Origin of the sequence: Cysteiniphilum sp. JM-1 (assembly GCF_008711525.1) — a bacterium.
Classification (GTDB): Bacteria; Pseudomonadota; Gammaproteobacteria; order Francisellales; family Francisellaceae; genus Caedibacter.
The window spans coordinates 1-110263 of sequence record NZ_VXKS01000008.1; the positions used below are offsets into that span (position 1 = coordinate 1).

Sequence of the window (110263 nt, forward strand, 5' to 3'; positions counted from 1 at the left end):
CTGACACCAAATAAATCCTCTAACAACTGCTGAGTTCGTTGTTCAGGAATCAAGTGTTGATTTTGCAGATACGTCGTATAGCTTTTTAGGTTATTACCATACTGCACTGGCGCATTAATGCCCTCTGGAAAACTTGCCGTCGTATATTTCTGACAATTCGGGCAGCACTTTTTCTCATGACAATATTCAATCACCTTAAGCTTTGGCATTTGAGGTAGATCATGCAACTGGCGTCTTACATAGCCTTGTGCTTTTGTGTCACTTAAATCGCTCTGGCAATGATCGCAACTCGTTACAGATTTAGTCACGACTTCATCTGGTTTAGCTTGCCCAAGATTGTTACCATTATGACCTCTTTGACCACCTGATTGCTTCTTGGTAGTCTTGGACTTAAGTTTACCTTTCTCGCTGACACTGCTATTTTTGTTAGGACGTGACAAACCATCGCTTGAAGGCGGCTTTGAGCTGTTACGACTATTCTTAGAAAGCCGCTTCTTAAGTTGCTCAATTTCCTCTTTTAATCGAGCATTTTCACGCTCAAGCGTGTCGATTCTAGCCAATAGCTCTTGAATCATTTTTTCTAGTTTCATATCCATCTATCAAATTACGCCATATTTATTTGCAAATGAAAACATCAAATCTGGAAAAATTTCCAAAAATTACTGTTTATCAAAATCTAACCTGCTGGGTAGTTACCTTTTTTTACTTTTTTTCTTTCTCTGTCTTTTTAGATATTCTGCCAACATTGCCTAAAAAATAAAAATAGTGTAAATTCGCGGACTTAACCGATGAGAAACACGATGGATTTCACTTATGAAATTAGGACGCATTTTTTTTGGCGACCCTATTCCCAAAGCCCAAGCTGAAGAGCATGCTTTATCAAAAAAACATGCATTAGCTATTTTTTCTTCCGATGCACTATCCTCCGTAGCATATGCAACTGGTGAGATTTTAACTGTGCTTATCTTAGCAGGTACCGCAGCCCTAGCGATGTCGATGCATATCGCTATTTTTATTGCCATTTTGATTGTTGTCGTTGGCGTATCCTACAAACAAGCCATTGATGCTTATCCTGAAGGCGGTGGCGCATACATTGTGGCACGCGAGAATTTAGGCACCTTTATGGGGCTTCTTGCCGCAGGTGCGCTGATGCTTGATTATATTTTAACGGTGGCGGTGAGTGTCTCGGCAGGCATTTTAGCAATTACTTCGGCTTTTCCTGAAGTACAATCACATGCTGAGCTCATGGCTGTTATCGCGATTATTTTTATCATGTGGATGAACCTGCGCGGCATGAAAGAATCAGCTTCTGCCTTTATGTGGCCAACTTATGCTTTCGTTGTCGTTATATTATCGATGGTTGGCATTGGGCTTTATCGCTATCTCACTGGCAATTTACCTCCTGTTGATTACTCACATGCGACAGATCTTATGGCGCCATTAACAGGGATCTTAACCTTGACACTCATTCTGCGCGCCTTTTCATCAGGATGTTCAGCAATGACGGGAATCGAGGCTGTTGCTAATGGTGTGATGTCATTTAAACAGCCGCGTGCTAAAAACGCATCGATTACCTTAATGGTGTTGATCGTACTCTTGATTTCGATGTTTTTAGGAATCTCATTTCTTGCATCTAAACTAGAGTTACAGCCTTTAACCGATCAGAGTTTATTATCGCAAATCGGACACAATATTTTTGGTGGTGGCGTATTTTATTATCTATTACAAACAGTTACCTGTTTAATCTTATTACTCGCAGCTAACACCTCTTTTGCGGGCTTCCCACTCCTAACTTCAATGATTAGTAAAGATGGTTACCTACCAAGACAACTACAAAACGTTGGTGATCGCTTAGCCTTTAGTAATGGTATTTTGGCACTTGCTGTTTTTGCTTGTGTGTTAATTATTGTCTTTCAAGCCAATACCAGTGCGCTTATTCCGCTATACTCCATTGGTGTATTTTTAGCCTTCACCCTCTGCCAAGCAGGTCTTGTGCGCGTATGGTATAACCGTCGTCGCACGGTCAAAAGCTGGTGGATCAAAGCAAGCATCAATAGCTTCGGTTGTCTTTGTACTTTCATTGCCGTCATTGTCGTTATTGAGTCTAAATTTTTTGAAGGTGCGTGGATTATCATCATTGCTTTGCCGCTATTAATTTTGATGTTTTATCGTATTGCTCACCATTATCGTTTAGCGGATCAAGAGCTATCATTAAGTGCTGATACCGGTTTAATTGAAACCTCATTACAAAAAGACACACAATTAAAAGTGATTGTGCCTGTATCAAAATTACATAAAGGCACGATTGCAGCGCTTAGTTTTGCGCGCAAGATATCGCCTGATATCACACCTGTAACCATCAACATCAACCCTGAAAAAACCGCACGCTTACAAAAACAATGGAATGAATTAAACTTCCCTGAAGAGCTTGTTGTTTTAGATTCGCAATATCAATCGCTATCAAGACCATTAATCAAGTTTATTCGTCGCACGGATTTAACTGAGCCTGAGCGAGGATTGGCTGTCTTGGTTCTTCCTAAAGCAGAAACTACCAAACTATGGCATACATTCCTGCATAATCAAAAAACTGCCCTGTTACGTTGGGGCTTAAAAAGTGTGAGCAAAACCGAGACCAAAGGCCAAGCACGAATTATTGTTGAAGTTCCTTATCAACTAACTGTTTAGCACAGCTTCCTGTAGGGGCGTATTGTATACGCCCAGATATATATTATTAATCTTCAATCACTCGATTTAAATCACCATGCTCTTTACACATTGCAACATAAGACTTAGTCGTGATTAATATATAAAAAATGATAGATATAATTGCAACAAACCAGATATTTGGCACGATATACAATAACCATAGGTAAGCAATAAATGGCAGAATAAACAATAGTAGTTTTTGCACGCCAACTTTATGCTGTACGAAAGCATAGATAATCAACAAGATAGTTAATGAGCCATTAACTAGCATTAAATCATGGCTTGGAATTGTGAGCATGATAAGCCCTAAAATCACAAAGACGACCAACCCTAACCAGCGTGTTTTAGGCGCAATTGCTCCCATACTAATCGGTGCTGCCATATAGCCAACAACATGATAACCAGTGACCACAACCATCAACGCCGCCCAGCTCTCGGCATTAAATAAGACAATTGCTGCTAATACCCAGTTAATCATCATTGAGCGCTTTGAGAAGTTATACACTGGATCAAGTTTAGCAATCCAACGCGGCATTTGCCCTTCTGCTGACATTGCATAAAGCATGCGCGATGAAGCGCCAAGATAGGTATATCCCGTGCCAGATGGACTGACCACACTATCCGCCAATAACAAAATAGCTAAGAAATTCAAACCTAATAACATGGCTAAATTCAATAATGGTGATGAGAAGTTCATGCCCTGCCAGCCACCATTTTTAACCAAAAGCTCATGTGGAACGGCTGCCATAAAAGCATACTGTAAGCCCATATAAACGATCAAAATAATAAAGATCGACAAGATAATAGACAACGGCACATTACGTTTTGGATTTTTAATCTCACTGGCAAACGAGACACTGATCTGAAAGCCATTAAATGAGTAAATCAATCCCGCACCAATAATTGCCATCACCGCACTGCTAAAGCCATAATCACCATTTGTTGGTAAATTAAAGTTGTTACTCAATCCTGAGTGATCAAATGCGGCAATCAAAAAAACAGCGATGGCAAATAATGGCGTGAAAACCTTAAGCACAGTGACCACATTGTTTACTCGTGTTAACAACTTAATGCCGTAAAAGTTCACGATCAAGTAGACAAACAAAATACCTAAAGCTAAAAACTTACCACCATAAGTTAATACATGATTCTGCATCAACGCATCTGATCCAATCGCTGCAGATAAGTACTGCGTTGTTGCTTGTGCCTCAGTGGCAATCACCACCATAATGCCAAACCAGTTAGCAAATGCAAACGGCATACCAAAGATGCCATTGTGTGATAACGCGCTTGATCGTGTTGTCGCACCACGCACTGGATAAACCGCAACAACCTTTGCCAAACATAAGCCAACTAATAAGACTAAAATAGCTGCTAGAATCCATGCAAGAAACGCCCAGTTTCCTGCGATTTTTGCGGTTAATTGCGCACTAAAGAGCCAGCCTGAGCCGACCATACAAGTGGCACTTAATAAAGTTGCACTTAATAGTGATACGCCTGATTTTTTTGGTGTGAACTCTGCACCCATATTCCTCTTCCCTCTTTTAATTCTATTATTTACATTCGTTTTTATACCTTATAAATATCACAGTGCCACAAACCTCCTTTAACGAGCATTGACGATAGATATATGTTTTAAAATACAGCATTATTTTTGCCAAATACATGCCGCCCCAAGCCGACAGACTATAGCGTTATTTTTATGGCTTGTAAATATGTAACAATATGTAATAGATAAATTAACTATTTCAAAATGATTAACTTTAAATCAAATTGATTATTTATAAATCAGAATCATGCGAATTGACCAGCAGCCCACCCTGATGCCCATGCCCATTGAAAGTTATATCCACCAAGCCATCCGGCGACATCAACGACCTCGCCAATGAAATAAAGTCCTTTAATTCTGTGAGTTTCCATTGTTTTTGAAGATATTTCATCACAACTCACCCCACCTTTGGTGACTTCAGCTGTGCGATATCCTTCCGTACCACACGGTTTTATCTGCCATGATTGTAAGCATTGCATCATCTGCTCGATTTCACTATTAGAAAGATCTGCGAGCTTCTTATTAAGTAATAATTCATCCACAAATAAAGGCAACAGCCTTTTAGGTAGGTAATTTTCTAACAGTGATTTTAGGAGTGTGGCACCTTGTGATTTTTTGTGCACATGAAGCAATTCACTTAATGAGTTTATTTCTGGCAATAAGTTAATGTGCAAATAATCTCCCAGTTGCCAATAAGATGAGATCTGCAGCATCACAGGTCCACTTAAGCCGCGATGTGTAAAGAGTAAATTCTCACGAAAACTCTGATTATTACAACTGACCTCAGTAAATACAGAAACGCCTGAAAGCTCAGCATATTTTAATTTATCATGCTCACCAAGCACAAAGGGCACTAATGCCGCTGAAGTTGGCAGCACTTGAAGACCAAACTGGCGCGCAATCTCATAGCCAAAGCCTGAGGCGCCCATCGTTGGGATTGAGAGCCCTCCTGTAGCAATAACAACAGACTCGGCATGATAATCACCTGCGGTTGTTTTAACATAAAACCCAAGCTCAGCTGGTGCAACTTGATCACATTGGCGCAGCTGATTAACTGTTGTATTTAGTTTAATTTCAACCTTATATTTACGGCATTCATTTAGAAAAATATCAACGATTTCATGTGACTTACCATCACAGAAAAGCTGCCCCAAGGTTTTCTCATGGTAATTCAGCTGATAAGTGTCAACCAATGCGATAAAATCCCATTGCGTATAACGCGTTAAGGCAGACTTACAAAAATGTGGATTTTGTGATAAAAAGCGCGCCGGCTCAACATAATAATTCGTGAAATTACAGCGTCCGCCACCTGACATAAGTATCTTCTTCCCAACCTTATTAGCATGATCAAGAACCAATACTTTGCGCCCTCTTTTCGCCGCCTCAATCGCACACATAAGTCCTGAGGCACCCGCCCCAATAACAATAACATCTACTTTCATTATGACGCTTTAAATACTTGCTTAATCTGGAAATGCTTATCAACAACGACCAAATCAGCATCCGCCCCTTTTTTGATATCCCCTTTATAATGATGCATATTAAGACTCTTTGCGGCATTATAGCTCGTCATCTTAACAATTTCCGGCAAACTGCAGTCACTATATGTGAGCATGTTTTTTAATGCATTATTCATCGTCAACACACTACCGGCTAATACACCATTTTCTAGTCGTGCTTCATTATTTTTGACAATTACTTTCTGCCCACCAAGATCAAACACACCCTCGCCATGAGCTTGTGCTGACATCGCATCAGTGACCAAAAGAATACCATCCGCTCCTTTTACGCGATAAACCATATCAACGATTTCAGGTGCTAGATGCACGCCATCAACAATCAGCTCGGCAACAATCTTCTCTGACATTAATAAAGCCGTTGCTGCTCCTGGTTTACGGTGATCAATGCCACTCATCGCATTAAATAAATGCGTCGCTTGAGAACAGCCTCGATCAATTGCTGCTAGTGCCTCTTTTGCAGTGCAATTGGTGTGTCCAACCGAAGCAATCATTTGCTCACTAACACACCAATCAATCACCTGATTAGCACCCAACATCTCTGGCGCAAGTGTGATTTTTTTAACAAGGTTATTTGCCTTATGTTGCCAGCTTTTAAGCTTGGCAATCGAAGACTCTTGCAAAAACGCAGGGTTTTGCGCACCAATTTTATCCGGTGAAATAAAAGGTCCCTCTAAATGCACACCTAAGATATTGGCAAAGTGTCGACCATGAGCATGCGACTTATTAAAGTCAGCGACATTATTCAATGCTTTACTAATTGCAGCTTCAGTTTGGGTCATGGTCGTTGCCAAAAATGAAGTAACCCCTTGGCGATACAAGGATGATGTAATCACTTTTAAGGACTCAATTTCACCATCCATCACATCACAGCCACAACTGCCATGAATATGGGTATCAATAAATCCCGGAATCACCTTATCACTTTGGTGGTATTCGACGATGGGCAAATGTGAAAAGCTCGAGTGTGGCTCACCAACTGCCATGATTTTGCCACATTCAACGGCAATTTCGCCTTCTAGAACAGCATCTTTAGTGACGATTTGGGCGCCTGTTATTCGATAACTTTGCATCACTTACACCGTTTGTGTCACTTTATTGAGGTTCTCTGGCTGGTCTGGATTTAAGCCACGTGCTGTAGCAAGCTTAGCTGCCATGGTATAAAAGCTTTGAATCAACAAAATCGGATCCAATAATGGATGCAAGCTTTTGGTTGTTTCAAGGTTATGCGTACTATTAACATGTCGTGATCCAGGCATGGCAAACATCACATTAGCACCCATTTGATGCATTTTTTGCGCCAACTCGATTGTGCCCTTAGCTGATGCATCATTTTGTGCAAAAACCAAGGTTGGGAATGATTTTTTAATCAAAGCAAATGGACCATGCAGCACTTCAGCTGAGCTAAACGGCTCTGAATGCAAGCATGCTGTTTCTTTAAGCTTCAAAGCGGCTTCTTGAGCGATTGCATAACCATAACCACGACCAATAACATAGGCATCTTGTTCATCTTTTAACGCATCAATCACCACTTGCCAATCAAGATTCGCCGCTAAGGACAAATACTCAGGTAATGCATTAAGCGCTTCTTGCAAGACCTTATCTTCAGTATAAATAGCGATAAACTGTGCCAAAGCAGTCAACGCACAAATATAACTTTTGGTTGCAGCAACCGCCTTTTCTTCTCCTGCCAAGAGTGGTACGACAAAACGTGCTGCATTTGCCAATGGCGAACCTTCGACATTAACTAAGGCGACAGTCGTTGCCTGATTTTTTACACTTAAGAATGATTGCACTAAATCAGGGCTTTTACCTGATTGTGAAATACCTAAAAAAAGACTATTTGCCACCGCTGTTTGACTTTGGTAAATCGTATAAATAGATGGCGCAATCGATGCCGTAACCAATCCTATTTTACTTTCTAGCAAGTATTTCGCATAGGTTGCTGCGTGATCCGAGCTGCCGCGAGCAACGGTTGCTGCAAATGCTGGCGGATATTTCTTAAGATGCGCGCATATTTCTTGCCAAATCTTTGTATTATACTGTAATTGCTCAGCAACTTTTGAAGGCGCTGACAACGCCTCTTGATACATAATTGTTTTAGACATAAACCTTCCCCCTTAATAATAAGAGAAACTATTGTAGCAATTTAAACATAGCCATCACAAAACATTTTACAGAGTTTTTTTGTATGGCATTTTTCGCGCTTTTTAAAACGGTCTTTTAAGCATCTTTTCAACTTCACCAATATGCGTCTCTTCTTCAACGATAAGACCACGTGCATACTCTTCCAAAATGATGGATTTTGCTTCTTCTGCCAATGCTAAAAGCTCACGATATAGTTTTAACGCACCGTGCTCGTGCTCTAAACTTTCCGTTAAAATCTCATCAATATTATGCTTATGTGTTTCGGTTAAAGGTGCAATTTTAAGTGATGGATGTTCACCAAAATGGGTGATCATCTCACCAGCTTGCGTTGCATGCGTTAGACTCTCTTGTGCTTGCGCACGCATCCAACTGACAATTGGAATTCTGCCATGACCAATAATCATTAATGAATAATGCGTATAACGAACAACACCTGCCATCTCATGCTCAAGGATTGCGTTTAAAGCTTGAAAAATTTTATCCTTTTTTACAGCAACTAATTCCATTGTGTTTCTCCTGTGTATTTTAGTTGTGTTCTTGCGCTTTCAAAGTCTGCCACAAGCTGATTGCTAAAAACAAGTTAAAATAACTTAAAAATAATTGCCGTAGCAAGTTTACATATAATGCCATATGCATTTATCATTTGTGCCGTCATTATACATTAAAGAGGATACCTAGATTGGACGTTCCGCTGGAACTTATTACAAGCTTTTTAACCATCACCGCACTTGAGACTATCTTAGCGATTGATAATTTATTGTTTATTTATCTTGTAACTGCCAAACTTCCCGTTCACCAACAACGTAAAGCGCAAATAACTGCTATTTCATTGGCAGCAATAATGCGTATCGTCTCATTACTTTTTATTAGTCTAATCATGCAGTGGACAATACCGATTTTTTCCATTTTTGGTAATGGCATTAGCATTAAAGATATGATTTTAATCATCGGTGGATTGTTTTTACTGTGTAAAGCACTACATGAAATCTATCTATTATACCGCCCTAAAACCGTTTCAACACAGATTGCCAAAAACATACTAAGCGCAATTGCGCAGATTATTTTAATCGATGCAGTTTTTTCAATCGATAGCGTGATCACTGCGATTGGTTTAAGTGACAATATTTTTGTGATTGCAGTATCTATTCTTGCCTCATGCGCGATTATGTTATTAGCTTCACGCTTTTTAATAAAATTAACACATTCACTACAACTGAAATTAATCGCGTTGACTTCACTTATTTTTATAGGCTTGATCCTAATGGCAGCAGGCATAGACATCGTCATCGACAAATCATATCTTTTGGTAGCGCTTGGCTTTTCTATTGTTATTTTCATTTTTCAAACATCACTTAAAAAGAAAACTTAAGCCAAATGCCTATATATTTACCTTATATCTCTGCAGAGTATGCGCTGATCTCTTATGGCTAATCAGAAATCAACGGCTTGCATTAAGCTTTTAAACACTATAGTATTAGCTACCGTAGGTGCCAGAGAAAAACAAGCAGTAGCGCACTCCCCCTAGCGTGATTCACACGGATGTTTTCTGACTTGCTTGCACCTACACTCACTCAAAACCCTCCCATAAAAACACTCGATGACATTGACTGATACCCATCGCAAACCAATTTACAGCATTTCTGTCATTGAACTTTTCGCACTTTTAGGCAATTGGCTCTTGCCAATAGCGAATGCGTTAAGAAATAATGAACAGTTTCATTGTTTTAGCAAATGAGCGCCCAAAGACTCTGTCAAGGGCAGCTATTACCCGCAATCCAATTGCCCAAAATTATCAAAAATTTCTTCGACATTAAACACCGCAAAATGATTTACGATGGGTATGAAAGCTATTTATAATACGTCTACATTAGATCCTCGGCTCAATGCAAACCAATAAAATGGCGTATAACTTAACCTACAAACAAATTCAAATTTTTTTACAAGTGGTTGAAACAGAAAACCTAACGGAAGCAGCCAACTTACTCCACTTAACGCAACCTGCCGTCACCAAACAAATCAAAAGCTTAGAAATGGACGTTGGCAAGAAGCTCTTTTATTTTAATGGGCGCAAGTCACTCTTAACCGCCGAGGGAGAAAGCTTTCTGCCCTATGCGCGCGAAATTCAAGCGTCATTTAAAAAGTTGCTATATCATTTATCGCATGAAAACAAAGACTATAAATTAAACCTTGTTGTCTCACCTATTTATGATGAATGGATTATTCAGATATTAAAGCAAGTGAAAAAATCACACCCCAAACTGAATTACAACATCAACTTTACAACCCTTGATTATACGGCATTATATGAGCGTTATGATGGTGATTTAATTATTGCCTCCCGTGATATTTTGGATAAAAAATATTACAACGAAAAAGTCTGCAATTTAGAAAACTCGCTAGTCTGCTCAAGCGATAATCATGAATTATTAAATAACTTAAACATTGATAATATCTTCAAACAAACCTTTATCACCCTTAAACTGCAATCGCTACTTTATGAGCAAACAATAAAGTCCGTACCCAAAAATACAGACATCTCGATTTTCTCAAATGCGCAAGTTGCTAAAAAAGCCATTGTTGCCAATTTAGGTATTGGCTGGTTGCCTGATTTTATTTTACAAAAGGAAATTAAAGATGGTCGTTTGATTCGTATTGCTGACGCATTAAAAGCCAAGGGGGCTTCTGCCAATGATCTGCAAAAAGTCACCATGAAAGGATTTACTGCCTACTTGGCATACCATTTAGATAAGCCGATCAATAAGGTGATGCGTGAATTTATTCAAGCGCTGTTTGAATTATCAACTTCGGCTAATTTAAATTTGAGTAAGGCAAATATTTAACATTCTTCTTAAGGGTTCAGCCGCCCCCCACAACAGTTGATCGCCCACAGTAAAAAGCTGAATATGTCGATCTGAAAGATTAGTCTTTTTCAAGCGTCCAACCGCAATATCCAAGGTATTACTCACTGACATCGGCGTTAAATGCTGAGCGGTTTGTTTAGGATCATTATCAACAAAACGCACCCATTCATTGGCACTTTTTATTTTTTGTTCTATTTCTTTCAAATCAATCGATTGTTTAAGCTCAATCGTCAGCGCCTGACTATGCGCTCTTAACACAGGGACGCGCACACAAATACCATCAATTGGCAAGGTGGGTGATCGCTGTAAAATCTTGTTCATTTCTGCTTGCGCTTTCCACTCTTCTTTGCTTTGCCCATTTGCTAATGGTACATCAATAAAGGGCAGAATATTATATGCCATCGGCGTCAAAAACTCCGTACATGGAAAATTGCTAGCAGTCACTTTAGTGTGAATATTACGCTCAAGCTTCAAACTATCTGTCATATCAACATCATTAGCTAAAGACGTTTGCTTAACAAGCTCAATCATCGCCTTAGCACCGGCACCAGACACTGCCTGATAGCTCATGACGGAAATCCAATTAATGAGATCTTCTTGAAGTAAGCCTTGAATCGCTAGCATCATCAAACTCACGGTGCAATTACCACCAACAAAGTTTTTAACTCCACTTGCTAAAGCGCTATCAATCACATCACGATTAATAGGATCCAATACAATCACACTACCCTCATCCATGCGCAGATGTGAAGCCGCATCAATCCAATACCCCTGCCAACCGTTAGCTCTCAATTTAGGTAGAATCTCAGCGGTATAATCACTACCTTGGCATGTGACGATAATCTCCATTTGCATCAAGCTATCCATGGCATATGCATCTTGTAATCGTTGAGTGCCAACACCAAGGACATCCACTTGTTGATCTTTTTGTGATGTGCTAAAGAAAACAGGATTGAATGACGCAAAGTCATTATTTTGATGCATGCGTTCAAGCAACACTGACCCAACCATACCACGCCAACCGATAAAGCCAACGCTCTTCATTTGTTTTTTAATCATATTTCCCTCATCAACTTTATCTAAGTAATTATGCGAATATTATCAGGTATTTTTTGGATTCTCGGATCAAGTCCGAGAATGACAATGAATCGTCATATTCGAGCTTGACTCGAATATCCATGATTACCAATAAACTATTGTCTAAGCACGTATTTCCGTACTCTACTCCCCATTATTTTTATACCAATTAAACTGCCAAAATGCACTGTCTTGTTTAAGATTGTTATCAAACTGATCACACACCCATGCCAAAAATATTAAAGCAGGTGGAAAGACAGCAGTTTGCGCGGCTATGTCTTTCTTTATTTCGGCTTTAGTGCTTGGTGATAAGTCCAAGCGACAGGTGAAGCCCTCTTTTGTTGTATGCGCATAATTATCCATCACAAAAGCACAAGCATATTGCTGATCATAATCACAGTGATAGGATTTGTAACTCTCTGCCAATGGCTCATCATAGATCACCAGCAATACTTGTGAATGCGGATTAAGCTGTAAATAAGTCAATGCTTCAATAACAGCCATAAAAAAGGTATCTTTGCCACCAGCAATTGAGTTGATATTGGTTTTAATACCCTGAGATAATGACAAAAGACCAGAGGCTGTATTATGCACCGATTGCGAAAAATCCATAGGGGATAACAGCTCTTTTTGGGCAATCTGCCTAAGTAGCGATTGCACACGATTAACCTCACCATGCTGTGAGGCAAACACCGTATAATCAATTACGAGATTTTCTGCAGATTGCGCAAAACAAGCTAAAGCCACCTCTAGTGCTTGCTTAACACCTAAGCTTGAGCGACGCTTTAAGCTAGCAGGTACGTACGTCGTTGTAATATCACCTGAGTTTGGCAGGTCTTGTTTACACGCATGCCATTTCTGCCATTCATCTACCGTGTTAAGTGTCGGTGCCATTCCATTAAAATGGCGCAGGTTAAAAGTAAAGCTGGTCATAAATTCTTAAGACATACTCTCTGTTTTTCGATAGTCTACACGATGTAGAATCAAATCTTTAACACAACTTTCATCTGCCAACGTCGAGGTATCACCGATTTGTTGCTCTTCAAAATGGGCGATCTTTCTTAAAATGCGGCGCATAATCTTACCTGATCTTGTTTTAGGCAGCATTGGCGCCCATTGGATTACCTTAATACTGGCAATTGGCCCATAGGTTTTTCTAACCCACTGAATAATCTCTTTTTTAAGTGAATCATCCGGATTAACACCCTTTTCCAAGGTAATATATGCATAGATTACTTCACCTTTGATACTATCAGGAATACCAACAACCGCAGTTTCAGCAACCGCTGGATGTGAATCGATGACACTTTCAACCTCAGCCGTACCAATTCTATGTCCGGCAATACTAATCACATCATCTAAACGTCCAGAGATCCAATAATGATTATCTTGATCGCGATAAGCACCGTCACCAGGAAAATAATACCCAGGATAAACATTAAAATAGCTTTGCATATAGCGCTCATGATCACCCCATAAGCTACGCATCATGCCAGGCCACGGTTTTTTAATTACCAATGCACCATAATCATGCGCCTCTAATGCACCTTTGACTTCTTTAGCTGAGGTTTTATCTAAAATAGCCACATCAACACCCCAAAATGGCGTCATTGCTGAACCTGGTTTCTGCTGATGACTAAAATCAGGGCTAATCATAATGCCACCGGTTTCAGTTTGCCACCACGTATCGACAATAGCGCATTTTCCTTTGCCGACCTGTTCATGATACCAATGCCAAGCTTCGCGATTAATCGGCTCACCAACACTGCCTAAAATACGTAGAGAATCACGCCTAGTCTGAGCTAAAACAGCATCATCACCTTCGGCTTGTAGCGCACGAATTGCCGTCGGAGCCGTGTAAAAAATGCTGACTTTATACTTATCAACTACATCAAAAAAACGTGATTTTTGCGGATAACTTGGCACGCCTTCAAATAACACACTCGTGGTCGCATTAACAAGTGGTCCATACACCACATACGAATGCCCTGTAATCCAGCCGACATCTGCCGTACACCAATAGACATCATTACTCTGAATATCAAAAATATGTTTGTGTGTTGTCGCTGCATACACCAAGTACCCAGCGGTAGTATGCACCACACCTTTAGGCTTACCTGTTGAGCCTGATGTGTACAGAATAAACAATGGATCTTCAGCTTTCATCACTTCAACAGGGCAGATGGCAGGCACAGTATCCAGAAGGGCTTTGTAGTCAACATCCAGCGCATTATTCCAGTTGATTAGATTATTGGCGTATTTAATAACTAATACTTTTTCAACACTTGGGCAGCGCTTCAATGCTTCATCAACATTGGCTTTAAGTGCCACGGCTTTACCACCTCTAAAACCACCATCAGCGGTAATGATAAATTTTGATTGAGCATCATTGACTCTATCAGCAATTGCCACTGGCGAGAAACCACCAAAGATAACGGAATGTATCGCACCAATGCGCGCGCATGCCAACATAGCAACAGGGGCTTCAACAATCATCGGTAAATAAATACAGACCACATCACCTTTTTTAACACCTATTGACTTTAAGACATTGGCAAAACGATTCACCTTTTCATACAGCATTTGATAGCTTATCGACTGCCTATGCTCAGGATTATCACCCTCCCAATAAAAAGCAACTTTATCGGCATGCTTTTGCAGATGGCGATCAACACAGTTGTAACAGACGTTTAACTCACCTTCTTCAAACCATTTGATATTTCCCTCTTTGAAGCTACCACTATTAACAGTTTGCCACGGGCTTATCCAATCGATAATCTGACTTTTCTTTGCCCAAAACGCTTCCGTTTGCTCAATACTTTGTGCGTACTCTGTCAACCAGCCTTTTGACATAATCTATGACTCCTTAACCTTCCAATTTAATTCCTTAAAAAAGAGTATCAAAAAAGCCATCGATTTCCTAACACTTATGCATAGAATGTCTCTTGTCATATTCGGGCTAAGACTAAATATTCACCCACAAGTGCTCATTAACATATCTTATATCCCCATAACAACGCTTGATGCTCATTTTATCGCCTAAGTTCATCTTTTAACTTATGCTTTCCCTGTCGAGAAAATTAATTTAACCATCTATCGAGGAAAGTATGAAAAATAAAACAATCTTATCGAAAGTCATTATTGCTAGCATTATGAGCGCAGGATTAGCTGGTGTTGCGCATAGCGCTCATTTTACTTACCCTGAAAATATCGCCAATTATCAAATGGGCGATACCGTAACGAATAATGGTAAAACCTATGAATGTATTGGTGGATCTTGGTGTACACAATCGCATAATGAACCTGGTGTTGCCGGACTTGAACATTGGTGGCAATCTGCGTGGCAAGAAACCGGCACACCAAGCCCAGATCCAGATCCAACGCCTGATCCACAACCAGAACCAACACCAGTGCCTGAACAGTGCATGGGGGACATTCCAAGCAATCCACAAGCTTACAAGGGCGCTAATGATGGATATTGGGGCGGATATAGCAAAGGTGACTTTGTCCTACATGATGATCAAATATGGCAAGTAGCTAGTAACACTTGGTGGACAAATGACGTGCCAGGCACCTCAAGTGCTTGGCACGTATGCGCAGGTCACATAGTGGCTGATCTTAAAGTTACGATAAGTGGAGACACCCACGGTATCGCCGATGACCATCAAATTGCTTTAATGATCGGTGATAAGCTTCATATGATTCCACTTTCAGGCACAACTATTGGCTTAAGCAAAGGTGAACATGACTTTAGCGTTAATGATATTATTGACTTTGAAGATGGACATATCTACGTTGCACAATTAAGCACATCAAGCATTGATGCCAAAGACAAAGAGCACTACGCACTTGATATTCACTTTGATGTTCAAGAAATACCTTACAGTACACTTAATATCGATGTTGATTTTAATAATGCCGCACCAATGGCATATCCAAAGGCATCAATAGCAGGTACTAATGGCAATCAATACCAATCAGATGCACAGTATTTACAATTAGGCAATAATGTATTTAAAGTACCAAGCATTGGTAGCTATCAAATCAAAGGCGAAAGCTTCACTATGGATGGTCTAAAATACAGTGCAACACCGATTAGCATTATTGATGGCGTTATCCAAGGAGATGCAAAATTACAATATCAAGCAAAAGCAGATGAGCCACTAATGGTTGGTTATTTAACGCCTTGGAATACGCAAGTTAAAATAAGTGACGCCGTTGAACGTGGTTATAATACAATTGTACTTGCCTTTGCTGTAGTGAATGATGCTAATCCACTAACTATGACAGATCCTTGGAACATTTATGCCGATTGGCAAAATGGTGGTAACTGGCAAAACAATATGAAAAAAGATATTGAGCAAGCTAAACAAAGTGGCAAATTAAAACATGTGATCTTATCGGTTGGTGGTGAGCATAATACCTTTAAACCAAATGGTGCGGATCCAGCAGTTGTTGCACAAAACATTGTTAACTATGCTAAATCTCTAGGTGCTGATGGAATTGATTTTGATCTTGAAAATTTAGGCGGCATTGATGAAAAGAAAATGGAGTCCGATATCTATAGAACCATCCAAGCCATTAAACAAATTGATGCTGATTTTGTCATTACTGCTGCACCTCAGTTTAACCTAATCAACAATGGTGAGGTCCATCTGGTAAATACTGGAACACAGCGTATTTATGAAAAATCTGTCGCGGCTGGATTGTTTGATTATATCTTTATTCAAGAGTATAACACCGGACACTACTGTATTGATCAATTTGGCATTGGCTCGATATGCAGTGGTGCCAGTGAAACAAATATTAACCAAATGCATCCTCAATTTGTGGTTAATAGCTTTGTGCGCTTAAAGCAAATTATTCCAGCTAGTACTAAAATTATCCCAGGTCAACCTTCGGATAAAACCGCAGCAGGACTCGCTACTGTTTACAATGGTGTTTACAAAGATCGTGCTTATAGTGAGCTATGTAAAGCATACCAAACATCCAGTGTCTTTAATGACCCACAATTTGGTGGTGCGATGAGTTGGAGCATTAATCAAGACGCTGCTAATGGTTACAAATTCGTTAATGCAATCTTTGCGGATAATTGTGATAGCGTGCAAAATTAAATTCTGACAAACAAACTGTGATCATGGATGATTTCTAACACGATAAGTGCTAATGTTGATGCGGTAATTACAGCAACAGGAAGGAAACACAACATGGAAGGTAAACGGCTATTTCAACACTATTTACAAATAACCAAGATAATCGTGCTTGGTATCTGTGCCATACCAGCACTAAGCCAAGCACAAGAAAGTCACTCAACACTCAAGTTTTGCGCCGAGCCTTGGCCGCCTTATGATTACAAACACAACAATACTGTACTTGGCTCTGATGTGACGTTGAATAAGCAAGTACTAAATAAACTTGATGTCACAGCACAAGTCTATATCATGCCATGGAAACAATGCTGGCAACTTGTTAAGCAAGGTAAAATGGATGGTGCTTTGATGGTCTCTAAAAAGAAAGCTCGTGAGCCTTATGTCTATTATCCAGAGACACCGACAGCACATCTCAAATATACTTGGGTTACCAATCAAAACCATCAAAAACAATATTTTGATTTATGTCCAAATCTCAGCACGCTTAATCTCACCATTGGGCTTGTCAAAGATAATAGCTACTCAAGTGAATTATTAAGCTGTCTCGCCAAATCATATAATGCTAAGCACATCCAAACATATAACACACTTGAGCAGGCCTTAAGAATGTTAATTATGAACAAAGTCCAACTAATCCCAGCCATTCCCGAGGTTGTAGAACACTTAGATAAAGACATTAAACTTGAAGGGATTGTTATTCATCCGACACCGATTTTTAGTAAAACCTATTACACTGTATTTTCTAAAAAATCTAAATTTAGTAATGACAAATATCAAGATATAGAGGGATTGACTAAAGACTTCGCTAAAACGTTATCCTTAGCCAACAAAAAGAATCAAAGCTAATAACTAAGTACCTAAGCAATGGTTTATTGGCAATCATGGATATTCGGGTCAAGCCCGAATATGACAGTTTGTCGTCATTCTCGGACTTGATCCGAGAATCCAAAAAACACCTGATAATATTTGCATAGTTACTTATTTAACGCGCGGATCTAATTCACCCGTTTGGTACATTTGATACATTTTCTCTAAAGAGATTGGCTTGATTTTATCTGCCATACCCGCCGCGCCAAAAGCCTCATAACGCGCTTGACAAATATCACGCATCGCATCTTTGGCAACCGCATTATACTTGCGTGGATCAAACTCCGCGCGATGTGTTGCCATAAATTTGCGAATCGCACCAGTAGCTGCCATACGTAGATCCGTATCGATATTGACTTTTCTGACACCGTATTTGATTGCTTCAACGATTTCAGCAACAGGCACACCGTAAGTCTCACCCATATCGCCGCCATATTCATTGATGATTTTAAGCCAATCTTGTGGCACTGAAGATGAACCATGCATCACCAAATGAGTATCCGGAATACGCGCGTGAATCTCTTTAACACGTGAGATTGCTAGGACATCACCTGTCGGTGGCTTGGTAAATTTATACGCACCATGACTTGTCCCAATCGCAATGGCTAAAGCATCCACTTTCGTTTCTTTGACAAATTGCGCGGCTTCCTCCGGATCAGTCAACATTTGATCATGTGACAACGTGCCAACAGCACCTACGCCATCTTCTTCACCGGCTTGCCCTGTTTCAAGTGAGCCTAAACAACCCAACTCACCCTCGACGGATACACCACAAGCATGCGCCATTTCAGCAGTACGCTTAGTCACATCAACGTTATAGGCATAATCTGCTGGCGTTTTGCCGTCTGCCTTTAATGAGCCATCCATCATCACCGATGAAAAGCCTAGTTGAATAGATCGCTGGCAAACATCTGGCGATGTCCCGTGATCTTGATGCATACATACTGGAATATCTGGATACTCTTCAATCGCAGCTAACACAAGGTGGCGAATAAAAGGTGCCCCTGCATATTTTCTAGCACCTGCTGAAGCCTGCAAGATAACCGGTGCTTTAACTTTGCTTGCGGCTTCCATTACCGCACGAATTTGCTCTAAATTATTCACATTAAATGCAGGAATACCATAACGATGTTCTGCTGCATGATCCAATAATTGACGTAATGATACTAATGCCATTTTCTTATCCTTATTTTTTATTTACGTAGCCTTGCAAATATTATCAGGTATTTTGTTGGATTCTCGGGTCAAGTCCGAGAATGACGAAAAACTGTCATATTTGAGCTTGACCCGAATATCCAAGATTACCAATAAACCATTGTTCAGATACTTAAACCACATTACCGGCTTGAATAACCTTAATCTTATTGGTGCCACCATGAACACCCATGTGATCACCACTGGTTAATACCATCCACTCACCCGCCTTGACAATACCACGCTTTTCAAGCTCAAGCGATGCCTCACGGTTCACATAAAAGCGCGCCATACGTGTTGAGTCAAACTCAATCGGTACAACCCCACGATAAAGCGTCATTTTGCCCAAAGTCATGCGATTACGTGATAACGCATAAATCGGTAAATGAGTATTAATACGTGACATCCATAACGCAGTAGAGCCTGACTCAGTTAATGAAATAATCGCTTTAGCATCGACATGATTTGCTAAATACACAGCAGCACTCGCTACTGCTTCATCGACACGATCATGGTGACGCGTCACATTATCCTTAGAGACGATATGCACTAAGTTGCTATTCTCAGCCGCTTCACACACCCGTGACATTGCAGCAACTGTTTCAACAGGATAATCTCCTGCTGCGGATTCGGCTGATAACATAACCACATCAGTACCATCTAATACCGCATTAGCAACATCAGACACTTCAGCACGTGTCGGTGTTGAGCTTGTAATCATCGATTCCATCATTTGCGTTGCCGTAATGACCACTTTATCCAATTCACGCGTTAAGCGGATAATCATCTTTTGAGCCGCTGGCACATTCTCGTCACCTATCTCAACGGCTAAATCACCACGAGCGACCATTATCGCATCGGATGCTTTGATGATTTCTTCGATATTAGCCACCGCTTCAGTGCGCTCAATCTTAGCAACAACACCTGCTTCTGAGCCTGATTCTAGCAATAACTTACGCGCATACTCCATATCTTTGGCATCACGTGGAAAAGAAACTGCCACATAATCCACCTCAAGTGCTGCAGCGGTTTTAATATCTTCCTTGTCTTTTTCAGTCAGTGCTGGTGCGGTTAAGCCGCCACCTTTTTTGTTAATGCCTTTATTATTAGAAAGCTTGCCACCCACAGTGACTTTACAGTGCACTTTAGCACCTTCAACTTTGGCAACCGTTAACACAATCTTGCCATCATCTAACAGTAGAACATCCCCTTTTTTAACATCATTTGGCAGCTCTTTATAATCAATACCAACAGATTTCTCATCTCCTGCTGCCTTATCCATTTCAGCATCAAGGATAAATGTGTCACCATTTTTTAAGATCACTTTGCCATCTTTAAACTTAGCCACACGAATCTTAGGACCTTGTAAATCCGCTAGAATACCGATATAAACGCCTTTTTCTTTGGCAACTTCACGAATCAGTTGCACACGTTTACGGTGATCATCTGCCATACCGTGTGAAAAATTACAACGTACCGCATTTAATCCGGCGTCAACCATTTTACTTAGCACTTCTTTGGACTCGCTTGCAGGGCCTATGGTTGCTAAGATTTTCGTTCTTCTCATGCTTTCACCTCTTGTGCACGTTCACATAATACTTCAACACCAGGCAAGGTTTTGCCTTCAATAAACTCTAAAAAGGCGCCACCTGCGGTTGAAATGTACGATACTTTATCTTTGATATTAAACTTCTCAATCGCAGCAATGGTATCGCCACCTCCTGCAACTGAAAAAGCATCTGAATCGGCAATTGCCTTGGCAATCGCTTTGGTCCCTGCTTCAAACTCTGGAAACTCAAATACACCTACTGGACCATTCCATAAAATGGTTTTGGCTTTAGCAATTGTTGCTGCGAGTTTTATCTCTGTCAAAGGACCGATATCTAAAATCATATCATCCGGTTCAATCGATTCGATGGTTTTAATCTCAGCTTTAGCCTCTTCGCTAAAGCTTTTTGCAACTCGCACATCAATAGGTAATGGAATATCAGCACCTTTTGCGCGCGCCTTGTCGATCAAGGCACGTGCCGTATCAACAAGATCTGCTTCTATCAATGACTTGCCGACATTAAAGCCTGCCGCAACTAAGAACGTATTAGCAATACCACCACCAACAATCAATTGATCAACCTGATCAATTAAATTCTCAAGCACGGTTAATTTAGTTGATACTTTTGACCCACCAACAATTGCTGCTAATGGCTTTTGTGGATTTTTTAGTACTGCTTTAAGTGCGTTTAATTCCTCAGTTAATAAAAGACCGGCACAGGCAATCGGTGCGTATTTAGCAACACCATAAGTCGAGGCTTGCGCTCTATGTGCTGTTGCAAACGCATCCATCACGAAGACATCACATAAATTCGCAAGCTTCCGTGATAACGCGTCATCTGATTTTTTCTCGCCCTTGTTAAAGCGTACATTTTCACAGATCACCACATCACCGGCATTAACGTTAACACCAGTAAGATAGTCTTTGATAAGATTTACCGACTGACCTAGCTTTTGTGTTAGGCATTCCGCTACGGGTTTTAGTGAGTATTCTTCATTATACTCACCTTCCTCAGGACGCCCTAAGTGTGACATCAATATCACACTGGCACCTTGATTTAATGCGTATTTAATAGTTGGTAATGCGGCATCAATGCGCACGAAACTGGTGACTTTACCATCCTTAACTGGCACGTTGAAATCAACGCGCATGAGTACTTTTTTGCCCTTTAGTGGCACATCCGTTATTGATAAAAAGTTCATTATTAATCCTTAAAAACAAAAAAGGCGCCTTCACGCCTTAAATACTTTTTTACTTATTTTACTTAGCTGCAAACCACGCTTTTGTCGTTCTTAGCATCTGATTTGAGAAGCCCCATTCATTGTCATACCAAGAAAGGACTTTCACAAGATTGCCAATCACACGCGTTTGTGTGGCATCAAAGATCGATGGATGCGGATTATGGTTAAAGTCCATAGAGACTAATGGCTCAAGATTATAGCCTAACACACCTTTTAAATTACCTGCTTCAGAAGCGGCTTTTAATAAACCATTAACTTCTTCCACAGAAGTGTGCTTTTTAGCAGTGAATGTCAAATCAACTACTGATACGTTAATCGTTGGCACACGCATTGCAAAACCATCTAAACGTCCTTTAAGGTCAGGCAACACTAAACCTACTGCGGCAGCGGCTCCCGTTTTAGTTGGGATCATATTGTGAGCGGCAGCACGTGCACGATGTAAATCACTGTGATAGCTATCAACAATTTTCTGATCATTGGTATAAGCATGAATCGTTGTCATTAAACCTTCTTGAATACCGATACTATCGTTTAATACTTTAGCCACAGGGGCTAAGCAATTTGTCGTGCATGACGCATTAGAAATAACCGTCATATCAGAGGTTAATACATTGTGATTCACACCATAAACGATCGTTGCATCAACATCATTGCCACCAGGAGCCGAGATAACAACCTTTTTAGCACCCGCTTGAATATGCGCGCCGCACTTCTCTTTTGATGTGAATAAACCAGTACATTCAAAGACCACATCGATATCCAACGCTTTCCATGGTAAATCAGCTGGGTTACGCTCAGCTAAGATTTTAATTCGATCGTTATTGATCACCATTTCGTTATTTTGTAAAGAAACATCTGCATGAAAGCGCCCGTGTGTTGTATCATACTTTGTCAAATGAACATTAACCTCAGGGCTGCCTAAATCATTAATGGCAACGATTTTAAACTCGTTTGTTAAACCAGCTTCATAAATCGCACGTAATACACAGCGACCGATGCGACCATAACCATTAATTGCAATTTTAATTGCCATCTTTTATTTCTCCTTTTTTAAACTAGCCGTATATGGCTTATAAACTTTCAACCGTTGTTTTAGATAGAAGCGTTTTGGCTTTAGCCACAGCGTTTTGTGCGGTTAAACCAAATGCCTCATATAATTTTTCAGCCGGTGCTGATTCACCAAAGTGATTTAAGCTAATCACATCTCCACCTGTCTTTGGCAATAAACGATACCATAAATCACCTTGTGCCGCCTCCATGACTACTGCAGGAATATTTTGTTTTATCACGAATTGTTGATATACATCATCTTGTTGCATGAATTTCTCAACGCAAGGCATAGAGACAACGTTTACGGCAATGCCTTCTTTAGCTAATATTTCCGCCGCATCACACATGATACTTACTTCAGAACCTGTAGCAATCAAGGTAATCTCAGCATTTTGGGTTTCTTTTAATAAATAACCACCCTTTTTCACCAGTTGTGCTTGGCTATTACTTGCCACTAAAGTTGGTAGGTTTTGACGAGAAAGTGCCAATAATGATGGTGTGTTTTGCTCTTCAACCGCACACTGCCATGCAATCGCTGTTTCAACAACATCTGCCGGACGCCACACATTTAAATTAGGCATCACACGCAAGCTTGGTACGTGTTCAATTGGCTGATGTGTTGGACCATCTTCGCCCAAACCAATTGAGTCATGTGTCATCACATAAACTACTGGTTGCTTCATAATCGCACTCATACGAATGGCGTTTCGTGCGTAATCACTAAACACTAAGAAAGTACCGCCATACGGTCTAAAGCCACCATAAAGCGACATACCATTCATCATTGCTGCCATGCCAAATTCACGCACACCATAAGATAAGTAGTTGGCATGCTTTTCATGATTGTTAAGCCATTTGCTGCCCGACCAGTTGGTTAAGTTGGAGCCTGTTAAATCTGCTGATCCACCAAACATATCCGGCAATACTTTACAAATTTCCTCCAATGCCATCTGTGATGCTTTGCGCGTTGCCACCGTTGGCTTGTCATTGAGTAACTTATTGATATAACTATCTACAAACCCAGTAAAATTCTGAGGCAAACTCTTGGTTAAGCGTACATTTAATTCATTAAACTCATTAGGATACGCTTTTTGATATTGAGCGAACTGTTCATTCCAGCTCTGCTCTAGTGTTGAGCCTTTTTCAATACCTGACCAATCTGCATAAATATCACCTGGAATCTCAAAAGGTGCATAATGCCAATCAAGCGCTTTACGCGTATTCATAATCTCATCATCACCCAAAGGCGCACCATGCACGCTATGGCTACCTGCTTTATTTGGTGAGCCTTGACCAATCTTGGTTTTGCAACAAATCAATGTTGGCTTTGAGCTTTCCGCTTGTGCCTTAGCAATAGCAGCATCAATCGCATCAAAATCATGCCCATCGACATGCGTAATAACCTGCCAGCCATAAGCTTCATAGCGCTTAGCAACATCTTCGGTAAACCACCCCTTTACATCACCATCGATCGAAATACTATTATCATCCCAAAAAGCGATTAATTTACCTAATTTCAACGTACCTGCTAAGGAACTCACCTCATGTGAAACACCTTCCATTAGGCAACCATCACCCATAAACACATAGGTAAAGTGATTAATAATCTCATGCCCAGGCTGATTATAGCCATCTGCTAACAGCTTTTCTGCCAGTGCCATACCGACAGCATTTGCAATACCTTGCCCTAAAGGACCAGTTGTTGTCTCAATACCTGGCGCGTAACCATACTCAGGATGCCCTGGGGTTTTTGAGTGTAATTGTCTGAAATTTTTTAAATCATCAATTGATAAGTCATAACCTGTCAAATGCAATAAAGAATATAACAACATTGAGCCATGACCATTTGATAACACAAAACGATCGCGATTAAGCCAATGTGGGTTTTTAGGGTTATGTTTTAGATATTTACGCCACAGTACTGTCGCGATATCTGCCATGCCCATCGGCATGCCTGGGTGTCCTGATTTTGCTTTCTGTACAGCGTCCATTGAGAGAAAACGAATAGCATTTGCAAGAGTTATGTTTGAATTCATCTGCCTTCCAAAAGTTAATAATGTTTGCGGGCAAAAGTGTAACATAACTATTTGCTAAATGCAGTGACCTTCCGCCATTAAATATGCTTCGCTATCGCGGTTAATCGAACATTATGCACGCGCAGATAATCAACACCTTTTTTTATCAAATCACGAGAAATCATTGCTGTAGCCAGATCCTTTTCGGCATTGTCTTTGGTTGCAACATATGGCATGACAGATGATTTACGTGAATGTCCGACGAGTATTTTAACACCAAGAGACTCTTTAATTTCAGCAACGCCATCAAGTAGTTGTTGTGCTTGATAGGCTGTTTTACCAAAACCAATACCCATATCAAAAATGAGTCTTTCCTTGCGTATGCCCGCATCTAAAAGTATTTGTATCTTTTCTTTAGCAAAAGCAATAACCTCAGACACTGGATCACTATCACCTGACAAATACTTACCACCAGCAACACCTAATTGATGCATAAAAACATAGTCAATATTTTTGTCTTTGATTAAGGCAGCAATGAGATTTGCTTCAACCCCATAAATATCATTAATGATATTGACACAACTGTAATTCAGCGCTTTCTCCACTACTTCAGCATGATAAGTATCAATGCTAACCTTAAGATCAACAGGCAAAACGCGCGTATTTACCAGTGACTCGACAATCTCTAGATAAGGCTTTAATCTCTGCCAATACACCTCTGCAGTTATTGGCTTTACATCTGGCTTAGTGCTCTCAGCACCTAAATCAATAACCTCAGCACCTTCATTGACAAGGCCAATAATATATTGTTCAAATTGCTCAAGTGGTATTAGCTCTTCACCTTGTTGCGAGAAAGAATCACTCGACAAATTGACAATCGCCATAATTTGACTACCTGCTAAGGTAAAGGGTGCCAACTCAAGCATTGGCATTTTTTTTATATTTTTTATATATTGATACAGATCATCCGAATACTGAGGATGGCGCCAACAAGGATAAACATCCAACAAAGGTTTTAACGCAAAATTACGCTTCAGTAATTCCTTATGCGGAATCGTTAAATGCTCATTTTGATAGCTTAAATCTTCATAGCACAAAATATCGATATCGATTTCACGTGGCGACCAAAAGGCATGCTCAGGATCGCGCCCTAGCGTTGTTTCGATTCTTTTTATTTCACTTAACAGCGCCTCAGGCGCTAAATTCGTCTGCACCAAAACGGCTAAATTATAATAATCAATATCCCAACTTGGTGGTGCGTTAGCTGGTAAAAGCGCTTTGGTTTGATAGATGGGTGAGACTTTTTGCACCTGACCAATACGCTTTGCAATCAAATCAATCGCTTGACGCAAGTTTGATAATTTATGACCGACGTTACTACCCAAGCCTAAAACTACCTCGCACATACATGCTCCACACAAAAGCTTGCCAATGCGACATTATCTAGCGGTGGCTTTTTATGTAACTCAAGATAAATATCCACTTTATATGCTTCGAGCATCTTTTTTAGCGCGTCAAGCAGTGATTGCGCTAAATGCTCGATTAATTGATAGCGTTTTTGTCGTGCGGTTTTTAATAATAATTCATTGATACTTGCATAGCAAATCGTCTCGTTAAGATCATCACTGACACACCCTGTTGGTGCTTTGTGATAACTAATGATCAGATCTAATTTAACTTGCTGCAATTGTTCTTGTTCAAAATCATAGACACCCAGATAGACATCCAAGATGACTTCAGTGAGTTTCAGTTTATACATATATACCACCCAAAAAATATCAAAAATTTCTTCGACACGTAATACCGCAAAATTAATTTACAAGCGGTATATGCCAATTCAGTAATGACATTCGCTTCCAAAAGTTGGTATTATCGACGACATCGTTAAAAATCGATAGTTTTAAATAGCGTTCATTGTGAAAAAATTTATTTTACTAGGTTATGCTTTAATAAGCACCATTACGTTTGCGCATGCTTCCGTGCGCAGTGAGATTCAATCCCTTGTTAAGATGTACCGCTTATCTGACGTCTCTATCGGCATTGCCGTTGAGCGTGTTAATTCAGGGCAGCTACTCTATCAATATGCTAAAGACCGCCCGTTCACTCCAGCAAGTAACAACAAAGTTTTCACAGCAGTTGCTGCATTAACGGCACTGCCAAAAAACTTCCAATTTACAACCTCTGTTTTTTATCAAAAATCACAATACAAAAATGGTACCTTAAATGGTAATTTGTATATTGAGTTTACTGGCGACCCAAGCCTTACCGGTGCCGCTTTATATAATCTGATCTCACAAACCAAACAACATGGCATCAAACGCATCAATGGTGATGTTGTGTTAATAGCCAATCACTTCTCTGGCGATTATGTGCCTAACGGTTGGTCTAAGAATGACATACCTTACTGCTTTGCAGCCCCAGCTTCTAGCTTAAATATGAATAAAAATTGTTTTGTGATTAAGCTTATCAACACGAGTGGCACAAATACCAAAGTCAAAGAACTTTCTAATACCAGTAATATCACGATTAACAATACCACTCGATTAGCCACAGCGCAGGATCGCGGCAAATGTAAATTTGACATTGACATGACTCGAAACAATGTCCTTAATCTCTCAGGCTGCATTCCAGCAAAAGCTGAGACTTACCTTAATCTTGCGATTGCTAACCCCGCCTTAAAAACTAAGCAAACGATTGATGATTTTATCTCACAAGTAGGCATCAAACACCATGGCAATACTTTATTTGGCAAATTACCCAGTAAGTCAAGCTTAATTGAAGTTGCGAGCATCTCATCCGATTCTATCGATGCCTTACTTACGCATATGCTATTGAAATCTGACAATTTATATGCCGAAAGTTTTATGCGTACCATTGGTTATACACAAGCAGGTCAAGGCAGTAATGACGCTGGTACCAAAGCTGTTGAATCCCTTATCCGCAAAACATATAAAGTGGATACTGGAGAGCTGCACATGGAAGATGGTTCAGGTCTTTCCAAGCTTGATTCGGTAACCCCTCAGTTTATGGTGAGCTTATTAACCAATGTCTATAACAGCAGCATTGGCAAACGCCTATATAGTGCATTGCCTAGCTCTGGTGAAGACGGCACATTAGCTTATCGCATGGGTGGTAAATTGCAAGGTCGCGTTCACGCCAAAACGGGCACATTAGCCGGTGTCTCAACGCTTTCTGGCTACCTATTAACAAAGCGCAATCACCTATTGAGTTTTTCCATTATGCTAAATGATCTGACGCGTTCACAGCGCATTAAAGCGCGCATGCTTGAAGATGGCATTATTAAAGTGTTTTATGAGAATCTTTAAAAGATATTTAAAAATGCGGTAATCATTCCGGCATTAAAGAAGTCAATCAATACTGAACCCACAATTGGCACCACAAAAAACGCCTGTGGTGCTGGGCGATTTTTAGCAACAAAAGCATCCATATTAGCAATCGCATTTGGTGTTGCACCCATTCCTAAGCCCACAGTGCCGCAAGTCATGACAACCGCATCATAGCTTTTGCCTAGTAATTTATAAATCACAAAAATGGCAAATAGCACCATTAATACGACTTGTGCAAGTAAGATCACTAACATTGGAATCGCTAAGTTCACAAGTGCCAATAGCTTCATTTGCATCAATGCCATCGATAAGAAAATAGAAAGTGAAATAGCACCTAATACTTGCAACTCCGTGTGACTAATCTCATACCAATCGGTCATATCTGAGCAGTTACGCAAAATAGCCGCTGCCAACATCGCACCAATATAATCCGGCAAAATAATATTAAGTGACTTAAACCACGCCGAAAAAATACTGCCAAAACCAATGGCTAACGCAATCATAATCACCGCATTAAAGATACCCTCTTGAGAAATTTTACTTGGTTTATGTAGTTGCAGTTTCTTTAGACTTTCCGCATCCATTTTTGCACCCGTGACTTCAGGTTTATATTTACGCATCAGAAACTTTGCCACAGGTCCTCCCGATAAACTGCCTGCAATCAGTCCTACCGTTGCTGCCGCCGCTGTAATCGTTGCTGCATTTTGCAAACCAAAGTCATTTTGTAAAGTCCCCGCAAACGCCAATCCTGTACCATGCCCACCGATCATCGTAATCGAGCTATTGACCAAACCAAAAGCTGTCGGCATATCAAGCAACATCGCCAATGATACACCAAGACTATTTTGTAAAATAACCAATAAGCACATACAAGCAAATAATATCAATACCGCTTTACCACCAATAAATAAAAAGCGCAAACTTGCGGCAAAACCAATCGTTGCAAAGAATATCAACATGAAATATTGTTGAGCTGATGCATCAAAATTGATATGCATATAATCAAAATAACTAAGTACTGCGACCAATATTGAAAACAGCAACCCACCAACAACGGGGGCAGGTATAAAAAAACGACTTAATATATTCACACGCTTTTGAATAAAGATCCCAACCAATAGCACTAAAATAGCAATGGCAATCGTTAATAAATTGTTGATTTGTAGTAGCATTTCGCCCCCCTTTATCATTTCCCGTTTTTTCCCAAACGCATCGAGCATATAAAATAGAATCTAATAAAACCAGTCTTTATGGCAAATAAATCGCCAATTCCATTTACAATTACACGGAATGTTTTACCATAGCCTCCTTAAGTTTTGAATAAATAGAATACCGATGACACAACCACTTAATCGCACCCTTTGTATCGCCCCAATGATTGATTGGACAGATAGGCATTATCGTTATTTAATGCGGCTAATCACCAAAAAAACCATGCTTTACACCGAGATGATTACAGCTAATGCAATCATTCATGGACCGCGTGCGCGCTTATTGCAGTACTCGCCAGAGGAAAATCCACTGACATTACAATTAGGTGGTAACAACCCAGATGATCTTATCTTTTGCGCCAAACTTGCTGAAGACTTAGGTTATAGCGAGATCAATCTAAATGTCGGCTGCCCGAGTGATCGCGTCTCACGTGGCGATTTTGGATTATCATTAATGTATAAGCCTGAGCTCGTTGCCGAGTGTGTTAACGCCTTAAAGCAAGCGGTTAACATCGCTATTTCAGTAAAGTGTCGTATTGGCGTTGACGATAAAGATAGCTTTGAAGAGCTTACACACTTTATCCAAGGTATTGTTAATGCTAAGGCTGATTTTATATGTATTCATGCGCGAAAAGGCTGGTTAAATGGCTTAAGCCCCAAAGAAAATCGTACAATCCCGCCCTTACAATATGATACGGTTTATCAAATTAAAAAATTATTCCCCAAGCAGTTAATGGGCATTAATGGTGGTATAACAACCTTAGATGACATCAACCAGCATTTACAATATGTTGATAGCGTGATGATTGGGCGCAAAGCTTACCACAACCCGATGTTATTTAAAGATGTTGATCACGTCTTTTATAACGAGAAAAGTCATGAGCTCACTCCTTTTGATGTTGCTGAGTGTTTAATTCCCTATATTGAAGAAGAACTAAAAGCGCCTGATCGCAAGCTCAATCATATTACGCGTCACACGCTTAATTTATTTAATGGTTACCCAAATGCGCGGCTATATCGCCGATTTTTAAGTGAGCATGCCACACATCCCGAGGCAGGCGTTCATACCTTTAAAGAAGCATTGAGCTATGTCAAAGGTTAAAAACTCACGCTCATCACTTTAAAACCTTCATAAGTGGTACACCTAACGTTATTGCTCGATAAATAAAAAACAATAAATACGCAACCCACAATCCAATATTGCCCAATGACCAAAAAGCCGCAACACTTAACAAATATAAAACCATAGATACGATCATTGCATTACGCATAATCGTTGTTTTAAGCAAACCAACAAATACACCATCTAACCAAAAACTAAATACCGCGATTAATGGGAATATAATCGAAAAGATAACGTAATGCTCAGCTGCTTGGCGGACACTTGCAATAGAGGTTAACAAATCAAATATCCACGGGTAAACACAGGCATAAATCAACACAAACAGTAAACTAAAAGCAATAGAGTAACTCAGCGTATATAACAACGTGCTCCTTAATGCGCTTTTATCATTTTGCCCAACATTTTCACCAACAAGCGTTTCTGTTGCATTGGCTAAGGCATCCAAAAAGAGTGCTAACAACATCGCAAACTCAATCAGCAAAGTATTTGCAGCAAGCACTTCCTGCCCCATATGTGCTGAGAACACAAAGAATGAATTAATACAGACTTGTAAACACAAAGAGCGTATAAAAATATCACCATTAACCGACATAAATGCTTGATAAGCTCGCCAATTAAATTGATTACGATGTATTAGCTTCTTCAATGAAACCTTGTTAGCTTTGGCGATTTTAATACTGAAAAACAATGCAAATATACAGCTAAAAGCCTGTGATAACACCACGGAATAAGCTATTCCCTTAATATCTAAATGCAGTAATTCAACAAAAACAAGACTCAACAAAATACCTGAGATGCTCGTAATTAATGCCATCAAGAAAGCAAGCTTTGCCCGTTGTAGCGCAATAAAGAAGCCAAGCAAAACATAATTAATAAGGACAAACAACAAAGCATAAATAGTGATATTAAAGTATTCGCTAAATAGCTTGGTTACGGCTTTATTCATCGATAATATTGATAATGCCAGATCATAAATGACGCCTTGTAGCATAATTAGCACAAGCGCCAATATCATCGCAACAATAAGCGCCTTCACTAACCAATCAAAGATCTTATTAAAGTCTCTCTTACCGTATTGTTGCGCAATAACACCCGTTGTACTCATTCGTAAGAAGTAAAACAATGCACTGATAAAGGTGATTACTGCAACGCCTAAAGCACTGGCTGCCAAATAACTACTAGCATGCAGATTACCCATCAATGCTGAATTAACAATGCCACATAATGGCAAACTAATATTGGCAAGGATTAAAGGAAGCGACAGCTGAATGATTTTTTTATGCACAATCAGCTATGTTGATTAAAGTGTGTTTTCTAATAGCGGCTGTGATTTAACAATGCGATCAATCTGTTGAAGTTGCATTAATAATGACTTCATTTTTTGAATTGGTAACGCATTTGGCCCATCGCTTAAGGCCTTGGCTGGATCTGGATGTGTTTCCATAAATATGCCTGAAATCCCAGCTGCAACTGCCGCACGCGCTAACACTGGTACAAATTCACGTTGCCCGCCTGAGACATTACCCTGCCCACCTGGCAACTGCACTGAATGTGTCGCATCATAGACCACAGGACAGCCTGTCTCACGCATAACCGCTAATGAACGCATATCTGAAACCAGATTGTTATAACCAAAGCTTGCCCCTCTTTCGCATGCCATCACTTGCTTGTTCCCCGTTGATTTGGCTTTCTCCATCACCTGCTTCATATCCCAAGGTGCCAAGAACTGCCCCTTTTTAATATTAACGGGTAAACCTTGCTCGCATACGCGTACGATAAAGTTTGTCTGACGACACAAAAAAGCTGGCGTTTGCAATACATCAACAACACTTGCAACTTCAGCTAATGGCGTATCTTCATGCACATCAGTTAGTATCGGAACATTAATTTCTTTTTTTACTTTCGCTAAAATCTCAAGCCCTTTCTCAATTCCAGGACCTCTAAAGCTATTAATCGATGAGCGATTCGCTTTATCAAAAGAAGATTTATAAATAAACGAAATACCTAATTCATCAGTTAACTCTTTGAGATAACCTGCTGTATCCATGGCTAGTGCTTCTGATTCAATAACACAAGGTCCAGCAATTAAAAAAAATGGCTTATCCATTCCCACTTCAAAGTCTAATAATTTCATCATATGATCCAATTTGGCTAAAACTTGAAGTAGTTTAATGCGCGAGAACTTAAATAGAAAGGGCTTTCACAGGATTAATTTACGATGCAATCACCTGAACATCCGCCAAAAATTTATAACCTTTATAGCGAATCGATTGAATCAAATCTTTACCGATCTTATTGCGTAAGCGATAAACATAAACATTAATCGCCTGTAATGACGCATCATCGGCATGACTCTCCAAAGCTTTGTGAATCTGCTCACGCGTGATAATCCGCTCAGCATTCGCGCAAAACAAACTCAATAGCTTCACCTCATACTCAGTCAAATTGAGTTTTTTGTTAATATTATTTTTATCAACCAGATTAAGAGCTGACGGTTCAAAATACCAACGGTCAAATTGATAATTAATCTGATCTTCTTGCGTTGATTGAGACAATGCCATTTGTGTCTTGCGACTGCGGCGCAAAATTGCTTCCATGCGCAATAACAGCTCCTTAGGATCAAATGGCTTGGCTAGAAAGTCATCTATTCCAAGCTCAAAACTACGTATTAGATTGGCTTGGCTATCATGTGCCGTCACCATCAAAATCGGAACTTGTGATTGCTGGCGCACTTTTTGACATAGACTATGCCCTGTTAAATCTGGCAGTTGATAATCCAAAATAATTAAGCTTGGGATTTTCTGACTCAAATACTCAAGCATCGCCTTGCCATTGTATGCACTGTGCGTCATATAGCCCTTAGACTGCAAAATACTTTCAATCAGCTCACAAATAATCGGCTCATCATCAACAATCAATATTTCATTTACATCCAGCATCGCACTTGAGTTCCATGGTTATTATTTCCTTGATAAGGAAAGTATAGACCAACAATATACTGATTCAATTATAAATAGCGGACTTTCTAGGTTGAATTTTTTGTGCTTTGCCGCAGAAATCACAGTTAACGATAATGAGGTTGATGATTGATAGAAATATCTGTTCAATAAATAGCAAGACCAGCCAGTTTTAGCAGAATTTTGTTGTAAGTTTATTGCAAATAAGGCACATTTCACTACAATGTCTACTCGGTTGGCAGATGCCATAAATTTAAAGACAGTTTTATAAATATTAATAAGTAAAAACTTAAGGAAACAAAATGAGCGCAATTCAAGAAAAAGTAAACGCTATCATCGTTGAACAATTAGGTGTTAAGCCTGAAGATGTAAAAGCAGAAGCATCTTTTATCGATGATTTAGGCGCTGACTCTCTTGACACTGTTGAATTAGTCATGGCTTTAGAAGAAGAATTTGACACTGAGATTCCAGATGAAGAAGCTGAAAAAATCAAGACTGTGCAAGACGTTTACACTTACATCGAAGCACACAACAAATAATCACTCATCGCTTCTTTAAAGTAACTGATGAATTTATGAGAAATCAGCATTAGTCGCAAGGTTAATGCTGATTTTTTATTTGTATAACCATACCGCTTGTAAATCATTTTGCGGTGTTTAATATCGAAGAAGTTTTTGATACTTTTGGGTGATTGGATTGCAGTTAATAGCTAGGACTATTACCAAAATCCAATCACCCAAAAGTACGAGAAATTCAATGATAAAAATTTTGCAAAATGGTTTGTGGGCGGTATAAACATTTGGATAATGAAATCATGAAATCAGCAAGACGCGTTGTCATTACTGGACTTGGCGCATTAAGCCCGCTTGGTAATGATGTCAAAAGCACATGGGATGCGATTTTAAAAGGTCAAAGCGGTATTACACAATTACCTGAATTTGATCTCGAGCACGGACCTTCTATTTCTGAGTTTAAGGTCACCATTGGTGGCACCATTAAAAACTTCGATCCTTTACAGCATTTTGATAAAAAAGAAATCAAAAAATACGACCCCTTCATGCAATATGGTCTTGTGGCTGCCGAAGAAGCATGGCAAGACGCTGGTATCACAGTGACTGACGAGAATTGCCGCCGCATCGGTGTATCAATGTCTTCAGGAATTGGTGGACTTGGCGAGCTTGAGGCAACGCGTGTTGTTATCGATACCAAAGGTCCAAAGCGTATATCGCCGTTTTGTATCCCAGCAACAATCATCAATCTTATCTCTGGCAACTTCTCGATTAAGCACAACCTAAGAGGTCCCAATACTGCAGTCGTTACCGCTTGCACAACGGGTGCACACAACATCGGTATGGCAGCACGTATGATCGCTTATGGCGATGCTGATGTGATGATTGCCGGTGGTGCTGACAAAGCCAACACTGCTATTGGAATCGGCGGATTTGCGGCAGCTCGTGCGTTATCTGAGCGCAACCATGATCCAAAAGGCGCATCACGCCCATGGGATAAAGATCGTGATGGTTTTGTGCTATCTAATGGTGCAGCGGCTGTTGTATTAGAAGAATACGAGCACGCTAAAAAGCGAGGTGCCAAAATTTATGGTGAGCTTATTGGTTATGCTATGAATGCTGATGCTTTTCACATCACCAGCCCAAGTGGCGAAGGTGGCTATGAGTGTATGCAACTAGCTCTTGAAGATGCAGGCATCAATGCTGATCAAGTGCAATATATCAATGCGCATGGCACATCAACGCCAGCTGGTGATGTTAAAGAAAGCCAAGCAGCTGAAAAGCTTATGGGTAATCATGCTAAAAATATCGTCATGAGCTCAACCAAATCAATGACTGGACATATGCTAGGAGCAGCTGGCGCGATTGAAGCCATCTTCTCGTTACTTGCTATTCGTGATCAAGTCGCACCACCAACTATCAACCTTGATAATGTTGATGAGGGCTGTAACTTAGATTATGCAGCACACCAAGCAAAACCAATGAAAATTGACATTGCCATGTCTAACTCATTTGGCTTTGGTGGCACCAATGGCACGCTTGTGTTTAAGAAAATCTAAAATAGACACACCAAACATTTCTGATAAATCTATTTTGTATGTTCTTTGAGCGCCTAAAAAATAGTCTATTAGTAATCATGGATATTCGGGTCAAGCCCGAATATGACGACTTATATTCATTCTCGGACTTGATCCGAGAATCCAAAAAAAACATCGGATAAAATTTGCATAGCTACTTATATTGAACTTATTTTTTATCTGTTATCCTCTACGTACCTTTAGACAATGACATGGAGAGTGATTGCAGATGTCCTTAAAGCGTTTGTTTCCTATTATCCTTTTAATTATCGGTTTAATCATTTTTTTTGCTTTAGGTGGCGAGCATTATCTGTCCCTTGAGACCTTAGCGATGCATTATCAAAACTTACAAGCGTTTACCCAACAACACTATTTTCTAAGTGTGCTTATTTTTATGCTCATCTATATCATTATCGTTGCGTTCTCAATCCCAGGAGCCACGATTATGACACTGTTAGGCGGATTTCTTTTTGGTGTTTTCTTTGGCGCTATTTGGACCATTCTTGCTGCTACTATTGGTGCAACGATTACCTACTTAGCCGTACGTATGGCGTTTGCTGAAAGTTTAAAACATAAAGCTTCGGGCAGTATTGCCAAAATGCGCGATGGCTTTCAAAAAAATGAGTTTAATTATTTATTGTTTTTAAGGCTCTTACCTATCTTCCCATTTTTTATTATCAATATTGCCGCGGGAGTCTTAGGCGTGAGTCTACGCCATTTTTTTATAGGCACATTACTAGGTATCATCCCTGGCACCTTTATTTATGCTTGGGTTGGCAGTGGTCTTGGTTTTGCGCTTGAACAAGGACATGTGCTTAATCTTAAAATCATATTCTCGCCACAAATACTATTACCTATCTGTGCCTTGGCATTATTATCTTTAGTGCCAATTATTTATAAAAAACTCAAAAACAGCCGCACGCTACAAGATAACCCACATAAGGAGTAATTATGTCAAATACTCAACATTTAAAACCATTAAAATGTGATATTTGCATTATTGGTGCTGGATCTGGTGGTCTCTCAGTGGCTGCCGCAGCCCAGCAGATGGGTGCAAATGTCATATTATGCGAGGGTAATAAAATGGGCGGAGATTGCCTAAACTCAGGTTGCGTGCCATCAAAAGCCTTGATCGAAGCATCACGCAGCATGGCACATATCATGAAAGCTAAGCAATTCGGCATTGACAGTCAAACAGCTATTGATTTTAAGGCGATGCACCAACATATCCATCGAGTGATTGAAACGATTGCGCCGCATGACTCTATCGAACGTTTTGAATCACTTGGAGTGAAAGTTATCTTAGCCTATGCACACTTTATTGACTCCAAAACCATTCAAGCAGGTGAGCATCTTATTCATGCCAAATATATTGTCATCGCCACTGGTTCGCGTGCCCGCATTTTGCCTATTTCTGGACTCAGTCAGATTGATTATCTTACTAACGAGACCATTTTTGATCTTAGCGAAAAACCTGAACACCTTGTAATTGTTGGCGGCGGTCCCATTGGTTGCGAGATCGCCCAAAGTTACGCACTTTTAGGTACTAAAGTCACTTTACTTGAAGCTAGCACTGAAATCCTAGGAGCTGCCGATAGCGATTGTAAAACCGTTGTTATCAATGCATTTAATGATCTTAAGATCAATGTCATTACCGATGTGAAAATTGATGGCTTTAGTCAAAATAGTGACGGATTAAAATACATTCACTATCAACACAATGACCATGATTGCAAACTCACCGCATCCGATGTATTGATTGCTACTGGTCGCACCCCCAATATTGAAAAGCTGCATCTTGATCAAGCCAACATCAACCACACAGTGCGTGGCATCACCGTTGATGCACGCTTACGCACCAATCATAAGCATATCTACGCCATTGGTGATATTGCGAGTTCTTTACAATTCACGCACATGGCAAGCTATCATGCTGGCATTGTCATTCAAAACATATTATTCAAACTACCAGCAAAAGTTGATTACTCAAGCTTCCCTTGGGTTATCTATACCACACCAGAGATCGCGCACACGGGTCTTGCAATCCAAGAAGCACAACAGCAAAACTTACAGATTTTAACACTCAGCTTTAAAGACAATGATCGCGCGCAAGCATCACTTGCAACAGAAGGGATGATTAAAGTTGCCGTTAATCATAAAGGTCAGATCTTAGGTGTCTCAATTGTTGGTGAGAACGCTGGCGAGCTCATTTCACCATGGACACTGGCAATCAAAAACAACTTACGGATTAAACATATGGCAAGCCTTATTACCCCCTACCCGACTTTAAGTGAAATCAATAAACGTGTTGCAGGCAGTTTTTACACCCCTAAGCTCTATAGCGCTAAAACACGCAAACTTGTGCAGTTTTTAATGAGGTGGTTTTAACGATGATCGAATCAAGTCTGCGCCCACTATTTCAAAGGGTTTTTATTCAACCCCTTCTGCATATCGGCGCGCGCCATCTGCCTGCTAATGCCATTACCATCGCTTCCTTGATCACAGGCTTTATTAGTGCTTGCTTTTTAAGTGCTGAATTTAACCTCATGGCTATTTTGTGGCTACTTATTTCAGGTTACCTAGATATCCTTGATGGCTCGGTTGCTCGTATGCAAAACAACAGTACACATTTTGGTACCGTGCTTGATATTCTCAGTGATCGACTGGTTGAATCATTTATCGTGATCGCCCTTTTTATACGCGATCCCAATTTAGCCTTTGTGTGTTTATTAATGATGATGTCGATGCTTGTCTGTGTCAGCAGCTTCCTATTAGTTGGCATTTTTTCGGAAAAACAATCGGAAAAAAGCTTTTATTATAGCCCTGGTCTTATGGAGCGTGCTGAGGCTTTTATCTTTTTTATCGCGATGATTATCTTTAACCAATTTGCCATGATCATCGGTATTGTTTTCACACTTTTGGTTTTGTGGACAACAGGCGTTCGCGTGTATCAATTTTACAAACAAAGCAACGAGAGTAAATAAATTTAATTTATACCACAAATAATGCTAATGCCTCTGTTCGATAGCAGGCAAACTTGTTATTATCTTGCGGGTGAAAATACTACGAAATCTACTCGTTAAATCATAAGGAGAAATAATTCATGTCAAATGGTTCAAATAAAAGTGTGCGCGTTACCGTAACAGGGGCAGCTGGTAATATTGGTTATGCCGTCATTTTCAGAATCGCTTCAGGTGAAATGTTTGGTAAAGATGTTAATGTACATCTTAATTTACTGGAATTAGAGCAAACATTGCCAACATTGCAAGGCGTTAAAATGGAGCTTGATGACTGCGCATTCCCACTATTAAAAAGTGTTACTTGCACGGCAGATGTTAATGAAGCGGTGAAAGATGCCAACTGGGTGCTAATGATTGGTGCAGTTCCTCGCAAAGCAGGTATGGAGCGCTCTGACTTATTAGGTGTAAACGGTAAAATTTTTAAACCAATGGGTGAAGCTATCAGTAAACATGCTGCTAAAGATGTCCGCGTTTTAGCGGTTGGTAACCCTTGTAATACCAATGCATTGATCACTATGATGAATGCCGCGAATGTCCCTAATGATCGCTTCTTTGCGATGATTTCACTTGATGAGAACCGCGCGCGTAAGCAACTTGCAATTAAAGCCGGTGTTGATGTTACTGCAGTGAAGAAAATGACCATTTGGGGTAACCACTCAGCAACACAATTCCCTGATTTTGCCCATGCTGAAATTGCAGGTAAACCTGCAACTGATGTCATTACTGACCGCAAATGGTTAGAAGAAGAATTCACACCAATGATTCAGCAACGTGGCGCGGCTGTCATTAAAGCGCGTGGCGCATCTTCTGCAGCTTCTGCAGCGAATGCCGTTATCACTAGTGTTAGAGGCATTATTTTTGACACACCAGCAGGTGAAACGGTCTCAATTTCAAAAGTTTCCAATGGTGAATATGGTGTCGACAAAGGACTTATCTTCTCAGTACCATGCATCGTTAAGAATGGTGAAATTAAAGTTGTTGAAGGCATTACGCAAGATGCCTTCGGAAAACAAGCTTTCAATAAAACATTAGAAGAGCTTCGCCACGAGCGCGATATTGTCAAAGAGGCTGGATTAATTTAACTTAAGTCACCCTCTATTAGCACGCTTCTTTGTGCTAACCTATTTTCTTGATGCGTAAGCGTAATAACCCATCATAAAATCATTATATCTTAACAAATTACAACGCAAAAAATTCTGTAAAATGCTTTGTGATGAGTATATGCTAATGACACTTTAAAATTGAACGTACAGCAATATGCTAAGCCTCATACAGCGTGTTACTCACGCTTCTGTTACCGTCGACAATGATCAAATTGCACATATTGCCCAAGGTATTATGGCACTTATCTGTATCGAAGAAAAAGATGGAAAAAAAGAATATGACAAAATGGCACACAAGCTTTTAAATCAACGCATTTTTGAAGATGATCATGGCAAGCTGAACAAGAGCCTTATTGATATCAATGGTGAGTTGTTACTTGTGCCGCAATTCACACTGGCTGCTGATACTGATCGCGGCTTACGCCCGAGCTTTTCTGGAGCATGCCCACCGCAGATTGCCAAAGCAAAATTTGCTGAATTTCACGCTGATATTACGCAAAAATATGCACGCATTCAGCAAGGGAAATTTGGCGCTAATATGCAAGTATCACTCACCAATGATGGACCCATTACATTATGGTTAAAGGCATAAAATCATGACAGAAATGAAAGAAATGAAAGAAATAACAAAAGAGCCAACACGTCGCATTTGTATTATTGGTGGTCATGGTGCTATGGGGCAATGCTTAGCTTTTTTTCTTAAGCAACTTGCGCATTATGATATCACCCTTTTTGGTGAAGATGATTGGCAAGAGGCACAAACACTTCTGCAAAACCAAGATATGGTGATTATCAGCACCCCCATTGCGCTCACTGATGAAATCATTGCAAAAACTTCCGAGTATATTAGCTCTAATACTATACTTGCGGACTTAACAAGCATTAAATCAGCACCAATGACCAAAATGCTCAGCGCACATCATGGTGCTGTTATTGGACTTCACCCGATCTTTGGACCAACCGTTACCAACAGCAATAAACAGGTGATTGTTTACTGCGATGGGCGCAACGCTCAACATTATCAATGGTTCATCGATGACCTTATAACCTTAGGATTTACACTTAAAAAAATGACCGCAAGCGCACATGACCAAGCAATGACATTTATCCAAGGTATTGAACATTTTTCCGTATTCTGCATGGGAATGTTCTTAAAACAACATAATATCCATTTGGAAGAATTAATGGCAATCTCAAGCCCTGTTTACAAAATGGAGCTTAACATTATTGGACGTTTATTTAGTCAGGATGCCGACTTATATGCCAATATTATTGCCTCTGACCATGAGCGCTTAAATAGCATTCATGATTATGCCCAATTGATTCTAAAACAAGTAGAGCAATTAAAGTCAAGCAATGGCAAATTTGAATTTAGTCAACAATTTAACGATGTGAAACAATGGATGGGCGAATTTGCTGATAAAGCCTATCAAGAAAGTGATCGCTTGCTTGGTATTAAGTCATTAGCATAAACAACTGGAGTTACTATTTTTATGAATAATACAATTCTTGTCATGGGTGCTGGTTCATGGGGCACAGCGCTTGCGTTACAATTAGCGCGCGTTGGTCATATGGTTTATATCCACTCATGGAAAGACACACACAACACACAAATGATTCGTGATAAACATAATCACAGCTACTTGCCGGATATTGATTTCCCAGCAAATTTAATTGCCATCAATGATTGGCAAAGTGTTATACATCAATGTGATGACATTTTAATGGCGACACCAAGTGTTGGCTTTGTGAAAACACTAGACGCGATCAAACCACATTTAACGAGCACACAAGGTGTGATCTCAGCGACAAAAGGCTTTTGCCATCATAGTTATCAGCTATTAGATCAAATGGCTGAAGATATCCTAAAAGATAATCCCTTTGGTTTAATCACAGGACCTAGTTTTGCCAAAGAAGTCGCTAAAGGCTTACCTACTGCCATTTTGGCTGCCTCTAAGCGCGATGATTATGCCAAACATATTCAACTGCTTTTTAATAGTGATAATTTCCGCTGTTATACCTCAACAGATGTCACTGGTGCTGAGATCGGTGGTGCTGTTAAAAACGCACTGGCCATTGCCTGTGGTATCTCAGACGGTCTTGGCTTTGGCGCTAACGCGCGTGCGGGCTTAATTACCCGTGGACTTAATGAGCTGACCCAATTAGGTTTAACATTAGGTGGTAAGCTTGAGACCTTCTATGGCTTAAGCGGGCTTGGTGACCTGCTATTAACCTGCACTGACAATCAATCGCGTAATCGCCGCTTTGGGGTACTTGTCGGTCAAGGCAAAAGCATTGATGAAGCTTGCAACGAAGTCAAGCAAGTGGTTGAGGGCATTGCTTCAGCGAATGCTGTCTATAAGTTGGCACAAAAGCACAATGTGGCAATGCCAATCGTTGAAGCGGTTTATAGCATTCTCCACGAAAATCAAGATATGCGTACAACAGCTCATGCACTATTAACTAGGTCCCTTAAAGCAGAAAATTGATATTTTAGGCTTTTTTGACAAACTCTGATTTCAACTTCATCGCGCCAATACCATCAATTTTGCAATCGATATCATGATCACCATCAACTAGGCGAATATTTTTAACTTTAGTGCCAACTTTAACAACTAGTGATGAGCCTTTCACTTTTAAATCTTTAATCACCGTAATGCTATCACCATCTTGTAAAGGCGTGCCATACGCATCTTTTTTGACATCAGTGGCTTCTTCTGTAACAGCATTAATTTGCCATTCATAAGCACATTCAGGGCAGATGAGCATGTCACCATCTTGATAAACATATTCACTTTGACATTGTGGACAATGAGGTAATTGCATTATTTTTCCTTATTTTATAACGACATAGCTGCAACTAATTAACCTTCGACTTCGCTCAGGGAACGCTGAATGCTTTTAAGACGAGGGTTTAGTTGCAACAAAAATAAAAGCCCTTTTAATCAAAAGAGCTTTCATATTCTTAAGTGTCGCTAGTATAGCAAAGATTCTAAAAACCTAACACCTATGTTTGCGGTTGTGTCACACCTGCAATTACCTTTGGAATATCACCAACGCTTGGCATCGTACCAATATTTGGATCAACCCAGTCACTCAATGTTGGCAAAGTGACATTGCTATCGGTGCCTGCTTGGATAATTAGTGTTTGTAGATCACTGATACACGCATCTCTTGCTGCTCCTACTGCAAGTGGAAGTAAGTTTTGCGCAATACCCAACTGCTTGACAAAATAGCTAACATTGGCATTTGCTGTTTGCGTAAGCTCAGCCCCTGTTGGCACATTATAATCTGGCACCCAAATTTGATCGTTGCCACCACATTGCGGCTGTAAGGTATTATCTAAGCGACTATAACATTTACCTGGAATACCGTTTAACTGCCCAAAGGATTCATACTCAATAAAGCGACTACCCTGACCATCATTGTAGGTTAAGCTAATCGGTGGCTCAAAACTACTAATGCTATTGTCACTGGTTGCTTTGAAAGTGTAGAACTTATTCCACGGTTGTGGTCCACTTTGCCAAGTGTACTTTTGGGTAATGGTGCCATTATATAGACTATCAATATTCGTACCAACATTAACTGTATTTGGTACCATCTCACCAACCCATAAATTATCAGTTGTTGAGGTCACCGGCACACCATTTGGATCAAGTAAAGTATAAGCATTATTAGTCGCAAGAATATTTTTATTGATCATATAGGTTAAATAGAGATTAGGAGATCCTGAGCTATCCCACGCCGGATATTTGGTTTCCCATTGTGTTAAGCCACTGTTCCACACTGGACAATTGTTATAGCAATGCAGTATTAAAGTATCATCTGCTGCCGTTGGCGCTACAAGCGCGTTTGTCCACACCACCAACTGTGTACTATTAGTCGGTAACACAACTTGATTATTTTGATCACGCATTGGAATATTGGTAAAGCCACCGCCACCAACACCATCAATAGATACATTTAAACTATAGTTTTGACCTAGATAGCTCGTTTGCAGCTCTGAGTTTGAAATAGCTACTGCAGGTGTTGTAGGGGTAAAGCTACAACCATTTTGGTTACAGCTATCCTCACCGACTTTGTCAAATTGCTGATTAGTTGAATTCCATAATACAATCGCTGTCGCTTGATTCTGATTAAGCGCATGTAGACGTAAACGAGTCCCTGCTAATTGACTCAATGTAATTGAGCGCGCGGTTTGCAGCTCAAGCCTCCCTGGACCCACTTCAATGGTACCAGCAGTTGTTGCCCCTGTTTGCATATCTTTTTTCGTGGCAGCCGTGCCATCAGCAACCGTTGGGTTACCCGGCAACCATAACCCATAAAAACTTAACCAACCACGTTTTGTTTCATTATTGATTGTCATCTCAACGGGGAAACCACCGGAATCACGGTTAACGCGGCTACCATCAGCATTATATAGACCATAGCGATAAACACTCGTTGTATAATTATTGCGATCATAACAAATCTCAGCCTGACCATTAGTCAAATCGGCACGTGTGACCAGATTTTCTAAATGACTACTATTAAAAGCAATTTTTGCCAACATCGAGCTTTGATTAAAAACACTTGAGATCTGTCCATAACCCGTATTTTCAGCAGTTTGAATAAAGGCCAAAGCGACATTGCGACTATTGTTAATGGTAGTTCCTTCCGTTTCAAAGTATTTCACCAAAGCACGTCCATTGGTCGCCTGTGAAGCACTAATAAATCCTCTAAACTGCGGCGTTGTGCGATTTAGCACACCATTGACATACGGATAAGACACATAATTTAAACTAAACACACCATAAGGATTAAGTGTCGTTGGTGTTTCTGTTGCCACTAATTTGCCTTCAATCAATACGGTGTCACCATCACCCACTTGTAAGCCATCAATCCAGAAAGTGACCGTTTGCACGCCATTGGCATTCGTTGACTCACCGACAATATCAGATAAAATCGGAACACTGTTGTCACTTCGCTCATCACCCATATTACAGGCATTCATATCAACCTTTGACAGATAAGCCCCTTGATTTGTAAACTCAGGATAATTCGTTTGCGCAAACACACACAAAATACCATTAATCTGATCCATCGTCTCTTGTGTGAAGTTATTGGTATAGGTTTGAGGTAGATCATTCACATAATCTCCTGATGTCGGCACAGCATACGATGCCGACACAGACGCCCCCATTAATAACGCAAGATAGTGTATATTTAATCGTTTGATTTTCATCGTATCCTCCTTGATTATGATTGAGCTTCAACCATTGAAACCTGCTCAGGTGCGCAAGTTGATCCCTGTGGGCAATTCACGGTCTGTGTACCTACAGATGCGGTTGATGAGCCACCACCACCGCCACCACTGCCACCACTTCCACCACAAGCGCTTAATAATATAACGAAACTGATTGCAACTAGTGCAAATAGATTTTTTGAGTACCTTCCTAGCATATCATCACCTTTATCGTTTATTGTTACTTCTTTTATTTCTTTTACTTCCAAGTTTTAACAAATTCCTGATTCACCTGACTGCTAACCAGCAGTAAGCAGTATTGTAAACATAGTGAATATTGATTTTTTTGCGAGCAATATGCGTGATATTTAAAAACTTTATCTTTTTTAGCCTATTTTACTTCAACACCATTACTGAAAAATTGATAAGAAAAACCCCTCTTAAAGAGAGCTAACAGCTTATTTTTATATTTAACCCTTTGCGCATTGACCTTGAATATTTTTTGTTGCAGTGCACTACTTTTATCTTCTTGCTGTTTAAGCATGAGCGTCTGCCATTGATAATCAAAATTAAGCCAATCAAGCATATCTTGCCATAAGCTAAAGCTTTGTTGCTGCCCATAGTTATTCACCGCCTTTACACTCAAGCTTCTGGGTAGCACAATAAAATCAGCTAAACTGATAAATCCTCTTTTCAATAACCGATCACGTTGCAATAAGGCGATTTGCGTGAAATAGTCCGATAAATGCATCAATAACATGGGTGAATATATCAATGATTGATCGCCCAATAACTCCTGCATAATATCTTCAATAAGCCCTGTATTAGTTAAACTAAGCGTAAATTCACTGGGATAAACCTTGTTTTTAATACTATTGTGGACGTCTTGTTCTGTAAAATCTGCCAATAATGGGCTAAGCGATAGCACACCATCAATTTGAGCATGAAAACTCATATGCACAAGTGCAAGTTTTGCGATATCAAGTTGAATATCAATATCAATAACTTGCTTTTCTTTGCTGATCACTGCCGTTAATTGCGCGGGATATACTTTCTCTAACTGTTGTGGAGTAAACTGTGTCTGTGCAGGCAGTCCGATAAACTTAATGATTTGACGACTCGCAATCATTAATGGGTAGGAGATTTCTATTACGCCCTTATTAAGGATTGAGGGGTTTAAATACGCTTGCCAATCCATAGGCTGTTGCAGCAAGCCCAATTGTTCTAAAAATAAATCCATATTGATATAAGGCGCACTGGTCTCTTTGGCAACAATCAACTGAACTTGTGATTTATGCTCGTCAAACGCTTTAAGATGTAGATTCATAGTTGAGTGGGCAATTTGTGATTTGAGCTTCAGTGACAACCAACTATTCAAAGCGCATAAGGTCGTTGATGTTTGATCTTGATTTTTTTTGCACTTCTCTTGCTGCTGTATCATCCATGAGTTAAGTGGCACAATCTGCTGATAACTATTTGCTGCTGGATAAGCTAACTTCACACTGGTTACAGTAACTATCAATGTATAAAAAATATAAAAGATATAAAAATAAAGACTTTTTCTCATACTGCCACCATCCTTGTCATTTTAATGGGGCGTATGCAATACGCCCCTACATTTAATTATCGACTAACCTCTCATTAAACTCAAAGAAACTCTCAAGCACGATTTGATGCAACAAATCATCACAAGAATCATTGTAATAATGCGCAAGTTTATCCAACGATTGTTGGTAATATTCTTCAGATCTTGCCAAATTGCTAATCTCAAATTTCTCCATCAACTCCAAATAGACTTGTAAACGGATCAATGCCTCATCTGCTGATGCCGTTGAGAAAAACACCGGCGCCTCGTCGTCATCCGATTCCCCTGCAATAATGGATACACCATATAATGATGATTTATCATCTTGATTGATAATCTGAAAGTCAATGGTCAAGTTCCAATCCAAAAGCTCACCCAGCTGATCTGCCATATCGTCAATCATGCGCATTTTCTCACGCACTGTTTGGCTTAACTCATAATAATTCTCGATATTTTCACTTATTTCAAACATATACTTTCTCGTTTTCTTTTTTATTTTGTACTATACCAAAGTGTCAACACAGTTTTCTACAAACTCTTATTGCTATACACATCATGCAGCCTGTAGGGCTATTGTATTTACGAATACCCTCTATTTATTTCACTTTCAACACTTTATTCATGCCAATGGCATATTTCCCAGGTAACTTAACCATTTCCGTTGCCCCTGAGAATAATGGACTAAGCGGAATAACCTGTTTGCTAAAGCTTGCAATATACTCACAAGAAAAGCTCTCAGGCAATAAACATGGCAACCATTTATTAAAGTCTTTGACATTAAACACATCATAATAATGGCTTTCAATTTTATGTAAACCTTGAGATTTTATTTCTTTATTAACAAGACGAAATGGGATGGCTGTTCCTTGATTTTTTTTGTATTGCACCACAATCAAACAACCATCATCACTTAACACGCGAATGGCTTCCATTAAAATCTTATGTAGATCATTAGGATTTAATAACACATTATCAAGCACAATCAGATCAAAGCTTTTGTTCGCAAACGGCCAATTGTCGGCATTAAAGCTTGCGCCAAATATCTGCGCATCATAAATAAAACCACTTGCTGCATAATGATGCACTGCAGAAACTCGCTCAAAATAAGCTTTTTTAACTTTTCCTAGATAAAAAGCACGCCTGACACTAAAGCGCGATAACATCACCTCTAAATCCAGTAGCTGCCTATCTTGCATCAATCGTCCTTACTCTCCAAAATGGCTGTAGTTTACCGTGATTTGCGCATGAACTAAATAATTTTCGCCATCCGTTCAAAGTAATCAGGGCATGTTTTACTAACACACTCAGCACCATTGATAATGACACCTTCCTGTTTTAAACCAATAAGTGCCAATGACATTGCAATGCGATGATCATTATGCCCTTCAACAGTAGCTGCTCTAAGCGCTGATTTTTCAGGATAAATATGGATACTATCCTTAGTTGTTGTGACGTTAACACCTAAGCGTGTTAAGCCCTCAGCCATAGCACTGACACGATCTGATTCTTGTAAACGCGTGTGTGCAAGTCCTGTAATATGCGTCTCACCCTTGGCAAAGCACGCAATTGCCGCAACAGTCATAAACGTATCGGAGAAATTGCGCATATCTACTGTCACACCCTTTAATACCTCACCACCAATCACGCGAATTCCATCTTCTTCGGCAATCACTTGACAGCCCATTTTTTCAAGCACTTCTAGAAAACGAATATCCCCTTGTTTGGCATCGCGTGTTACGTGCTTAACTTTAACATCACCCTGTGTGATTGCCGCCAATGCCCAAAAATACGATGCTGTTGAAATATCTGGTTCAATCGCATAGTGTCGTGCTTGATAGCTTTGATTACCTTGTATCTTATAAAGGTTATTTTCAACGTTAACTACCACACCAAAATCACGCATCATATCCACGGTCATTTGCACATAAGGTTGCGGATGATCTGTATCTGAATGAATACTTAAGCCACCGTCGATCAAGGGGGATGCGATTAATAAACCTGACAAGAACTGGCTACTCTTAGCACCATTAATGCTGACATTGCTTGTCTGCTTTAAACCTTCTGCCAAAATGGTCATAGGCAATGATGATTGATATTGCTCATAGGTTGCATGCATACCCAAAGAATTCAATACGGATAGCTGCTCAGCAATGGGGCGCGCCATCATTCTGTCAGCCGCATAGATATAATACTCACCTGATTTTTGTGCGGCACACAATGGGATAATAAAGCGCGTCAACGTGCCTGCTTCATTACAAAAAATGCGTGCCTTTTGGTTAGGAAAAGAGCCATTAGCACCCTGAATAACAATGCGCCCTGATGCCTCATCAAATTGATGTGAAACACCCAAGGCTTTTAATGCGCCAACACCTGCTAATACATCCTTACTTAAAGGCAAGTTATCAATCACCGACTCACCTTTTGCCATTGCCGCAATAAGCAACACGCGATTGGATAAACTTTTTGAACCCGGTAATGATACCTCTGCTGATATCTTCTTTGTTGCTAATGGTAGTGATTGTTGAGTCATACGATGTAATTATCAAAAAATATAACGATTAAATAAGTGTATAGCCTCACATTGAGTTGTCATTATAAATTTGGCATTCAAGCTATTTTTCTTTGACAATACGCTCAAGCTCATTCAAAAATGCAGATTTCTCAACAATTTCACTTTCTTCATCAATTTGTCATTGAGCTTGGGTACATCATGCTGTGACGCATCTTTCAAGCGATCCAGTTTTATGCATGCCAGTTTATTAATTTCAGCTTCGCCCATACAGCATGTAATTAACTAGGGGATTAAATGTGCAAACTTCCCTTGTGATAGCGCATCTTTAATCAACTTAACTTGTACTGATAAAGTATCAACAAAACCACTAGCAACATGCATAGCAGCAGCTGCATTTAATATCAGCGTATCTTGCTTAGCACCTAACATTTCATTATTTAATAACGATTTTGATTCCGCCAAATTCTGATATAAATCACCTGCTTCTAAGTAATCTAGTCTGCCACGCACAAACCCTAGTTGCTCTGGATGTAAGCTAAATTCAGTGACTTCATCATGCTCAAGTTTAATCACTTTATTGGCGCCACAAACTGAAAACTCATCCATCCCATCACCATATACAACATAGGCATGCGTGACACCTAGGTTTTTAAGCGCATAAAGATACGGCTTAAGCAAACGTTCATCATAAACCCCTGCCACGATTCTTTTGACCTGCATCGGATTTAACAATGGACCCAATACATTAAAAAAGGTGCGCTTACCCTCTTTAGCAAAGCGCTGGCGCACATTAACCACTTTGGCAAAAATTGGATGAAAAAATGGCGCAAACAAAAACACCATTCCTTGTTCTTTTAACAAGTTCAATGCCGCTTCTGGGTTATCAGGAATTTCCACATTAAGCTTTTGCAAAAAGTCAAAACTACCGCACTTTGACGTTGCCGAACGATTACCATGTTTGGCAACCTTTGCACCTAACTCATGCACCATTAATGCGCTTAGTGTTGAATAATTTAAGGTTCGACAACCATCTCCACCCGTACCAACAATATCGACTGTTTCAGCAAAAGGATTTTCCACCCTAATACTATAATTTAGAAATGTCCGTGCTAATTCAAAAAGTGTTTGCTCTTCATATAGCTCAGCATCTATCTGCTGAATGATTTGATACTGCTGATCTTCACTTGTTTCATCACTTAGCAGCTGATTGACTAATGACTCAATCTCCACAACCTCACCTTCTTTTATTTTTTATTTTTTATTTTTTATTCTTTACGCTCTATTCTAAAGCTTTAAATTTGTTTCGTCTGCTTTTGGGGCGTATACAATACGCCCCTACACTTTCAATATATCGCTATGTTTTTATTTTTCAAAAACAGCAATAGATTCAACATGTGTCGTATGTGGAAACATGTCCATTACACCTGCTGAAAGCAGTTTATAACCCTTTTCATTAACTAAAATGCCAGCATCACGCGCCAACGTTGCTGGATCACAGGACACATAGACAATACGTTCGGGGTTAATTTTTTCAATTTGTTTACATACCATCTCAGCCCCTGCTCGTGGCGGATCCAATAGCAACTTATTAAACTCATTTTCCACAATCCATTCATGTTTTGAAATGTCTTCAAACAAATTTACCGGATAAAAAGCAACATTATCTATATTATTGCGCTTAGCATTCTCCATAGCGCGCATCGTCATTGCTTCATCGCCCTCAACACCCACAACAAATTTGGCTTTTGTTGCCAACGGCAAACTAAAATTGCCTAAACCACAAAACAAATCAAGCACGGTATCATTATTTGATACTTCCAATAACGCTATCGCTTGCTTTAACATTTTACGATTAATTTCATGATTAACTTGTGTGAAGTCATTTGGCTCAAAATAAATAGTTACACCATAATCTGTCAAATGATAGGACAGCGACTGTGGCTCTTGCGTCACCTCTGGGTATAAGCGTGTTATGGTATCAGGTCCCTTAGCCTGCAAATATATCCAAAACTGCTGCGCTTTAGCAAAGTCAGTTAACTTAGCTAAATCCTCATCAGTAAACGCACTTAAGTGACGGATAATCAATGCAGTGACCTGATCATCTACAGCCACTTCAATTTGAGGAATCTCTTTGTAATTTGATAGGCTAAACACTAAATCTTGCAACAAAGTTAGATTTTTACCCACACTCGGATGCAATACTTCACAGTGATTAATATCAGCAAGAAAACGCCCATCACGCTCTCTAAAACCAACAAGCACTTTGCCTTTTTTGTGCACATAGCGCACACCTAATCGTGCTTTAGTACGATAACCCTCGTGTGAGCTTGAGCGTAAATGAGCTATACGCTCAAGAGGCTCAAGACCTTGTCCAAAATGTTTAAAATGATTCAGCAATGTTTCTTCTTTAAATGCAATCTGCGCATCAGGTGCGACATGTTGAAAAGAACAACCACCACACATCTCAAAATACTCACATGGCGGAGCAACACGCTTAGCACTTGGCTTTAGAACTTGTACCAGTTTACCTTCATCATAATTTGATTTTGATAACGTATATTCAAACGCGACCTCTTCTCCTTCTAAAGCGAATGGAATAAAGGTTGTTTTACCGTCAATCTTAGTGATTCCACGTCCTTCATGTGACAGATTGGCAATAGTGGCATTGAATACACCGCTAGGAAAGTTTTTCTTAATTCGTCTTGGCATTCGGTTGGAATAAGCATAATTTCAAATGTGCGTTAGTTTAGCAACTGTATATAAAATGTCATTGTTTTTTGATCTTTTTAATGCTTTTCACTGTAAAACGCTTGTTCTTTGCTAAGGTGCTGTTTAAGCTAATGAGGTTCGATTTAACACATTAATCATTAAAAATGGAGTAAATATGAAGAAGTTAACCACCATTGCATTATCACTTTTAGCCGGCAGCGCATTAGTTTCTGGCGCTTTTGCTGACGCAGCTAAAGCGGCACCCGCTAATGCTCAACCAACCAACACAGCTGCAACAGCACAAAACAATGCAGCAGATGCAAGCTATACCATTGGTTATTCAATCGGCAAAAACATGACTGAGCAATTAAAGCAACAAAATGTCAGCCTAAATACTGACGATCTTCAACAAGGCTTTATTGCTGGTATTGAAGGAAGCAAGCCTAAGCTAAGCCAAGAGCAAATGGAGCAATCAATGCAAGCTTTCCAAAAAGAAATGGAAGCTAAAATGAAAGCGCATGAAGAAGCTGCTGAAGCCGAAGCTACTAAAGCCAAAGCCAAACTTGACGCAGCAAAAGCACAAACTGCAACAACTGCAGCTGATACAGCAAAGACACCTGATGATAGCGCTAAAAAAGCAGTTGACGCAACAAGTGCTGCAGCAAATTAAGCATTAGCTAATTAATATACTAAAACATCAATAGATATCTACACGCCCCACTGTTGGGGCTTTTTTTATGGAAGAAAATTACTATTTGAGCATGAACCTTTTTCCTTTTAGCAACAACTTTGTTATAGTTCGGAAAGATTATTTTTATTAACTGAAAAACATGGAGCTTTATTCATAATGCGTATGTCAAAAAAAATCATCGTAAGCACGCTTGGCGCTGCACTTTTTGCCACTGTTCTAGCAGGTTGTTCACAATCTGACTCAAAGGACTCAGCAAAGGCGACCCCTGAGGTAACAAAAACCGTTGCAACACAACCAACAGCAACTGAAACTGCAAAACCAGTAACTGCTGCTGATGCTCAACAAAGTGAAGCAACACTTATCAACAATGTAAGCTACACCTTAGGCTATAGTGTTGCAGGAAATGTCAGTGCACAATTAAAAGCACAAGGTGCGACTTTGGATAACGCGCAAGTTCTTGCTGGCTTTAAAGCGGGTATTGCTAACGAAAAAGGCAAGTTCTCGCAAGAGCAAATGCAAACTATTATGCAAACATTCCAAAAAGACTTAATGGCAGCACAAGAGAAAAAACAAGTAACCTCTGTTCTAGAGAATGCCAAAGCACTTCTTTCAAATGAACAAACACCTACCGTTGGACCAAAAGACGCTAAGGTTGCCGTGATTGAATTCTTTGATTATCAATGTGTATTCTGCCACAAAGTAGCGCCAATCATGGAAAAAGTAATGGACGCTAATCCAAATGTAAAATATATCTTCAAAGAATTCCCAATCTTTGGTCAACGTTGGGAAGCATCGCAGTATGCTGCTGAAATGGGTATTGCTGCTTATATGCTAAATGGCGCTGAAGGCTATTTGAAATATCATAATGCCGTTTTCGCTAGCGGCGTTGATGAAGGCAAATTAACTGTTAAAGATGTTAATGACGCTGCGAAAAAAGTAGGTGTTGATGTTGCAAAAGCCGAAAGCCTGATCAAAGAGAAAAAAGTCACTGACAATATTGCAGCAGACATGAAACTTGGCTTTGATAAGCTTGGCATCCAAGGCACACCAGCAATTATCGTTATGCCTCTATCAGGTGCGACTGCTGCTAATACAACAGTTATTCCTGGTTTTGCACAACAAGATGCGATTCAAGCAGCAATTAATAAAGCTCAAGGCAAATAACTCCAGTGGGCGTAGGCAATACGCCCTTTAAGTTTTCAATTATTTCCTCATTACGCGTTTTGTACAGACTTTGATATTTCACTAGCCTTTTTACACAAAAAACGCTACCCTATTTTGACTTTTTGTCAGGCTAATAAACGATCTATTACAAATCAAACATGCTTGGCAATAAATACAAATCATACAATAAATAAAATCAGGTAACTAAAAATGACAGACAGCGTGATTGAAAATCCCGTAAAACAACATAAAAAAGTATACATTAAAACACTTGGCTGCCAGATGAATGAATATGATTCATCGCGCATGAATGAAGTTTTAGGCGAGCATTTTAATACCAGTAAAACGGAAGATTATACTGAAGCAGATATCATTCTTATCAATACCTGCTCCATTCGTGAAAAAGCACAAGAGAAAGTCTTTCACGAGCTAGGACGTTGGAAAAATCTTAAGAATAAAAATCCTGAGCTTGTTATCGGTGTTGGTGGCTGTGTCGCGTCGCAAGAAGGTGAAAACATCATTAAACGTGCGCCTTTCGTGGACATCGTTTTTGGTCCACAAACCATTCACCGCTTACCTGATTTGATTAAACAAAAACAAAAAACCGATATTTCGCAAGTTGACATTTCTTTTCCTGAAGTAGAAAAATTCGATCACTTGCCAGCACCAAAAGCTGAAGGCGCTAAAGCATTTGTCTCGATTATGGAAGGCTGTGATAAATACTGCTCTTATTGTGTCGTACCCTATACCCGAGGACCTGAGGTTAACCGCCCATTTGAAGATGTGTTAGCAGAGTGCGCTATTTTAGCCGAGCAAGGTGTTAAAGAAATCACACTTTTAGGTCAGAACGTCAATCACTATCTTGGTAAAATGGCCTCAGGTGACACCGCTGATCTTGCGTTACTTATTCATTTTATTGCAGCAATTGATGGCGTTGAGCGTATTCGCTTTACCACCTCTCACCCAGTTGAGTTTTCAGACAACCTCATTAATGCCTATGCTGAAGTGCCACAGTTAGCAAATCACTTACACTTACCGGTGCAACATGGCTCAGATCGTATATTAACAGCCATGAAGCGTAATCACACGATTTTAGAATTCAAACAAAAAATTCGTAAACTTCGCAAAGTTCGCCCAGATATTACGATTTCTTCTGACTTTATCGTTGGCTTCCCAGGTGAAACTGAAGGAGATTTTGAGAAATTAATGGATCTTGTGAAAGACGTTCAATTTGATCAATCTTTTAGTTTTATCTATAGCAAACGCCCTGGAACGCCTGCCGCCAACTTAGCGGATGACACACCTGTTGAAGTTAAAAAAGAGCGTTTGAAACGTCTGCAAGATCAGCTTAATCATAATGCGATGGTCATTAGTCGCCAAATGGTTGATTCAACACAACGTATTTTAGTGGAAGGAGTTTCCAAGAAAAATGATAAAGTGCTCGCAGGACGCACAGAAAATAATCGCATCGTCAACTTTGCTGGTGATTCTAGTTTAATTGGTCAATTAATTGATGTTAAAATCATTGAAGCTTTACCACATTCATTACGCGGAGAAATTATTTAGCTTCATGAAATCAATACAATTTTATCTTGAACCAGATAGCGCACAAATGCTTGCGAAGCTTTGTGGTAATTTAAATGAAAATTTACACTTAATCGAAAAATATTTAGCCGTTGAAATCATTCAACGCGGCAATAATTTCCGCATCGTAGGTCCTAAGACCGCGATTACAGATGCGCGAGAATTTCTAGAAGAGCTTTACGAAAAGCTTGTTAATGATGTCCAGTTTGAACTTAATAACAAAGAGCTCAATATCGCGCTTAATGCACTTGCTAAAAGGGAACAAGCAGATAAAAAAGAAAAATTTATCCCTGAATTTCAAGTGATGATTGGTTCGCGCCCTATTAACCCGCGCACGGTTAACCAAGAGCGTTATTTAAAGCGCATCCAAGAAAATGATATTAACTTTGGCATAGGTCCCGCGGGAACTGGTAAGACTTATCTGGCAATGGCATGTGCTGTTGCTGCTTTTGAAAAAGGTCTTGTTAAACGCTTAGTACTTGTACGCCCTGCGGTTGAAGCAGGTGAAAAGCTGGGCTTCCTACCCGGTGACTTAGCGCAAAAAGTTGACCCTTATTTACGTCCAATGTACGACGCATTATATGATCTGATGGGTGTTGAGCGTGTTGGCAAGTTAATTGAGAAACAAATCATTGAGATTGCACCCTTAGCCTATATGCGTGGACGCACAATTAATGATTCATTTATTATTCTTGATGAAAGTCAAAACACGACCAAAGAGCAAATGAAAATGTTCTTAACGCGCATTGGCTTTAATTCAACAGCAATTGTCACCGGTGATATTACTCAGGTTGACTTACCCAAAGGTGTCACGCCTGGACTTCGTCATGCCATTGAAGTGCTTGCCGGAGTTGAAGGAATCAGCATGACATTCTTTGAAACAATTGATGTCGTGCGCCACCCGATTGTCCAACGTGTTGTTGCCGCTTATGATGTCTATGAGCAACATCATAGTCAGGATTATTAATGACAATGCTTGAAATTGATATTAACAATTATCGTGCGCTTTATCTTCCTGCTGAAGATAAACTCAATACTTGGGCAGAGCACACTTTAAAATTCCTTAATAAAGCCCAAGCGATTATCAGCATTGAAGTTGTTAATGCTGATGAGATGCAACATTACAATAATAACTATCGCGCCAAAGATAAACCAACTAACATCCTCTCTTTCCCATTTGAGGCACCTCCAGGACTACCCAAAGACAATGAAACTGAGTATTTTCTAGGGGATTTAATAATATGTCCTGAAGTTTTGCAAAAAGAAGCAACAGAGCAGCAGAAATTGCTCGATGCTCACTGGTGCCACATTCTAATCCATGGCATACTGCATTTAGTTGGCTATGACCATATCGATGAAGAGGATGCCCTTGAGATGGAGAGCATAGAAATCGCTTTATTGGCAGAGCTTGGTATTGATAACCCTTATGTTGAGAAATAGTAAACAATGGACGACAAACAGACGAAAAACGATAACGCTGAACATTCTCAAACCTGGCTTGAAAAAATAGCCGCAACCATCTTAATGCCGCACAGCCCTTCTGACTTTTTAGGTCTTGTAAATCTTGCTGTCAAAAAAGGTACGATCGATAGCGAATCGCGTGACATGATTAAAGGGGTATTAAATGTCGCCTCATCATCTGTCGGTGATATCATGATTCCACGCACGCAAATGGCAACGATCCATGCGGGCATGACCAGCAAGGAAATCATTCAAACCATTGTTAACTCAAGCCATACACGTTTGCCCGTATTCTCGGAAAATCGTGATGACATTCTTGGCATACTTCATACCAAAGATTTACTCAAGGTAGTACTTGAGCACAAGGATCTTTGTGTTGATCATTTAAAACCAATATTACGCAGTGCGATTTTTGTACCTGAAAGTAAAAAGCTTGACGCACTATTGCGTGACTTTAAAACCAGCCACAATCATCTTGCTATTGTTGTTGATGAATATGGTGTCATCTCAGGACTTGTCACGATTGAAGATATTCTAGAGGAAATCGTTGGTGATATTGAAGATGAATTTGATCAAGAAGCAACACAGATTCTTAAAATCAACGAAAACGAATTTAGTATTGATGCATTGACTGAAATCGAGGACTTTAATGATTTCTTCGATGCCAATATTGATGATAGTGAATTTGACACGATTGGTGGACTTATTATCAATAAATTAGAGCATTTGCCTGAGGTGGGTGAGGAAGTAAGTATTGGTCAGTTCACCTTTAAAGTAACTGCTGCTGATAAGCGCCGCGTGCGTGCGCTGCATGTGATTATCAATCAAGACTAAACTCACTGTTACACTATGCCGTTCATTATAAATACACTTTTAGCACTCATTGCTGGTGCACTTTTAACCCTATCATTTTCACCGATTGGCTTTAGTATTTTTGCCTTTATTTCACTTATACTTTTTATGCAGATTCTGCAAACCCAACAGCGCATGCGTCGAAGTCTTTGGCTTGGATATTGTTATGGTATTGGTTTTTTTGGCTCAAGTATTTCGTGGATTTACGTCAGCATCCATGCCTTTAGTCAATCAGTGTTTTTAGGTGTCACGCTGACCATCGTTTTTATCTTATTCTTAAGTCTATTCTTTTTAGCGTTTGGGTATGCTTATGCCAAACTTAAAAATCATCACTTCATTTACAGAGTTTTGTTATTACCTGTTATATGGTTGATACTAGAGCTCTTGCGCACGCACCTTTTTACCGGCTTTCCATGGGTGTTACTTGGCTATTCACAAACACATACTTTCTTAGCAAGTTTTGCCCCGATTGGCAGCGTTTTTCTGGTGGGTTTTATCATATGCTTTATCTCAATATGCATAAGTGAAATGATCAATCATATCCGTCAACCGAAGATTGTGATTTCAATGATGATCAGCATTATTGTCACCTTGGTTATTGCTTGGTCTTTGCAGCAAATCAAGTGGACGAAAAGTGACGGCATTGAAAAAAGTGTCAGCATCCTCCAAGGCAATTTTATTCAGGATCAGAAATGGGATCCTAGCATGCTGCAAACGATTATCAATTATTACTATACCACCACCAGAGACAACCCAGCTGATTTGGTTTTTTGGCCTGAGAACTCCATTCCAACATTTAAAACATTTATAGAACCTTTTTTACGTCAAGTAGATGACTTAGGTGACACACAGCACAGTGCCATTTTGGTTGGCACCGTTGCATTAAACGCTAAAGAACAATACTTCAATTCAGCCTTTGTCTATGGCTTAGGCTCTGGTCACTATTACAAACACCATTTAGTGCCATTTGGTGAGTACTATCCTTTTGCTTATTTTCTTGAACCTTTTATGGCGTATTTTAATATCCCAATGTCAAGCTTCACCAAAGGTAGCGAAGTACAGCCTTTACTTAAAATGAACGGTTTAAGTGTCGCGTTATTTATCTGCTATGAGATTGCATATCCATCTGAGGTACGTGATCAGCTACAAAATGCTGATCTTATTGCCGTTATCAGTGATGATGCGTGGTTTGGTGATTCCCTTGCCCCTTGGCAACACGAGGAAATTTCACAAATGCGTGCGATTGAGACTGGACGTTATGTCATTCAAGCAACCAATAATGGGGTCACCTCGATTATTAACCCTGAGGGTCAAACCATCGCCAGCCTTCCACGCAATGAACAAGCCGTATTAAAAGGTAAGGTTTATGGTATAGAAGGGCAAACACCATGGATGGTTTATGGACTATTACCAGTTATATTCTTATCTATACTATTTATGCTAATTGCACTTATTGCTTACCCACACCAAAGGAAGCGTAGTTAACAGCAGAAATTCTATTAAACTTTTTCATACTGATATAGACTTAACATCATCAATCGGTAAAGTTTCTATTTTTGATGAACCAACAACATTTTTGTGATCAGTTTCATTTATATGATCTTCAACCTGATCTTTTAAACAAACTCTTTATCACCTTTAATAGCAGCACTTTTTTTGCGCGTTTTCTTAGCCAAAATCCTAAGTACTTTATTAACATCAGCTGGCTTGAAATCGACACTTTAGAAGATATTATCCATGACATTACTGCCTTATTTTCAGCACATCATACGAATGAATCACTGGCAAAATCTTTACGCCTATTACGTCAACGCATCCATGCTAAACTTGTTTTTCAGCAGCAACATCAATACATTCAATTTACACAAATTGCCAAAATTATTTCATTGACTGCCAAAGAAATTCTGCGTCAAACTGAGCAATATTTACGACAGCAAATCACCCTCGAGCGCAAACTTCACCAAACGCCAGATCCTTTGGCTATTATCACCATGGGGAAGTTAGGCGGCAATGAGCTTAATTTCTCCTCTGATATTGACCTTGTATTTATTCAAACAAACAACTTGCCACTATTAAGACAATCTGGCAGCGAATATAGCCCCATGCGTTTTTATACCGAGCTTGGACAACGTTTGATTGCACTATTGAATGATGTCACGATTAATGGCTTTGTTTATCGCATCGATATGCGTTTACGCCCCTTTGGTGATGGCGCACCCTTAGTTACTGAGTTTGAAAGTTTTAAACATTATCTTATCCAGCACGCACGTGATTGGGAGCGTTATGCTTATATCAAAGCAGATATTTTACACCCCAACGCTCACTTTACGCATGAGCTAAAGCATAATATTCATCAGTTTGTCTATCGCCACTATCACGACTATCGCATGTTAAATGCCATTCGTGATATGAAGCACAAGATAGTCACGGAGATGAAATCTAGCACGCTAAAAAATAACATCAAACTAGGACGAGGTGGCATTCGTGAGATTGAGTTTATTTGTCAATGTTATCAGCTTGTTTATGGTGGTCAAAATATCACCTTGCAAACCAATCAGTTGGTAACAGCGCTAGATGCTTTGCAAAAAGCCGATATTTTACCCGCGGCTCAAACAACTGAATTATACGCACACTATGTATTTTTGCGCGATGTTGAAAATGCGCTACAAATGTTTGACGATCAGCAAACACATCAATTGCCTGATACAGAGTTTACACAAAAGAATGTTGCCAGCTTAGTTGGTTACGACTCCTGGCAAACATTAACTCACAAAATAGAATCAACACGTGCAAATGTAAGCTCACTATTTGACGAATTAACTCGCTTTAATACATTAACCTCAAATAACACTACCACCATACCTATCGCCAATCTTGAAAAAGCGACTGATATAACAGTGAAGATTAATGAGGATAACGCTAAACAAATTGAAATAGATCAGTTTTTCTTAAAATATCAAAGCCAAATATCTGAAGATGTGCTGCCAGCCATTAAGCACTTATTACAGCTATGCTTACACACCTACCCTCATCTTATTAAAGATATATTAGTACTTCTTAACAACTTAAGTAAACGCCAAACTTACTTGTTTCTGCTATTAGAGCATCAAGCACGTCACTTAGATTTCTTAGAGCTTCTCAACAAAGGACAGCGAATTATTGAAATGCTCACTGAACACCCTTTTTTATTAGAGCGCGCGTTGATTTATAAGACGCATGATGATGTTTACTTAGATATTGATTATTTGCGCAATAGCTTACGTATTTATTTACAAGCAATCGACATTCAAGATATCGAAGACTTTTTAGAAAGTTTACGACGCTTTCGCTTAGAACAAGTATTTAATATTATTGTCAGCGAGTCACGCGGACATATTTCTTTGATGGAATCTAGTGATCTTTTTAGCCACCTCGCCACGGTAATCATTGAAGCCGTGCTTGATGGCGCCTGGCGCGAAGTGTTTCAATATAGTGATATCACCGAAAATTTACAAACCTTATATAAACAATCTTTGGGTGTTATTGCTTATGGCAAACTCGGTGGACTTGAGCTTAGTGTTGCCTCTGACTTAGATTTAGTTTTTGTTCATGATCGTATGAGTACTGAGCTATCTCCACGCTTATTTGTGCGCGCGGTGCAGAAGTTTGTGCATTTCATGCAAATTAAAACCTATCACGGCACCTTATATGAGATCGATTTACGACTGCGCCCTGAAGGTGACAATGGCTTTATCGTGCCAAGTTTTGAATCTTACTGCCAATACTTAAAAACCTCGGCATGGACGTGGGAACATCAGGCTTTAACGCGCGCACGCATGATTTACGCATCTGACGATTTAACACATAAATTCAATATGCTTAGATCTGATGTGATATATCAAAAGCGTGATCTAGAACAGCTCAAAAAAGATATCGTTGATATGCGTCATAGAATGCGTGAGCATTTACTCAAAGTTAATGCGCAAGAATTTGACCTAAAGCAAAGCATTGGTGGTATGGTTGACATTGAGTTTATTGCTCAGTTTTTTGCACTTTTTTATAGTCATGAAGTGCCTTTTGTCTGCTACTACAGCGATAGTATCCGCATTATTCAAACCATGGAAAGTGCGCGTTTAATCGATATTAAAACCGCTAATACATTAATTGAGCATTACTGTTATTTTCGCGATTTAGGATTTAAACGCTATCTTGATAAGCAACCAAGTATTGTGCCACTTAGTAGCTGCCAACAACAAGCGGATGAAGTCAGTGCTATCTGGCATAGTCTATTCTTTTAGCCAATAAAGTCAGCGACAGAGAGTCTGTAAAATGGTTTGAGGGCAGTATCCATAACGAGTATAATCAGCGGCATTAAAATTTAGATATTTATGACTCATCTTAAATGATGACGTCAGTTAAAGGCATTATAAGCATGACACAGATTAAACTCATCGTTGGTCTTGGCAATATTGGCAGCCAATATGAAGGCACGCGTCACAACGCTGGTCAATGGTTTCTAGAGGCAGTTGCCGATAAGTTAAACTTAACACTTACAAGTGATAGTAAATTCCATGGCGCTACAACACAAACACAAATTGGTGCCAACAAACTTTGGCTTTTGTACCCACATACCTTTATGAATAAAAGCGGTTTAGCGGTGTCTAAATTAGCTCAATTTTATAAAATCATGCCCGATGAGATATTGGTAGCACATGATGAGCTTGACCTGCCTTGTGGGCAAATCCGTCTTAAAAAAGGTGGTGGACACGGTGGACATAATGGTTTAAGAGACATTGATGCATCTCTTGGTACACGCGATTATCATCGTTTACGCATTGGCATTGATCATCCAGGGGATCGCAATAAAGTCGTGGGCTATGTACTAGGCAACCCATCTCTTCATGACAAAATTGCGATTGATCACAGCATTACACGTGCGATTTCTCATCTAGGCGATATAATACAGGGCAATTATCAAAGTGTGATGAATGAGCTTCACCAAAAATAAAAAATTAAATAACACTAATTAAGGGTTTTATATGGGTTTTAAATGCGGCATCGTTGGACTGCCTAACGTCGGCAAATCAACACTATTTAATGCATTAACAAAAGCGGGCATTCAAGCAGAGAACTATCCCTTTTGCACGATTGAGCCAAATGTCGGCATGGTTTCAGTGCCTGATCCACGCTTGGATCAATTAGCTAATATTGTCAACCCACAGCGCGTTTTACCGGCAACAATGGAGTTTGTTGATATCGCGGGTCTTGTTGCTGGCGCTTCCAAGGGCGAAGGTTTAGGTAATAAGTTCTTAGCCAATATTCGTGAAACCGATGCCATTGCCCATGTTGTGCGTTGTTTTAACAATGACGATGTAATACATGTTTCCGGACAAGTCAATCCAATTGATGATATTCAAACGATTAACACCGAGCTTTTACTTGCCGATATCGAAAGCGTTGACAAAATCATTCAACGTGTGCAAAAACTTGCTAAAAGTGCCAACAAAGAAGCAAAATTACAGCTTGAGTTTTACCAAAGTCTCAAAGAGCATTTAGAGTCTGAAAAGCCAGCACGCAGCTTTGAGTTTAGTGATGAGCAAAATACCTGGATCAAACAAACGCCATTATTAACGCATAAACCCACGCTTTATATCGCTAATGTCGATGAATCTGGTTTTGATAATAATCCTTTACTGGACAAAGTCATTGAGTTTGCTAAAACTGATAACGCAGATGTCGTTGCTGTATGCGCGGCAATTGAATCTGAGATTGCTGAGCTTGACGATGACGAGAAAATGGAATTTCTAACGGATCTTGGTTTAGATGAGCCAGGACTTAATCGTGTGATTCGCGCAGGCTACAAGCTACTACAATTACAAACTTACTTTACCGCAGGGGTAAAAGAAGTGCGTGCATGGACTATTCCTGTCGGTGCCACTGCCCCGCAAGCAGCTGGTAAAATCCACACCGATTTTGAGCGCGGATTTATTCGTGCTGAAGTGATTGGTTTTAATGATTATATTGAATACAGTGGCGAGAAAGGTGCTAAAGACGCTGGTAAAGCACGCCTAGAAGGTAAAGAATATATTGTCCACGATGGTGATGTTGTGCATTTTAGGTTTAATGTTTAGAGAGCATTTTACTTATTATAGACCTTATTTTGTACTCTATTTAGATCATATGCCCCAAGCTCTGCTATAAAGAAGTTGTTTTTGCTTCCTCCTTCCTTATTTTCTGTCCATGCTACAGCAAAGGGTAAAGAGAAAGAAGGAAAACCTGGAATATACCTATAAGCATACGCTTCAACTCCATCATATATACCTTCTGAAGCAGAATAGCGATATCCAGATAAGTTGTGTTGTCCCTTGTCTGCATAATGCTTAATTTTCCATACTCCTTCATCTCGACCTTCCTTAGTATTATTCTTCATATAATCCCACCATGAAACATAAGCATTATCAGGTCGGTATGTGTCAGGAGTATTACCACGTGAGTGAAACCATAGTGCTGTTGTTCCTATTTTAGGTACTCTAAACTCGGCAATTGTAGCCCATAGAGGAAAACTTAAATTTTTTGACCTTACTTGCAAAGATGCTTGATGAAAAACACTTGCCGCACAATACCCACTAATTTCCCCACCAAATGGTACGGTACAACTTGATGTATCTTTCTCTTTCCAAGAACATATTCTTGTATCCCCATTCTTAAGCTTAATGGTGATGGTATCATTTTTTGCTTTGCTATTTGCCTTACAGTTATAAGGGTATACCTGCATATCTCTTGGGGTCAGGTTTGTCATCTCAACATTCCAACCTGTTCCCCAACCTGCAAATGCCTGACTGGTTACACCCAAACCTATTAAAATTGAAATAGATGTTCTTATTTGCATTTTCTCTCCTAAGTGTCTATAAAATTTACTTTAATTTAGAAGTCATTATATTTACACTTAATATATTAAATACAATCAAATATCTTTATGGGTATATTAGGCTTTTTGATCAAATGTATTTACTTCAGTATGGGAAAAAGTGCCGTAACTCCACCTGCCATCATCTGAATGGCAATAGCCGCTAGGATAAGTCCCATAACACGCGATATTACCGATAACGCTTCTTCACTAAGAAAGCGTGCAAGCTTAGGTGTGAATTTTAATAATAACCAAAACAAGACTGAGACCACAGCACATATGATGCTCGCCATAAAAAATTGCCACAAAGTGAAATCATGTGCATGGGTAATAATAACCGCCATAGCACCAGGACCTGCAATGACGGGAATTGCCATTGGTACCACAGCAATAGACGGTTGTTTTTCATCATCTATTTTCTTTTCACCCTTTTTATGTGTGTGATTACCCCCTTGAATCATCGATAAAGCAATACGTAAAACAATCAGACCACCCGCTAATTTAAATGCGCCAATACTGATCCCAAAGAAATTTAAAACCGGCCAGCCAATCCACAGCGAAATCATTAACAATACAAAAATAGCAATGGCACAGATTTTAGCGGTTTTATTACAGTCCTTTTCATCCCGACCTGTAATCAATCCAATATAAATGGCTAAATTACCGATAGGGTTCATAATGACGATTAACGCGATGGCGAAACTTAACATCTACTTTCCTTACTTTCTCTTAACCTGTCTAGCTTATTTAGCCTAGCTTATCATCAGCATTTTTCCATTAGAGTATTCAATAAATTTATATTCATCGATTGTTTTAATGGCAGGAAAATTCCCCAGCTGTTACAATCACGCTATCTTTGGACTGAGTAACAACAAACGTATGCAGGATGTATTTAAAGTTTATTTTTCACATCGCACCGTACAAGTACTTTGGGTTCTATTTTTTGCTTTTTTAGTACTGAGTATTTTTATAGGTGTATTTGGCAGTCACTGGTGGTGGTTATTTTTACCGATTATCATTGCACCTTTTTATGAATGGTATGCCCATAAATATTTATTGCATGCCAAGCTTACTGAGAAACGTGGTTTTTTCCGCAATTTCCAAATAAGGCTACATCATGGTCATCATAAATACCCACAGGATGTTGAGCTATTATTTGCACCATGGTCAGCCATTATCTTGCATCTTATTCAGACTTACCTTTTGTTTGCACTTATTACTTGGAGCTTTAGTGTAGCACTTGTGCCATTTACATTTGGCATTTTATATTATCTTTTCTATGAATGGATGCATTTGGCGCATCACACCCCTGCCTATCAACCCAAGACGCAGGTTGGACACAGGTTAAAGCGCGCGCACATGCGCCACCATTTTCATAATGAAAACTACTGTTGGGGTATTACTAACTATCTAGGTGATTTATGTTTTGGCACATTTAAAGAACGTAATGATGTTGCCAAAAGCCCAACGGCTAAACAAATCTCTGGGTTTAACGAGTAAGATTAATGCAATATACCGCTCGTTAATCATTTTGCGGTGTTTAATGTCAAAGAAGTTTTTGATGCTTCTGAATGATTGGATTACAGGTAATAGCTAGGACTATTAGCAAAATCAAATCATTCAGAAGTGCGAAAAATTCAATGATAGAAATTCTGTAAAATGGTTTGCGGGCGGTATATAACCCACTTGCGACTTAAAATATTATATTTATTTAACTCTTGCTCATGAAACTTATTCATAAACTCACGATTATTGATCTCAGTATTTAGCTCTTTCTGCGCAAGACTAATTCCATAGCGACGGCACCAGCGCTTAACCGTCCAGACTTGATAACCCATCAGTTCAGAAGCTTCACTGTAAGAAACGCCTTGGTCATGTAAATCATTTAAAACTTTCTCAGCGGGCTTGCCATATTTTTTAAGAATATTTAACTCAAAGTTATTACTATATTGATTTGGCATTTTGTGCTCCTATATGAACAATTCTCTCGACACAAGATGAATTGTCACATAGAACACTTGATCAATCCAATAAAATAAAATAATCAAGCACATAACAAAAAGCTATGCCTGAGTTTGTGCATTTTGACTTTGCATATCCTCTAGCGTATTTGCTAGATTAATTTTCAGCTTATCCAATGTCGCGATAAGCGCATTTTTTTCATCCAGATCCACACCAACTAAGATCTGCGCATAATGCTGTTTTACTGCTTTATCCAGCTCTTCCAAAACAGCAAGTCCACGCTTGGTGACAATAACACATTTTGCACGACGATCACTCTCATGTGCAATGCGCTCAACAAGCCCTTGATCACTTAAGCGATCAAGCACGCGAATAAGGTTCTGCGCCTCGATCTCTAGATGTCCTGCCAACTCAATTTGAGTTAGCTTTGGACGAAATCTTGCATGCACCAGTACACGCCGATCTAAAACATTTAAACCTAATTCTTTTGCATGATAATTATAAATCTTACGGATTAACAATCCTGTATCGCAAATCGCAAACTCTAACAGTTGTGTTGTCGCATCTGACATGCTTAGCTTATTACCTTTTGACGTTGTGCCTGAAGCTGGATTATAACAATGGCACTCATAATTGTCAGCACTATTCCCACAAGTGTCAGCCAGTCATAACGATCTGCAAAGAAAAAAACACCAATGAGTGCTGCAAAAATAACATTGGCGTAGTACAACACAGAAAAACTCTGCGCTTGAATATAGCCTAATGCCAACACCAAAAGATATTGCACAAAGAAAAATAACACACCAATTACAACGAGTATTAAAAGTGCGTAAATCGATATTGCTTGCCAGAAAGGAATACTAACAATTCCAGCAATAATACTTGAAAATAAAAAGTAATAAAAAACAGTCGTCAAGCCATTATCATAGCTTGAAATTTTACGCACCATAATAATTGATAAAGCCATGGATAAACCCGCACCCAAAGCGACAATGGCATAAGGATTCATGATTTCAGCATCTGGTTTTAAAATCATCATAACACCAACAAAACCAATAATTAACGGCAACCATAACGCATGCTGAAACTTTTGTCGCATAAAAATAAATAAGATAAAGGGCACAAAAAATGGTGCAGTATTTGCCAATAACACACCATCGACTAATGGCACATGCATAATTGCGATAAATAGAAAATAGCTTATTCCTAAACTAAACACCGTCCTTGCTAAATGCTGCCACGGCACTTGTGTTTTCAATAAATTGACCTGCCATTGATGCTTTTTATACAAGATAATTGGCAATATCAAAATCAACGCAACTAAACTCTGACTAAATACAATCACAGGCACGCTTAACCCGATATTAAACTTCTTAATCAAGGCGGCTTGAAACGCATAAATTAATGCGCTAAGTAAAGTAAAGCTAACACCTAAATAACTGTTTTTCATAAAACCAATCTAAATCACAAATTTAATAATTAAATATTATTATAATTTTTAATTTTTAAAATGCAATATTTACATTTTGGCTTTCTGGCTAAGACTAAATATTCACCCATAAGTTCTCACCGTACCCTGAGCGTAAGTTGAAGCGATGCACTAAGCATCAGTCGAAGTGGGTAATCTTGGTAAAATCACACTTCATAGAGGCTTCGACTTACGCTCAGCCAACACTTACACAATCAAAGTGGGCAGGAATATGGTCATAGCCTACATTTTAAATATAAAAAGACGGCGCACGAGTCAGGTGTTAGGAGTTAAGGAGATAGGTGTTGGGAGTTGAAATAATTATTTTGAAGTTTGGTGTGCGAGCAGCAACTGATTCTGCAGGGAAATTTTCTCTAAAGCTAAAATAATTTTATTATTTTGCTCAAGCAGCAACTGATTTTGCTGTGCCTGCTTGTAGGCTAGATATAAACTATATTGCTGATATTTCGTGAGATCATCTGCATTTTTGTCCGCTTTAACAAACATATTGTTAAGTTCTGTTTGTAGTTGATCAATCTGCCCTTCATTGCCAACCGTTACTGGATAATTAATTTGTGCGGTTTGTGAAACTGCAACAGGATTTTCAGGCATAATGGCTTGTGGTGCCTGCACACCTCTTAGCTGATCTTCCAAAGACATCGATTGATTTCCAGGAGAGATGACCTTCATTCGACTACCCGTTTGCGATGTGTCACTGACAATCGTTGCTTGCTGCTGAGATTGCGACTCAGCCATAGCGCTATGTGTTGGGCTAGCTGTCGGCTCTGTTGCTGCAAAAACTGATGACACACTAACAGCACTTACGGTTAAAAGAGATAAAACAATGCATATTTTTGTCATTATGGTGGTGACTTTAATGAATAAACATAGCATCACCATAACTATAAAAGCGATAATTGTCATCTATTGCATGGCGATATGCTTTTTTTATCATATCAATTGAAGAAAAGGCACTAACTAACATAATTAATGTTGATTTTGGTAAGTGAAAATTAGTCACCATCGCATCAACAACATGGAATGTTTTCCCAGGATATAGAAAGATATCACTCTCACCATAAAATGCCTTCATCTCACCATTGCCATTAGCTGCCGCGGTTTCCAATGAGCGCACTGAAGTTGTACCCACAGCAATTACACGCCCGCCTTGCGATTTGGTTTTATTGATCTGATCACATACGTTTTGTGGCACATCAATCAATTCACTATGCATCACATGTTCATGGATATCATCTGTTTGCACCGGCTTAAAGGTACCAGAGCCAACATGCAATGTGACATAAGCAATATCAGCACCTTTATCTTTTATTTTTTGTAATATTTCTTTAGTAAAATGAAGCCCCGCAGTTGGTGCTGCAACAGAGCCAAGAAGCTCACTATAAACCGTCTGATAGCGTTCTGTATCAAAAGTTTCATCTTGGCGCTTGATATAAGGAGGCAGCGGCATATGACCATGCTCAGCCATTAGCTGCCAGACATTGCCATCAATTAATTCAATATGATATAACCCGTCATTTTTCTTAATGACGCGCGCTTTAATATCAGCAATCTCAACCACTGAGTTAAGTTTAGGTGCTTTATTGGCGCGAATATGGCTAATAAAAAGTTTATCATTCACTACTTTTTCAATCAAAAATTCAAGTTTAGCACCGGTTTCTTTTTGTCCAAAAAGACGCGCTGCCATCACCCGTGAATTATTAAAAACAACCAAATCACCCGCTTGTATATAATCAATAATCTTACTAAAAATATGATTAGTTAATGCCTGTTTTTGCCTATCAAGTACCAATAAACGACTTTGATCACGCTCTTTTGCTGGATAGCGCGCAATAAGATGGTCAGGTAATTCATAATCAAAAATATCTGTTTTCATGAGTGTTATATCCTCTATAAACAATACAATTTAATGAGATAAATTTCTCAAGGGCTTATTGCATACGCCCTTATATAAAACAAATAGCAATAAAAAAGGCGCCAATCCGGCGCCTTTTTTATTTGTTTGCTTTCGCTAATCGATAATTAAGCGTTAGCAACTGCTTCGATTGAAACGAATTGACGATTTAAAGGACCACCTGTGTGGAACTTAACAACACCGTCAGTCGTTGCAAACAATGTGTGATCACGACCACACCCAACGTTAACACCAGCGTGGAATTTTGTACCACGTTGACGCACGATAATTGAACCTGCTTTAACAGTTTCACCACCATAGCGCTTAACACCTAGGTACTTAGGATTGGAATCGCGACCGTTACGAGTACTACCGCCTGCTTTCTTATGAGCCATGTTTTATACTCCTTAAATTAACCTTGAATTGCTGTGATTTTTACCGCCGTAAAATACTGACGATGACCTTGACGTTTCATGCTGTGCTTACGACGACGAAACTTGATAATCTGAACTTTCTTATGACGACCTTGCTCAACGATTTCAGCAACCACTTTGGCACCATCAACAACAGGACTGCCAACTTTGATCTCATCGCCATTTTGTAACATCAACACATCAGTGAATTCAATCGTTTCACCAACGCCTTTTTCAATTTTTTCTAGCTTAAGTACACCACCTTCTTTGGCTTTGTACTGCTTACCGCCACTTTTAATAATTGCGAACATAGTATTCTCCGAATGCTCAAGCTGACATAATGCCGCTTGACTTTTTGTTATCATAATTTAAAGCGCTTTTTAAAAAGCTCGCAAATTCTATTGTTTTTTGTAGCAAATAGCAATATTCATGGCTTAATAAATTCAACAATATTGCCAGATGGATCTTTTGCATAACAAGATAAAGTGCCATCGCGATGTTGTTTCAACTTACCAAAACTTGCTGCTTTTTCAGAATTAAACGCAATATGCGGCGGATGCTGGTGTGGCACAACAAAGGCAAGCTTTATATTTTGAAACTCAATCATTGCCCACGTATCATCCTGATAAATGAGTTGGGCATTAAAGTGCGATAAATACCATGCAAGTGTTTCCTCTAAATCTTTGACCACAATGGCAACATGATCAATTCTATCCATTTCATCGCCCTTTACTTATAAAATCTTGTCTCTAGTATAAAAACTATTTAAGCAATAGCCAACACTCCGTTAAAAGTTCTGTATCAGCCACTTCATGGTCAAAATTGTAATAGCAAAATATACACGGCAAATCAGCAAGCTCCTCACCTGAGTTTGGCAACCAATCTCTATAAAGTGCATATATTAGCTGGTCAATATTATCACGCGAGCCTTTATGCAAAGCTGTCGCATAACGCCCCGCTGGTAAATATTTCTCAACAACATCTTTGTCAATTTTCAAGTGCTGAGGCACGGTAATACCCAAATCAAATCGAAACTCAGTAATAGGTGTTGTCTTTGGATCATGATAAGCAAAACCAAAAGCCTCTCCAGGCTTAGGTTTTAAATCCATCGTTTGCGCTTTTGCCCAAGTGACTAATTGATTGACACTCGCACCCATAAGCTTAGGATCACCTCTATGCTCCACCACTGCTAAACGTCTTGCCTTCATTTCTTTAATCTCAACATTCATTTCCTTTATTCCTTCTTGAGATAACTGATAAGGTGCTTTTTCCCATAAAGACCAGTCTTTTTGCATGCGAAATGCCTTTGGACTAATACCTGAAGTCTGCTTAAAGGCTCTGGTAAATGATTCATGGGATTCAAAACCTGCATCAATTGCAATATTAATAATTGACTTATCCGATTCAACAATCAACTGATGAGCCGCCCTTTTTAAGCGCAACCAGCGAATGTACTGCTGTACAGACAAACCGACATGAGCAGTAAATAAACGGTGAAAATGGTACTTGGAAATGCATGCAATATAACTTAATTGATCCAAGCTAAGTTTCTCATCAAGATGCTTGGCAATATAAGTAATCACTTTTTGTAATTTATCATTCATTTTCAAACTCAACCTCGCTTACTTACTGAGGTTTATGATAAGTCAGTTTATTTCTGATTTTTTGATCATTCTTGCTAATTATAGTTTTTTATCCACATAGACTAAAGGTCTCTGACAAATCAGCACAAACCATTTTACAGTATTTCCACCATTACCTCACAGGGTCACCTGTTTTTTAATGAGGTGACCCTGACCGAATACTTTAGCTGGTAGGCTTTCATACGCTCAATCAACTCATGCTCAATTTGCCCTTGTGCTTTGAGATAATCAATTAAGTCACTCAAATTACCAATGGCACACACAGGGAATTGATAAGTTTTCTCGACCATTTGAACGGCTGATATTTCCTCGTTAGGCGCCACTTCTTGACGATCTAGCGCGACACAAACTCCTTCAATGGTTCCGCCATGATTTTTGATAATATCAATGGCTTCTTTAATGGCAGTGCCTGCAGTAATCACATCATCGATAATTAATACTTTTTTGTCCTTGATATCCGCACCAACAAGCACGCCACCCTCGCCATGATCTTTCTTCTCTTTGCGATTGTAACAAAAGCCAACATCTTTACCATAGCGGCTATATAAAATAGAGGTAACAAGTGCTGCCAAAGAGATCCCCTTATAAGCAGGACCAAATAACACATCAAATTGCACCTTGCTCTCTATTAATTTAGCCGCATAACACTCTGCTAATTGATGTAAAGTCTTGCCATGATTAAACAGCCCTGCATTAAAGAAATAGGGGCTAATACGACCTGATTTTAACGTAAATTCACCAAACTTAAGTGCCGATGCTTCAATGGCAACATCAAAAAAACTATAGTCATTCATTGTCACTAACCTAATTCAACCTCAATCCTAAAGTATGCCTAATATACTTATCACTCGTTATTTTGCAATGTTTATAGCTAGCTCAACAATCAATTTGCAGATTTAGCTACAACCCTAGAGTATCAGCTAAAAATAGAGTGTATCAAATTTAATACAGACAATTACATTATTGAAACTGCATTCCCTCTAAAAAGATTAGATAATAGCCACATACCAACTTAATACCAACATAAGGATTATAATGATTTATTATATGATGCACTGGCTAGATCAACAGCAGATTCAACAACAGCTGAATCAAGCAAACCAAAACCACACAAAAGACAAGCATAAATAAAAGTCTCTAACAAACACCAAGAGGTAACACTATGATTTACTACGGTTTCTACTGGATTGCCAATAACAAAGCAGATGATCACAAATCAATTAATACAAAGCACAAGTAACTTAATCACCACACTAGAACTTAGCAAAATTCAGGCTTACACCCAAGTCATCTGCAACAATACGCCCATGGTCATATTTCAAAACACCATTAATAAATGTTTTATTAATGGTTGATGAAAAAGTTAAGCCACTAAATGGTGACCAACCACATTTTGATTTTGCCGCAACGTCGCTCATATGCTGTTGTGCATTAAGATCGACTAATACCAAATCAGCCCAATACCCTTCACGGATAAAGCCGCGCTCTTCAACCTGATAGATTATCGCTGGCGCATGTGATGTTTTTTGTACGACTTTCTCCAAGGAGAAAACACCTTGGTGGTAATGTTCAAGTAATGACAATAACGCATGCTGCACCAAAGGCAACCCTGATGGTGCCTTAAAATAACTTTGATGCTTTTCAGCCCAAGTATGGGGTGCATGATCCGTGGCAATAACATCTAGTACATTATTATTAACCGCTTCAAGCAACGCTAAACGATCTTCTTCTTCTTTGATCGCCGGATTACATTTGATTAAAGCGCCTCGTGTGTGATAGTCCTTACGTGAAAAGAATAAATGATGCGCACAAACCTCAGCCGTAATGCGTTTATCTGCAAGCGGGATATTTTTATTCTCAGCAAATAATTGCAACTCATCTTTGGTGGTAATATGCAGCACATTAAGCTTAGTATTAAACTTTTTAGCTAAACTTACCGCTAGAGTAGATGATTTAATACAAGCCTCTCTGCTTCTAATCAAAGGATGTAAGTCAAATGGCACATCTTCACCATATTGCGCACGATATGCCGCTTCATTTTGCGCAATCATTGGTGTGTCTTCACAATGTGTCGCAATAAGAATCGGTGAATTAGCAAAGAAGCTTTCTAAGGTTTTAACATTATCAACCAACATATTACCAGTTGATGCCCCCATAAAGATCTTAACACCACAAGCGTCACCTGGGCTTAAACGTTTAAGCTCATCGACATTATCATTCGTTGCCCCTAAGTAAAAAGCGTAATTAGCATGTGATTTGGTGGCGGCTAGTGCTTTTTTTGCATGAAGTCGCTCAATCGTCACCGTCGCCGGATTGCAGTTTGGCATCTCCATGTAAGAGGTGATACCTCCGGCAACTGCCGCTTTTGATTCGCTCTCAATATCTGCTTTGTATGTCAACCCAGGTTCACGAAAATGCACCTGATCATCGATCATGCCGGGTAACAAATGCAATCCTTCAGCATCAATGACTTTAACACCAGAGGTGACAGAGATATCTTGGGCAATCTTGGCAATTCTACCGTCTTTGACTAATACATCAGCGATAAAAATTTTGCCCTCATTGACAATCGTTGGTGACTTGATTAAATAATTTGACATCGCTTTATCATCCTTTTAGCTCACTTTGCAATGTCATCATTCTATATCAGCATACTTCACTTTTATAGTAATGAATCAAGAATAAGTTGCGTTTTAATTGCCCCTTACCCGTTCACCCTAAGCTGAACGAGCAATCCCATAAGGGGAGAGGTGCTAGCTGATGCAACTTATTTTACATAGCAAGGCATGTACTAAAGATTCAATTGTTTTAAGCTGACCTTTATCCTAAAATACCACCCTATCGCTTTATGCATAAATAAAGAAGCTAATATGCTAACACCTTTAGACATTCAAACCGTTGATCACTTTCTAGCGTATCTAAAACGCTTAGATGACACCCCAATGTTTATCTATCAAGAGCGCCTGTTTAGCTATGCTGATATGCATGATTACAATTTTAGCATTGCCCATTGGTTAAAAGAAAACAACACAACTAAAGTCATGTTCGCAATACATAACTCACCGCTTTCTGTTGGGCTTTTTTTCGCAAGTTGGCATCAAGGAGTTCATTGCATACCAGTTAACCCACGCTTTATTGCCAATGAGTTACTTGAGCTTGTTAAAAGAGCCAAGCCGGATCTGTTAATGATAGAACCAAAGCAATACTCTGACGCACTTAATCATTATTGCCAAACTAAGCAGATTGAACTTATTATCATTGATAATGCTTTAGATTATTTAAAGCGCTTAAAGAAAGCCTCCAGCACTGAGACTACAGATTTACCTCAATCCCAAAGCGAAGGGATCACTTATCATATAAGCTCTGGCACGGGTGGGCATTATAACTTTCATGGACATTACACGCAGCAAATTCTAGCTTATGCCTATGCACGTCAATTTGATTATGGTCTTAATAAAGGTGATATATCCCTTGTGCATCTTTCATTTAACCATGCCTACGCCTTTTCCTATCAGCTATTACCAAACATAGCTCTAGGCAATTGTATGGTACTAGCACCTAGCTTTGACGCAACGACCTCACTCAAATTGATTGATCAATATCAGATTACGGCATTGGCACTCTTACCAACAATGTATTACCAGTTAGCACTTGAAGCCCACAAAACGCCAATAAACCATAAGCTTAGACATTTAAGCGTTGCCGGTGATCAGCCCAGTGAATCTTTAATACATCTGATCAAAGAAACCTTTAACACACCTCTGCTTAACGGTCTTGGGATGACCGAAGTTTATGGTTATGCACAAAACCTTACAGCGTCTAGCGTTTACAATAAAATCAAAATTTTTGATGATATTAAGATAAAAATTGAAGCGATTGAACACGATCATCTTAAGCATGTTAACGATGATAATAAGCACATTGGAGAGCTATATATCAAAGCACCGATGCAGCCGATCTCTCACCAAGGACAATGGTTAGCCACGGGCGACTATGGCTATATTGATGATACACATCATCTATACTTTCTTGGGCGCATTAAAGATATCATTGTCAAAGGCGGATCTAAAATTGCCCCTTTAGAGCTTGAGCATTATCTTTCTCAAATGCCTGAAATTGGGCAAGTTGCAATTATTGGCAAGAAAGATGATATTTGGGGTGAGCTTGTTTGCGCTTGTATTGCTACCAAAGATAATCAATCACTCACTTTAGAAGCAATTAACACCTTTCTCACGCCTTGTCTTGCCACGTATAAACATATTGATCAGCTTTATTTATACCAGCAACTACCCCTTAATATCACCGGTAAAATTGACCGCTTCCGCTTAAAAACAGAGATCAACAATGCCTAACAATCATCTACCACCATTTGCCTATCTTGAAAACACCTTAGACAGTAGTGACAAGAGCTTTTATTTTAGCAAACCACATAGTGAAGTCCTATGCTCTGATCCTAAGATGCTAAAATCTGCATTTGCGAGTTTAGCAGACTTACAACAACAAGGCTTATATCTTGTTGGTTTTATCAGCTATGAAGCGGCATATTATCTAAACCCTGACTTTGCTTCCATACAAACAAATCTTACAGATGACATCACACCACTTTTACATTTTGTTGCCTTTGAGCAATATTCACCGGATCTATTTCAAACTGAGACAACCACTGTTAAAAGCCCAGCAATAGACCTTATTTATGACCCACTCTCTCAATTGCAATATGTCAAAGACTTCAAGCGCGTACAACAAGCATTAACCGATGGTGAAAGCTATCAGATCAACTATACCAAGCGCGTTAAGCTGCGATCCAGCTTAGCTCCTTATGAGCTTTACACGCAACTAAAAGCGCAACAACCGGTGAGCTACAGTGCTTTTCTACCATTTAAGCCAATGACTGTTTTATCGTTTTCACCTGAGTTATTTTTTAAAAAGCAAGGTGACACCATAACAGTAAACCCGATGAAAGGCACCAGCAAACGTTTTGATGATCCCAATGATGATCTACAATCCTATGAGTTTTTACGAACAGACCCAAAAAACAAAGCAGAGAATTTAATTATCGTTGATCTATTGCGTAATGATCTTGCTCGTATTTGCCATACCGGATCAATTGAAGTCACCAAGCCCTTTGCGATTGAAACCTATAAAAGCGTTTATCAAATGACTTCAACGATTTCCGGAAAAGTGGATAACAACATTCCTTTTGCCGATATTATTGAGCATTTATTTCCTTGTGGTTCGATTACTGGCGCACCCAAGAAACGCACGATGGAAATCATTCAGCAACTTGAACCCCCGCGAGGTGTATACACAGGTTGTATCGGCTATATTATGCCAAATAATGATATGTGCTTTAGTGTTGCTATTCGCACATTGACCCAACAAAATAATGAGCTATGGCATTGCGGTGTTGGTGGCGGTTTTACCATTCAGTCTACACAAGATGATGAATGGCAAGAAATGACCACCAAAATTCAATTTATCAAACGCCTGTATCACCCTCAGTTTCAACTGATTGAAAGCATGCTTTATGATAAAAATGGGCTTACATCGTGTGACTTACATCTTGAGCGTTTATTAAATTCAGCATCTGTTTTACACTTTACTTTGGATATAGCTCAGTTAAGACATACATTATTGCAATATTGTGAAACACTTATCACGGCAAACAGTGAACAATATAAACTTCGAGTTGCTGTGAATTACCAAGGGCTTTTTACGATTACGCATCAACAACTTGAGCAATCACTGACAGTTGATCATATTGAACTGATTGTTTGCCCTGAGCAAATAGACTCAAATAACCCACTATGGCAGCATAAAACCGATGATCACAGCACACGTGGCTTTTATACGCAGAAACACAGCCAATATATCGCAGATAAGCCAAATTGCGAGCTTATTTTCTTCAATGAACAAGATCACCTGACTGAAGCACGTTTTTATAATATTGTCATGGAAATCGACGGTGTTTTATATACACCACCTATTAGTGATGGTTTATTGCCTGGCATTGCGCGCGCTAAACTACTTCAATCTGGGCAAATTCATGAGCGCTCGATCTCTATAGACGAACTAAAATCAAGCAAAAACATTTACCTTATGAATGATGTTCGAGGTAAAATACCGTGCTTTTTAAGCGCACAAACAACCATGCAAGAAGTATAAAAATTAAGATGTTACTGTTTATTGACCATTATGATTCATTTGCCCATATTTTGATGGATTATTTTGCCCAATTGGGTGAAGAAATCATCTCATTCAAATCAGATCAGCTTGATCAATCGATTGACTATAGCCAATTTACTGCAGTAATTATAGGACCAGGTCCTGGGCATCCTGATGAATTAACGCATTTATACCCTCAAATCAAACGCATCATTGACAGTAATATACCTATTTTAGGTATTTGTCTTGGTCATCAGTTATTAGCGCAGTACTTTGGCGCCAAAGTTATTCATGCAGCCAATATTATGCATGGACAATGCAGTTTAATTCATTTTACCAACCACTCACTCTACCAAGGACTACAATCACCTTTGACAGTGACCCGTTATCACTCACTGATTGTTGATATAGACAGCTTAACTAATGACTTACAACCAATCGCGCTGACGATGGATAATGAACTGATGGCATTTGCGCATAAGCACTTGCCTATTTATGGCATCCAATATCACCCTGAGGCTTATTTAACAGAATCAGGATTAAAAACATTACAAAACTTTCTTTTAGCGAATAAGCGCTTGTGCTTAGAGCAAAAGGCGTTATCCTAGTCCAATCAATTGATTTAACAGCCTTTAACATTATCGCCATGACAGCAAGACATCACAATTTACGTGCCTTTGCGAATATTAATATTTCTCATCTTTTGGCTAATCTTGCCAATATCCGTGCATTGCATGCAAATAAATCCATGATTATTATGCTCAAAGCAAATGCCTATGGTCATGGAGCGGTTGAAATTGCCAAGGCATTAGATGGTTTATGCAATTATTTTGGCGTTGCCAGTGTTGAGGAAGGTATTGAGCTTATTTTGGCAGGGATTGAAAAAACCAAGGTCATTGTTTTTTCAGGCTTTTTCTCCAAAGACATGGTGCAAACACTCATTGACTACAGACTTATTCCAATTATCCATAGCGCCTATCAATACGAACTACTTGATGATTACTTTCAAAGTAAGCACGCTGAGATATGGCTTAAAGTTAACACAGGAATGAACCGCTTGGGGTTATCAGAAGATGAGTTTGAAGCGCTTTACACTCAAGCACAATCATATTGTAAATCTATCAACGCACTAACCCACTTAGCTGAATCAGAATCTTGCGATCAATCTTTTACATTAAAGCAACTACAACGCTTTCAAGCATTAATCAAAGATAAATCATTTACGCATATCAGTGCCTTTAACTCAGCTGCCTCGCTCTTAAATAATAATGACTTCAATACCAACACCATTCGCATTGGTTTAGCGCTTTATGGTGCATGTGCTGCCGCACATCCATTATTAAGGTGCACACTTAAGCCTGTGATGACACTGCATAGTCATGTTGTTGCAATTCAATCCATTGATGCGGGGGACTCTGTTGGTTATAACCGCCAATATATTGCCAAAGTAAAAACCCAAATCGCCATTGTGACAATTGGTTATGGTGACGGTTATCCACAAGCTGCTCCTAACGGTACTAAGGTAGCAATCAATGGCAAGCTTTATCCAACAGCCGGCAAAGTCTCGATGGATCTTATGGCAATTGATATTGGCATGAATAAAGATATTCATATTGGTGATAATGTCACTTTATTTGGCAACCATGATTTATTAGTTGATGATGTTGCCAAACACATAGGCACCTCAAGTTATGCCATGCTTACCGCGATTAATCCACGCGTTAAGCGATTTTATTTAACATCTGCTGATGCGCAAACAACACGATCTGTAATCAAAGACACAACCGCTTCAACTAAGTGATCTATTCCTGATGCAACTTCTGCAATGCTTTGACCTAGCATATACGCAGGTGTACTTACCACTTTATTTCCTTGATCAATACAAACCTCGGTAACACATTTATTAACGTGTTTAGCGCCTTTATGCTCAACGATATCAGCCGTTGCTTGATCATTACCAATCGTTAACGCCACATTAGGATATATTGCTGCGGCAATAACAGGAGCAATACAGATAAAGCCAACAGGCTTTTGTGCATTTTTAAACTTGTTAATAAATGCTGAAACAATTGGCTCAACGACAAAACTGCTATCTTGCTTAAAGGCAAAATCACATAGATTTTTAGCCGCACCAAAGCCACCTGGGATAATCAATGCCGCACAGTCATCTGCATTGACTAAAGATAGATCCTTTATCTCACCGCGCGCAATACGTGCTGCCTCAACCAATACATTGCGTGATTGAGCCTCTTCATCACCTGTTAGATGGTTGACCACATGATGCTGCATAATATTTGGCGCAACTACCTCATATTCAATACCACGTTTTGATAAAGATAATAATGTCAACACCGCTTCATAAATTTCACTGCCATCATAAACACCACACCCTGCTAATAACACTGCTACTTTCTTTGATTTATGCATCATAACTTCCTATATTCTTGTAACGAACAATTGCCAATCATAAATTGTCAAACAAGTAATGCAATAAATATCAGGGAAAACAACAATAATATCGTCTAGACTCAGACTAAGTTGAATGTAAAAAATAAGCTAAGGATTAGTATGATAGAGCACTTCAATGATCACGCTGCGAATGAACGTACGTATTTATCTTGGGTTAGGACTGCCATTGCACTGATGGCATTTGGTTTTTTAATTGAGAAGTTTGATATCTTCTTACGAATTATGGCCAAAGGGGTTGGTGTAAGAGCAAGTAACATGATGTCACAATCCGCTGAAATCATTGGCATTTTAATCATGATCATAGCGGTTGTAATCATCATTATTTCGTCAATTCGCTTTGCAATGAATCGAAAAAATATTACTGCCGTTGAAACAATCGGCTACAAAACACGCGTCCCAGATATTTTTCTAGGACTGTTATTATTAGTAATTACTGTATTTATGGTGACTTATGCGTGGTATATGCTGCTTTATTAATTCGCTTAATTAACCATTTGTTGAGATAAATGCCAGCTTACGCTTTTTAACACCCCAGCAGCGGCTTAAGACATTATACTTATTTAAGCCTTTTTGCTTAAACATCTTCATAAAACTATCGCGCTTAACTGTTTTCTCAACAATGCCCGATTTTAACTTAATATCAAAGCGGTTTGCCCATTTACGAATCGTACCATGCTTAAATCCAAGCATCTTCTCAGCATCTTGATAGGTCATCCCCTCATCTGCGCAACGCTCTAATACTTCTCTTGCACTGCAGTTGTATTTCTGCTGAATAATGTGTTCAAAACTTCCTGTGTACTGATTTGCCATGACTTGTTCCTCTTTTGTCTAGGTTTATAAAAACTCAATAATGTGACACATTCTAAAAATGTAAACTTAAGTCAAGCTTAAGATTTTTATTAATTTTCAACTTTCTTCGCCAAATCGATCCTGAATTAGCACTCTGATGGCATCTAGTGCCTCTTCTTGATCATCACCTTCCGCAGTTAAACGAATAGATGTGCCACAACTAGCTCCAAGCATCATCAATCCCATAATACTTTTGCAATTTGCCTTAACACCAGTTTTTACAACTTCGACTTCGATTTCACTACCAAAACGAAGCGCTAAATTAACCAACTTTGAGGCTGCTCGCGCATGTAACCCTAATTGATTAATCAATACCAAATCAATCTCTTTCATTTGTGTTTCTTTCACTTATCACCTTCTTCTAATACGATGCATGCCTTTGATGCATCATAAACTCTTCCTGCAAGCTCATCTAAAGATAGCGCCTGCTTATGATATGTCAATGCCTTTAAAAGCATCGGCATATTAAGCCCTGTAATAACGGCTAGATTATATGCACGCATAAATGATTGTGTCACATTCGTTGGCGTTGCCCCAAAAAGATCAGTCAATACCAAAAAGCCATCACAATCAGGCATGCTTTTGAATGCGTTTTCAACACGAACCAACAATTCCGGCTGATCATATGAGCAGGAAGATACTACTTGGATATAGTCTTTTTGAATCTCAACCAAACGCGTCGCTACTTCAAGCATGGACTGCCCAATGCGACCATGCGTAATCAGTACAACTCCAATCATCCTTTTAACTCCCTATGACTCACAATCACATTATTGAAACTTGCTCTTAATTGATCAGCCAACTGCTCAACAATATATACTGATCGATGTTGACCTCCTGTGCAACCAACGGCGATATCAATATAGCTTTTGCCTTGCTGCTGTTGTAGCTCACACCACTTCAAAACAAACTTGCTGATATCAATTATCATCTCTAACACTTGTGGCTGCTTTTGCAAATATTCAATCACATCAAAATCAAGCCCTGTTTGCAGGCGTAAACGTTTATCCCAATAGGGGTTAGGCAGACTCCTGACATCAAAAAGATAATCGGCCTTTTGTGGCATCCCATATTTAAAGCCAAAGGAGAAAATCTTAAGTTGACTGGATAATTGATCTTTCCCTAGGAGTTTTTGACAGACGATTTCTCTGAGCTCTTGTAAACTTAAGTTGGTTGTATCCAACGTATAGTCAGCAATACTCGCATAGCTTTCCAAAATCGTAAACTCTCTATCAATTGCATGTTCTAGCGTTGTTGTTTTATCAGAAAAAGGATGACGTCTACGTGTTTCATCATAGCGTTTTATCAGTACATTTCTACTGGCTTCGATATACCAGTAGGCAAGATGCACACGATACTTTTCCTGTAAGCGTTTAACATCATACGTATCATTGCCTAAAAATGAATGAGGTGCCAATGAAACGACAATATTTTGTTTGTATTGCGGATTGCTTAAAACATACGCAAGCGTTTCTTCCAATAAAAATAAAGGCAGATTTTCAATACAGAAAAAGCCCTGATCTTCCAATATACTCAAAACAGTTGACTTGCCAGCACCAGAAACACCAGCCAAGAGCACAACCGATTTGGATGCACTATTCACGCAATTTTTACCATTTCCACTCATCATAATTTGCTCAGTTTACCAAAGCTTTCGTATTTACCCTAATTTATTTTGCAACTGCTTAGCACACTCATGCCAAGCTTTATTAAAGACATCCATTTCAATCAAAGGTAAAGCTAGGGTTTGTGCTTTGTTAATATATTTTGGATCTTTCTCTTGACGATATAAATAGATCACATGGCTAATGACAGCCTGATCTAGTGCTTTTTCAACTTGAATAAAACCTTTCTTTTTATGATGCATAACACCAAAATATTGTTCATTACATAAGATTCCTTGGTAAATATCATTTATTTGAGCGACTCTCACCAAGTCATCTGCCACAAGATAAAAATCAAAATACTTAATTAAATAATCACATAATTCGGTTTTACCAACATTTGGCGCACCAATGACCAATAATCCTGTGCCTATATTATTAGTCACAAAGCTTGCATGCCAATATTGCATTGTTTTTCTTAATTTATTAACAGGGTTAAGCATTACCTAAGAAAAGCTGATAAAGCGCTTCATTTGAATTGGCATCTTTGATTTTCTCAAGCACGCCTTCCTGCTTCAGAAACTTCACTAATTCAGCCATAAACTTAATATGCACATCATTGACGTTCTGTGGAAAAATTGCGGCAATTATGATACTAACTTTACGATCTTCCTCACCATATTCAATGGCTTCTTCCAAGGTTAACACAGCCAAACGCGTCATTGTTAAGCCTTCAATTCGGCAGTGAGGTACGGCAACCTCTTTGCCGATAGCAGTATTACCAATACGCTCACGTTCAAAAAGTTTCTGATAAATCGTATCCGAAGTGATATCGATATCATCATCTTTTAATAACTGGCTTAATACCTCGAAAACGCGCTTTTGACTTTGCAAGGCTGCTTTGTTAATAACACGCTGTGGAGAAATAAACGAAGATAAGAAATTCATAGGTTTATGGTTGATTATTCAACGAAATGGTGCGTTATTCTATCAACGTTCCTCGTCAATATCCACTACTTCGTCATCGGCCATTAATGCTTCGGCTTCAGGGCGCTCAGCACGATGATCTTTTAATTTTTGCTTATGCTTTCTTACTTGAGCATCTAGCTTATCTTGCAACATATCAATAGTTGCGTACATATCTTGAGAGTCTGACTTAGCCACAAACTCAGTCCCTGGCACATTAATCACGGCCTCAGCCATTTGCTTGCCTTTCTCAACCGACAGAATAACGCGTGCAGCAATAATATGGTCAAAGTGATTGTCAAGCTTACTCAACTTTTCATCGACATATTGCTTTAATGCAGGGGTAACTTCTAAATGACGACCTGTAATTTGAATTTGCATAGTGCAGTCCTCCATTGTATAGCCACGAGTATCGTGGGGGTTTGTAAGTCAACTTTGAATAATTCAAAGATAGCGCCAACACGCATGAATTGCCAGCAAGTTCAGCATAATTTTATCAATTATTTTCTTGTGATTGTGCTTGATTTTTTGAATTCGTTGGCTCTTGGGCTTTACTCTTGTCATTTTCATTTGCATTAAAATAGTTATCTATTTTTTCAGCGCCTTTTTGTGCCGCCTCTTTAGTGTTTTGCCAGCCTTCAGCTGCTAATTTTTTAGTTTTCTCCCAAGCATCATTGCTAGCATCTTTAGTATTTTGCCAACCTTCAGCAGTTGCTGATTTTGTTTTATCCCAGCCCTGCTGCGCATAGTCGCCCGCCTTATTGGCAGCATCTTTAGCTACTTGCGTCCCTGAACTTGCGGTATCTGACACATTTTGTTTAAACAACTCCCAGTTGCTACCAAAATTGCAATCACTGGTTTTTGCTGAGCAGCTTTGTGTTGCCGGATTATCTTCTACTTTAGCCTGATCATTTGCTTTAGCAGTAGTGTCTGCAACACTTAAACCTGCAGCCAACAAAACAAAAACTGGAACCGCAAGATATTTCTTAATTGTCCGCATAATCTATCACATGTTTTTTTAGAACTAAGTACCTTATCTTTTAGCAAAGCCCTTGCTAGAAAGCAAATACAGATCATGTTTCTTTGATCTTTTTGAGTATGAGAATTTTTTTTAGAATTATTTTGATATCTTAAGCTTATCTTAATATTGGCTTGTGATACTGACATCACTCAAGGGGATCACGATCACAGAGCAAACTTTTTTCTCTCTCCCTTCTCTTTCAGTATGTCCTGTGATCGTAACCTTGAGACCATGAAATTACCTTGCAGTATACTCCCTCCCTTCTCATCATCTATATACTGCAAGGTGATCTCTTCTTATCACCACTATATTAGACCAACTGAAATTCCCGACTTTTTGTAAGAATTTAGAAAGCTACCGGCTACGTGTTTGTTGCGTTGAATTTAGCTGCAAAAACTCAATCATTCACGCGCACGAGAAGTTCAACAGTAGAAATTCTGTAAAATCAAATCGTTTGCGTGCAGTATATTACAACGCTTGAATCCTTTTTTTCAATCGCGTTGTTGACACCGTTTCAATGGTTTTAACATCCTGACTATACCATGAGATCCATAGCTCATACCTAAGCCAATGAATCTCATCAATCTCAAGGGTGTTAATCACGCCTTTTTGTTGCATTTTTTGCTTAAGCAAATGAATGAGTTCCTCTTGTTCAATTTGATATTGGCGATCCTGTTTTGCCGCTCTTGGTGCCTTATCCAAGCGATTACTAAGTGCTTCTAGATAGAGTGAAATACGCTGCAACCAATGATAAGGCGTTTTAACAATAAAGCCTTTATAAACCAAACTATCAACGATAGTACGCACTTCTTGATAAAGTGCTAATAAATCAAAAGGCAATTTCTTGCGATTAAGTAATTTATGTAAGCTTTGATAGCTTAACATTAAGGCTTCAATATCACTGCATAGATTTTCGATCGTTGATACCAACTGACCTCTTCCTGAATCATGCATCGCATTAAACTGCCCGCGCGTGCGCACAACAGGCTTTTTCTCAATCGCAAAAGCAATATCATAGGCTTTGGCAATTAACTCATCCTGCCATTTCGTCTCTTTGATAAGACTAAATAATAAATGTAAGTTTTTATTATGCGCAATGCGCTCGATCAATGTGCGATTGATATGTGAACAGGCAAGCATCAACAGCTTACGTGTCGCAAGCCTTGTCGATATCTCTGCTTCAAGTGCTGTTGATTTTTGCGTTAGTACCACACCATCCTCACGTGTCTCAATACATGGATAAACACTTAGTTTAATGCCGTGTTCTGTGACATCACGCGTTAATGCAATCTCACCAAAATCCCACGCTTGAAAAAGTGTATCATTGTTCTTTTTAGTAACGCTTACCTGTGGACGTTCAACACCACGCAATTGATCGCGAATCACGCTTAGATCACGCCCTTCAGACAGCACCTTGTTTTGCGAATCAACCACACGATAGTTCATATATAAATGCGCCTCAATTGCCGCATCCTGCCAAACACTTGAATCAAATGAAATACCGGTAATACGCACGAGTTGACGCACTAGAATATCATAAAAATTGGCAGCTAAATCAATGTCAATTGCTTCAATCACAGCTTTGGCATAATGGGGCACCGGCACACAGGCTTTACGAATATTCTTAGGTAGTGCGCGCATAAGACCAATGATTTTTTCCTCGAGCAGTCCAGGTACAAGCCAGTCACATTGATTGGCATCAATTTGATCTAATAGCACTAATGGCACGGTCATCGTTACGCCATCATCTTTTGCTGTGGGATCAAAATGATAACTCAACGGTAACTGAAATCCGCCAAAATCAAAGAAATCAGGATAGGCGTTATCAGTCACCTCACGTGCTTCATGCTGCATCAGACTTTTTTTGTCAAAGATCAGCTGCTCACGCTCAAGCTTTGATAAGGATTGATACCATTTTTCAAATACCACACCATTATTAATATCTACTGGAATCAATTTATCGTAATAGCTAAATAAGGTTTCTTCATCAACAACAATATCGCGTTTACGCGCCTTATGCTCCAAGTCTTCAACCTCTTCTAACAGACTCAAATTCTTTTGGAAAAACTCAGCATTTGTTGCAAATTCACCGTACACCAAGGCATGACGGATAAATAACTCACGTGAGACTTGTGGATCAACATCACTATATTGCACCTTGCGATTTACCACAATATCCAAGCCATAAAGTGTAATACGCAAGCTTGCCATCACTGCTTTACGCTTTTGGCTCCAATGCGGCTCACTATAGTGCTTTTTGGTTAAGTGCTCGGCAATAGATTCTAACCAAGCAGGATCAATTTTAGCGATCATGCGCGCATAGAGTTTCGTCGTTTCGGTAATCTCAGCGGCACATAACCATTTCGGTGTGCGTTTGAATTGCGATGAGCCGGGAAATATATAAAACTTCATGCCGCGAGCACCTAAGTATTCCTTAAGCTCATAATTAAAGCCAATATAACCCAATAATCCCGATAATAATGCTTGATGAACTTGAGCATAGCTTGATTCACTTTCTGAGATTGTCCATTTAAAGGTCTTAGCGAGATTCAATAACTGAAAATAAACCTCACGCCATTCACGCATTCGCAAAGGAGATAAGAAATTCTTTTTGCAATACTCACGTGTTAAGCGATGAGATAAGCTTTTAGTCTCAGCATGAAAACGTTGCCATAGATTAACCACTCCCAGAAAATCCGAGTCTTGATGGTGATCTTGTTTATGCATTTCATCTGATTTTTGTTGAAACTGCATCGGTCGCTCACGCGGATCTTGAATACTTAAAAAACTGACAATAATCAGAATCTCGCGCAAAACACCAAGTTTTGCACCACTAACCAACATTCTCGCCAAACGTGGATCTAATGGAAACTTAGCAATTTGTCGCCCTATTGGCGTGATTTGCAGATGATGTTTTTTGCTGTGTTCAGTTAACGCACCTATCTCATGCAGTAAGCGATACCCATCTTTAACCATGCGTGAATCAGGTTTCTCTAAAAAGGGAAACTTCTCGATATTACCAAGCTTTAAGGTTTCCATTTGTAAAATAACTGACGCTAAGTTCGTACGCAAAATCTCAGGATCGGTAAATGCTGCACGTGATAGAAAGTCTTCTTCTGAATAAAGTCGAATACAAATTCCTTCAGCCACGCGTCCACAACGCCCCGCTCTTTGATTGGCACTGGCTTGTGAAATTGGCTCAATCGGCAAGTGTTGCACTTTAGTGCGATAACTATATCGACTAATACGCACATCACCACTATCGATCACATAGCGAATACCAGGCACAGTCAATGAAGTCTCGGCAACATTCGTTGATAAAATAATGCGCCTGCCAACGCCGCGAGGATTAAATATCTTATCTTGATCGGCATTGGATAATCGCGCAAATAATGGTAGTACTTCGGTGTGTCTTAATTGCGCTTTTCTTAATACTTCTGCGGTTTCATGAATATCGCGCTCCGTTGCGAGAAATACCAAAATATCACCTGGTTTTTCGTGATGTAGACTATGCACAGCGCGCAAAATCTGATCTGCTTGTGATAGCTCATCCTCAAAGTCTAGTGGGTCTTGATAACGAGTCTCAACCGGATAAGTTCGTCCCGAGACTTCAATAATTGGTGCATTAAAATGCTCAGCAAAACGCGCCTGATCAATCGTTGCTGAAGTAATAATAAGCTTTAAATCGGGACGTTTTTTTAATATCTGATGGATATGCCCTAATAGAAAATCAATATTCAAACTGCGCTCATGCGCCTCATCGATAATAATCACTTCATATTGCGAAAGATATTTATCATTTTGAATTTCCGCTAATAAAATACCATCGGTCATCACCTTGATAAAGGTATTGTCATTGGTTTGGTCACTAAAGCGAATCTTAAAACCTATGCCTTGCCCTAGTGGCATATTGGTCTCTTCACTTAAACGATTGGCAATGGAGCGCGCTGCTAGACGCCTTGGTTGCGTGTGTCCAATAAGCCCTTTGGCACCTAAGCCTAAATCAAGACAAATTTTGGGTAATTGCGTTGATTTTCCCGAGCCAGTTTCACCGGCAATAATCACCACTTGGTTATCACAAATGGCTTTTTTAATCTCATCAACCCGCTGACTAACTGGTAAATCAGGATAATTAATCTTAGGCATACTCGTGCGACGCAGTGCAACCTTTTCTTTGGATTGATCCACGTCAGTGAGCAACTTTTGCCATTTATCATTATCCGTATGATGCGCTTTGGCAAGCTCGCTGAAACGCATCATTAATCGCGCACGATCTTTTGTTTGTACATTGTTAATAACTTTTATCAATGAATTAGTGGACTGCATATTCTAAGGCATATTATTTTAATTTTTCTCACAAATGGGATCATAGCACATTTACCCATTCATAAAAACATTGAAAAGTACCAATTTTGGAACTATTATAAGTTACAATTCTTTTGGTTTATTTTGGTAAATAGTCAATGAATTATAAATACAAGGTTGAACTTGAAGTTGAGGTAGTTAAATACCTTAAAGCACTTAGCAAAAGTGAGTTGATAAAAGCCTACAAAGTAATAGACCTGCTACGAATGTTTGGACATGAGCTAAGCTTACCTTATAAAAAAGATATTCAAGGTAACAAACATTTAAAAGAGTTGAGAACGCCAACAGGCACTAGAATCTATTACTTTTATTTCGATGGCAAAACTTACCGCTGCATATGGGCTGGAAACAAAAACACACAGACAAAAGATATTGAGAAGGCAAAACGCATTCTTAAAGATTTAATTGGAGGCTAAAATGAGTAAATATGACTTTATTGATTCCGAAACCCTAAAAAAAGAACTCCTTTCAAAAGAAGAAATTTCAGCAATTGAAATAGATACCACTATTGAAAGCCAAGCAATTATTGCCCGTCAAGAGCTTGCTAGTGATGTTATGGAGTATAAAAATTCGCAAGGTTTAACGCTTGAAGGCTTAGCAGAAAAACTAGGAACTAGTAAATCTCAAGCCAATCGAATTTTAAAGGCAAAAGCATCCTATAGTTTGGAAACCATTTATAGAATTTGCCGCATTATTGGCAAAAAAGAACTTACCCTAAAAATATTTTAAACCCGAAAATAAATATCCTGTGTTGCAAGCTTCACATCGCTTAAGGTCACTGTGATCGTTGTATCTAGCTCTGCAGACTCCGCCAATGTTAATTTCTTGATCAATGATAAACCGGGAATAAAAACAGTAACGCGATTGCCTTGTTGTTTCTCAATCACTATCGCCTCACCTTGCCAGTTAGGGTTTTGCATCAAATAGACACATTTCCAGTGATTGTTACTAAAGCTTTCTGCTTGGCGCGCAGCTTTAATGCCTGATTCACTTTCACCAATACGCATGAGAATCTCTTCACCTGAGAACAAAGTTTCAGATTTTAAAAATCGTCTTAACTGCTGATGTACCACCATATCCAAATAGCGCCTTAATGGACTAGTTGCCTGTACATAGGCATTAAGTCCCATGCCTGCATGCCTATCAGCACTACTTTTGTATTGTCCTTTTTGTAAGCGTCTTCTAACAGCAAACATTTCCGACATCAATTGAGGTGTTTGCTCTTCTTTACTCAGATCATGCTCTGGCTGTGTTGAGAAAGGCAATGGGATCTCATGCTGATCAGCAAAAGTGGCAACTGCCACACCTGCCATTAACATCGCATCGCGCACGATATTGCGACTTTGCAATGTTGCCAAAGGAATGATATCGACTTTCTTATCACGCAATTTGAGCTTCACCTCTGAAAACTGCAGCTCAACAGCACCATGCATTCGACGATAGCCGCTAAATTCATTAGAAAAACGCACAAAATGATTAAATGGTACCTCAGTTAATTTATGCTCGGCTTCTTGGTAACTTAAGCGTGTTACCTTGATAGTTGATAATACGATCTCAATATCTTTAACCTCACCATCGATCAGCTTAAAGCCAATTGATAACGCTGGAGATGTCGGATGAAGCCCCAGTGCCAAGTCCTCAGTAATCTGATGTGGCAACATTGGAATGACGCCTTCAGGTAGATAAAGATTGCTCCCTCGAGCGCGCGCTTCTTTGTCAATCTCACCATCAACACCCACCAAACTCGCAGGATCTGCAACATGCACCCATAGTTTTTGCGTTGTTTCATCAAAACTTAATGCATCATCTGGATCGTGACTGTCCTCATCATCAATCGCATAACTTGCTAAATGCGTTAAATCAACACGCGATTCAGATTGCATTTCAGGCAACTCAAAAACAGGGGCTTGTAAAGCTGCATCTAAACGCATGGGATAGGGGTTAACAAATTCATCCCAATAGCCAATATCAAGCAGTAATGCATGGGCATTAACTGGCGTTTCTTCCTTATCAATTAATTTAAAAAAACGACAGCCTGCCGCTTGTCCCAAAGCATATGATGCCAACTCTTTAACAAAAGGTTCATCCTCTTGGACATAAGTTTTTTCCTTTAAGCGCGTGATAAAAGTCTCTAATGCTTGTGCTTTTTGTGCTTTCTCTTGTGCTTGTTTGATAATGTCATCTACCGCCTCAGGCGTATTAACCCCAATCTCATCTTCATGCGCGAAGAAATGCAGGCCTTTTTGCACAATTTGCCACGTGCCATAAACTGTTGTGCAATTATACTCACCATAAATAAGCTCACTCAATTCACCATAATTGGTTTTAGCACCTTGCAACAATCCCCAAGCATCAATGAGCTCACCCTCACCTAAATCAGTCGTTAACACCTCAAATTTCTTAAAGCCACCATCGTGCAGCAGCAGTAAGTTTTTCTCAGGTAATTTAACGGTTTTTTCATCTTCTAATTGAATTTCAACTTTCTTATCAACAAACCCAATGACACGCGCTGGGCGATTTTTAAAAATTACTAAACTATCAAGCTGCATTAATACGACTAAACAAAGCTAATGATTCATTCTCGCTATGGTATCAAAAAAGCTGATCAACAGGGATGATTGTTGCACTTTTTTTTCGTACACTTTGTCTCTACCCACCGACAAACCAAGGTCGACACATCATGCATGACAAACCTACTAAATCATCTATTACCAACATTAAACCCGTTGTGTTTATCACAGGCGCAAGCTCGGGCTTTGGTGCTGAAATGGCACGTAAATATAATGCCAACGGTCACCCAGTCATTTTAACCGCGCGCCGCTTTGGTCATTTACAAGCATTAGCTAAAACACTCAATCAAGACTTTCCCATCCATATTGCCGAGCTGAATGTCACTGATAAGGATGCCATTGATCAAGTCATTAGTGCACTACCTGAGCATATGAAAAATATCGGCATTTTGATTAATAATGCAGGCTTAGCATTGGGCTTAGCCTCTTTTCAAGATGCCGATGAGCTTGATTTTGAAACGATGATTAATACCAATATTAATGGTCTGTTATATGTTACCAAGCGCATATTGCCATTGATGCTTGATAACAATCGTGGTCACATTATTAACATCGGCTCCATTGCTGCGAATTGGCCCTATCCTGGTGGACATGTCTATTGTGCCAGCAAAGCGTTTGTTCAACAGTTTTCACGAGCGTTACGCTCTGATCTTCAAGGAAAAAATATTCGTGTCACTGATATTGAGCCAGGACTTGCGCAAACGGAGTTTTCCGTAGTGCGTTTTAAGGGAGATGCTCAAAAAGCCAACCAAGTGTATGATCAAACTGAACCATTGCTTGCACATGATATTGCTGAGATTGTCTATTTCACGACATCATTACCTCAACATATTAATATCAACACACTTGAGGTGATGCCAACCTGTCAAAGTTGGGCGCCACTCAATATCACTAGATCATAACAATCGCTAGCATTACGCTCTTTTTGAGGTTTATACTTCTTTTCTAAGGCACTTTGCCAATTACCAACTGACCCCTTTTAAAAGTAAGGGCATAAAGGGCTTGTAATAGAATTAATTCAACCCATTAAAATGTACAATACCACTTATAATAACTACTGGGAGAGAGTTTATGTGGAGCATCTTATCATTAATCGTTGCGCAAATGGTGACGGGGGTTAATATCACCGGCTCCAAATTTTTGGTATCACACTTATCGATTATTGCCTTACTTGAAATACGCTTTATTGTTGGCAGCCTTGTCCTTTTGGCATGCATGCCCTTTATTAAAAAAACAAATAATGCACAAAGCACTATTTCATCGCTTAACAAGAAAGATTGGTTTGTTTTGATTGCGCAAGCGCTATGTGCAGGCATGTTCTTTAACCTGTTGATGCTCTCAGGGATTCAATTCACCAGTGCCAGCATGGCAGGACTTATTACCAGCACACTGCCGGCGATGATTATTATCTTATCGTTTATTATTTTCCGCCAACGCATTACTCCTTTTAAAGCATTATGTATCCTCTTTGCCACCATTGGCTTAATTGCGATTAATGGCTCAAGCCTATCAAGTCACGACTTTTCAGCATTATCAATTATTGGAGATATGATCATCTTTTTAGCGATGATTCCTGAAGCACTTTATTATGTCATTAGCAAATTTAAGAATACTCAATTACCCGCAGTTAAATCGGCATTTTTGATGAATTTAATCAATGCCATTGCGATGATTCCACTGTTGTTTTTCGCTAACTGGCATGAGTTACTTGGTTTAAGCTTTAATGCTTATTTTGTTTTGCTCTTAGTATCAGTTGCCTCTGCTTTATTCTATCTATTTTGGTTTATGGGATGCGATCAGGTGAGTGCCAGCACTGCAGGGCTAGTTACTGCGGCAATGCCGATCTCAACATTGGCATTTTCATTTATTTTCTTAAGTGAGCATATAACCTTGGTGCAAGGCATTGGCACTTTGCTGATTTTACTGTCTATCGTATTTGGCGCCAGAAAAGGCTAATTATCGCTTAGCAAGCACAAATCGTCTTAACAATAAACACAACAAAGCACCGACTATTGTTAAGACAATAAACAATTGCAAACCTTCAGACATTCCAGTTTTAATACTATGGATATCACCAGTCACAGGTGCCCACTGGGCAATGACACCGGCAAGTTTGCCGCCAATACCAAGGGTTACCAACCAGATTCCCATATATAAAGAAACATAATTAGGTGGTGCTAATTTTGTGATAAGTGACAAACCAATTGCTGATAATGATAACTCACTGATTGCCATAATTAAAAAGGCGATAATCATATATATCGCAGGAACGCCTTGACCTTTAGGTGTCAACTGAATACCAACCCAAATAATTAAGAAAACAACGGCAAGTAAGATAAAACCAATATTAAACTTATCAATATCCTGCACGGATTTGCCTTTGCGCTCTAATGACAACCACAGTTTCCCCATAAAAAAGCCAAAGATTAAGACTCCTACCGATTCAAAGCTTAAAAACTGCGAGTCTAAGATATGCCAACCCAATAAGTTATTATTCACTCCTTTTGAGATAAACAGCAACACTGAAATAAATATCTGAAAAAATAGCGCCCAATATAAAATTGACAAAACAAAAAAGATAAAAGCAACAATAACATTACGCCAGTATTTTTTTTGCGCTGAGATAAGCATAACGATAAAGCAGCCTAGTCCTGCAACTGTAATGGCAACATTGGCAATGATTGGATTCTTTAACACCAGAAAGACCACCACAAAATACACTGCTAAGATTAGAATGGTTTTAGCGACAATGGCTAAATTGATTTTCACTTCTTTAATGTGCTTTGCCAAAATAAAAAAGCCAACGATCAAATTGATCAGTACCAGTATCGACACGATCAAGCTTGAATAAAAGGGCGCGGCAAAGCCATAGGTTTCACTTAAGTAAGAAGCAACAAATAATGCAGCAAAGCCCCCTAAATTGATCCCAACATAAAAGATATTAAAACCAAAATCACGCTGCCCTTCTGTCGCATTGGTCTTATCATAAAAGCGTCCGATAAATGAGCTTATATTTGATTTAATCAATCCCGTACTAATTGAAATAAATGAAAGACCCAGAAAAAGTAAGTTCTCAGAGCTTGCAACGGCTAACACTAAGCTCCCAGCAATCATAAACGCCACACCAAGTGTTGCCGCACGGTAATAGCTGATGAGCTTATCGGCGATATACCCACCAACCAATGCTGAGATATATACCATGCTAAGCACCGTACCCACAAGAGATGCACCCTTTGCCTCAGGTAAATTAAATTTGTGAATTAAAAAGAAGATAAGTAATGACTGAATCACGTAGTAGCTATAGCGTTCACCAAATTCAGTTAAGCTTGCGATGGTTAGGACACTACCTTGCCCTTTTAATACTTTCATATGTTTCTCTAATCGTTTTCCCTAGAACGGGGAACATTCGATAATAAAAGTAAGCAAAAAGCAAGAAATATAAAATATAAATTATTAGATTTATGCCCAGTTTAAAATAACTTTACCACACTGCCCTGACTTCATTAGTTCAAACCCTTCTAAGAAATCATCAACATGAAACTGGTGTGTAATCACAGGGTTTACATTTAGGCCCGAGCCAACCATGCTTGCCATCTTGTACCAAGTTTCATAGATCTCACGACCATAGATACCTTTTAAGTGCAAGCCTTTAAAAACAATATCATTCCATGGCACGGTAACTTCAGCACCACCAATGCCTAACAAAGCAATATTGCCACCATTATTCATTGTCTGAATCATCGCATTAATTGCCGCTTGGTGACCTGACATCTCAAGCCCGACATCAAAACCTTCAGTCATACCCAGTTTAGTCATCGTCTCTCTTAGCGCATTGGCTTGTTCAGCTGCTGTTTTATATGCTTTGACATTTAAGGCAACACTCGCCCCCATTTGCCTTGCAAGCTCCAAACGATAATCATTAATATCGGTAATGACAATATGCTTAGCACCAACGTGACGGGCAATCGCCACTGCCATAATGCCAATGGGACCGGCACCTGTAATTAGTACATCTTCACCGGTAAGATCAAAGGATAATGCGGTATGCACCGCATTACCAAAAGGATCAAACATACTAGCAATATCATCACTGACATAATCAGGTACTTTAAAGGTATTCTCCGCAGGAATCGCTAAATACTCGGCAAACGCGCCTTGGCGATTAACCCCAACACCAACGGTATTGCGACATAAATGACGTTTACCAGCACGGCAATTGCGACAAAATCCACAGGTAATATGCCCCTCACCTGAAACACGATCACCCACCTTAAAGCCTTTGACTTCACAACCAAGAGCAACAATCTCGCCGACAAACTCATGTCCAACTGCCATCGGTACTGGAATGGTTTTCTGCGACCACTCATCCCATAGATAAATATGCAGGTCTGTACCGCAAATCGCTGTTTTTTTCACTTTGATCAATACATCATTATGCCCGACTTCAGGAATAGGCAACTCAGTCATCCAAATACCTGGTTCAGCCTTAAGCTTAGATAGTACTTTCATTGTTTTTTGCATTTTAGATAATTCCCATTTCTTTACCAACTTCAATAAATGCCTGGACCGTTTTATCGATCTGTTCAAGCGTATGTGCTGCTGACATTTGCGTACGAATACGTGCTAAGCCTTTAGGAACCACAGGATACGAAAACGCGATCACATAGATACCCTTATGCAGCAACTTTTCCGCCATTTCAGCGGCTTTTTTCTCCTCATATAACATCACTGGAATAATTGGATGCTCACCTGGGATAAGATCAAAACCTGCAGCTGTCATTTTTTGTCTGAAATGTTTTTGGTTGCGCTGCAACACATCACGTCTTTCATCTGAGCTCATCGCCAATTTAATCGCTGCCATTGATGTCGCTGCAATCATCGGCGCTAAGGCATTTGAAAACAAATAAGGACGTGCCTTTTGTTTTAACATCTCGGCAATTGGCGCACGCGCTGCCACAAAACCACCTGATGCGCCACCTAATGCCTTGCCTAATGTACTTGTGATAATATCAACGCGCCCTTCAACACCACAATAACTTGGTGTGCCACGTCCCTGCTCACCAATAAAACCCGTGGCATGCGAGTCATCAACCATCACAAGTGCATTGTACTTATCCGCCAAGTCACAGACGCCTTTTAAGTTGGCGATAATACCATCCATCGAGAAAACGCCATCGGTGACGATAAGCTTAAAGCGCGCACCTTTCTCATCAGCTGCTTGCAATTGCGCTTCAAGATCACTCATATCATTATTTTTATAGCGAAAACGCATCGCTTTACATAAACGCACACCATCGATAATACTGGCGTGATTTAACGCATCACTAATCACCGCATCTTCGGCAGTCAAGATAGATTCAAACACGCCACCATTAGCATCAAAACATGATGGGAACACAATCGTCTCTTCCATCTTTAGATATTGACTGATCAAATTTTCAAGCTCTCTATGTGGCGTTTGTGTGCCACAAATAAAGCGTACAGATGCCGCGCCATAACCATATTGATCCAATGCTTTTTTAGCAGTTTCCACTAAGTCTTTATTATCGGCAAGTCCTAGATAATTATTCGCGCAAAAGTTAATAACATGCGCCCCATTTTTAAGGGTAATATCTGAAGATTGCGGTGAGTTGATAATACGCTCACCTTTGTAGGTTCCTGCTTCTTTGATCTCATTAATCCCTTGACGTAAATGCTCATAAAATGCGTTATTCATCTTAAGTTTCCTTATGTTAGTTTTTTAATAGCAAATAAACTTGCGCCATTCTACCTGAGAAGCGCTGCTAGCTACAAGCCCAACCGTTAATCTATCAACATTCTGGCAAAACGAGTTGCCTGCTTTGTTTTGCCCTTGGTATGATAAGGGCGTTTAATCTCGATGAATATGAGGAATTAAGAGTGGCGCTGCTGCGTAAAAGTAAGAAAAACACATCACAAAAAGCGGATTCTAAGAAGACTAGAGCCGACAAAACAGCTAAAACAGCAAAACAATCTGCTAATCAAGCAACCGTTAAAAAGGAGCTTCATCCACTATTGGTTGATCGCTTACGAATTACTTGGCTAGTGTTAATGGGTGCAATTGCCTTATTTTTATTGTTATCGCTTTTTTCATATAACAGTAATGACCCCGGTTGGACGATCTCTCAATCACAAGATAAGGTCTACAATTACGCCGGCATTGTCGGTGCTTATACTGCCAACATTATCTTAAGCATTTGTGGCGTCTTTGGTTTTTTGATTCCCTTTTTACTGGTCTATGGCATCTGGCAGCTTTTTCTTGAGCGTAAAACCTTTGCTGAAAGTAGTATTCTGCTGATGCTTATGCGTTTTGCGGGTGCTATTTTATTGGTGTTTTCAGGAAGCGGATTGGCTCAGATTGGATTGTCTGTTTTTAGTGTCTACATGCCTGAAGGCGCTGGCGGCATTTTAGGGCAGGAAGTCGCTAAATATGCCATTTTATACCTTAGCACTGCCGGCAGCATTTTGGTGCTTATTGTTGCTTTTGCCTTAGGCTTAACCTTGTTCTCAGGTGGTTTTTGGATTCGCTCACTTGCTGCTCTTATTCGTTTTATTGTGATGACGATAAAAGACTTTTTCACAAGTTCTCCTGAAGAAAAAGAGCAAAGAGCGCTAGAGCGCGCTGAACAAAAAGCGCAAAAAGAAGCGCTAAAGCAGCAAAAAAAGGATGAAAAGGCCGAGTTAAAAGAGCAAAAATTACTGGCAAAGAGTGCGAAGAATGAACGAGAACAACAACAGCAAGATAACTTAATGGCTGAGCATGATACACTTGATCACTTGAGTTACAATGATCCAGGCATTAATCAACACATAGATGATCGCGAGATCTCTTTTGAGCCTTTTGATGATGAATTCACACTAAAACCACTAACAAAAGCGCTTGATGATGAGGCATTACCTGAGATCGATGACATCCCTTTACCAGTGCCTATAAGTAAGTCATCAATACCTAAAAAACCTAAAAATAAAACCGATAAAATTACTGGTCTACCATCATTAGATCTACTTGATGATCCTGAAGCAAAAAAAGAGCTTATCTCTAAAGAGTTCTTACAAAAGATGGCGTTATTGGTGGAAGAGAAACTGGCTGATTTTGGTGTACAGGTTAAAGTTGTTGGCAGTTACCCAGGACCTGTGATCACGCGCTTTGAAGTTGAGCTTGCCCCAGGAGTTAAAGTCAGTAAATTAAGTGGTTTGGCGCAGGATTTAGCGCGCTCCTTATCTGCGGCACGTGTGCGTGTTGTTGAAGTCATTCCTGGCAAACCTTATGTAGGTCTTGAGCTACCGAATCAAAAGCGTGAAATGGTGCGTTTAAAAGAAGTTTTGGCGCATAAGAAATTTATCGAATCAAGCTCACCTTTGACCATGGGATTGGGGGTTGACATTGCAGGCACACCTGAAACAGCTAACCTTGCCAAAATGCCACATTTACTGGTTGCAGGAACGACTGGTTCTGGTAAATCTGTTGGTGTCAATGCGATGATCATCAGTATGCTATATAAATCAGCACCGGATGATCTGCGTCTTATTATGATTGATCCAAAAATGCTTGAGTTATCGATCTATGAAGGGATACCTCATCTTTTGACACCAGTTGTTACTGATATGAATGAGGCAGCTAATGCGCTACGTTGGTGTGTCAAAGAAATGGATCGACGTTACGAACTTATGGCAGCCGCAGGTGTTAGAAATATTGCTGGATTAAATGAGAAAATCCTTGAGGCTGAGAAATCAGGCGAGCCAATGAAAGATCCACTGTGGCTTAAGTTGCGTCCAGGACACGATGAAGATGCACCATTATTAGAGAAGCTGCCTTACATCGTTGTTATTGCCGATGAGTTTGCCGATATGATGATGGTTGTGGGTAAAAAAGTTGAAGAGCTGATTGCGCGCTTGGCACAAAAAGCGCGAGCGGCAGGCATCCACTTAATCCTTGCAACCCAACGCCCATCCGTCGATGTCGTCACGGGTTTGATCAAAGCCAACATTCCAACACGTATTGCTTTTCAAGTGTCATCAAAGATTGACTCACGCACCATTTTAGATCAACAAGGTGCTGAACAACTCTTAGGTCATGGCGATATGCTTTATTTGCCCCCTGGCTCAGGCGTGCCTGCTCGTGTGCATGGCGCCTTTGTCGATGATGATGAAGTGCATCGCGTGGTCGCTGCATGGAAAGAAATGGGCGAACCTGAATATATCGATAGCATCACCGCTAGTGAAGATGAAGAAGGTGGTGAGGGTGAGGCCGGTGCTGATAGCACTGACCCACTGTATGATGAAGCTGTTAAAATCGTACTTGAAACACAGCGCGCATCAATTTCAAACATCCAACGCCGCTTGCGCATTGGTTATAACCGCTCAGCACGATTGATTGAGGAAATGGAAGCAGCTGGTCTTGTGAGTGAAATGCAAAGCAATGGCATGCGTGAAGTACTGGTAAAAAGGTAACAGAAATGAACAATATACAAAAAATAAAGCCATTGATTAAATATAGTCTTTTAGGTTTAACCGCCGTTACTCTACTCTCTAGCGTACTATTAAAGCCTACGTTTGCAGCAGATAAAAGCACCACACCAATAGCAACTAAAACTGCCACCCTTGAGAACTCTAAAAATGCTAAGAATACTGAAAGTATCGAAAATATCAAAAATAATGATGCTGATAGTACATTGTTTACGTTATTAACCAATCTAAAAAACATGCATGCTAAATTTCGCCAAAGTTTAATTAATCCACAACAAGGCATTAAAGAAACGAGCACAGGTGAATTATGGGTAAGCAAGCCAAGCTTTTTTAAATGGCAGGTTGAGTCCCCACAAAAACAAATGCTGTTATCTAACGGGCAAAAACTTTGGAACTATGATGAAGATTTAGAGCAAGTCACAATTAGTGAGGTGCCTAAAAACATCTCGCAAGCGCCCTATTTACTATTATTGACCGGTGATAGCAAAGTATTGCAAAAGCTCTTTAGCATAACGCAAAATGGCGAGCACACTTATCGCTTAACACCCAAAGTGAATGATCAATCTTTGATTAAATATATCGATATTACTTTTGCTAGCAGCACACCAAAGTCCATGCTTATCCAAACAGAAGTTGGGCAGTCCACGCATATTGAATTTTATGATATTTCTACTGCAAAGATCCCTGCTAAAACCTATGATTTCACGCCACCTAAAGGTGTTGATGTATTAGGTTAAAAACAACTTTGCCGATAATAGTAATTACGTAGGGGCGTATTGCATACGCCTTTCAAAACATAATTAACAAGGATTATTCATGCATACGCTTGAGACGCTTAAACACTTATTTACCCTACCGCTAGATAATCCTGTGAGCATTTTTGCCGTTGTTTTAGTGCTCATTCTTGCGGCTAAAGTGATTTGTCATTACAGCAAAATACCGAGCATTATCGGGCTGATTATCACCGGTATTATCGTCGGTCCCCATGCCTTAAATATTTTAGATCAAAACCTTGCGGTAACGATTTTTGCTACCACTGGGCTTCTTTATATTATGTTTCTAGCCGGTCTTGAGCTTGAGATGAAAGAGTTTAAACTACATAAACGCAAGAGCATACTCTTTGGCATACTGACCTTTATTATCCCTTTTGCTATAGGTTTCCCCATATTTCATTATGCCTTTGGTTTTCAAGCCAGTGCAGCCATTTTAGTTGCGATTATGTTTTCAACTCACACCTTAATTGCTTACCCGATGGTCAGTAAAAAAGGACATGCCAAACGCCAAGCAGTTGCCATCGCCGTGGGTGGTACCATTATTACCGATACAGTGGTGCTACTTATTCTGGCATTGGTTACGGGGCTTCATCAAGAAGGTAGCAGTATGATGATGCTGATAAGTCTTGTCATTGGTTTTATTCTTTTCAGTTTGATTGCCTTTGCTGTTATCCCTTATATTGCTAAAGGATTTTTTTATCTCTTTGCGCGCAAGAAAAGTCTGCACTACACCTTTGTGCTATTAGTCGTTTTTCTGTTGGCATTACTTGCTGAGATCATTGGCGTTGATGCGATTATTGGCGCGTTTTTTGCAGGTCTTTCCTTAAATCGTTTTGTTGCCAAAAAGAAAAAATTAAAGGCCGAAATTCATTTTATTGGTGATACTTTGTTTATTCCAGTTTTTCTGATTAGCGTTGGTATGATTGTGAACTTACATGTGCTTGTTGATATTCATCATGTCTTAGGTATCGCGATTACTTTAATCATTGTTGCGCTTTTAAGTAAATGGCTTGCCGCTAAATTTACCCAACTTACACTTAAACTATCACCTCTTGATGGTCGTTTAATCTTTGGCTTAAGTAGCGCGCACGCTGCTGCAACTTTAGCGATTATTTTGGTCGGCTATAAAACAGGTATTTTAAGTAATGCGATTTTAAACAGTACCATTTTGCTGATTTTAATCAGCTGCTTAACTGCCTCATTAGTTACAGCAAACACACTTAAACATTTGTCAAAAAAGGAGACTCACGGTGGTTAATACCATTGACGACTTAACGATTGATCAAAACTATTTACGCGAAGTGCGTGAGCATATTCACCGCCACCCTGAGCTTGGCTTTGATGTTGAAAATACTGCCGATTTTATCGCGGGCAAACTGCAAACGCTCGGGTTAACGATTAAGCGCAACATTGGCAAAACAGGACTTATTGCTGATTTGATTGTTAACCCTGATTATCCGATGATTGCACTGCGCGCTGATATGGATGCGTTACCCATACATGAGCAAAACACGTGTGATTATAAGTCAACCATCGATGGTAAGGCACATATGTGCGGGCATGATGCACATTGTGCGATGGTGCTAACCACAGCGCATACATTGGTTACTCATAAGATCCAATTAAAGATTAATGTACGCTTTTTATTTCAGCCTTCTGAAGAGGTTTTACCTGGTGGCGCACCGGCAATGATCAAAGATGGTGCATTAGCAGGTGTTAGCGCTATTTATGGTCTCCATGTATTACCCTCAATTGATGAAGGAAAAATGCAAATTTGCCAACCTGTCGCCTTAGCCGGTGTTGATCTATTTGATCTTACCTTTATCGGCAAAGGGGGGCATGCGAGCACGCCATGCACGACCAATGATCCGATGGTTATGGCAACACAATTTGTCAATGCTGTGCAAACGATTGCCTCAAGAAACCTTTCAAGCTTCGATCCTGCAGTGGTATCTATCACCGCACTTAATATTGGTAGTACTTATAATGTGATTGCCGATAAAGCTAAACTTAAGGGCTGTATTCGCTATCTTAGCCAAGCTGCGCGCGAGCTCGTTAAAAAGCGCTTATATGAAATTGCCAATGGTATTGCCCACACTTATGACGGATCGGTTGATATCGATTATCTGCCTGGTTATCCTGAAACGCAAAATGATGCTAACTGCGCACAAAAATCCATTGCCGCAGCAAATCATGTGGTCGGTGAGAAAAACACGCTGTTATCTCATATCCCATGGATGGCATCAGAGGACTTCTCCTACTTTGCCAAAGAGATTCCAGCATGTTATGCATTTTTAGGTGTGCGGAATGAAACTTCAGGCTTTACCTCGATGGTGCATGAACCAACCTTTGACTTATCTGTTAACGCCATGGTCTATGGGGTGAAGTATTACTTAGCGCTATGTTGGAGCCACAGCAGTTATAGCTAATTCATTAAACTTTTTGCGTCTTGTTAAACCAACGCACGGCTTTGGGCTGATACAAAATATAAAATGCGGCAATGATTAAAATAATTTCAATAAACACTAACCAGAAATTAAGCGGGTGACTGGCGTGCTCTGGCAAATAAAAGATTAAAAACGCATACCAGATAATCGCAAGGATAATATAAATCCATTTTGCTGCTTTAACCCCCAGACTAATCACAAATGCCACTGCAATGAGCACAATGTAAGCAACCACATCAAGCCAGATATGCTCCATTGGCACCATAACTAAAGTCGAGGATGTCATTAAGTCCAACAGCCCCAGAATACTCACGCCATAGAGCATCCAAATGGCTGCATACACACGTTTTGGTCTAATTACTTTATTCATAAATTTAAGCTCCTTTTAAATGTTGATTATCGGAATATCGTTGTCATTTAATTCCCATCCAAAGTGTAGCCTAAAAACCTGATCTTTGGCTAGTTGGTTTGTGTTAATATCTGCGATTTTTCAATACTATTCTTACACTTAGTATGTTTGATTGGGTATTTCATCATTACAGATACTGCTGACAAAGCGCCTTAAATGCCGCAAAATGCGTCGTAGCTTGCAGCTCATGATAAATTGATTGAGCACATTCATCTGGTGTTTTATTATCAGTATTTATGTCTATATCATAACGCGTATATTTATGTGTCATATGATTTGAGGCGCGACTCATGCCAATAGGTCGGAAATCATCTTGGTAATTTTGGGATTGCTCCATGCGTTTTTGCGCACGCCTTTCACCCACCTCATCGGAGACACGCATAGCAACCATAACCACTTCATATTTTTGAAGCTTCTCTAAAAACACCTTAAAATCATCAAAACGCCAGAAGATCTCATCTGCTACCACACTTATACCATGATTTAAAAAACAACAGACTGATTCATAACGTGCCAGATTAATGCGCTTGATAATATCACCATGCACAATTTCTGTCATCGTCTGCCCATTTTCCTGATATTGTCTTGGATACAAATAATCTTTATCCGGCTTTGACAATTCTAGCTTATCCGTTGGAATTGCCAGATGAAACGTATCAATTCCCAGATGAATATTCGGTTCATCCATTAAGTTTTGTAGTGCTTTTGCAGTCGAGGTTTTTCCTGCACTGCAAGCACCCACCAATAAAATAAGTCGTGCCATGTTGAGTTGTTTCCATTCCTTCATTAATCAAATATTATACAAACCAATTGATATTTATATAGTAACCCAAGGTTACTTCAACAATTTATTAGTATATAAGCAGCTAAACAATAAATAGTTTATTGCTAATAGCGCCTTATTCACCATGGTTGTTGATTTAATTCCATTTGAATTTCAAAACAGTTTGCAAGCACTATACCAAGACTATCTGTTTTTTGATACAATCGCCTGCGTTTATGTCTATATACATCTTACAAAACAAACTAAGGATTCTTAAATGTCTGAACAATATATTTATTCAATGCATCGCGTTGGTAAGGTTGTGCCACCGAACCGCTATATCTTAAAGGATATTTCGCTATCATTTTTTGATGGTGCTAAGATTGGTGTCTTGGGTCTTAATGGCTCAGGTAAATCAACATTACTACGTATTATGGCAGGGCTTGATACTGAGATCGTCGGTGAAGCAGCACCTCGCAAGGGGGTTAAAATCGGTTATTTACCACAAGAACCACAACTTGACCCAACAAAAGATGTTAAGGGCAATGTTGAAGAAGCCTTAGCCGATCTTAAAGCACTGGTTACACACTTTGATGAAATCAGCATGAAATTTTGCGAACCAATGTCCGATGATGAAATGAACAAGTTACTTGCCGAGCAAGGTGAGCTACAAAACAAAATCGATGCCGCTGGTGCTTGGGAGATTGATCGCAAGCTTGAGATTGCAGCTGATGCGCTACGTTTACCAGCTTGGGATGCTGATGTATCAAAGCTTTCAGGCGGTGAAGTACGTCGTGTTGCACTATGTAAATTATTATTATCATCTCCGGATATTCTGCTGCTAGATGAACCAACAAACCATTTAGACGCTGAGAGTGTCGCTTGGCTTGAACGCTTCTTGCAAGAATATAAAGGCACTGTTGTGGCAATTACCCATGATCGCTACTTCTTAGATAATGTTGCTGAATGGATCCTTGAGCTTGATCGTGGTGAAGGGATCCCTTTTAAAGGTAATTACTCTAGCTGGTTAGAACAAAAAGAAGCACGTCTAGCCCAAGAAGAGAAAAAACAAACAGCACATAGAAAAGCATTGCAACAAGAGCTTGAATGGGTACGTCAAAATGCCAAAGGTCGTCAAGCCAAATCAAAAGCACGTTTATCGCGCTTTGATGAGCTAAGCTCACAAGAATTCCAAGAGCGCAATGCCACACAAGACTTATATATCCCGCCTGGACCACGCTTAGGCAATAAAGTCATTAACATTGACGGTATCAGTAAAGGCTTTGGTGATCGCTTATTGATTGATCAGCTTGGCTTTGAGGTTCCAGCAGGTTCCATTGTTGGTATTATTGGACCAAATGGCGCGGGTAAATCGACATTCTTTAAAATGATATCAGGCATTGAAACACCTGATGCTGGCAATGTTGAATTCGGTGAAACGGTTGAGCTTGCCTATGTCAACCAATCCCGTGATACCTTAGATGGTAACAAAACCGTCTGGGAAGAGATCTCTGATGGTCTTGATGTCATCGCTGTTGGCAAGTACACGATCCCCTCACGTCAATACGTTGGACGCTTTAACTTTAAAGGTTCTGATCAGCAGAAATTTATCCATCAGCTTTCCGGCGGTGAGCGCAATCGCGTGCATTTAGCGAAGTTACTACGCAAGGGTGGCAATGTCATATTACTTGATGAACCGACGAATGACCTTGATGTCGAGACATTGCGCGCCCTTGAAGAAGCCATTCTTGCCTTCCCAGGTTCGGTGATGATCATCTCGCATGATCGCTGGTTCTTAGATCGCGTGGCAACACACATCTTAGCCTTTGAGGGTGAAAGTAATGTTGTCTGGTTTGAAGGAAATTATGAGGCCTATATTGAAGATAAGAAAAAACGCCTAGGCGATGACTCCGTTGATCCTCATCGCATTAAGTACAAGAAAATTACGGCTTAATTTCTTCTATTTTTTATTTTTATTTTGTCCAATCTTCTAGCTCAAGGTGCTTTGACAAATGATAAAAGGCTCGATCTTTTGTCACTAATACTGCATTTTCAGCTTTTGCATGTGCTGCGATAAGCATATCCATGCACGATAATGTCTTGCCTTCTTTTTCACATGTTGCGCGTAATTTTGCGTAAGCTTTTGCAGCTTGTGATGTCCAAGGCAAGATCTCGACACGAAGTAGAAACTCATTAACAATCATCGGCAAATGTTTTGCATTTGGCTTTTTAGCCACACCTAATAGCAACTCAGCCTCAGTAATCGCTGAGATGCAAATACTCGACATAGGCACATTGATCAGATGTGTTTTAAGTGCAGGGTAATCACCTTTAATAATATAACTTGCTGTATTGGTATCAAGCATGTAGCGCTTTGTATTTACCATCAGAATAAATCTCTCTGTGATGGCACTTCATCATCTCTATCAGCCATAAAGTCCTTAGGGATCTTCTTGCCTTCTTTCATCTCAAAGAAATCCTCCCACGAGCCTGGCTTTTTAGAAATAATAATATCACCCGTTTCAGGATGACGTCTGATATAAACCTCTTTGCAGTCAAAACGATAACTACTAGGTAATCTTACGGCTTGACTACGCCCATTCATAAATAACTTTGCTGTATGCATCATCGAGCACCTCTTATAGTTTGAATCATATATAGCATAGGATGAAGATTGATATATATCAAGATATATCACGCTGTTTGTCGTACCTTGAGCAAAGTCAAAAGGTAAGGATAAAAACAACAAGAGGCTTCGACTAATGCTCAACCAATAAGCTCTACCGCACCCTGAGCGAAGTCGAAGGGGAATACAAAGATAGCGGATGGCTTCGACTAACGCTCAGCCAACAATGCCAATCACTCCCTGAGTAAAGTCAAAGTGTGAAAAGTTTAAAGACCCCTACCGAGACAGAAACACTATAAAATCGTTTGCACTCGTATACAACGCAAAAAACACTGTAAAATGATTTGTGATGAGTATACAATCACCTCGCTTTTAACGTACTCTTTTGGAGCGAAATCTCGTGAGATCAATTAAACGCGCTTTGCTTAGTGTTTCCGACAAAACAGGGATTGTTGACTTTGCCAAGCAATTGCAAAAACTCAATATTGAAATATTATCAACTGGTGGCACTGCCAAGCTATTAGCAGACGCTAATATTCCCGTAATTGAAGTATCAGATTACACAGGCTTCCCTGAGATGATGGATGGGCGTGTCAAAACTCTGCACCCTAAAATCCATGGTGGACTTCTTGGTAGACGCGATATCGATCAAGCGGTTATGCAGCAACATGATATCCCGAATATTGATTTGGTTGTTGTCAATTTATACCCATTTAAACAAACAATCGAAAAACCGAATGTCAGTTTCAGCGAGACGATTGAGAACATTGATATTGGTGGTCCGACAATGTTGCGCTCAGCGGCAAAAAACCATCAAGATGTTACCGTGATTTGTGATCCTAATGACTATACCGACATTACACAAAAACTAAATGACAATCATGGTGCTTTAGACTTTGCGACACGCTTTAGCTTGGCATGTAAGGTCTTTGAACACACCGCACAATACGATGGCATGATTGCTAATCATTTAGGCACATTAAATCCAGCAACTGGAGAGAAAGCACATAACTTTCCTAATACAATCAATCTACAGTTTAACAAAGCTGAAGTGATGCGCTATGGTGAGAATCCTCACCAACAAGCTGCCTTATATATTGAACCTGATTATCCTAATGCGTCAGTAGCACAGGCGACACAGTTACAAGGTAAAGCATTATCTTATAATAATATTGCTGATACTGATGCCGCTTTACAGTGTGTCAAAAGCTTTGACTTACCTGCTTGTGTTATTGTTAAACATGCCAATCCTTGTGGCGTTGCAGTGGCAAGCTCATTAACCGAAGCCTATCAAAAAGCCTTTCAAACCGATCCAACCTCAGCCTTTGGCGGCATTATTGCCTGTAATCAAAAGCTTGATGCGATAACTGCACAAACAATTATTAATCAACAATTTGTTGAAGTTATTATTGCCCCTGAAGTGGATGATTTGGCACTTAAAGCACTCGCAGCTAAGCCCAATGTACGTGTATTGGCTTGTGGTTATGATCAAAAACCAAATCTTGCTGAGCTTGAATTGAAGAAAATTGAAGGTGGACTGTTAGTCCAAGATAAAGACATTTATCAGCTAGATCAAAATGAATTAAAGATCGTCACTCATAAAGCGCCGACTGATGAACAGTTACAAGACCTGTTATTTGCATGGAAAGTGGTGAAATTTGTTAAATCAAACGCCATTGTTTACGCCAAAAAAAATATGACTGTCGGCATAGGTGCCGGACAAATGAGTCGCGTATTTAGCTCAAAAATTGCCATTGAAAAAGCGCACGATGCTAACTTAAGCATTGAGCATTCAGTGATGGCATCAGATGCCTTCTTCCCGTTTCGCGATGGCATAGATGCCGCTGCCAAATCAGGGGTTAGCGCCATTATCCAACCAGGTGGCTCCATGCGCGATCAAGAAGTCATCGATGCTGCTAACGAGCATGGTATCGCTATGGTGTTTACCGGCATTAGGCATTTTAGGCATTAAACAACAAACACTTGGACAAGCAGGGAATATTCATCTATATTAGCAAAAGATCAAATGAATCACTTAATTTAGCGAGGTCTTATGCATCATATCTATGGGATTGGCGACGCCAAACAAAACTTTCCCAAGCTGATTAATCTAGTATCAACCTCTGGTGAGGAGATTTTAATTACACGCGACAAAAAATTAGTCGCTAAAATTATTCCTGTGGAAAAGAAAAAACGCATTATTGGAAAGCTTTCTAACACAGCATATTACATGGCTGAAGATTTTGATGCGCCCAATGATGCTATTGATCAACTCTTTTACGGTGAATAAATGTATTTACTCGATACCCATTATTTAATTTGGCTATTATATGAGCCTCAAAAACTCTCCGCCAAATTGACCAAAATCATTGAAAACACTGATAATGATATCTTTTTCAGTGCAATGAGTATCTTTGAAATCGCCATTAAAGAATCTATTGGCAAACTCAAAGTATCTCCTGACTTTGCCAATCACCTAGAAGAATCCGGATTACAATCTTTACCCTTCTTATCGGATCACGCCAATTGGTTACGCACGTTAACACTCGATATTCATAAAGACCCATTTGATCGAGCGTTAATCGCTCAATCCGCTGTCGAAGGAATCAACTTAATCACTCAAGATCGACTGATTTTAGAATATAGCAATGTGCTTCGTCATATTAAGGATTTGTGAACGGGTTCCTTCCAAACTTTAAGCTAGTATTAGGTGACAATTAGCTTTACCGATCACGACAACTAGAATTGCCGGTTGAATCATGTAGGCTATTCCTTAATCAATAAAGCTGCAGATAATTAAGATTAAGGTATGGCAAGAAAACGAGTCACAACAGAACAGGTAAAGCTATACATGAAACTCAGACAAGAAGATAAACTCACCCAGATTGGCTGCGCTGCTAAATCAGGCTTTAGTG

Annotated in this window: 104 protein-coding genes; 44 read left to right on the plus strand and 60 right to left on the minus strand. The window is 39.5% G+C overall.

Annotated elements, in window-relative coordinates; translation table 11 throughout:
- The coding region (locus tag F3D68_RS04950) for a DUF6444 domain-containing protein (protein WP_224728240.1) at positions 1 to 596 on the minus strand (596 nt) is incomplete at its 3' end.
- Positions 597 to 813: 217 nt separating this feature from the next.
- On the opposite strand from F3D68_RS04950, the gene F3D68_RS04955 reads away from it, so the two are divergent.
- Positions 814 to 2685, plus strand: coding sequence for an APC family permease (locus F3D68_RS04955; protein ID WP_151193348.1), 1872 nt, complete (start codon positions 814 to 816; stop codon positions 2683 to 2685).
- A 46-nt stretch (positions 2686 to 2731) separates the two neighbouring features.
- Here the strand turns inward: F3D68_RS04955 and F3D68_RS04960 are convergent, their stop codons facing one another.
- The 5 genes from F3D68_RS04960 to F3D68_RS04980 form a co-directional block, all read right to left on the minus strand.
- Entirely contained in the window at positions 2732 to 4234 is a 1503-nt protein-coding gene (locus F3D68_RS04960; RefSeq protein WP_151193349.1) for an APC family permease, read from the minus strand.
- 266 nt (positions 4235 to 4500) lie between these two features.
- A complete protein-coding gene (locus tag F3D68_RS04965; protein ID WP_224728241.1) occupies positions 4501 to 5697 on the minus strand; it encodes an NAD(P)/FAD-dependent oxidoreductase in 1197 nt (398 codons plus the stop codon).
- On the minus strand, positions 5697 to 6845 hold the full coding sequence (nagA, locus tag F3D68_RS04970) for an N-acetylglucosamine-6-phosphate deacetylase (protein WP_151193351.1): 1149 nt from the start codon (positions 6843 to 6845) through the stop codon (positions 5697 to 5699). Before nagA ends, F3D68_RS04965 begins: the two co-directional genes overlap by 1 nt.
- Positions 6846 to 6848: 3 nt before the next feature.
- The gene (locus F3D68_RS04975) at positions 6849 to 7880 is read right to left on the minus strand and encodes an SIS domain-containing protein (RefSeq protein WP_224728242.1); all 1032 of its coding nucleotides are present in this window, start codon (positions 7878 to 7880) and stop codon (positions 6849 to 6851) included.
- A 102-nt stretch (positions 7881 to 7982) separates the two neighbouring features.
- Complete coding sequence (locus F3D68_RS04980) at positions 7983 to 8426, minus strand: bacterioferritin (RefSeq protein WP_151193352.1); 444 nt, start codon at positions 8424 to 8426, stop codon at positions 7983 to 7985.
- 173 nt (positions 8427 to 8599) lie between these two features.
- On the opposite strand from F3D68_RS04980, the gene F3D68_RS04985 reads away from it, so the two are divergent.
- Entirely contained in the window at positions 8600 to 9289 is a 690-nt protein-coding gene (locus F3D68_RS04985; RefSeq protein WP_191092707.1) for a TerC family protein, read from the plus strand.
- Positions 9290 to 9803: 514 nt separating this feature from the next.
- A complete protein-coding gene (locus F3D68_RS04990; protein ID WP_151193354.1) occupies positions 9804 to 10760 on the plus strand; it encodes a LysR family transcriptional regulator in 957 nt (318 codons plus the stop codon).
- Here the strand turns inward: F3D68_RS04990 and asd are convergent.
- The 3 genes from asd to acs form a co-directional block, all read right to left on the minus strand.
- A complete protein-coding gene (gene asd / locus F3D68_RS04995) occupies positions 10734 to 11825 on the minus strand; it encodes an aspartate-semialdehyde dehydrogenase (protein WP_151193434.1) in 1092 nt (363 codons plus the stop codon). The two genes, F3D68_RS04990 and asd, sit on opposite strands and share 27 nt — an antisense overlap.
- Positions 11826 to 12002: 177 nt before the next feature.
- The gene (locus F3D68_RS05000; RefSeq protein ID WP_151193355.1) at positions 12003 to 12791 is read right to left on the minus strand and encodes a beta-ketoacyl synthase chain length factor; all 789 of its coding nucleotides are present in this window, start codon (positions 12789 to 12791) and stop codon (positions 12003 to 12005) included.
- Positions 12792 to 12797: 6 nt separating this feature from the next.
- Positions 12798 to 14711 carry an acetate--CoA ligase gene (gene acs / locus F3D68_RS05005; protein WP_151193356.1) on the minus strand — a complete coding sequence of 638 codons (1914 nt, stop codon included), beginning with the start codon at positions 14709 to 14711 and terminating at the stop codon, positions 12798 to 12800.
- A gap of 254 nt (positions 14712 to 14965) precedes the next feature.
- Here acs and F3D68_RS05010 point away from each other — a divergent pair, with 254 nt between their 5' ends.
- Both F3D68_RS05010 and F3D68_RS05015 read left to right on the plus strand, forming a co-directional pair.
- Positions 14966 to 16972: a glycosyl hydrolase family 18 protein gene (locus F3D68_RS05010; RefSeq protein WP_151193357.1), complete on the plus strand. Its 2007-nt coding sequence runs from the start codon at positions 14966 to 14968 to the stop codon at positions 16970 to 16972.
- A gap of 27 nt (positions 16973 to 16999) precedes the next feature.
- Entirely contained in the window at positions 17000 to 17854 is an 855-nt protein-coding gene (locus F3D68_RS05015; protein WP_151193358.1) for a substrate-binding periplasmic protein, read from the plus strand.
- A 132-nt stretch (positions 17855 to 17986) separates the two neighbouring features.
- On the opposite strand, the gene fba is transcribed toward F3D68_RS05015, so the two are convergent.
- The 7 genes from fba to F3D68_RS05050 all read right to left on the minus strand — a co-directional run bounded on the left by fba (position 17987) and on the right by F3D68_RS05050 (position 26683).
- Positions 17987 to 19051: a class II fructose-bisphosphate aldolase gene (gene fba, locus F3D68_RS05020; protein ID WP_151193359.1), complete on the minus strand. Its 1065-nt coding sequence runs from the start codon at positions 19049 to 19051 to the stop codon at positions 17987 to 17989.
- A 151-nt stretch (positions 19052 to 19202) separates the two neighbouring features.
- Positions 19203 to 20636 (minus strand): pyruvate kinase, encoded by a 1434-nt coding sequence (gene pyk, locus F3D68_RS05025; RefSeq protein ID WP_151193360.1) that lies wholly within the window; start codon positions 20634 to 20636, stop codon positions 19203 to 19205.
- Positions 20633 to 21820, minus strand: coding sequence for a phosphoglycerate kinase (locus F3D68_RS05030; protein ID WP_151193361.1), 1188 nt, complete (start codon positions 21818 to 21820; stop codon positions 20633 to 20635). The genes pyk and F3D68_RS05030 overlap by 4 nt, the downstream gene beginning before the upstream one ends.
- Before the next feature lie 58 nt (positions 21821 to 21878).
- Positions 21879 to 22892, minus strand: a complete 1014-nt coding sequence (gap, locus tag F3D68_RS05035; protein ID WP_151193362.1) for a type I glyceraldehyde-3-phosphate dehydrogenase — start codon at positions 22890 to 22892, stop codon at positions 21879 to 21881.
- A gap of 37 nt (positions 22893 to 22929) precedes the next feature.
- Entirely contained in the window at positions 22930 to 24945 is a 2016-nt protein-coding gene (tkt, locus tag F3D68_RS05040; protein ID WP_151193363.1) for a transketolase, read from the minus strand.
- A 77-nt stretch (positions 24946 to 25022) separates the two neighbouring features.
- Positions 25023 to 26330 carry a dihydropteroate synthase gene (gene folP / locus F3D68_RS05045; RefSeq protein WP_151193364.1) on the minus strand — a complete coding sequence of 436 codons (1308 nt, stop codon included), beginning with the start codon at positions 26328 to 26330 and terminating at the stop codon, positions 25023 to 25025.
- Positions 26318 to 26683: a dihydroneopterin aldolase gene (locus F3D68_RS05050; RefSeq protein ID WP_151193365.1), complete on the minus strand. Its 366-nt coding sequence runs from the start codon at positions 26681 to 26683 to the stop codon at positions 26318 to 26320. The genes folP and F3D68_RS05050 overlap by 13 nt, the downstream gene beginning before the upstream one ends.
- Before the next feature lie 154 nt (positions 26684 to 26837).
- On the opposite strand from F3D68_RS05050, the gene dacB reads away from it, so the two are divergent.
- Complete coding sequence (gene dacB / locus F3D68_RS05055; RefSeq protein WP_411954891.1) at positions 26838 to 28250, plus strand: D-alanyl-D-alanine carboxypeptidase/D-alanyl-D-alanine-endopeptidase; 1413 nt, start codon at positions 26838 to 26840, stop codon at positions 28248 to 28250.
- Here dacB and gltS read toward each other — a convergent pair.
- Positions 28247 to 29443, minus strand: a complete 1197-nt coding sequence (gltS, locus tag F3D68_RS05060) for a sodium/glutamate symporter (RefSeq protein ID WP_191092708.1) — start codon at positions 29441 to 29443, stop codon at positions 28247 to 28249. The genes dacB and gltS overlap by 4 nt on opposite strands.
- Positions 29444 to 29606: 163 nt before the next feature.
- On the opposite strand from gltS, the gene dusA reads away from it, so the two are divergent.
- Entirely contained in the window at positions 29607 to 30584 is a 978-nt protein-coding gene (dusA, locus tag F3D68_RS05065) for a tRNA dihydrouridine(20/20a) synthase DusA (RefSeq protein WP_151193368.1), read from the plus strand.
- Positions 30585 to 30597: 13 nt separating this feature from the next.
- Here the strand turns inward: dusA and F3D68_RS05070 are convergent, their stop codons facing one another.
- The 3 genes from F3D68_RS05070 to F3D68_RS05080 all read right to left on the minus strand — a co-directional run bounded on the left by F3D68_RS05070 (position 30598) and on the right by F3D68_RS05080 (position 33544).
- Positions 30598 to 31890 (minus strand): MATE family efflux transporter, encoded by a 1293-nt coding sequence (locus tag F3D68_RS05070; RefSeq protein ID WP_191092709.1) that lies wholly within the window; start codon positions 31888 to 31890, stop codon positions 30598 to 30600.
- A gap of 15 nt (positions 31891 to 31905) precedes the next feature.
- Positions 31906 to 32739, minus strand: coding sequence for a 3-deoxy-8-phosphooctulonate synthase (gene kdsA / locus F3D68_RS05075; RefSeq protein ID WP_151193435.1), 834 nt, complete (start codon positions 32737 to 32739; stop codon positions 31906 to 31908).
- A gap of 79 nt (positions 32740 to 32818) precedes the next feature.
- Positions 32819 to 33544, minus strand: coding sequence for a response regulator transcription factor (locus tag F3D68_RS05080; RefSeq protein WP_151193370.1), 726 nt, complete (start codon positions 33542 to 33544; stop codon positions 32819 to 32821).
- A 320-nt stretch (positions 33545 to 33864) separates the two neighbouring features.
- Here F3D68_RS05080 and acpP point away from each other — a divergent pair, with 320 nt between their 5' ends.
- The 9 genes from acpP (at position 33865) to F3D68_RS05125 (ending at position 42260) form a co-directional block, all read left to right on the plus strand.
- On the plus strand, positions 33865 to 34101 hold the full coding sequence (gene acpP / locus F3D68_RS05085; RefSeq protein WP_117003414.1) for an acyl carrier protein: 237 nt from the start codon (positions 33865 to 33867) through the stop codon (positions 34099 to 34101).
- A 275-nt stretch (positions 34102 to 34376) separates the two neighbouring features.
- Positions 34377 to 35630 (plus strand): beta-ketoacyl-ACP synthase II, encoded by a 1254-nt coding sequence (gene fabF / locus F3D68_RS05090; RefSeq protein WP_151193371.1) that lies wholly within the window; start codon positions 34377 to 34379, stop codon positions 35628 to 35630.
- Between the two features lie 247 nt (positions 35631 to 35877).
- The gene (locus F3D68_RS05095) at positions 35878 to 36597 is read left to right on the plus strand and encodes a TVP38/TMEM64 family protein (RefSeq protein WP_151193436.1); all 720 of its coding nucleotides are present in this window, start codon (positions 35878 to 35880) and stop codon (positions 36595 to 36597) included.
- A 2-nt stretch (positions 36598 to 36599) separates the two neighbouring features.
- Positions 36600 to 38036 carry a dihydrolipoyl dehydrogenase family protein gene (locus tag F3D68_RS05100; protein ID WP_151193372.1) on the plus strand — a complete coding sequence of 479 codons (1437 nt, stop codon included), beginning with the start codon at positions 36600 to 36602 and terminating at the stop codon, positions 38034 to 38036.
- 2 nt (positions 38037 to 38038) lie between these two features.
- Positions 38039 to 38632, plus strand: a complete 594-nt coding sequence (locus tag F3D68_RS05105) for a CDP-alcohol phosphatidyltransferase family protein (protein WP_151193373.1) — start codon at positions 38039 to 38041, stop codon at positions 38630 to 38632.
- Positions 38633 to 38751: 119 nt separating this feature from the next.
- Positions 38752 to 39750 carry a malate dehydrogenase gene (locus F3D68_RS05110; RefSeq protein WP_151193374.1) on the plus strand — a complete coding sequence of 333 codons (999 nt, stop codon included), beginning with the start codon at positions 38752 to 38754 and terminating at the stop codon, positions 39748 to 39750.
- Positions 39751 to 39925: 175 nt separating this feature from the next.
- Complete coding sequence (dtd, locus tag F3D68_RS05115) at positions 39926 to 40363, plus strand: D-aminoacyl-tRNA deacylase (RefSeq protein WP_151193375.1); 438 nt, start codon at positions 39926 to 39928, stop codon at positions 40361 to 40363.
- Positions 40364 to 40367: 4 nt separating this feature from the next.
- A complete protein-coding gene (gene tyrA, locus F3D68_RS05120; RefSeq protein WP_224728244.1) occupies positions 40368 to 41243 on the plus strand; it encodes a bifunctional chorismate mutase/prephenate dehydrogenase in 876 nt (291 codons plus the stop codon).
- 21 nt (positions 41244 to 41264) lie between these two features.
- A complete protein-coding gene (locus tag F3D68_RS05125; protein ID WP_151193376.1) occupies positions 41265 to 42260 on the plus strand; it encodes an NAD(P)H-dependent glycerol-3-phosphate dehydrogenase in 996 nt (331 codons plus the stop codon).
- 4 nt (positions 42261 to 42264) lie between these two features.
- Here the strand turns inward: F3D68_RS05125 and F3D68_RS05130 are convergent, their stop codons facing one another.
- The 9 genes from F3D68_RS05130 to rlmD form a co-directional block, all read right to left on the minus strand.
- On the minus strand, positions 42265 to 42600 hold the full coding sequence (locus F3D68_RS05130) for a zinc ribbon domain-containing protein YjdM (RefSeq protein WP_191092714.1): 336 nt from the start codon (positions 42598 to 42600) through the stop codon (positions 42265 to 42267).
- 178 nt (positions 42601 to 42778) lie between these two features.
- Positions 42779 to 44995 carry a hypothetical protein gene (locus tag F3D68_RS05135; protein ID WP_151193378.1) on the minus strand — a complete coding sequence of 739 codons (2217 nt, stop codon included), beginning with the start codon at positions 44993 to 44995 and terminating at the stop codon, positions 42779 to 42781.
- 14 nt (positions 44996 to 45009) lie between these two features.
- Positions 45010 to 45213, minus strand: a complete 204-nt coding sequence (locus tag F3D68_RS05140; RefSeq protein WP_151193379.1) for a hypothetical protein — start codon at positions 45211 to 45213, stop codon at positions 45010 to 45012.
- Between the two features lie 173 nt (positions 45214 to 45386).
- A complete protein-coding gene (locus tag F3D68_RS05145) occupies positions 45387 to 46562 on the minus strand; it encodes a hypothetical protein (RefSeq protein ID WP_151193380.1) in 1176 nt (391 codons plus the stop codon).
- A gap of 52 nt (positions 46563 to 46614) precedes the next feature.
- Entirely contained in the window at positions 46615 to 47052 is a 438-nt protein-coding gene (locus F3D68_RS05150; RefSeq protein ID WP_151193381.1) for a hypothetical protein, read from the minus strand.
- A gap of 124 nt (positions 47053 to 47176) precedes the next feature.
- On the minus strand, positions 47177 to 47776 hold the full coding sequence (locus F3D68_RS05155; protein WP_151193382.1) for a class I SAM-dependent methyltransferase: 600 nt from the start codon (positions 47774 to 47776) through the stop codon (positions 47177 to 47179).
- Between the two features lie 53 nt (positions 47777 to 47829).
- On the minus strand, positions 47830 to 49110 hold the full coding sequence (gene aroA, locus F3D68_RS05160) for a 3-phosphoshikimate 1-carboxyvinyltransferase (protein WP_151193383.1): 1281 nt from the start codon (positions 49108 to 49110) through the stop codon (positions 47830 to 47832).
- A gap of 264 nt (positions 49111 to 49374) precedes the next feature.
- Positions 49375 to 50322: an anthranilate phosphoribosyltransferase gene (gene trpD / locus F3D68_RS05165; protein WP_191092710.1), complete on the minus strand. Its 948-nt coding sequence runs from the start codon at positions 50320 to 50322 to the stop codon at positions 49375 to 49377.
- A 132-nt stretch (positions 50323 to 50454) separates the two neighbouring features.
- Positions 50455 to 51801, minus strand: coding sequence for a 23S rRNA (uracil(1939)-C(5))-methyltransferase RlmD (gene rlmD / locus F3D68_RS05170; protein WP_151193385.1), 1347 nt, complete (start codon positions 51799 to 51801; stop codon positions 50455 to 50457).
- Positions 51802 to 51976: 175 nt separating this feature from the next.
- On the opposite strand from rlmD, the gene F3D68_RS05175 reads away from it, so the two are divergent.
- The 10 genes from F3D68_RS05175 to ychF all read left to right on the plus strand — a co-directional run bounded on the left by F3D68_RS05175 (position 51977) and on the right by ychF (position 63663).
- The gene (locus tag F3D68_RS05175) at positions 51977 to 52471 is read left to right on the plus strand and encodes an FKBP-type peptidyl-prolyl cis-trans isomerase N-terminal domain-containing protein (protein ID WP_151193386.1); all 495 of its coding nucleotides are present in this window, start codon (positions 51977 to 51979) and stop codon (positions 52469 to 52471) included.
- Between the two features lie 177 nt (positions 52472 to 52648).
- Complete coding sequence (locus tag F3D68_RS05180) at positions 52649 to 53656, plus strand: thioredoxin domain-containing protein (protein WP_151193387.1); 1008 nt, start codon at positions 52649 to 52651, stop codon at positions 53654 to 53656.
- Between the two features lie 210 nt (positions 53657 to 53866).
- Positions 53867 to 55222, plus strand: a complete 1356-nt coding sequence (miaB, locus tag F3D68_RS05185; protein ID WP_151193388.1) for a tRNA (N6-isopentenyl adenosine(37)-C2)-methylthiotransferase MiaB — start codon at positions 53867 to 53869, stop codon at positions 55220 to 55222.
- A 4-nt stretch (positions 55223 to 55226) separates the two neighbouring features.
- Positions 55227 to 56207, plus strand: coding sequence for a PhoH family protein (locus F3D68_RS05190; RefSeq protein WP_117003669.1), 981 nt, complete (start codon positions 55227 to 55229; stop codon positions 56205 to 56207).
- A complete protein-coding gene (ybeY, locus tag F3D68_RS05195; protein WP_224728245.1) occupies positions 56207 to 56680 on the plus strand; it encodes an rRNA maturation RNase YbeY in 474 nt (157 codons plus the stop codon). Before F3D68_RS05190 ends, ybeY begins: the two co-directional genes overlap by 1 nt.
- Before the next feature lie 6 nt (positions 56681 to 56686).
- Positions 56687 to 57535, plus strand: a complete 849-nt coding sequence (locus F3D68_RS05200) for an HlyC/CorC family transporter (protein WP_151193389.1) — start codon at positions 56687 to 56689, stop codon at positions 57533 to 57535.
- 15 nt (positions 57536 to 57550) lie between these two features.
- Positions 57551 to 59038, plus strand: a complete 1488-nt coding sequence (lnt, locus tag F3D68_RS05205; protein ID WP_151193390.1) for an apolipoprotein N-acyltransferase — start codon at positions 57551 to 57553, stop codon at positions 59036 to 59038.
- A 74-nt stretch (positions 59039 to 59112) separates the two neighbouring features.
- Entirely contained in the window at positions 59113 to 61830 is a 2718-nt protein-coding gene (glnE, locus tag F3D68_RS05210; protein ID WP_151193391.1) for a bifunctional [glutamate--ammonia ligase]-adenylyl-L-tyrosine phosphorylase/[glutamate--ammonia-ligase] adenylyltransferase, read from the plus strand.
- Positions 61831 to 61964: 134 nt separating this feature from the next.
- Complete coding sequence (pth, locus tag F3D68_RS05215; RefSeq protein ID WP_151193392.1) at positions 61965 to 62540, plus strand: aminoacyl-tRNA hydrolase; 576 nt, start codon at positions 61965 to 61967, stop codon at positions 62538 to 62540.
- Positions 62541 to 62571: 31 nt separating this feature from the next.
- Positions 62572 to 63663, plus strand: coding sequence for a redox-regulated ATPase YchF (gene ychF, locus F3D68_RS05220; protein WP_151193393.1), 1092 nt, complete (start codon positions 62572 to 62574; stop codon positions 63661 to 63663).
- Between the two features lie 8 nt (positions 63664 to 63671).
- Here the strand turns inward: ychF and F3D68_RS05225 are convergent, their stop codons facing one another.
- The gene (locus F3D68_RS05225) at positions 63672 to 64421 is read right to left on the minus strand and encodes a hypothetical protein (protein WP_151193394.1); all 750 of its coding nucleotides are present in this window, start codon (positions 64419 to 64421) and stop codon (positions 63672 to 63674) included.
- Positions 64422 to 64540: 119 nt separating this feature from the next.
- The gene (locus tag F3D68_RS05230; RefSeq protein WP_151193395.1) at positions 64541 to 65149 is read right to left on the minus strand and encodes a MarC family protein; all 609 of its coding nucleotides are present in this window, start codon (positions 65147 to 65149) and stop codon (positions 64541 to 64543) included.
- Positions 65150 to 65255: 106 nt separating this feature from the next.
- Here F3D68_RS05230 and F3D68_RS05235 point away from each other — a divergent pair, with 106 nt between their 5' ends.
- Positions 65256 to 65939, plus strand: a complete 684-nt coding sequence (locus tag F3D68_RS05235) for a sterol desaturase family protein (protein ID WP_224728246.1) — start codon at positions 65256 to 65258, stop codon at positions 65937 to 65939.
- 137 nt (positions 65940 to 66076) lie between these two features.
- Here F3D68_RS05235 and F3D68_RS05240 read toward each other — a convergent pair whose 3' ends face one another.
- The 11 genes from F3D68_RS05240 to F3D68_RS05290 form a co-directional block, all read right to left on the minus strand.
- Positions 66077 to 66400, minus strand: coding sequence for a helix-turn-helix domain containing protein (locus F3D68_RS05240; RefSeq protein WP_151193396.1), 324 nt, complete (start codon positions 66398 to 66400; stop codon positions 66077 to 66079).
- 102 nt (positions 66401 to 66502) lie between these two features.
- Complete coding sequence (locus tag F3D68_RS05245) at positions 66503 to 66973, minus strand: MarR family winged helix-turn-helix transcriptional regulator (protein WP_151193397.1); 471 nt, start codon at positions 66971 to 66973, stop codon at positions 66503 to 66505.
- Between the two features lie 2 nt (positions 66974 to 66975).
- Positions 66976 to 67851, minus strand: a complete 876-nt coding sequence (locus F3D68_RS05250; RefSeq protein WP_151193398.1) for a DMT family transporter — start codon at positions 67849 to 67851, stop codon at positions 66976 to 66978.
- A 339-nt stretch (positions 67852 to 68190) separates the two neighbouring features.
- Complete coding sequence (locus tag F3D68_RS05255) at positions 68191 to 68730, minus strand: hypothetical protein (protein WP_151193399.1); 540 nt, start codon at positions 68728 to 68730, stop codon at positions 68191 to 68193.
- A gap of 13 nt (positions 68731 to 68743) precedes the next feature.
- On the minus strand, positions 68744 to 69763 hold the full coding sequence (gene queA, locus F3D68_RS05260) for a tRNA preQ1(34) S-adenosylmethionine ribosyltransferase-isomerase QueA (protein ID WP_151193400.1): 1020 nt from the start codon (positions 69761 to 69763) through the stop codon (positions 68744 to 68746).
- Between the two features lie 146 nt (positions 69764 to 69909).
- Positions 69910 to 70176, minus strand: coding sequence for a 50S ribosomal protein L27 (gene rpmA, locus F3D68_RS05265; RefSeq protein ID WP_117003213.1), 267 nt, complete (start codon positions 70174 to 70176; stop codon positions 69910 to 69912).
- A gap of 17 nt (positions 70177 to 70193) precedes the next feature.
- On the minus strand, positions 70194 to 70505 hold the full coding sequence (gene rplU / locus F3D68_RS05270) for a 50S ribosomal protein L21 (protein ID WP_151193440.1): 312 nt from the start codon (positions 70503 to 70505) through the stop codon (positions 70194 to 70196).
- A gap of 116 nt (positions 70506 to 70621) precedes the next feature.
- On the minus strand, positions 70622 to 70912 hold the full coding sequence (locus F3D68_RS05275; protein ID WP_151193401.1) for a VOC family protein: 291 nt from the start codon (positions 70910 to 70912) through the stop codon (positions 70622 to 70624).
- Between the two features lie 43 nt (positions 70913 to 70955).
- Positions 70956 to 71798 carry a GyrI-like domain-containing protein gene (locus F3D68_RS05280; protein WP_151193402.1) on the minus strand — a complete coding sequence of 281 codons (843 nt, stop codon included), beginning with the start codon at positions 71796 to 71798 and terminating at the stop codon, positions 70956 to 70958.
- 164 nt (positions 71799 to 71962) lie between these two features.
- A complete protein-coding gene (pyrE, locus tag F3D68_RS05285; protein WP_151193403.1) occupies positions 71963 to 72631 on the minus strand; it encodes an orotate phosphoribosyltransferase in 669 nt (222 codons plus the stop codon).
- Positions 72632 to 73090: 459 nt separating this feature from the next.
- The gene (locus F3D68_RS05290) at positions 73091 to 74437 is read right to left on the minus strand and encodes a dihydroorotase (RefSeq protein ID WP_151193404.1); all 1347 of its coding nucleotides are present in this window, start codon (positions 74435 to 74437) and stop codon (positions 73091 to 73093) included.
- Between the two features lie 270 nt (positions 74438 to 74707).
- On the opposite strand from F3D68_RS05290, the gene F3D68_RS05295 reads away from it, so the two are divergent.
- The 4 genes from F3D68_RS05295 to alr are packed head-to-tail and all read left to right on the plus strand — an operon-like array spanning position 74708 to position 79803.
- The gene (locus tag F3D68_RS05295; protein WP_151193405.1) at positions 74708 to 76189 is read left to right on the plus strand and encodes a class I adenylate-forming enzyme family protein; all 1482 of its coding nucleotides are present in this window, start codon (positions 74708 to 74710) and stop codon (positions 76187 to 76189) included.
- Complete coding sequence (pabB, locus tag F3D68_RS05300; protein ID WP_151193406.1) at positions 76182 to 78002, plus strand: aminodeoxychorismate synthase component I; 1821 nt, start codon at positions 76182 to 76184, stop codon at positions 78000 to 78002. The genes F3D68_RS05295 and pabB overlap by 8 nt, the downstream gene beginning before the upstream one ends.
- Before the next feature lie 8 nt (positions 78003 to 78010).
- Entirely contained in the window at positions 78011 to 78610 is a 600-nt protein-coding gene (locus F3D68_RS05305) for an anthranilate synthase component II (protein WP_151193407.1), read from the plus strand.
- On the plus strand, positions 78583 to 79803 hold the full coding sequence (gene alr / locus F3D68_RS05310; RefSeq protein WP_151193408.1) for an alanine racemase: 1221 nt from the start codon (positions 78583 to 78585) through the stop codon (positions 79801 to 79803). The genes F3D68_RS05305 and alr overlap by 28 nt, the downstream gene beginning before the upstream one ends.
- On the opposite strand, the gene elbB is transcribed toward alr, so the two are convergent.
- The gene (elbB, locus tag F3D68_RS05315) at positions 79734 to 80429 is read right to left on the minus strand and encodes an isoprenoid biosynthesis glyoxalase ElbB (protein WP_151193441.1); all 696 of its coding nucleotides are present in this window, start codon (positions 80427 to 80429) and stop codon (positions 79734 to 79736) included. The genes alr and elbB overlap by 70 nt on opposite strands.
- 141 nt (positions 80430 to 80570) lie before the next feature.
- Between elbB and F3D68_RS05320 the strand changes: the two genes are divergently transcribed.
- Positions 80571 to 80948 (plus strand): YidH family protein, encoded by a 378-nt coding sequence (locus tag F3D68_RS05320; protein WP_151193409.1) that lies wholly within the window; start codon positions 80571 to 80573, stop codon positions 80946 to 80948.
- A 9-nt stretch (positions 80949 to 80957) separates the two neighbouring features.
- Here the strand turns inward: F3D68_RS05320 and F3D68_RS05325 are convergent, their stop codons facing one another.
- The 9 genes from F3D68_RS05325 to hrpA form a co-directional block, all read right to left on the minus strand.
- Entirely contained in the window at positions 80958 to 81281 is a 324-nt protein-coding gene (locus F3D68_RS05325; protein ID WP_117002944.1) for a hypothetical protein, read from the minus strand.
- Positions 81282 to 81377: 96 nt separating this feature from the next.
- Positions 81378 to 81668: an HPr family phosphocarrier protein gene (locus F3D68_RS05330; RefSeq protein ID WP_224728247.1), complete on the minus strand. Its 291-nt coding sequence runs from the start codon at positions 81666 to 81668 to the stop codon at positions 81378 to 81380.
- Entirely contained in the window at positions 81665 to 82060 is a 396-nt protein-coding gene (locus F3D68_RS05335) for a PTS sugar transporter subunit IIA (protein ID WP_117002943.1), read from the minus strand. The genes F3D68_RS05330 and F3D68_RS05335 overlap by 4 nt, the downstream gene beginning before the upstream one ends.
- Positions 82057 to 82923 (minus strand): RNase adapter RapZ, encoded by an 867-nt coding sequence (gene rapZ / locus F3D68_RS05340; RefSeq protein WP_191092712.1) that lies wholly within the window; start codon positions 82921 to 82923, stop codon positions 82057 to 82059. The genes F3D68_RS05335 and rapZ overlap by 4 nt, the downstream gene beginning before the upstream one ends.
- Positions 82924 to 82980: 57 nt before the next feature.
- On the minus strand, positions 82981 to 83394 hold the full coding sequence (locus tag F3D68_RS05345) for a hypothetical protein (RefSeq protein ID WP_151193411.1): 414 nt from the start codon (positions 83392 to 83394) through the stop codon (positions 82981 to 82983).
- A 25-nt stretch (positions 83395 to 83419) separates the two neighbouring features.
- Complete coding sequence (locus F3D68_RS05350) at positions 83420 to 83872, minus strand: PTS sugar transporter subunit IIA (protein WP_117002940.1); 453 nt, start codon at positions 83870 to 83872, stop codon at positions 83420 to 83422.
- Between the two features lie 42 nt (positions 83873 to 83914).
- Positions 83915 to 84271 (minus strand): ribosome hibernation-promoting factor, HPF/YfiA family, encoded by a 357-nt coding sequence (gene hpf / locus F3D68_RS05355; protein WP_117002939.1) that lies wholly within the window; start codon positions 84269 to 84271, stop codon positions 83915 to 83917.
- Between the two features lie 115 nt (positions 84272 to 84386).
- On the minus strand, positions 84387 to 84890 hold the full coding sequence (locus F3D68_RS05360) for a hypothetical protein (RefSeq protein WP_151193412.1): 504 nt from the start codon (positions 84888 to 84890) through the stop codon (positions 84387 to 84389).
- Between the two features lie 489 nt (positions 84891 to 85379).
- Positions 85380 to 89237 (minus strand): ATP-dependent RNA helicase HrpA, encoded by a 3858-nt coding sequence (gene hrpA, locus F3D68_RS05365; protein ID WP_151193413.1) that lies wholly within the window; start codon positions 89235 to 89237, stop codon positions 85380 to 85382.
- Positions 89238 to 89374: 137 nt separating this feature from the next.
- On the opposite strand from hrpA, the gene F3D68_RS05370 reads away from it, so the two are divergent.
- A complete protein-coding gene (locus tag F3D68_RS05370) occupies positions 89375 to 89692 on the plus strand; it encodes a type II toxin-antitoxin system RelE/ParE family toxin (protein ID WP_151193414.1) in 318 nt (105 codons plus the stop codon).
- 1 nt (position 89693) lies between these two features.
- A complete protein-coding gene (locus tag F3D68_RS05375; protein ID WP_151193415.1) occupies positions 89694 to 90005 on the plus strand; it encodes a helix-turn-helix domain-containing protein in 312 nt (103 codons plus the stop codon).
- Here F3D68_RS05375 and F3D68_RS05380 read toward each other — a convergent pair.
- Complete coding sequence (locus F3D68_RS05380) at positions 90002 to 91825, minus strand: RNB domain-containing ribonuclease (RefSeq protein WP_151193416.1); 1824 nt, start codon at positions 91823 to 91825, stop codon at positions 90002 to 90004. The two genes, F3D68_RS05375 and F3D68_RS05380, sit on opposite strands and share 4 nt — an antisense overlap.
- Before the next feature lie 131 nt (positions 91826 to 91956).
- On the opposite strand from F3D68_RS05380, the gene F3D68_RS05385 reads away from it, so the two are divergent.
- Positions 91957 to 92748, plus strand: coding sequence for an SDR family NAD(P)-dependent oxidoreductase (locus F3D68_RS05385; protein WP_151193417.1), 792 nt, complete (start codon positions 91957 to 91959; stop codon positions 92746 to 92748).
- A gap of 169 nt (positions 92749 to 92917) precedes the next feature.
- Entirely contained in the window at positions 92918 to 93802 is an 885-nt protein-coding gene (locus F3D68_RS05390; protein ID WP_151193418.1) for a DMT family transporter, read from the plus strand.
- Here the strand turns inward: F3D68_RS05390 and F3D68_RS05395 are convergent, their stop codons facing one another.
- The 3 genes from F3D68_RS05395 to F3D68_RS05405 all read right to left on the minus strand — a co-directional run bounded on the left by F3D68_RS05395 (position 93803) and on the right by F3D68_RS05405 (position 97562).
- Positions 93803 to 95215, minus strand: a complete 1413-nt coding sequence (locus F3D68_RS05395) for a peptide MFS transporter (protein ID WP_151193419.1) — start codon at positions 95213 to 95215, stop codon at positions 93803 to 93805.
- Between the two features lie 90 nt (positions 95216 to 95305).
- A complete protein-coding gene (gene tdh, locus F3D68_RS05400) occupies positions 95306 to 96355 on the minus strand; it encodes an L-threonine 3-dehydrogenase (RefSeq protein WP_151193443.1) in 1050 nt (349 codons plus the stop codon).
- 13 nt (positions 96356 to 96368) lie between these two features.
- Positions 96369 to 97562 (minus strand): glycine C-acetyltransferase, encoded by a 1194-nt coding sequence (locus F3D68_RS05405; protein WP_151193420.1) that lies wholly within the window; start codon positions 97560 to 97562, stop codon positions 96369 to 96371.
- 353 nt (positions 97563 to 97915) lie between these two features.
- Here F3D68_RS05405 and F3D68_RS05410 point away from each other — a divergent pair, with 353 nt between their 5' ends.
- The 4 genes from F3D68_RS05410 (at position 97916) to F3D68_RS05425 (ending at position 103532) form a co-directional block, all read left to right on the plus strand.
- Positions 97916 to 100315 (plus strand): DNA translocase FtsK 4TM domain-containing protein, encoded by a 2400-nt coding sequence (locus tag F3D68_RS05410; protein ID WP_411954894.1) that lies wholly within the window; start codon positions 97916 to 97918, stop codon positions 100313 to 100315.
- A gap of 5 nt (positions 100316 to 100320) precedes the next feature.
- A complete protein-coding gene (gene lolA, locus F3D68_RS05415) occupies positions 100321 to 101067 on the plus strand; it encodes an outer membrane lipoprotein chaperone LolA (RefSeq protein ID WP_151193422.1) in 747 nt (248 codons plus the stop codon).
- A gap of 79 nt (positions 101068 to 101146) precedes the next feature.
- Complete coding sequence (locus tag F3D68_RS05420; RefSeq protein WP_151193423.1) at positions 101147 to 102361, plus strand: cation:proton antiporter; 1215 nt, start codon at positions 101147 to 101149, stop codon at positions 102359 to 102361.
- Complete coding sequence (locus F3D68_RS05425) at positions 102354 to 103532, plus strand: M20 family metallopeptidase (RefSeq protein ID WP_151193424.1); 1179 nt, start codon at positions 102354 to 102356, stop codon at positions 103530 to 103532. Before F3D68_RS05420 ends, F3D68_RS05425 begins: the two co-directional genes overlap by 8 nt.
- A gap of 4 nt (positions 103533 to 103536) precedes the next feature.
- Here the strand turns inward: F3D68_RS05425 and F3D68_RS05430 are convergent, their stop codons facing one another.
- Positions 103537 to 103920: a hypothetical protein gene (locus F3D68_RS05430; protein WP_151193425.1), complete on the minus strand. Its 384-nt coding sequence runs from the start codon at positions 103918 to 103920 to the stop codon at positions 103537 to 103539.
- 166 nt (positions 103921 to 104086) lie between these two features.
- Positions 104087 to 104722 carry a phosphotransferase-like protein gene (locus F3D68_RS05435; protein WP_191092713.1) on the minus strand — a complete coding sequence of 212 codons (636 nt, stop codon included), beginning with the start codon at positions 104720 to 104722 and terminating at the stop codon, positions 104087 to 104089.
- A gap of 277 nt (positions 104723 to 104999) precedes the next feature.
- Between F3D68_RS05435 and ettA the strand changes: the two genes are divergently transcribed.
- On the plus strand, positions 105000 to 106676 hold the full coding sequence (gene ettA / locus F3D68_RS05440) for an energy-dependent translational throttle protein EttA (protein ID WP_151193427.1): 1677 nt from the start codon (positions 105000 to 105002) through the stop codon (positions 106674 to 106676).
- Between the two features lie 19 nt (positions 106677 to 106695).
- Here the strand turns inward: ettA and F3D68_RS05445 are convergent, their stop codons facing one another.
- Both F3D68_RS05445 and F3D68_RS05450 read right to left on the minus strand, forming a co-directional pair.
- Positions 106696 to 107109, minus strand: coding sequence for a type II toxin-antitoxin system VapC family toxin (locus tag F3D68_RS05445; RefSeq protein ID WP_151193428.1), 414 nt, complete (start codon positions 107107 to 107109; stop codon positions 106696 to 106698).
- Positions 107109 to 107351 (minus strand): antitoxin, encoded by a 243-nt coding sequence (locus F3D68_RS05450; protein ID WP_151193429.1) that lies wholly within the window; start codon positions 107349 to 107351, stop codon positions 107109 to 107111. Before F3D68_RS05450 ends, F3D68_RS05445 begins: the two co-directional genes overlap by 1 nt.
- Positions 107352 to 107748: 397 nt before the next feature.
- On the opposite strand from F3D68_RS05450, the gene purH reads away from it, so the two are divergent.
- From purH to F3D68_RS05465, 3 genes are all read left to right on the plus strand, one after another.
- Positions 107749 to 109320 carry a bifunctional phosphoribosylaminoimidazolecarboxamide formyltransferase/IMP cyclohydrolase gene (gene purH, locus F3D68_RS05455; RefSeq protein WP_151193430.1) on the plus strand — a complete coding sequence of 524 codons (1572 nt, stop codon included), beginning with the start codon at positions 107749 to 107751 and terminating at the stop codon, positions 109318 to 109320.
- 81 nt (positions 109321 to 109401) lie between these two features.
- The gene (locus tag F3D68_RS05460) at positions 109402 to 109638 is read left to right on the plus strand and encodes a type II toxin-antitoxin system Phd/YefM family antitoxin (RefSeq protein WP_151193431.1); all 237 of its coding nucleotides are present in this window, start codon (positions 109402 to 109404) and stop codon (positions 109636 to 109638) included.
- Complete coding sequence (locus tag F3D68_RS05465) at positions 109639 to 110025, plus strand: type II toxin-antitoxin system VapC family toxin (RefSeq protein ID WP_151193432.1); 387 nt, start codon at positions 109639 to 109641, stop codon at positions 110023 to 110025.
- Positions 110026 to 110263: the final 238 nt, after the last annotated feature.

Coding starts and splice junctions, on each gene's coding strand:
- lnt (WP_151193390.1), top strand. CDS start 57,551: ATGCCGTTCATTATAAATACACTTTTAGCACTCATTGCTGGTGCACTT.
- fba (WP_151193359.1), bottom strand. CDS start 19,051: ATGGCATTAGTATCATTACGTCAATTATTGGATCATGCAGCAGAACAT.
- ychF (WP_151193393.1), top strand. CDS start 62,572: ATGGGTTTTAAATGCGGCATCGTTGGACTGCCTAACGTCGGCAAATCA.
- F3D68_RS05275 (WP_151193401.1), bottom strand. CDS start 70,912: ATGGATAGAATTGATCATGTTGCCATTGTGGTCAAAGATTTAGAGGAA.
- folP (WP_151193364.1), bottom strand. CDS start 26,330: ATGTGCGAGGTAGTTTTAGGCTTGGGTAGTAACGTCGGTCATAAATTA.
- rpmA (WP_117003213.1), bottom strand. CDS start 70,176: ATGGCTCATAAGAAAGCAGGCGGTAGTACTCGTAACGGTCGCGATTCC.
- F3D68_RS05360 (WP_151193412.1), bottom strand. CDS start 84,890: ATGCGGACAATTAAGAAATATCTTGCGGTTCCAGTTTTTGTTTTGTTG.
- F3D68_RS05245 (WP_151193397.1), bottom strand. CDS start 66,973: ATGTCAGATGCGACAACACAACTGTTAGAGTTTGCGATTTGCGATACA.
- pabB (WP_151193406.1), top strand. CDS start 76,182: ATGCCTAACAATCATCTACCACCATTTGCCTATCTTGAAAACACCTTA.
- tkt (WP_151193363.1), bottom strand. CDS start 24,945: ATGAATTCAAACATAACTCTTGCAAATGCTATTCGTTTTCTCTCAATG.
- F3D68_RS04960 (WP_151193349.1), bottom strand. CDS start 4,234: ATGGGTGCAGAGTTCACACCAAAAAAATCAGGCGTATCACTATTAAGT.
- F3D68_RS05420 (WP_151193423.1), top strand. CDS start 101,147: ATGCATACGCTTGAGACGCTTAAACACTTATTTACCCTACCGCTAGAT.
- F3D68_RS05240 (WP_151193396.1), bottom strand. CDS start 66,400: ATGCCAAATCAATATAGTAATAACTTTGAGTTAAATATTCTTAAAAAA.
- F3D68_RS05290 (WP_151193404.1), bottom strand. CDS start 74,437: ATGTCAAATTATTTAATCAAGTCACCAACGATTGTCAATGAGGGCAAA.
- F3D68_RS05235 (WP_224728246.1), top strand. CDS start 65,256: ATGGCAGGAAAATTCCCCAGCTGTTACAATCACGCTATCTTTGGACTG.
- F3D68_RS05050 (WP_151193365.1), bottom strand. CDS start 26,683: ATGTATAAACTGAAACTCACTGAAGTCATCTTGGATGTCTATCTGGGT.
- F3D68_RS05335 (WP_117002943.1), bottom strand. CDS start 82,060: ATGATTGGAGTTGTACTGATTACGCATGGTCGCATTGGGCAGTCCATG.
- F3D68_RS05030 (WP_151193361.1), bottom strand. CDS start 21,820: ATGAACTTTTTATCAATAACGGATGTGCCACTAAAGGGCAAAAAAGTA.
- F3D68_RS05430 (WP_151193425.1), bottom strand. CDS start 103,920: ATGAATAAAGTAATTAGACCAAAACGTGTGTATGCAGCCATTTGGATG.
- F3D68_RS05385 (WP_151193417.1), top strand. CDS start 91,957: ATGCATGACAAACCTACTAAATCATCTATTACCAACATTAAACCCGTT.
- F3D68_RS05405 (WP_151193420.1), bottom strand. CDS start 97,562: ATGAATAACGCATTTTATGAGCATTTACGTCAAGGGATTAATGAGATC.
- gap (WP_151193362.1), bottom strand. CDS start 22,892: ATGGCAATTAAAATTGCAATTAATGGTTATGGTCGCATCGGTCGCTGT.
- acs (WP_151193356.1), bottom strand. CDS start 14,711: ATGTCAAAAGGCTGGTTGACAGAGTACGCACAAAGTATTGAGCAAACG.
- kdsA (WP_151193435.1), bottom strand. CDS start 32,739: ATGAAATTATTAGACTTTGAAGTGGGAATGGATAAGCCATTTTTTTTA.
- F3D68_RS04955 (WP_151193348.1), top strand. CDS start 814: ATGAAATTAGGACGCATTTTTTTTGGCGACCCTATTCCCAAAGCCCAA.
- F3D68_RS05410 (WP_411954894.1), top strand. CDS start 97,916: ATGGGTGCAATTGCCTTATTTTTATTGTTATCGCTTTTTTCATATAAC.
- nagA (WP_151193351.1), bottom strand. CDS start 6,845: ATGCAAAGTTATCGAATAACAGGCGCCCAAATCGTCACTAAAGATGCT.
- F3D68_RS05140 (WP_151193379.1), bottom strand. CDS start 45,213: ATGCTAGGAAGGTACTCAAAAAATCTATTTGCACTAGTTGCAATCAGT.
- tyrA (WP_224728244.1), top strand. CDS start 40,368: ATGACAGAAATGAAAGAAATGAAAGAAATAACAAAAGAGCCAACACGT.
- F3D68_RS05180 (WP_151193387.1), top strand. CDS start 52,649: ATGCGTATGTCAAAAAAAATCATCGTAAGCACGCTTGGCGCTGCACTT.
- F3D68_RS05000 (WP_151193355.1), bottom strand. CDS start 12,791: ATGACCAGCTTTACTTTTAACCTGCGCCATTTTAATGGAATGGCACCG.
- miaB (WP_151193388.1), top strand. CDS start 53,867: ATGACAGACAGCGTGATTGAAAATCCCGTAAAACAACATAAAAAAGTA.
- F3D68_RS05255 (WP_151193399.1), bottom strand. CDS start 68,730: ATGACAAAAATATGCATTGTTTTATCTCTTTTAACCGTAAGTGCTGTT.
- F3D68_RS05325 (WP_117002944.1), bottom strand. CDS start 81,281: ATGGCAAATCAGTACACAGGAAGTTTTGAACACATTATTCAGCAGAAA.
- F3D68_RS05080 (WP_151193370.1), bottom strand. CDS start 33,544: ATGCTGGATGTAAATGAAATATTGATTGTTGATGATGAGCCGATTATT.
- F3D68_RS05345 (WP_151193411.1), bottom strand. CDS start 83,394: ATGCAATATTGGCATGCAAGCTTTGTGACTAATAATATAGGCACAGGA.
- F3D68_RS04980 (WP_151193352.1), bottom strand. CDS start 8,426: ATGGAATTAGTTGCTGTAAAAAAGGATAAAATTTTTCAAGCTTTAAAC.
- gltS (WP_191092708.1), bottom strand. CDS start 29,443: ATGCTACTACAAATCAACAATTTATTAACGATTGCCATTGCTATTTTA.
- asd (WP_151193434.1), bottom strand. CDS start 11,825: ATGAAGAGCGTTGGCTTTATCGGTTGGCGTGGTATGGTTGGGTCAGTG.
- F3D68_RS05095 (WP_151193436.1), top strand. CDS start 35,878: ATGTCCTTAAAGCGTTTGTTTCCTATTATCCTTTTAATTATCGGTTTA.
- F3D68_RS05010 (WP_151193357.1), top strand. CDS start 14,966: ATGAAAAATAAAACAATCTTATCGAAAGTCATTATTGCTAGCATTATG.
- F3D68_RS05230 (WP_151193395.1), bottom strand. CDS start 65,149: ATGTTAAGTTTCGCCATCGCGTTAATCGTCATTATGAACCCTATCGGT.
- fabF (WP_151193371.1), top strand. CDS start 34,377: ATGAAATCAGCAAGACGCGTTGTCATTACTGGACTTGGCGCATTAAGC.
- ettA (WP_151193427.1), top strand. CDS start 105,000: ATGTCTGAACAATATATTTATTCAATGCATCGCGTTGGTAAGGTTGTG.
- F3D68_RS05390 (WP_151193418.1), top strand. CDS start 92,918: ATGTGGAGCATCTTATCATTAATCGTTGCGCAAATGGTGACGGGGGTT.
- F3D68_RS05380 (WP_151193416.1), bottom strand. CDS start 91,825: ATGCAGCTTGATAGTTTAGTAATTTTTAAAAATCGCCCAGCGCGTGTC.
- F3D68_RS05225 (WP_151193394.1), bottom strand. CDS start 64,421: ATGCAAATAAGAACATCTATTTCAATTTTAATAGGTTTGGGTGTAACC.
- F3D68_RS05190 (WP_117003669.1), top strand. CDS start 55,227: ATGAAATCAATACAATTTTATCTTGAACCAGATAGCGCACAAATGCTT.
- acpP (WP_117003414.1), top strand. CDS start 33,865: ATGAGCGCAATTCAAGAAAAAGTAAACGCTATCATCGTTGAACAATTA.
- hpf (WP_117002939.1), bottom strand. CDS start 84,271: ATGCAAATTCAAATTACAGGTCGTCATTTAGAAGTTACCCCTGCATTA.
- F3D68_RS05125 (WP_151193376.1), top strand. CDS start 41,265: ATGAATAATACAATTCTTGTCATGGGTGCTGGTTCATGGGGCACAGCG.
- F3D68_RS05250 (WP_151193398.1), bottom strand. CDS start 67,851: ATGAAAAACAGTTATTTAGGTGTTAGCTTTACTTTACTTAGCGCATTA.
- F3D68_RS05370 (WP_151193414.1), top strand. CDS start 89,375: ATGAATTATAAATACAAGGTTGAACTTGAAGTTGAGGTAGTTAAATAC.
- F3D68_RS05110 (WP_151193374.1), top strand. CDS start 38,752: ATGTCAAATGGTTCAAATAAAAGTGTGCGCGTTACCGTAACAGGGGCA.
- F3D68_RS05465 (WP_151193432.1), top strand. CDS start 109,639: ATGTATTTACTCGATACCCATTATTTAATTTGGCTATTATATGAGCCT.
- elbB (WP_151193441.1), bottom strand. CDS start 80,429: ATGCATAAATCAAAGAAAGTAGCAGTGTTATTAGCAGGGTGTGGTGTT.
- F3D68_RS05280 (WP_151193402.1), bottom strand. CDS start 71,798: ATGAATGATAAATTACAAAAAGTGATTACTTATATTGCCAAGCATCTT.
- F3D68_RS05200 (WP_151193389.1), top strand. CDS start 56,687: ATGGACGACAAACAGACGAAAAACGATAACGCTGAACATTCTCAAACC.
- F3D68_RS05450 (WP_151193429.1), bottom strand. CDS start 107,351: ATGATGCATACAGCAAAGTTATTTATGAATGGGCGTAGTCAAGCCGTA.
- F3D68_RS05320 (WP_151193409.1), top strand. CDS start 80,571: ATGATAGAGCACTTCAATGATCACGCTGCGAATGAACGTACGTATTTA.
- F3D68_RS05375 (WP_151193415.1), top strand. CDS start 89,694: ATGAGTAAATATGACTTTATTGATTCCGAAACCCTAAAAAAAGAACTC.
- F3D68_RS05295 (WP_151193405.1), top strand. CDS start 74,708: ATGCTAACACCTTTAGACATTCAAACCGTTGATCACTTTCTAGCGTAT.
- aroA (WP_151193383.1), bottom strand. CDS start 49,110: ATGACTCAACAATCACTACCATTAGCAACAAAGAAGATATCAGCAGAG.
- queA (WP_151193400.1), bottom strand. CDS start 69,763: ATGAAAACAGATATTTTTGATTATGAATTACCTGACCATCTTATTGCG.
- tdh (WP_151193443.1), bottom strand. CDS start 96,355: ATGAAAGTACTATCTAAGCTTAAGGCTGAACCAGGTATTTGGATGACT.
- ybeY (WP_224728245.1), top strand. CDS start 56,207: ATGACAATGCTTGAAATTGATATTAACAATTATCGTGCGCTTTATCTT.
- F3D68_RS05135 (WP_151193378.1), bottom strand. CDS start 44,995: ATGAAAATCAAACGATTAAATATACACTATCTTGCGTTATTAATGGGG.
- pyk (WP_151193360.1), bottom strand. CDS start 20,636: ATGAGAAGAACGAAAATCTTAGCAACCATAGGCCCTGCAAGCGAGTCC.
- pth (WP_151193392.1), top strand. CDS start 61,965: ATGACACAGATTAAACTCATCGTTGGTCTTGGCAATATTGGCAGCCAA.
- F3D68_RS04990 (WP_151193354.1), top strand. CDS start 9,804: ATGCAAACCAATAAAATGGCGTATAACTTAACCTACAAACAAATTCAA.
- F3D68_RS04965 (WP_224728241.1), bottom strand. CDS start 5,697: ATGAAAGTAGATGTTATTGTTATTGGGGCGGGTGCCTCAGGACTTATG.
- pyrE (WP_151193403.1), bottom strand. CDS start 72,631: ATGAATGACTATAGTTTTTTTGATGTTGCCATTGAAGCATCGGCACTT.
- F3D68_RS05100 (WP_151193372.1), top strand. CDS start 36,600: ATGTCAAATACTCAACATTTAAAACCATTAAAATGTGATATTTGCATT.
- glnE (WP_151193391.1), top strand. CDS start 59,113: ATGAACCAACAACATTTTTGTGATCAGTTTCATTTATATGATCTTCAA.
- F3D68_RS05105 (WP_151193373.1), top strand. CDS start 38,039: ATGATCGAATCAAGTCTGCGCCCACTATTTCAAAGGGTTTTTATTCAA.
- F3D68_RS05435 (WP_191092713.1), bottom strand. CDS start 104,722: ATGGCACGACTTATTTTATTGGTGGGTGCTTGCAGTGCAGGAAAAACC.
- hrpA (WP_151193413.1), bottom strand. CDS start 89,237: ATGCAGTCCACTAATTCATTGATAAAAGTTATTAACAATGTACAAACA.
- F3D68_RS05305 (WP_151193407.1), top strand. CDS start 78,011: ATGTTACTGTTTATTGACCATTATGATTCATTTGCCCATATTTTGATG.
- rplU (WP_151193440.1), bottom strand. CDS start 70,505: ATGTTCGCAATTATTAAAAGTGGCGGTAAGCAGTACAAAGCCAAAGAA.
- F3D68_RS05015 (WP_151193358.1), top strand. CDS start 17,000: ATGATTTCTAACACGATAAGTGCTAATGTTGATGCGGTAATTACAGCA.
- F3D68_RS05460 (WP_151193431.1), top strand. CDS start 109,402: ATGCATCATATCTATGGGATTGGCGACGCCAAACAAAACTTTCCCAAG.
- F3D68_RS05445 (WP_151193428.1), bottom strand. CDS start 107,109: ATGGTAAATACAAAGCGCTACATGCTTGATACCAATACAGCAAGTTAT.
- F3D68_RS05175 (WP_151193386.1), top strand. CDS start 51,977: ATGAAGAAGTTAACCACCATTGCATTATCACTTTTAGCCGGCAGCGCA.
- dtd (WP_151193375.1), top strand. CDS start 39,926: ATGCTAAGCCTCATACAGCGTGTTACTCACGCTTCTGTTACCGTCGAC.
- lolA (WP_151193422.1), top strand. CDS start 100,321: ATGAACAATATACAAAAAATAAAGCCATTGATTAAATATAGTCTTTTA.
- rlmD (WP_151193385.1), bottom strand. CDS start 51,801: ATGCCAAGACGAATTAAGAAAAACTTTCCTAGCGGTGTATTCAATGCC.
- dusA (WP_151193368.1), top strand. CDS start 29,607: ATGACACAACCACTTAATCGCACCCTTTGTATCGCCCCAATGATTGAT.
- F3D68_RS04975 (WP_224728242.1), bottom strand. CDS start 7,880: ATGTCTAAAACAATTATGTATCAAGAGGCGTTGTCAGCGCCTTCAAAA.
- F3D68_RS05395 (WP_151193419.1), bottom strand. CDS start 95,215: ATGAAAGTATTAAAAGGGCAAGGTAGTGTCCTAACCATCGCAAGCTTA.
- F3D68_RS05155 (WP_151193382.1), bottom strand. CDS start 47,776: ATGCAAGATAGGCAGCTACTGGATTTAGAGGTGATGTTATCGCGCTTT.
- F3D68_RS05150 (WP_151193381.1), bottom strand. CDS start 47,052: ATGTTTGAAATAAGTGAAAATATCGAGAATTATTATGAGTTAAGCCAA.
- F3D68_RS05145 (WP_151193380.1), bottom strand. CDS start 46,562: ATGAGAAAAAGTCTTTATTTTTATATCTTTTATATTTTTTATACATTG.
- F3D68_RS05350 (WP_117002940.1), bottom strand. CDS start 83,872: ATGAATTTCTTATCTTCGTTTATTTCTCCACAGCGTGTTATTAACAAA.